Source organism: Citrobacter sp. C348 (assembly GCF_047467975.1).
GTDB lineage: Bacteria > Pseudomonadota > Gammaproteobacteria > Enterobacterales > Enterobacteriaceae > Citrobacter > Citrobacter gillenii.
The window spans coordinates 115344-209495 of record NZ_JASJUJ010000011.1; the positions used below are offsets into that span (position 1 = coordinate 115344).

A 94152-nucleotide genomic window follows, 5' to 3' on the forward strand; every position below is an offset into this window, starting at 1 on the left:
GGTTGTACATTAATTTCATCATTACCTATTGCGGGAAGAATGTGATATATGCCAATCGAGCTTAAGAAGATCCCAGAGAAAACCGAGTTACCAGTCCCTCCAGATAAATTTCGTTGGTTAATTACTATACTTCTCTGTGTTTTTTTTGGAGCAATATTAGTATTCTCATTTTGGCGTGAAAATGAATCTACACATACAATCTGGTTTTGGTTTTGCTCTCTTTTTGTTCCTTTTTTGATTGGTTTTATGGGTTATATTTTTCAATTGCGACGTTATGAGAATGAACGCGATCGTGTCATTTGGTGGAATCACTTACATCAGCAACAATACGATGAGCAGGTTGCTTTAGGAAAATTAGCTATGGGGGTGTTGGCAACAGCATATATTACGCCAGTCGCCAGAAATAAACTGGCAGCAGCGCTTTTACAAGGGGGGAGTGAGCTTCAACCATTTTTTTACCCTCAATACCAGAGGATGTTAAGTACTGCACTAATCTCCCCACAACTTAGAGATGTGAGTGAGGACGGTTATCTGCTACGCATGGAAAAATTACTAACGGATATTATCCGACAGTTACAACCTGAATTAGAGAAGTTTTCTGGGAATCTCCATATCCGTATTCAACATGATGGTACGCTGAAGAATGAAACGATTAATACTGTTTGGCGTCGAGTTTGTTTATCATCTTTCGATGACCAAAATCTGACTATCTGTGCAGAAAGTGACGGAATAATGTGGATTGATAAGTGTCTGGATTGTCAGGAGTCGATATTAATTCTTTCTATTGAGATTAATTTGTTCCTTGAACCACGAGACCAGCAGGTCGAATCGGTATCTGCTATATTGTTGGCCTCAACAGCTTGGTTAACTCAACATCATATAACGCCGCAGTCATGGATACATCGTCCGGTAGTTATGGGCGAGTCTGTGGAATCAGTAACAACCTTGAGTTTATGGGGAAATATAACGACAGATCTGCCGTGGTTTTTTTGGCGTAGCCAGATACAAAGCGAAACATTGGCGCTGGCACTCCAGTTAATGGAACAATCTGGATATATGTTATCGAAAAAAGGAGATTTCGTGTTGGATGATACATTCGGCAGGCTGAACTCGGTAGTTGGGAATGTCATTTTAATATGTGCTAGTGAGCATGCTGTTAAATCAAATATGGCACAATGGCTATTAATTAATGATAAAACCCCGCATATGCTTATTGTTCATCCGGTATAACCTGGGTGAAGGAGGATGATGTGAGAAATAATAAGCGTATGAATACGTGGTTTATTGTTATGCTGATAATAATTTTAGGGGGATTTTTCATCTGGGTAGAAAACCCATTGATTCACATTCCGACCATGGAGAAAAAACAAAATGCGTCGCTGGTAGTGGCTGGAATATGTATCACAATATTGCTTTTTGATGATGCAATTGTTCGGTTATGGCAAATGATTATTTCAAGAAGTTATTTTCAGCGTTTTAACCTATTGTCTGGTTTAAGTAATTCTGGGAGTAAATCAAAGAAGGCAATTAAAAATAGCCGCGCTGAAATTTTAAATCATGTACATACATATCTTCGTCAGCATTACGGTCGCCGCTGGCGCGCCAAAACGCGTATCCTGCTGGTGATGGGGGATGCCTCTCAGGTTGATCTACTGGTACCTAAACTCACCACTCTGCGCTGGGTTGAAGGGGATGGCGTGGTGTTAATCTGGGGAGGTACGATCACTGAAACGCCAGATGCCTCGTTGTTCGATGCGATACGCAAGCTGCATCGGCGCCCGCTGGATGGGATTGTATGGGTAACCCCCACTTTTCAGCACCAGCAGACATTGGTTCAATCGACACCCGTTGTCTCTTTAACCGCAGAACAAATAGATAATGCCGGCCGCCATCTTCAGGCTGTTTATACCACGCTTCGCTGGCGAGTGCCGTTATACCTTTGGTCGCTGCATGGCGCTCAATTCGTCCGGGATGACGTAACCCTGCACTCTGCGACGTGTTTGTTCCCTGCAGGATGCACCACGGCGTTATGTCGTTCGCAGTTGACCTCGCTGGCAATGCAGATGGCGGAGCAGGGTACGCAGCAGGTTACGCAGAATATCCGCGATAACTTCTTACTGAAAATGGCTAATTTGCTGGCGCCTGGCGCAGAAGCCATCAGCGAATCGTTGTCCACTTTTTTCAGCCCGCATCGGCCTCTGCCGCTGGCGGCGGTCATCTTGAGCCAGTATGCGGAAAGTACCTCATCGCGCGTTGCGCATGCCTGGATGCGAGATGCGCGCTGGGGAGCGTTACTTGATTCACTCCCTGCGTTACCTGCTGAACTTAAGGCACAGCGTACAGGCCGTTCAGGGATGCGTGTGTTGGCAGTCTGTACAGCCGGCCTGATGTTGCTGTGGGGGGCGGGAATGGTGGTATCTTTTCTGGCTAATCGCAATCTGATTGGCGAAAGTCTGGACCAGGCGAGCCTGGCAGGCGGTGTGGATAAACCGCTCGCCGAGCGTCTTACGGCGCTGTCTGCTCTGCAGCAAACGCCAGGCATGCTTCGCTGGCGTCAGCAGAATGGGACGCCGTGGTACTACCGTTTCGGCTTAAGCCAAAATGATGCTCTGCTGGATGCACTATGGCCGCGCTATACGCGTATCGCTATTCCGCTTTTGCGTGATGAAGCCGCAAAGCATCTTACTCAGCAGCTGACGGCATTAACCCGGCTCGCGCCTGACAGCCCTCAGTTCGCCGGGCGGGCGAAGAATGCCTACAACCAGTTGAAAATGTACTTGATGCTTTCCCGACCAGAGCAGATGGAGGCGTCATTTTTTAGTCAGGCGCTGATGCAAGACTGGCCGGAGCGAGCGGGTATTTCGCGCGCATCATGGCAGGGCGTTGGGCCAGGGCTGTGGCGATTCTGGGGGCAAAATCTGCCTGCGCATCCTGAATGGACGCTGGCGGCGGATAAAAATCTTATTAGCCAGGTGCGTACGCTGTTAATTCGTCAGATGGGGATCCGCAACGGTGAGGCTGCGCTGTATCAAAAAATTATTGAGCAGGTGACCCCGCATTACACCGATCTTCGTCTGGAGGATATGACCGGTGACACCCGTGCGGAGAGCGTATTTTATACCCGAAGTACGATTGCTGGCGTATATACCCGTAAAGCCTGGGAAGAGGAAGTGTTACCGGCGATAGAAAAAGTAGTGAATAACCGCCGGGAAGAGGTGGATCAGGTGCTGGGTGATGATACGCATTCCGCAAGCGATCCGCTCTCCCCGGAGGCGCTAAAAGCGCGCCTTAGCGAGCGTTATTTCACTGACTTTGCCGGGAACTGGCAGGATTTTCTCAACAGTTTGCGCTGGAAGCGCAGCCAGACTTTGAGTGACGCTATCGATCAACTGACGTTGATTGCCGATGTTCGTCAATCACCTCTGGTTGCGCTAATGAACACACTTTCAGTACAAGGGCGTACCGGATTCACCGGAGAAGCGTTGTCGGACTCACTGGTGAAGTCAGCAAAAGATCTGTTTAAAACCAAAGAGAACCAGACGATTGATCAGCATGCGCGCGAAGACGGCCCCATGGCGGACACGTTCTCGCCGGTTCTCGCCTTGATGGACGATAAATCAGGTGGGCAGGATCTCAGCCATCTGAGTCTGCAAACCTACCTGACGCGAGTTACCCAGGTACGGCTGAAACTCCAGCAGGTGACCAATGCCGCCGATCCGCAGGGCATGAGCCAGGCGCTGGCACAAACGGTATTTCAGGGGAAAACCGTCGATCTCACCACCACGCGTGACTATGGCAATCTGGTGGCTGCGAGTTTAGGGCAGGCATGGAGTGGGTTTGGTCAAACCTTGTTTGTCCAGCCGCTGGAGCAGTCATGGCAGCAGGTTTTGCAGCCGACGGCAGCCGGGCTGAACGCGCAGTGGAAGGCGCTGATTGTTAATGACTGGAACAATGCGTTTGGCGGACGTTACCCGTTTAGTGACGTAGGAAGTGAGGTCTCGTTGCCGCTACTGGCCCAATATTTGCGCAATGATAACGGTCGGATCCCGCAGTTTCTCGAAAGTCACTTAAGCGGTGTACTGCATAAACAGGGCAGCCACTGGGTTCCTGATACGGTGAATGCGCAGGGGCTGGTATTTGATCCGGTATTTCTTGAGGCGATGGATACGCTAAGCCAGCTTGCGGATGTGGCATTCACCCGTGGTGAAGCCGGTTTACGTTTTGAGCTACGCCCCGGAACCGCGCGTGATGTCATGCAAACCGATCTGGTGATTGACGGTCAGAAACTCACCTACGTCAATCAGATGCCGGTATGGAAAAACATTGTCTGGCCGGCGGATACAGAAGCATCGGGCGCAACCTTAAGCTGGGTGAGCACGAAAACGGGGACCCGAATCTACTCCGATAATCCAGGAACCTGGGGCTGGATAAGGCTGCTTGAGAAAGCGGAGATTACCGATAACGCTGGGGTTAACAGCGGCTTTAACCTGCGCTGGACGGCTCAGGATGGCCTGGTGCTGAACTATACGCTGAGAACGGAAGTCGGTGATGGCCCACTTGCATTACTCCAGCTACGCGATTTTGAATTACCCGAGAATATTTTTGTTATAAGCAGTCAGACTTCATCAGAGGAACAAGAATGAGCGCCCTGAATCGTCTCCTGGCAGCCAGTATGACTTCGTCAGATGAACAACAGCGGTTGATGGAACAGGCGCAAGCGCAGACTGTGCTTTGGCAGAACTGGCTACTGCCGATTTCCGAGGTGAGTCCTGGCGGCGAAGATCCTGGTTATGATGATGATTTTCAGCGTATGAGAGAAGAGGTCAATAAACTCTCCGGCGCACAAACCGATCTCATCATTGCGCTGGCAGAAAAGCTCCTGACCAGCACCAGTAAGGATGTTCGGGTCGTAACCTATTACACATGGGCACGTTTGCATCGCGATGGTGAGTCCGGGCTCGCCGATGGTCTGACCTTACTGGCAGGCCTGATGCAACGTTATGGTGATACCCTGCATCCTTTAAGAGCTAACAGTCATAAGGCGGCTCTAGAATGGCTGGCTGGCGCACGGATGCTGGATAGTCTGGCGCGTTACCCTGAAGTCTCACGACCTGATGCGCAACGAATTACCGGTGCGCTGATATTACTGCAGCAGATGTTTAGCCTGCGGGAGGAGAACCTTCGCCCTGGACTCGGAGCGCTGTATAGCGCCCTGGAGAATCGTCTGGTGCAATCAGGCGGTGCTCATGCACTGGTACCGCAAAATATCGGGGGCCAGCCAGGTCGACAAAGCGCAGAAGCGCCAGCGCTCAAAAGTATTGCTTCCGGACGAGAACTGCTTGAGCAGACGCGAGTGCTGGCGAAATATCTCCGCGATCAACCCGACGGTTGGCTGGCGGCGCATCATTTGATGAAAAGCGTGCGGCTGGATACGGTCTGTCAACTTCCACCGCCCGATGGCGCAGGGCGTACGCGTCTGATCCCCCCCAAGAGTGATTACCGAGCCCAGCTCAAGCGTCTGTACTTGCAACAAAGTTGGACAGAGCTGATTGAGTTAACGGACAGTTTATTTGCAGAGGGGGTCAACCACTTCTGGCTGGATGTGCAGTGGTATCTTCATCAGGCGGTCAGTCGGGCAGGTACGCCGTGGGATAAATATCCTGAAATTATTATCAGCGATCTGAAGATGCTGCTGCATCGAATGCCGGGTCTGGATACGCTGGCATTTAACGACGGTACTCCCTTTGCCGATGATGTCACCCGCGAATGGATAACCCGTGATGTTATGCAGGAGAGTGACTGGCAGACAGAGAACATCACGGCGGTTTCTGCCGGGGCTGACGACGATATTTTGCTACTGGAAAGCGAGGCTCTGGCGCTAGCAGATAGCGAAGGGATTGAGGCGGCGCTTGCCTGGCTTCAGGCTCGGCCCGGTATTATTTCGGTTCGCCAGCGCTGGCTGCGCCAACTGTTGATGGCTCGCCTGACTGAACAATGCGGCCGCAACGATCTCGCGCTGCATTTGCTTGGGGAGCTAAATACGGCAGCGCAGTCTCTTATCCTCGAACAGTGGGAACCTGAACTGTTATTTGAAGTAAAAGCGAGACGCCTGAAATTACTGCGTTTAAAAGCCAACCGTAGTGAAAGTGATAAAACCCGTCTGGCGCAAGAAATGGACGCACTGTTGTCCGGATTGATCGCCATCGATCCCGCCAGGGCAGCCGTCTTATGCGGCTGAAGCAAAAACAGAAACAGAATAAGCGAACGGTGAAATGGAAGATTTAACTCTGCGTTATTATGATGCGGAAATGCGTTATTTAAGGGAAGCAGCAAAAGAGTTTGCTCAGGCGCATCCGGATCGGGCCGCTATGTTGGATCTGGACAAAGCGGGAATACCCGATCCCTATGTTGAACGATTATTTGAAGGTTTTGCATTTTCCATGGGGCGGCTCCGCGCCAAAATTGACGATCATCTTCCTGAGTTTACCGAAGGTTTGATGAGTCTGCTGTGGCCACATTATTTACGTACTGTTCCTTCTTTAAGCATTGTTGAGCTTTTGCCCGACATTAATGTACTGAAAATGAATGAACGGGTGAGTGCGGGATTTGGCGTACTCTCTCAACCCGTTGGCCCTAAGAAAACGATTTGCCAGTACCGTACCACACAGCCAGTGGCGCTTAATCCGTTGCGTATCACGGCGGTGAATCTGGATGCTGAACCTGACGGCCGTTCTGTTATTCGTATCCGATTTACCTGTAATCCCCAGATGGATTGGTCACAAACTGATGTTAAAAATCTGAGTCTCTACTTGTGCGGTGACGCACCGGTAACACATGCCCTGCATCTGGCATTAACAAAACGCCAGGCCTCTCTCCATCTAAGATTACCTGGCAACTCTGAACGTATTCGCTTGGATGGCTATTTTTCACCAGGAGGATTTACCGAGGAAGATTGTCTTTGGCCGAAGGGGGATACTGTTTTTGGCGGCTGGCAGCTATTGCTTGAATATTTTACTTTTCGTGAAAAATTTATGTTTGTCCATCTTAATGGTCTGGATGAGATAACTTTTCCAGCAGGGATAAATGAATTTGAAATAGAAGTAGTGCTTAATCAACAATGGGATTCTGAACTTCCAGTAAGCAGCGAAAATATACGTTTGCATTGTGTGCCGGTTATTAATTTATTCACCATGGAGGCTGACCCGTTGGTCGTTAATGGGTTAGAAAGTGAATATTTATTGCGTCCGCGAAGATTGCAGGATGGGCATACCGAAATCTACTCTGTGGATGCAGTTTCGGGGTCGCAACGAACGCGTAGCGCTGTCTATGTTCCGTTCACTAGCTTCCGCCATAAAGGGGGACTAATGCACCGTAACGCACCGGAGCGTTATTACCATACCCGCGTCAGACGTGGCGTGGCGGGCCTCTATGACACATGGTTGATTTTGGGAGGCGATGCCTGGGAGCAAGAGCGTATCGCGGAACACGAAACGTTGTCATTGAAAGTGACCGGAACCAACGGTCAATTACCTCGGCGGGCTTTGCAGAGCGCTTTGCTTAATCGGTGTGAACAAATTCTCCAGACGCCGCTTGCGGTACGCAATCTGTGTAAGCCGACCTTGCCTGCTTATCCGCCTGCCGAGGACCGCTTTCACTGGCGAGTATTGAGCCATTTAGGATCCAGTTTTCTGAATATGATGGCCAGCGCAGAAGTGCTCAAGGGAACGTTGTCTCTCTATAACTGGCAGGATGATGAACTTAATTACCGTCGTCTGGATGCCATTATGGATGTCCAACAGCATGAAATGCAGCGCTTTGAAAAAGGGTTCTTGCTTCGTGGTGTAGATATTGAAGTCACGCTTGATGAAAACGGATTTACAGGCGAGGGTGATATTCATCTGTTTGGCGAAATGCTTAACCGTTTTTTTGCATTGTACGCGGATATTCATTTGTTTAATCAGCTTACTTTAATCATTCAGCCGGCAGGGAAAAGCTTGCGATGGAAAGAGAATCACAATCAGCGACTACCCGGTTGCTAAATACGCTTGGCGAAAACCTACCGCGAACAAACTTTTATCGCTTCTGCCAGTTACTGGAGCAGTGGAATCCGCACATGCCCTGCCCGGGAAGCCAGCAGAGTCCACGGTATGATGTCATTCGCTTTCGCCCTCATCCTGGGATGGGATTTCCGGCGGGAGAGCTAAAAAGTGCCGAATATCATCCTGAGCAAACAACGTTTCCGCCCACGGTTCGCATCACCTTTATGGGGCTTTATGGTGTGGAATCACCTCTGCCGACAACCTATCTGGATGATATTGCCCAAAGGCAGGAGGGGGCGGATGTTGCCGCTGAGTTCCTGGATATTTTCAATCATCGTTTAATTGCGCAGTTTTACCGTATCTGGCGTAAATACAGCTATCCAGCGACTTTTCGTCCCGGAGGTACGGATGAGACGTCACAGTATTTGCTTGGGTTGACGGGGCTGGGGATCCGAGGTTGTGCAACGCAAACAGGTACGCCGGTCTCTCGTTTTCTGGCTTTGTTGGGAATAATGAGAATGCCGACGCGCACGCAGGAAGGCATCGCCGCGCTGGTGTATTTACTCTCGCCAACAACGAAGGTGACCGTGACGCCCCATGATAAGCGAGTCATCTTGCTGGATAAGGCGTTAACAATGCGCTCACGACAACCTGTTAGCCTCTATTCCCGCCCAGTGATGGGACAAAGCGCCGTGGATGTTAACAGTCAGGTGCTGATTACGCTGACCACGGATAACCGCGAGGAGATACGTGACTGGCTACCTGGTGGTCAGCTAAACGGTGATTTTTTAGCGCTAATGCATGTTTATTTAGGTGCCAGAGTAAACGCGAGGCTGCAATTACGCATTCCTCGCTCGGCACTTGCGGATGCGCAACTGACCAGTAGCAAAAGTGAACGAGCCGTACAGCTCGGTCGTACAGCGGTGATGCGTTTGGATAATACGAATAACACAGAAGTAATGAATCAACTTATAACCATTAAACTTGGGCTCTGGCAGAGTCTTAAACAAAATATTCAGCGGAGGGAAGCCGATGAGATGGGCGATTATCGCTATTAACGTTGCCGTAATAACCGGAATAGCCAGTTTACTAACCGGATGTGGTTTGACGCAAACGGTATCTGAAAGCACGGTATCATTAACTAAGTCAATTTTTTATAAGGAAATAAAAACGCTGCATTTAGATTTTCTGGCAAGAGAAGCAGTAAATAAAAATGCGCAGGGTATCGCACTTTCAACGGTTGTACGTATTTATCAACTAAAGGATCGTAAGGCATTTGATTCTGCAAATTATCAGTCATTATTTGCAGAGGATAGCACTGTGGTGAAAGCAGATTTGGTGGCACAAAAAGATATCAGAGTCCGTCCGGGGGAAAGCGTTACGCTCGATATTCCATTAGAAACAGAAGCACAATATATCGCTGTAGCAGGCATGTTTATTTCTCCCGAACAATCTGAAGATTCATGGCGAGTAGTATTAAGCCGTGAGGACCTTGATCCTGATAAGGCGCGGATTATTGAATTGAAAACTCAGGGACTGGCGCTCATGCCACTGGAGGACGAATAATGGTCAGACAACCTTCTCTGTATGACATTTTACTCGGGAATTTCGAGGGGGGGCTGCCTTTGCAGGCGGTCAGCGAAAACACACAGGTCATTCTGTCTGTTCTGGACAATATGCAACGCATTCTGAACACTCGCGCTGGCAGCCTCAAGCATCTCCCCGACTACGGCCTGCCAGATATGACGAAGATCCTCCAGGGTATGCCGGGGACAGCCCACCAACTTATCGGCACGCTTTCTCAGGTATTGCTGAAGTATGAGCCACGACTCAAAGGTATTCAGGTCACGATGCAGGAACAGGAATCGCCGGGGCATTTACGTTATTCCATCGATGCTGAACTTCATGATCTTGGCGTTGTTCGCTATGGCACAGATTTTACCCCTGAGGGGCGGGTACTGATTCGTCACTTAAAAAGGCAGGGTTGGCTTGATTCTGGAGTTTATTAACATGGATAAAAACCGAATCAGTACGGGCAGCGATCCGCGAACTTTCGCAGAATTTGGGTTGCTGCGGGATGAAATCAACAAGCTGACGCACCCTGCGCGCCCGGATGTTGACTGGCAAAAGGTTGAGCAGTTAAGCCTGGCGTTGTTCCGTAACAATGGGATCGAACTACAAACCCTTGCCTGGTATACCGTCGCCAGAATACGTAATGCGGGTCTTATAGGGCTTGCTGAAGGTTGCGAACTCCTTGAAGCTTTACTCACGTATCACTGGACTACAATATGGCCGCAACAAACCCATACGCGCATTGACATACTGGCCTGGCTGTCGACCCGACTACAGCAAGAATTGCGTACATTGACGCTGTCATATGCTGATCTCGCGATGGTATATCGGGTTGAACAAAGTTTGAAACAAGCCTGTGAAGTATTGCAACGCCTTGAATTGAAGGCGCTAAGCAAACTGGAAACCGTTGTTGCCTGGATGCACAATGCGGCTTTGCGACTGGAGACGTCTGAAGCAGAGTCGGGAGCCGCGGTCGTGATGGCATCTGCATCTACTTCTGGCGAGCATAAAGAAATGCGCGCTGTTACGGTAAATAATATCTCGACCTCCTTACCTCAACTGGTATTTGTGGTCAATGAGACTGCACTATCCGAGCAAGTGAATACCGCAGGTTTTACCACTCACGTTTCTTCCGGGCGTCGACAGCTGTGGCAGGGTTTTGCGACTGGCGTGCTGTTCGCCGCTGTGGTGAGTGTCGGTATTGTTTGGGGTATCAACGTTATGCAGGCTTCGCAATATGATGTGGTGCAACCGTTACCGATGGCACTGACGCCTGCACAGTTGTCGGTCATGAAGACATCTTCAGACCTGGATGAGAAAAAAAAGGACGTGTTGGCTTCTACGCAAAAGCAGCTCAACGTGTTGCATCACCAGCAACCTTTGTGGTCAAGGGAATATGCCTCAGCGATCGCGCAGCAGGCAGCTACTCTGTGGCCAGAAGAAGCACAGGCTGCTGAGCTCGTCAGCGGATTATATAAACAGTGGGCTACCGAAGCGTTGCCGGATGGCGCATTACAGAACTGGCATCATGCACAGCTGGGGCTGGAGACGTTAACTGCCCAGCTAAATGCGCTTGATGAGCGTAAGGGGAAATATTTAACCGGTTCGGAATTGAAGTCCGCGATTTTTGCTATTCGCCGTCAACTGGATGAAACGCCACCGCCAGAAGAATTACTGCGTAAAATGGACGTAGAATTGAAAACACAAGGGAGTATATCGCCAGCTTTAAATCAGCAGCTTGATATGCGCCTGAATCAGCTTCTCAATCGTTATGCGTTGTTGAAACAAAGCGTTAAACGGAGCGAATAATCGCACGACGTTTAATGAATAGCCTGTAGTCCCAGAAAGCAAAAAACCAGCCCGTAGGCTGGTTTTTCTAAATAGTGGTGCCCGGACTCGGAATCGAACCAAGGACACGGGGATTTTCAATCCCCTGCTCTACCGACTGAGCTATCCGGGCAACGAGGCGCATTAAAACCGATTCGCTTCTTTTCGTCAACGAAATTTCTTCAAATCAATGCAGACTGCACAATCTATCACCACATTGCTGGTATTGCACGCATTCTCAGGCAAAAAATGCCGTCCACGCGGCGGAAAGCGGCATGGCCAATAGCAGGGCAGGTAGCATGTTCACGACGGCAAACATTTTAATTCCGCAGATACGCAAGCCGGTTGCCAGCAACAGCAAGCCACCTACGGCGCTAAAGTCAGCCATCATGGCAGGCGTCGTCAAAGGCAAGATCAGCGCGGCGCAGGCGGCGAGCGTCAGCTGGATTGCCAGCATCGGCACACAAATGGCGGATACCGCAATCCCCAGCGAACAGGCGAAGATGATAGCGGTGAAGAAATCGAGAAACGACTTCGCGATTAAAATATTCGGATCGCCGGTCATTCCTTCATGTATCGCCCCAAAGATCCCGGTGCCGCTGGCACAAAACAATACAATGATGGCGACAAAGCTTTGAATAAACGATTCGTGCGTTGCATTGGCATCTGACTTTGAGAAAAGCTGCTGCGCTTTGGCGACCGCCGCATTAATCCCTTTTTCCAGATGGCACAACTCGCCAATCAGTGCGCCGACCAGCGTTGCCAGCACCATAACCGGCAGGTTGGCGCATTTGATTACCAGCAAGATCCCAATACCCAGAGAAGCCAGTCCGAAAATAGAGGTCATTGAGACCCGAATGCGTTCGGGTAAATGCTGGCTGAGCAGCGTACCGAGAACGCCACCAAGTAAAATAGCGCTGGCATTAATAAAAGGTCCGATTACCACATGAGCTCCTGCATACTCGTTATCGTCTTGATGATGAAGGCAATTTGCGAGGTATAATTATGTTTTCAGGTTGCATTATTATGCCGCCATTGTTCGGAGAAATGCTTGTTTATCTGTGAGGTTTATGCATCGGATTTTGTCTTGCGCCTGGTAGTGAAAGGTGCCATGATTGCGCGAATTTTCTCCTGTCTGAACGGGGTTGCCTGGGATGAATCAATTCCCCCTACATCACCTTCAACATCGCCTTTTTGCGCGACGTTCCCCCCTTTCTGCGACACATCCTCATTCTCCCGCCATGCGGTGACGGCGGCGTACGCTCACTGCAGGATAACAGTAAAATCAGAGGCTATCTGCTTTTACTGATGTCTGGCGGTCGGGGCTGGTAACCAGTTTGACCAAACATTTCGTGGGACAACGCCGTGTGGCATTGTCCGGGACTTTGACTTTCCCGAAACGGGTTTTTGCGCTTATGAAATCAATGAAAATTGCCGCCAGTGGTGAACTGGTCTCTTGTCTGTCTACCCATCGTCAGGTGGTGTCACTGGACGGTACCGATTTTACTGATGTTGCGGCAGTCGTCATTACCGTTGCGGACAGCCGCAGCGGGATCCTCGCGTTGCTTAAACGCACAGGTTTTCATTTACCGGTGTTTATTTTCTCAGAGGTTACTGTCGAATTGCCTGCGGGTGCAGAGGCGGTTATTGGCGGTAACGCACAGGACTGGTTGGAGCTGGAGTCTGCCGCATGTCGTTATGAGGACGATCTGTTGCCACCATTTTATGACACGCTGACGCAGTATGTCGAAATGGGCAACAGTACTTTTGCCTGCCCAGGCCATCAGCACGGTGAATTTTTTAAGAAACATCCTGCCGGACGGCATTTTTATGAGTTCTTTGGCGAGAATTTGTTTCGCGCGGATATGTGCAATGCTGACGTCAAGTTGGGCGATTTGCTCATTCATGAGGGGTCGGCAAAGCATGCGCAGAAGTTTGCGGCAAAAGTGTTTAATGCAGATAAAACATACTTTGTGCTGAACGGCACCTCTGCTGCCAATAAAGTCGTGACCAACGCGTTACTGACGCGTGGCGATCTGGTGCTGTTTGACCGTAACAATCATAAATCAAACCACCATGGTGCGCTGATCCAGGCCGGCGCTACACCAGTCTATCTGGAGGCGGCGCGTAACCCGTTTGGCTTTATTGGCGGCATTGATGAGCACTGCTTTAATGAAGCGTATCTGCGCGGGCAGATACGCGACGTCGCACCACATAAAGCCGACCAGCCGCGCCCGTTCCGTCTGGCGATTATCCAGTTGGGAACCTATGATGGGACCATTTATAACGCGCGACAGGTGATCGACAAGATCGGCAGTTTGTGCGATTACATTTTGTTTGACTCTGCCTGGGTTGGTTACGAACAATTTATCCCGATGATGGCGGATGGCTCGCCATTGCTACTGGATCTCAAACCCAACGATCCGGGTATTTTTGTCACCCAGTCGGTGCACAAACAGCAGGCCGGGTTCTCACAAACCTCGCAGATCCACAAAAAAGATAACCATATTCGCGGCCAGGCGCGTTTTTGCCCGCATAAACGGTTGAACAATGCTTTTATGCTGCACGCCTCCACCAGCCCGTTTTACCCGCTATTTGCCGCGCTGGACGTTAACGCAAAAATCCATGAAGGTGAGAGCGGACGCCGGTTATGGGCGGAATGCGTGGCGTTAGGAATTGAGGTACGTAAAGCCATTATCGATCGCTGTAAGCTGATTCAGCCCTTTATTCCCCCGATGGTGGGGGGGAAGCCCTGGCAGACATACCCGACGCAGGTTATTGCCAGCGAGCGTCGCTTCTTTAGCTTTGAGCCGGGAGCAAAATGGCATGGTTTTGACGGCTATGCGAGCGATCAGTATTTTGTCGATCCGTGCAAACTGCTGCTGACCACGCCGGGCATTGATGCGCAAACTGGGCAGTATACTGACTTTGGTATACCAGCGACGATCCTCGCACACTACCTGCGAGAGAATGGTATTGTGCCGGAAAAATGCGACCTCAATTCAATCCTGTTCCTGCTGACGCCAGCAGAAAGCGCAGAGAAAATGGCGCAGCTGGTGGCGATGCTGGCTCAGTTTGAACAGCACATTGAGAACGATACGCCGCTGGCAGATGTGCTGCCCACAATCTTCAACAAATACCCGATGCGCTATCGGGATTACACGCTGCGTGAACTGTGTCAGGAAATGCATGACCTGTACGTGAGCTTTGATGTGAAGGATCTGCAAAAAGCGATGTTCCGTCAGGAGAGCTTACCCGCTGTTGCCATGAACCCGCAGGATGCCAACAGTGCTTATATCCGGGGAGATGTTGAGCTGGTGCGCATTAGTGATGCTGCCGGTCGTATCGCGGCAGAAGGTGCGTTGCCTTATCCTCCCGGCGTGTTGTGCGTAGTACCCGGTGAAGTGTGGGGCGGAGCGGTACAGCGTTACTTCCTGGCGCTGGAAGAGGGCGTTAATCTGCTGCCGGGCTTCTCACCTGAACTGCAAGGGGTTTACAGTGAAACGGATGCCGACGGCATTAAGCGTCTGTACGGATATGTTCTGAAATAAAAAACGGATCGCGCGGGCGATACATTTCCGGCAAAAAAAGGGTCACCGTCAGGTGACCCTTTTTAAACAATGAAGATTAGTGTGCGATAGTCTGCGTGCCAGCCGGAGTGCGAACGTGTTTGTACTTAAACAGTGCGACGAAGGCAAAGGCCAGGAACAGTGAGTAGCCCGCGAAGATCAGCCATACGCTCTGCCAGTCAGTAATGCCGTTCAGTGTGAAGTGTTCCACCACTTTACCGCTCACCAGACCACCCAGAATACAGCCAAAGCCGTTGGTCATCATCAGGAACATACCCTGTGCACTGGCGCGAATTTCCGGACGAACTTCTTTTTCCACGAACACCGAACCGGAGATGTTGAAGAAATCGAAGGCGCAGCCGTAAACAATCATCGACAGAACCAGCAGCACGGTACCGAACGGAGTCGGGTCGCCGTAGGCAAACAGACCAAAACGCAGCATCCACGCCACAATACTGATCAGCATAACGTTCTTAATACCGTAACGGCTTAAGAAGAACGGGATGGTCAGGATAAACAGGGTTTCTGAAATCTGCGAGATGGACATCATTACTGACGCATGCTCGACGATGAAGCTACCAGAGAACAGCGGGTTATTATCGAAGCTGTGCAGGAAGGTATTACCGAACATGTTGGTAATTTGCAGTTCTGCGCCCAGCATCATCGAGAAGATGAAGAAAATTGCCATACGCTTGTTTTTAAACAGGGCGAAGGCATCCAAACCCATCATTGACGTCCAGCTCTGATTTTTCTGCTGATTAGCAACCGGAATATGCGGCAGCGTCAGGGTGAACAGTGCCAGTACCACGGACAGAATTGCGCCGATATACAGCTGCATATGGCTCAGTTCAAAGCCTGAGAAGCTTACCGCCCACATGGCCAGAATAAAACCGATGGTGCCCCAGATACGGATTGGCGGGAAGTCGGTGACAATATCCATCCCGGCAGACTGCAGGCGATAGTAAGAAATGGTGTTGATTAACCCCAGCGTTGGCATATAGGCCAGGGAGTTAAGCAGGATCACAAAGAACATGGCTCCTGGCGTGGTGACCTCGGCGGCAGCGAACAGCGTACCCGCACCCACCAGGTGGCAAAGCGCATAAACCCACTTCGCACTGATCCATTTGTCGGCGACGATACCTAACAGCGTAGGCATAAATACGGCGGCAATCCCCAGCGAGCTATAGACTGCGCCAATAGAGGCACCGTCGAATTTAAGGGTGACAAACATATAAGAGCCGAGGGTCGTGAGCCAACTACCCCATAGGCAGAACTGCAGAAAGGAAAGGACTTTCAGCTGCAGCTTAAGATTCATGTTAATTTCCTCACATCGTAATGCGGATGGATGTTTTAAAAAGCACATTTGCCGTTTCAATATGATGTGATTCTATCAATGAGAAGGGGTGTTTTTTTGTTAGCTGTGACAAATATTTGCAAACAATTTCCAATTGCAAAGCAAAATAGTGACGGAGTTAACACTTTTACCCTCTTCTGCCGCCAGCTTCACGCGGCCGAAGAGGGTAAACATTACCGACGTCGATAGGATTTTTGTGCAGAATTGACCTTATAAAGGTAGCGGCGTGATTCCGCCGACGGATGTCGGGTGGTTAATGTTTGATAAACGTCCCCCGGCGACATGCTGTTGATGATATTTGCTGCCTGAATTTTATCGCTGGAGAACACACGCAGCACGCTGCCTGCCCCACCGTTATACGCGGTAATGACGGCGTAACGACGTGAGGTTGGGTTATCGATTCCGCCCAGGTAGACATTGTTGAGCATCGCCAGATAGGCGGTACCGGTATCAATGTTGTTGGCCGGGTCAAACAGGAAGCTACGGCTTGGCGTACCGGAGCGGCCCTGTGAGCGGAACACATCTTTCCCGGCGCTGTGCTGCACGACCTGCATCAGTCCCAGTGCATCAGCATGGCTGACCGCATACGGGTTAAAGGAGGATTCGGTTTGCATGATGGCAAGGATCAGTGCTTCGTCAACGCCATACTTACGCGATGCCTGACGAACCATGCCGACATACTTATGCGCACGCTTATCAAGGTGGTTTGGCACCAGATTAATGGTCACGCTGTAGATAATGCGCAGGCCGTTACTCCGGCTCTTTAATCGTGTTTGCAGCAGGTAGTTGGCGAAGTTTGTCGCACGTCCCTCCCAGCGAATAGGCTGACCGGTATTATCAACGACCTGTCCGTAGAGGAACGGCTCTTTGGAAATCTTGATATCATCAACATCGGAATAGAGATCGATGGAACCCGGATCGTCTCCCATCAGCAAGGTCTTGATTATTGCCCGTCGTAAATGCCCGGCAGGATCTGTCCCGGCGATAGTCTCCACGGTTATTGTACCGTCATCAAAGTTGATGTGGCTGCGGGTTTGATACTGATCGGTATACTTTACATAGTCCTTCGGACCCGCGATCAGCACTTCTTTAAATCCCCACAAATTCTCAATGTTATGGGCAAACTGCCCCATCAGAATATCAAAACCGTTGGTATCCTTGACCCAGGCTTCGTTATAGGAATCGCCTTTTTTGGTCGAACTGGAACAGGAGATGAGCAACGGCGCAATAACGGCAAGCGCGAGATATTTTTTCATCATTCCGGGAGTGCGTGTTGTGTTGTGAGGGTGTTTTGCCGGATGGCGGTGCAAGCACCTTATCCGGCCTACGAGATTGCCCGCAATTTGTGCTTATTTTTTATCTTCTGGCGTATAGCCTTCAATGTGCACGTCCTTGCCTTCAAACAGGAAGTTGATCATCTCCTGTTCCAGCAGTTTGCGGTGCTCGACGTTCATCATGTTGAGTTTCTTCTCGTTAATCAGCATGGTTTGCTTGTGCTGCCACTGTGCCCATGCTTCTTTCGAAATCTCGTTATAAATGCGTTTTCCCAGATCGCCTGGGTACAGCTGAAAATCCTGACCTTCTGCTTCACGTTGCAGGAAAGTACAAAAAATCGTTCTGCTCATAAAAAATCCTCTTTATCGACCGGCACGTTAAACCTGCGCACCGACGCGTAATTGCTGTAACAAACGCTCCACGGGAGCCGCCAGTCCGACTGACGGCGGTTGCGCTAAGTTATACCAGAGCGCGTTGCCTTCATCCATGCAGGCGGTGAATGAGGACACGGGAAGCCACATAGGCACAATATCTAAGTGGAAATGACTAAAGGTATGGCGAAACGCAGTAAGCTGGGTCAGATTATCTGCGTTAATTTGCCGTTGCGCCAGCCACTGATGCAGTCCATCTTCATCTTCAAACTGCGGAAAACAGTATAATCCGCCCCATAAGCCGCTGGGTGGACGCTGCGCGAGTAACACCTCATCGTTATGCTGCATCAGTAAAAAATAGCCTGTGCGCTCCGGTAACGTCTGCTTGGGCTTTTTACCCGGGTATTGTGCCCAACTTGCATTGGCGGTAGCCACACAGCCATTTTGTAATGGGCACAGGGCGCACTTAGGTTTTGAACGCGTACAGACTAGCGCGCCTAAATCCATCATCGCCTGATTAAATCGTTCAACGCCGTGGGCGGGTGTAACCTGTTCACTCAACGCCCACAGTTTTTTCTCGACCTCTTTTTTCCCCGGCCAGCCGCTGACAGCATAACAGCGTGCCAGCACGCGTTTGACGTTGCCGTCGAGAATCGGAAAATGCTGACCCAAAGAGAGCGAAAGGATCGCGCCTGCGGTAGAGCGTCCAACGCCGGGCAGGGCGGCAACTTCATCAAAGGTTTGCGGGAAGGTGCCGCCATGCAGCGTCGCCACCTGCTGAGCGGCTTTATGTAGATTGCGCGCACGCGCGTAATACCCCAGCCCGGTCCACAAATGCAGGACTTCATCAAGCGGGGCATGGGCTAAATCGGTTATCGTTGGAAAGCGCGCCATAAAGCGTTCAAAATAAGGAATAACGGTCGCAACCTGAGTTTGTTGCAGCATGACTTCAGAAAGCCATACTTTGTAAGGCGTCTTGTCAATTTGCCAGGGCAGCGTTTTCCGCCCGTATTTGTCGTACCAGCTCAACACCTGAGCTGAAAATTGAGACGCTTGCATGATTACCGTTTCATTATTGCTGGGGGCAAGATTGCAGCACAGAGGTCGAAGGGTGTAAACCGGAACTTTCCGCAGCTGACTTTCTTCCTTTACTTGCATCCGGCAACTAACTTTGGATAATGCCCGTTTTCAGAACTCAAACACAGCAGACTAAACTTTTATGAAGAACGACGTCATTTCACCGGAATTTGATGAAAACGGTCGCCCGCTGCGCCGGATTCGTAGTTTTGTTCGTCGCCAGGGGCGACTGACTAAAGGGCAGGAACACGCACTGGAAAACTACTGGCCGGTGATGGGCGTTGAGTTCAGCGAAGCGCCGGTCGATTTTGTTGCGCTGTTTGGCCGTGACGCACCGGTGACGCTTGAAATAGGTTTCGGTATGGGCGCTTCGCTGGTGGCGATGGCCAAAGCGCGTCCGGAACAAAACTTCCTCGGTATCGAGGTTCACTCTCCGGGCGTTGGCGCGTGCCTGGCTTCGGCGCATGAAGAGGGCGTCGAAAACCTGCGCGTGATGTGTCATGACGCCGTTGAAGTGCTGCACAAAATGATTCCTGACAATTCTTTATCGATGGTTCAGCTCTTTTTCCCTGACCCGTGGCATAAAGCACGTCATAATAAACGCCGTATCGTTCAGGTACCGTTTGCTGAGCTGGTGAAGAGTAAGCTGAAGTTGGGCGGTGTTTTCCACATGGCGACCGACTGGGAAGCCTATGCGGAGCACATGCTTGAAGTGATGTCCTCCATTGACGGGTATAAAAACCAGTCTGAGAGTAACGATTATGTACCGCGCCCACCATCGCGCCCGGTAACCAAATTTGAACAACGTGGCCATCGTCTTGGCCACGGCGTATGGGACTTAATGTTCGAGAGGGTGAAATAATGGCAAAGAACCGTAGCCGTCGTCTGCGTAAAAAAATGCATATCGACGAATTCCAGGAAGTCGGATTTTCGGTTGCATGGCGTTTTCCGGAAGGCACATCTGAAGAGCAGGTCGATAAAATCGTTGATGACTTTATCAATGAGGTTATTGAGCCGAACAAGCTGGCCTATGACGGCAGTGGCTATCTGGCTTGGGAAGGTCTGATCTGCCTGCAGGAAATCGGCAAATGCACTGAAGAACATCAGGCAATCGTGCGTAAGTGGCTGGAAGAGCACAAACTTGAAGACGTGCGCACCAGCGAACTTTTCGATATTTGGTGGGACTAAGTAGCACAGGGTCGGCAAATGCCGGCCCGATTTGTATTGAGGGATAGATATGATGCGTAAAACGCTGCTGGCGGCAGTCCTGACGTTCACGGCGATGGCCGCACATGCTGATTATAAGTGCAGCGTCACCCCGCGTGACGATGTGATTGTGACGCCGCAAACGGTGCAGGTGAAGGGTGAAAACGGCGATCTGGTGATCACGCCAGCCGGGAATGTTACCTTCAACGGTAAGCAGTACACCTTAAGCGCCGCACAGCGTGAGCAGGCGAAAGATTATCAGGCGGCGTTGCGTAGCAGCCTGCCGTGGATTGACGACGGCGCCAGAGCGCGCGTCGAGAAAGGTCGCATCGCGCTGGACAAAATTATCGCCAAAGAAGTCGGTGAAAGCAGTAACATGCGCGGTCGTTTAACCAAGCTTGACGCCCAATTGAAAGAGCAGATGAACCGGATCATCGAGCATCGTACTGACGGTCTGACCTTCCATTATAAGGCGATTGATCAGGTCCGTGCTGACGGGCAGCAGCTGGTGAATCAGGCGATGGGCGGCATTCTGCAGGACAGCATCAACGAAATGGGTGCCAAAGCGGTGCTCAAAGGTGGCGGTAACCCACTGCAGGGTGTGCTCGGTAGCCTCGGCGGTTTGCAAACCTCCATCCAGAATGAATGGAAGAACCAGGAGAAAGACTTCCAGCAGTTTGGCAAAGATGTTTGCGCGCGCGTCGTGACGCTGGAAGATGACCGTAAGGCATTGGTTAACGGTCTAAAATAGCATTTACCTCTCTTTAACGGCACAGAAACATTCTGTGCCGTTTTGCTTTGCATTTTCCTTGTTTTTTGATATCCATCTCTAAAAATAACAAATTTATAAATATATAAGTCTGGTTAATTGGAAGAGGTCACATTATTCATCTGTCAGGTTGACATAATGCGGCAAATTCAAATAACCGGAGTAATAACATGGATTTTTTCAGAAAAACGGCACTGGCAGCACTGGTTATGGGGTTCAGCGGCGCAGCGCTCGCATTACCCAATATCACCATTCTGGCTACCGGCGGGACGATTGCTGGTGGCGGTGATTCAGCAACAAAATCCAACTACACGGCGGGTAAGGTCGGCGTAGAAAATCTGGTTGAAGCGGTGCCGCAACTGAAAGATATTGCCGTCGTTAAAGGCGAGCAGGTGGTGAATATCGGCTCTCAGGACATGAACGACGACGTCTGGTTAACGCTGGCGAAGAAGATCAACACCGAGTGTGATAAAACCGACGGCTTCGTGGTAACACATGGTACGGATACCATGGAAGAAACGGCCTATTTCCTCGACCTGACCGTCAAGTGTAACAAGCCGGTTGTGCTGGTCGGCGCAATGCGTCCGTCTACGGGTATGAGCGCCGATGGCCCGTTCAACCTGTATAACGCCGTGGTTACCGCAGCAGACAAAGCGTCTGCTAATCGCGGCGTGCTGGTGGTGATGAACGACACCGTTATGGATGGTCGTGATGTGACCAAGACCAACACCACGGATGTTGCCACCTTTAAGGCTGTTAACTATGGCCCGCTGGGCTACATCCATAACGGTAAGATTGACTACCAGCGTACGCCTGCGCGTAAGCACACTACATCCACTCCGTTCGATGTTTCTAAGCTGACTGAACTGCCGAAAGTGGGCATTATCTATAACTACGCTAACGCCTCCGATCTGCCAGCAAAAGCGCTGGTTGATGCCGGATACGCCGGGATCGTGAGTGCGGGTGTAGGTAACGGTAACCTGTATAAAACCATTTTCGATACGCTGGCAACCGCTGCGCACAAAGGCACCGTGGTCGTGCGTTCTTCCCGCGTACCTACTGGCTCCACCACGCAGGATGCTGAAATCGATGATGCGAAGTACGGATTTGTGGCGTCTGGCTCGCTGAACCCACAAAAAGCTCGCGTGCTGCTGCAATTGGCGCTGACACAGACCAAAGATCCTAAACAGATCCAGGAAATGTTTAATCAGTACTAATCGATGAAGGTGGCTGCGCTTATCGACCTAACCCTGTAGGCCTGATAAGCGCAGCGCCATCAGGCAATTTGCCGGATGGTGGCTCAAAGCCTTATCAGGCCAACATTCATTACGGTTTTCCGCGTTACTCCGCCAGAAACAGCTCCAGCAGTGAGTTTAAAAACAGCTTACCGTGCTGGGTAATCTGCCAGTACTCATCGCTCTGCGTCAGATATCCCTGGGCGATAGCCTCATCAATCTGTGCCCGAATCACCTCTTCGGCAAGCCCGGTATAGTGGGTGAATTCCACACGCGGTGCGGCCTCCAGCAAGCGGAAGCGGTTCATAAAGAACTCAAATGGCTTATCAGCCTCGGCGACATCACGCTCGCTTTCGAGATAACGTCCCTGCATGTAACCGCGCGGATGTCGGGTTTTGGTGGTGCGCAGGATACGTCCGTCCGGGAAGGTGATCTTGCCGTGAGCCCCGCAGCCAATGCCAAGATAGTCGCCAAAACGCCAGTAGTTCAGGTTGTGCTGGCACTGATATCCCTGTTTTGCATAGGCCGAGGTTTCATATTGCTGATAGCCGGCGGCGGTCAGCAACCGGTGGCCTTGCTCAAAAATATCCCACAGGGCGTCATCATCCGGTAGCACTGGCGGGCGCGAACCAAACAACGTGTTGGGCTCAATAGTGAGCTGATACCAGGAGAGGTGCGGGGGGTTAAGCTCAATGGCCTGTTGTAAATCGCCCAGCGCTTCTTCCAGCGTTTGATCCGGCAGGCCGTGCATCAGATCGAGGTTAAAGCTGCGCAATCCCAGACCGTCAGCCAGATTCGCCGCGCGTCTGGCTTCTTCTGGCCCGTGAATACGCCCCAGTCGCTCAAGCTTGGCGGCGCTAAAACTTTGTACGCCAATCGAGATGCGGTTAACTCCAGCGCGTTGATAATCGACAAACCGATCGGCTTCCACCGTACCGGGATTGGCTTCCATCGTGATTTCGGCATCCGCCGCCAGATTCAGACGCGCACGCACGCCATCCAGCAGCGTTTGCATTGCCGGGCCAGAGAGCAGGCTCGGCGTACCGCCACCAATAAAAATGGTCTTTACTTCGCGTCCCTGCGCGTAGGTGACGTTGGTATCCAGATCGCTCAGCAGATGCCCAACGTAATCGTCATGAGGAACTTCGCCCTTTAACGCATGCGAGTTGAAGTCGCAGTAGGGGCATTTCTGCACGCACCACGGGATGTGAATATAAAGACTCAGCGGTGGCAACTTAACCATTACGCAGCGCATCCAGCAGCAGTTTTAGCGCCAGTCCACGGTGGGAAATAGCACTCTTTTCTTCGCGGGTCAGTTCGGCTGCGGTTTTACCCTCAGACGGTACAAAAAAGATAGGGTCGTAGCCAAAACCACCGTTTCCGGCAGGCTCACGAGCGATCACGCCCGGCCAGCGTCCGTGACATACAACAGGGGTTGGGTCATCTGCGTGGCGCATATATACCAGTACACAGTGGAACTGCGCCTGACGCTTATCATCCGGGACATCCTGCAGAGTGCGCAGCAGTTTTTCCAGGTTTTGTTGGTCGGTGGCATCTTCACCAGAATAGCGAGCAGAATAAATCCCCGGTGCCCCGCCGAGGGCGTCAACGGCCAGGCCGGAATCATCGGCAATGGCCGGCAGACCGGTGATTTGCGCGGCATGACGCGCCTTCAGAATGGCGTTTTCAATAAACGTCAGGCCGGTTTCTTCTGCGGAATCAACGCCCAGATCCGTTTGGGCAACGACATCAAGCCCGAAGTCGCTCAGGAGAGAGGCGAGTTCACGCACTTTACCGGCATTGCCGGTCGCGAGGACAACTTTTTGCATGGGATACCTAATCAGTTAGCGCCGCAATTTCTGGCGGGATCTGTTGCGGATGAATGATTTTAACCTGTTTGTGGCGGCCAAGCTCGCCCTTCTCAATAACGACCTGGCTTTTCGCCACGCGGAACTGTTTACCGAGAAACTTCACCAGATGGCTGTTGGCTTGCCCATCGACCGGTGGGGCGGTAATGGCGACTTTTACTTCGTCGCCATGTAAGCCCACAATACTGTCACGGCTGGCTTTAGGCTGAATGTAGAGCCGTAAAACCAGACCGTCATCGCAGGGTGTTACGGCACTCATAGCGCCATCCACAGCCCCGGCAGCAGCATGTTGCCTGTCGCTTGTAACACTTCTGCGATCCCCATGTTGATGACATAGAGCAGCAGCACCAGGATCATCGGGGAGAAGTCGATCCCGCCCATTCCTGGAAGGATACGACGAATAGGACGCAGTAGCGGATCCGCCAGTTGAATCAGTACGTATTCTACAGGGCTGCGGCCCTGGCTGACCCAGCTCATGATGGCCATTACCAGCAGTACCCAGAAAATCAGCAGCCCGATAGTCTTCAGGACGATCAGTACGGCGGCGATCCAGATAATGGGTTGGAACGTGACCACTTTGAACAGCACAATAGCTTTGATAAAGCTGAGCACTAACGCGACCAATAACGAGGCGCTGTCAATCGGCCCCATCGGGGGAATAATTCGGCGTAACGGCCCAATAATAGGCTGAGTGATTTTTACAATGAACTGCGAAAACGGATTGTAAAAATCGCAGCGAGACCACTGCATCCACACGCGCAATAGCAGCGCCATGGTATACAGCTCAATTACCGTTGAGAGCAGGAAGGTCAACGTATTCATGGTGTTCCTCAGTTTTCCTTAATTTTTTGTGTAATCACGAGCACCAAAAATGGCAGTGCCAATGCGCACCATCGTGCTACCCGCCGCGATGGCGGCATCCATATCATCAGACATTCCCAACGAGAGCGTATCGACTGTCGGGTAGCGTGTTTTCAATCCGGCAAATGCTACAGCCATTTGCTGTGCAACTTCAAACTGCCTTACATAATCTGACTCAGGCGCCGGGATTGCCATCAGTCCCCGCAGGGTAATGCGTGGCAGAGCGGCGACGTCTGCGGCCAGGGCATCAAGCTCTGCCAGCGGAATACCTGACTTGCTGTTCTCATCGCTGATGTTGATTTGAATCAGCACATTCAGCGGCGCCAGGTCTGCCGGGCGCTGTTCGCTGAGTCGGGTGGCGATGCGCAAACGGTCTATCGTATGGCACCAGTCAAAATTTTCAGCCACCAGACGGCTTTTGTTGGACTGCAACGGGCCAATAAAGTGCCACTGCAGCCCAGACACGCCGTTTTCACTGAAGTAGCGGATCTTATCCACGCCTTCCTGAACATAGTTTTCCCCAAAGGCATGCTGTCCGGCTGCAATGGCTTCTTCGATGGCGCTCGCAGGTTTGGTTTTGCTCACTGCAAGCAACGTAACGTCTTCTGAAGGCCGCCCGCAACGCGTCGCGGCGGCTGAGATTTTCTCCCGGACATGTGCCAGGTTATGCGCGATATCGTTCATTTTCCGAGGATGTTCATATGAATATGGAAGAAATAGTGGCCCTTAGTGTAAAGCATAACGTGTCGGATCTACACCTGTGCAATGCATGGCCTGCGCGCTGGCGCATATGTGGCAGGGTAGAAATTGCCCCGTTTACCGCGCCGGACGTGGAGAAGCTGCTGATGTTATGGCTCAGTGAGCAACAACAGGTACAGTGGCGGGAAAAGGGCCAGGTTGATTTTGCCATCGCACTGGCGGATTCCCGACGTTTACGGGCCAGCGCATTTACGCATCAGCAGGGAACGTCACTGGCGCTGAGACTGCTGCCGCTTGATTGCCCGTGCCTGGATGATCTCCAGACGCCCGCTGCGTTGCCAGAACTGCTGCACAGCGAAAACGGGTTAATTCTGGTGACCGGTGCGACGGGCAGCGGTAAGTCGACGACGCTGGCGGCGATGGTGGGCTCTCTCAATCAGCACGTTGACGGGCATATTCTGACCCTGGAAGACCCGATTGAATACCGCTATACCAGCCAGCGTTGTCTGATCCAACAGCGTGAGATTGGTGTGCACTGCCTTTCTTTTGCTGCCGGCCTGCGGGCGGCATTGCGTGAAGATCCTGACGTGATTTTACTGGGAGAACTGCGCGACAGCGAGACGATTCGTCTGGCACTGACGGCGGCGGAAACGGGACATCTGGTGCTGGCAACGCTGCATACGCGCGGTGCGGCGCAGGCGGTGGAGCGGCTGGTGGATTCGTTCCCTGCGCAGGAAAAAGACCCGGTGCGTAATCAACTGGCGGGTAGCTTGCGGGCGGTGCTCGCACAAAAACTGGAGGTCGACAGGCAGGGGTGGCGGGTGGCGTTATACGAACTGCTGGTCAATACGTCGGCTGTGAGTAATCTGATCCGTGAAGGGAAAACCCACCAGCTACCTGGCGTGATACAAACCGGGCAACAGGCGGGTATGCAGACATTTGCCCAGAGCCTGCAGCAGCGTCAGGCGCAGGGTAGGCTGTAAATATGAGTCTTAGTAACCTTGTTCGAAATAGCTTTCGAGAATAACGACGGCAGACGCGGAGTCGACTTTGCCTTTATTCAGCGCGCGGTACCCGCCTTGTTCAAACAGGCCGGAACGTGCTTCGACGGTGCTCAGACGTTCGTCGTGCAGCGTGACTGTGACGCCAAAGCGGCCATGAATACGGTTGGCAAACTTGCGCGCGCGCGCAGTAAGCGGTTGCTCGGTGCCGTCCATATTCAGCGGCAGACCGACAATGATTTCATCCGGTTGCCACTCTTTTAGCAGGCGTTCAATCAGGTTCCAGTCCGGCGTGCCGTCCTGCGCTTTGATGGCGGGCAGCGGTCTGGCGGTGCCGGTAATGCGCTGACCAATAGCCACGCCAATACTTTTGGTCCCAAAATCAAAGGAGAGTAATGTTTCGCTCATTATGCGTGTCCCGCCACGCCAGGCATAGTCAGGATATCGATCCCGATAAGTTTGGCCGCGTCGCGCCAGCGGTCGGCAATCGGCGTTTTAAACAGAATGTTGAGATCGGCGGGGGCAGTGAGCCAGGCGTTATCCAACAGCTCTTGTTCCAGCTGACCCTTTTCCCAGGATGAAAAACCTAGTGCAACCAGCACTTCGGAAGGTTGTTCCTGAGTGCCTAAGGTTTCCAGCACATCGCGGGAAGTGGTGATAATGGTGTTGTCCGAAATACGAATGCTGGAGGCAAAGCGTGAAGGTGGGGTATGCAAAATAAACCCACGCTCTTCTGCTAACGGGCCGCCGAGCATCACTGGTTTATCCAGACGAATAGCCGGATCGCGTGCCTCAGGGGTGATCTTCAGCTTTTCCAGAATCCCTTCAATTTGTAAGTTTTCCAGGGGTTTATTGACGATAATCCCCATTGCGCCATTTTCATTATGTTCGCAAATGTAGACCACGGAACGGCGGAAAATCGGATCCTGGAGAGCAGGCATGGCAATAAGAAAGTGATGCTGTAAATTCATTGTCAGAGGTTCTGTTTCCTGGTTCAAAAAAGCAACAACGGTCAGTATGCGAGGAAAGCGTTAAGTTGTCACCCTCTGAAAATAACATTGCCGGATATCGGCTTCGCCTTATCCGGCCAACGGGGTGCAATTGTAGGCCGGATAAGACACCGTGGCGTCGTCATCCGGCGCAGGTTTACTTGGCTAAGCGAGCTTCAATGGCATCCATCAGCATACCGGTAATCGAAACCGGGAACTCCGCCTCAATTTCGCGAATACAGGTTGGGCTGGTGACGTTAATTTCCGTCAGGCGATCGCCGATAATATCCAGACCGACAAAAATCAGTCCTTTGGCTTTCAGCGTTGGCCCGATACGACGTGCAATTTCCCAGTCGCTGTCGGTCAGCGGACGAGGTTCGCCACGGCCACCGGCCGCCAGATTACCACGGGTTTCACCGCCCTGTGGAATGCGTGCCAGGCAGTAGGGAACGGGTTCGCCATCGACCACCAGTACGCGTTTGTCGCCGTCTTTAATTGCCGGCAGGTAGTTCTGCGCCATGCAGTAGCGGGTACCGTGTTCGGTCAGCGTTTCGGCAATTACACCGAGGTTCGGATCGCCTTCCTTCACGCGGAAGATCGATGCACCGCCCATGCCGTCCAGCGGCTTGAGAATGATATCGCTGTGTTTTTGCCAGAAGGCTTTCAGCTGCGCTTTGTTACGCGTGACCAGCGTTTCTGGCGTCAGGTCCGCGAACCAGGCGGTGAACAGCTTTTCGTTACAATCGCGCAGGCTCTGCGGTTTGTTCACGATCAGCGTCCCTTGCTCTTCTGCACGCTCCAGAATATAGGTGGCGTAGATGAACTCGGTATCAAACGGCGGATCCTTACGCATCAGAATGACGTCCAGGTCAGCCAGTGGTAGATCTTGTTCGCTGTTGAACTCATACCATTTGTCGTAGTTCTGCTCTACGCTCAGGGTACGCGTGCGGGCGCGGGCTTCACCGTTAATCAGATAAAGATCGGCCATCTCCATATAGTGAAGTTCGTAACCACGACGTTGTGCTTCCAGCAGCATAGCAAAGCTGGAATCTTTCTTGATGTTGATGCTTGCGATGGGATCCATCACGATGCCGAGCTTGATCATTGTTCTTCTCCGTTAGCCCAGATCGCCAAATCGCACCTGTAGCGCGGTAATGGCGGTGAGCGCAGTTGTCTCAGTACGCAGAACGCGAGGTCCTAACAGAATATCAGTAAACTGATAGCGTGCAGTCATGGCAATTTCATCTGCCGACAGCCCGCCTTCCGGTCCAATCAGCAGTCGGATGCGCTCTACCGGCAGCGGAAGCGTGTTAATACTGGCGCTGGCGCGCGGGTGCAGGTTCAGTTTTAGCCCCTCGTCCTGCTCGGCACACCAGGCTTCCAGATCCATTGCCGGGCGAATTTCAGGCACCCGGTTACGACCGCATTGCTCGCAGGCGGCAATCGCAATTTTCTGCCACTGCTGGAGCTTCTTGTTCAAGCGTTCACTGTCCAGTTTAACGCCGCAGCGCTCAGAAAAAAGTGGCGTAATGAGGCTTACACCCAGTTCAATCGATTTCTGGATAGTAAATTCCATTTTTTCACCGCGCGACATCACCTGACCAAGATGAATATGCAAGGGAGATTCGCGATCGTCGAGTTCGGCGCTCAGTATCTTCACATCCACGCTTTTCTTGCTGGCGTGGGTGATCTCGGCGTCAAACACCTGGTTGCTGCCGTCAAATAATTGAAGAGCCTGGCCCGGTCCCATGCGCAGCACGCGACCGATATGGTTGGCGGCATCTTCACACAGTGAAATTTGACTGCCTGCCGTGAGTGGTTCAGGGTGATAAATGCGAGGAATGCGCATAGTTAACCATCCGCGTCATGGCCCTGGCCGACAAAACGGCAGGGCATGGGTTAAAATATTGACGCTAGTGTAGGTTAGCTCTTTTGCGCCTGGCAAGCGCGTTGCACGTATGGATTATGGTTGCCCTGTACCTTCGCAATACGTTCGTCGCGTTCGCACTCCCAGTCGGTCACTGGATACTGTTTATTCCAGGCGTTAAAAAGCTGGGTTTGCTGACGGGAAAGCGTCAGGTTGTACTGGTCGCGCATGTAAAAATAGGTGCGCGCGATGGCGCCGCGAGCGCGGGCAGGCGGCTCAGCCACTTTTTCTTTGAAATCGACCTTCATGTCACACTGGCCATACTGGCCTTCGCCGCCGTTCCACTGGCTGTACATAAAGTTCGCGCGATCGCCATTTACTTCACCCACTGCCGGTTGCAGGTTGTGCATATCGCTTTCCATCTTGCGATAGACCGGATCTTTGGCGCAATTTTTACGTCCACCGTCCTGCCAGCATTGGCGCTGATGACCAAATTGCCAGGCAGGGACAACATGCTCCCATTCAATACGGCTGGCGCGGTTTTCGTTTTTCCGCACTTTATAGCCGCAGGATTCGAGGTCAACGACCCCTTTTTTGCCCTGCCAGTTAATTTTACAGCCGCAGTAGAAATCGCCGGGCGCATCGGCGTTCACTTTGACGCCAGCGGCTTTTGCCTGGGAGAAACTGTTGATACCTTCGGCGAATGCCGGGCCAGAGAGCGCAGTGGCCAATAACGCCACTGCCATAGAAAGATTACGGTACATCACACACTCCGTGTCAAAACGAGCCCGCAACGTAACGAAAGTTGTTCTTGTATGCAATCAGTCAGGTCATAAAAGTTCCTGATAATCAGACGTATTATTCAGCAACCAGCGGTTCGCCGCAGTGGACGCAGCGGTAGGTGGCTTCCCCGCGCACAATGCGGTTATGGCGGCGGACAGTCAGCTGGTGTTCCTGACACTTACAGCGGTAGGTAAAGGTATTGCGCTGCACGGATTGCAGTTCGAACTGATGCGTACGTCGGGCTGGAACGCCCAGCACGCTTTCCATCATCCATTTCCACTCTTTCCCGTGCGGCGGCACGCGGCCAAAGTGCTTCCAGACCAGCAAGTGTGCCAGTTCATGCGGTACGACCTCGTTAACGAACGCCTCGATGTTTTCCATCAGCAGCACCGGGTTGAGGCGAATTTCATTGCTTTGCAGCCACGCTGTACCCGCAGCAGTGCCGCGCTGTTGGTACACAAGCTTAGGTTCCGGATAATTGCGTTCGAGCTTGAGATTGGCGAGGGCAAGTTTTTCCCGCAAGCTGCGCATAACGGCTTGCTGGATGGCGATGGGGAGACGAGAGGTTTTCATAACGCCAGAGGATAGTGCGACAGGAAAAGGACTGCAAGAGGCTGGCTTCCCCCCGCCAGGGGAGGAAGCCTTGAGCGATTAGTCGTGGGCGCCAATTTCGCGCAGTTTACGACCTTTCATCAGGTTACGTTCAATGTGTTCCAGGGAGACGTTTTTGGTTTCTGGAATCAGCCACAAGGTCAGGAAGATGAACAGGACGTTCAGGCCGCCGTAGACCCAGAAGGTGTTGGCGCTGCCCAGCGAGTTCAGCATCGTCAGGAAGGTTGCGCCGACGATCATGTTGGCAATCCAGTTGGTTGCGGTAGAGCAGGTGATACCGAAATCGCGGCCTTTCAGCGGCTGGATTTCAGAGCACAGTACCCAAATCAGCGGACCGGCACTCATCGCGAAGCCAACGATAAACATCAGCAGCATCAGGACGGCAAAGTACTGGGCGGCAGCGGAGTGGATACCAATGTGCATCATTGTGCCCAGCACGCCCATACCGATAGCCATCACGATAAAGCCGAGGATCAGTGTCGGTTTACGGCCCCAGCGGTCAACCAGGCCAATGGCGATAAAGGTCGCCAGCACGTTGGTCAACCCCACGATAACGGTGCCCCACATCTGCTCGGTGGTGTTGGTATAGCCGGCCAGTTCAAAGATTTTTGGTGCGTAGTACATGATGACGTTCATCCCGGTGAACTGCTGCATCACCTGTAACAGTACGCCAAGGAATACCGCGCGGCGGAAGTTGCTGTTTTCTTTAAACAGCGCCCATCCGCTTTGTTTTACCTGCAGGCTTTCACGAATTTCATCCAGCTCGCGTTTCGCTTCTGCACTGGTATCACGCAGACGTAACAGCACGCGTTCAGCATCGACGAAGCGACGTTTAGCGGCGAACCAGCGCGGGCTGTCCGGCAGGAAGAACACGCCAACCAGCAGCAGCAGGGCAGGAATAATGATCACGCCCAGCATCCAGCGCCATGCACCGCTGTAGCTAAAGGCGGTATCGGACAGATAGGCCCCGAGGATCCCGATGGTAATCATCAGCTGATACATGGAAATCATACTGCCACGAATTTTTTCCGGTGCAATTTCAGACAGATACAGTGGTGCAGTGTAAGACGCAACGCCCACGGCCAGACCCAGCAGGATACGGGAGAGAAGCAGTACTTCCACGTTAGGCGCCGCGGCGGAGAACAGCGAGCCGGCGACAAACAGGATCGCGCCGATCATCAGGCTTTTTTTACGCCCCAGCTTGAAGGAGAGCCAGCCGCTGCCGACAGCACCTACAGCTGCGCCAAACATCATCGAGCTGACCACCCATTCCTGAGTGTGCGGGGTAATTTGAAACTCGTCGGTGATGAACGGTAACGCACCGGCAATCACGCCGATATCCAGGCCAAAAAGTAATCCTGCCAGGGCTGCCAAAAAGCAGACAAAAAATGTCATGGCTTTGTTGGAACGCCCCTGTTTTTTATTCCCAGGCATGATGCCCTCCAGGTTGGGTAACTTATTTTTGTTGATGTTAAGGGTAGGTGAGTACGGAGTAAAAAAATGAGATTAATATCACATTAGTGTAATCGCTTACACTGACATTCATGTGCCCTATGGATTAATTATTTGAAAAATATGATATTTTATAAAAATGAGTAATGAGCGATTGCCTGGAATTAAGACAATACTGAAAAATAATGTAACAATCATGAAAATGCAGAAATAAAGGGATTCATAATCAATTCATTATGATAATGACTGGATGTAATCGCTTTCATTTGCATTGAAAATCAGGGGGGGGGACGTTAAGGTACAGGTAAAAAAAAGACCAGCCTTAAGGCTGGTCCTGGTAAGCGGGGGCTTCAGTAAATTACTTCAGTCCAGCAGCTTCACGCAGCTGTTGCGCTTTGTCGGTTTTTTCCCATGGGAAATGTTCGCGACCAAAGTGACCGTAGGCTGCGGTTTCTTTGTAGATTGGGTGCAACAGATCCAGCATCTGAATCAGGCCGTATGGACGCAGATCGAAGAACTCGCGTACCAGCAGGGTCAGCTGCTCAGAAGGCACTTTTTCAGTACCGAATGTTTCAACCATGATAGAGGTTGGTTCAGCCACGCCAATGGCGTAGGAAACCTGAATCTCACAACGGTCGGCCAGACCGGCAGCAACGATGTTTTTCGCGACATAGCGGGCTGCATAGGCTGCAGAACGGTCAACTTTAGACGGATCTTTACCTGAGAATGCGCCGCCGCCGTGACGCGCCATGCCGCCGTAGGTATCAACGATGATCTTACGACCGGTCAGACCGCAGTCACCCATTGGGCCACCGATAACGAAACGGCCGGTTGGGTTGATGAAGAATTTGGTCGATGCGCTCAACCACTCGGTCGGCAGCACCGGCTTGATGATCTCTTCCATTACCGCTTCTTGCAGCGTTTTCTGATCAACATCCTGAGAGTGCTGAGTAGACAGAACCACCGCATCAATACCGACAATTTTACCATCGTCATACTGGAAGGTGACCTGGCTTTTCGCATCCGGGCGCAGCCACGGCAGGGTGCCGTTTTTACGCACTTCAGCTTGACGCTGAACCAGACGGTGAGCGTAAGTAATCGGCGCTGGCATCAGTACGTCGGTTTCGTTGGTCGCATAACCAAACATCAGACCCTGGTCGCCCGCGCCCTGTTCCAGCGGATCGGCACGGTCAACGCCCTGGTTGATATCCGGGGACTGTTTACCGATAGCGCTCAGTACTGCGCAAGAGTTAGCGTCAAAGCCCATGTCGGAATGCACATAGCCAATTTCGCGAACCGTATTACGCGTGATCTCTTCGATGTCGACCCATGCGCTGGTGGTAATTTCACCGCCCACTAAGACCATACCGGTTTTGACATAGGTTTCGCAGGCGACGCGCGCTTTCGGATCCTGCTCGAGGATTGCATCCAGCACGGCATCAGAGATTTGGTCAGCGATTTTGTCAGGATGCCCTTCTGATACGGACTCGGACGTAAAAAGGTGTTTTGCCATATTTAATTTCACCTAAGGAGAATTTGGTTAGCTCAAACTGTCGAGTGGAATAGCCATGTGTAGAAGATTCTACCATGAGTCTGCAGATTTCGGACACTGGCAGTCTGAGTGTTAATCGGTATAGATGGATTAACATCTGGACGGCTATTCTAGGACAGTTCTTCGCCCGATTTCCAGCTTTTTTTACTACGGCCGCATTGTACCGAAAATGTAACTGGAAATTTTTCCTGACGGTGCTGGCAATGTGTGCATTTATCTTTTGCTTTTTGACTATGTTATCGGTATAAAACGCGGCGCGCGGCTCATACAAAAAGCACACGACGTTTTCATCGTGTCGCCACTTCCAGCCGGGTTAACACTTTAGCTTTGGCTTGTGGGTTCGTTCCGTCTGGAGCGGCCGTGGAGGTGATACGAGATAATGAACCGTTGTATTCTGCTGAGTCTGCCACACCATTCTGGTGTACATATGTCCCCCGCAATCTGCATCTCTGCTTTGCATACCTGTCGATGTTATATACATAAAATCATTCATGCTGCGTCGAGGCTGCATGAAGGATGAAGTGTATACCCATCCCGGCGTATCTCAGGACTCAAGAGCCGGTAACGGTCACTAAGGACTGAACAAGGGCGCTCTTGGTAAACAAGAGTTTTCTCGTGGTTTCGCCGAACTGTCAGTATTACGTTCGGTAACGTGTTTACAATGAAATGATAAAGAAACCGGTCGCACAGTCGGAGCGTCAGCACTATCTGCTGGAAAATCTGCCTGTTTATGGGTTGTTATCGCTTCTTCGGATTGCGATAGTAGTCAACTGTTTTACACTTGTTAATAAAATTTGAGGTTCGCTATGTCTGACGACATTTCTATGGGTTCGCCTTCGTCAGCAGGCGGACAGGGTGTACTACGCTCCATGCAGGAGGTTGCAATGAGTTCCCAGGAAGCCAGCAAGATGCTGCGTACCTACAATATTGCCTGGTGGGGTAATAACTACTATGACGTCAACGAACTCGGTCACATTAGCGTGTGCCCGGACCCTGACGTCCCGGAAGCACGTGTTGATCTTGCCGAGCTGGTAAAAGCTCGCGAAGCGCAGGGGCAACGTCTGCCGGCGCTGTTCTGCTTCCCGCAGATCCTGCAACACCGTCTGCGTTCGATTAACGCCGCGTTCAAGCGCGCCCGTGAATCCTACGGCTACAAGGGTGATTATTTCCTCGTTTACCCGATCAAGGTTAACCAGCACCGTCGCGTGATTGAATCGCTGATTCACTCCGGTGAGCCGCTGGGACTGGAAGCCGGTTCTAAGGCCGAACTGATGGCGGTTCTGGCGCATGCTGGCATGACCCGCAGCGTGATTGTTTGTAATGGTTACAAAGATCGTGAATACATTCGTCTGGCGCTGATTGGCGAGAAGATGGGCCACAAGGTCTACCTGGTCATCGAGAAGATGTCTGAAATCGCGATCGTGCTGGATGAAGCCGAACGGCTGAATGTGGTCCCGCGTCTGGGCGTGCGTGCGCGTCTGGCCTCGCAAGGTTCCGGTAAATGGCAGTCCTCCGGCGGTGAAAAATCCAAGTTCGGCCTGGCGGCGAACCAGGTACTGCAACTGGTGGAAATTCTGCGCGAACGCGGTCGTCTGGACAGCATTCAATTGCTGCACTTCCATCTCGGTTCACAGATGGCGAATATTCGCGATATCGCCACCGGCGTACGTGAATCTGCGCGTTTCTACGTTGAGCTGCACAAACTGGGCGTAAACATCCAGTGCTTCGATGTGGGTGGTGGCCTCGGCGTGGACTATGAAGGGACACGCTCGCAGTCTGACTGTTCGGTCAACTACGGTCTGAACGAATACGCCAACAATATTATCTGGGCGATTGGCGATGCCTGTGAAGAACACGGCCTGCCGCATCCGACGGTAATTACCGAGTCCGGTCGTGCGGTAACCGCGCATCATACCGTGCTGGTGTCTAACATCATCGGCGTTGAGCGTAGCGAACACACCGAAGCTACGCCTCCGGCTGACGATGCGCCGCGTGCCCTGCAAAGCATGTGGGAAACCTGGCAGGAGATGCACGAACCGGGCACCCGCCGTTCGCTGCGTGAATGGCTGCACGACAGCCAGATGGATCTGCACGATATTCACGTTGGGTACTCTTCAGGCACCTTTAGCCTGCAGGAGCGCGCGTGGGCAGAGCAGCTCTATCTGAACATGTGTCACGATGTGCAGAAACAGCTCGACCCGAGCAACCGTGCGCACCGGCCGATTATCGACGAGCTGCAGGAGCGTATGGCGGATAAGATCTACGTCAACTTCTCACTGTTCCAGTCGATGCCGGACGCGTGGGGGATCGATCAGCTGTTCCCGGTCATGCCGCTGGAAGGACTGAATCAGGTGCCGGAGCGCCGCGCGGTGCTCTTGGATATTACCTGTGACTCTGATGGCGCAATCGACCACTACGTTGATGGTGACGGCATTGCCACCACCATGCCGATGCCGGAATATGATCCGGAGAACCCGCCGATGCTGGGCTTCTTTATGGTTGGCGCGTACCAGGAAATCCTTGGCAACATGCACAACCTGTTCGGCGATACCGAAGCGGTCGACGTGTTCGTCTTCCCTGACGGCAGCGTGGAAGTTGAGCTGTCCGACGAAGGGGATACCGTGGCGGATATGTTGCAGTACGTGCAGTTGGATCCGAAAACGTTGCTGACGCAGTTCCGTGACCAGGTGAAAAACACCGATCTGGATACTGAGTTGCAGCAACAGTTCCTCGAAGAGTTCGAGGCTGGATTGTACGGCTATACCTATCTCGAAGACGAGTAAGGTTATTCGGGGTCGCTTGAACCTGGACAAATTAACGGCGATAATTCGCCCATACACGTAGTCACGTAAATCAATCCCTTCCTCGTCGGGCTTAACGACGCGGAGGGGATTTTTTTTCACCAATTTTATAAGAGGTCAGTACATGAGCACCTTAGGTCATCAATACGACAACTCCCTGGTATCTAACGCCTTTGGTTTTTTGCGTCTGCCGATGAATTTCCAGCCCTACGACAGCGACGCCGACTGGGTTATTACCGGCGTACCGTTTGATATGGCAACATCTGGTCGTGCGGGCGGGCGTCATGGTCCGGCAGCGATCCGTCAGGTTTCCACTAACCTGGCCTGGGAACACAACCGTTTCCCGTGGAATTTTGACATGCGTGAACGCCTGAACGTCGTGGACTGCGGCGATCTGGTGTATGCGTTTGGCGATGCGCGTGAAATGAGTGAAAAATTGCAGGCGCATGCTGAAAAGCTGCTTTCTGCCGGCAAGCGCATGCTCTCCTTCGGCGGTGACCACTTCGTTACGCTGCCGCTGCTGCGCGCGCACGCTAAGCACTTTGGTAAAATGGCGCTGGTGCACTTTGATGCCCACACCGACACCTATGCTAACGGCTGTGAATTTGACCACGGCACCATGTTCTATACCGCGCCGAACGAAGGCCTGATCGATCCGAACCATTCCGTGCAGATCGGTATTCGCACCGAGTTTGACAAAGACAACGGCTTTACCGTACTGGATGCCTGCCAGGTGAACGATCGCAGCGTGGATGACATCATCGCGCAGGTGAAGCAGATTGTCGGTGACATGCCGGTTTACCTGACCTTTGATATCGACTGCCTGGATCCGGCGTTTGCTCCGGGTACGGGTACGCCAGTGATCGGCGGTCTGACGTCGGATCGTGCGATCAAACTGGTGCGTGGCCTGAAGGATCTGAATATTGTTGGGATGGATGTAGTCGAAGTGGCCCCGGCCTACGATCAGTCTGAGATCACCGCGCTGGCAGCGGCGACGCTGGCACTGGAGATGCTGTATATCCAGGCAGCCAAAAAAGGCGAATAAGTTGTTTTTGCCGGATGGCGCTGCGCTTATCCGGCCTACAGTTGGTTGATTCTTGTAGGCCGGATAAGGCGTTCACGCCGCCATCCGGCACTGTTCGAAGATTATTTGATCCCATCCGCGCTCATGCGATCGCGAATATGTTGCGCACGTTCGGCGGAGGCTGGATGGTCGTCAAACATTGAGCTTTGACGTCCTGCTTCCAGTTTCGCCAGTTTCTCAAAGCTGGTGGCTAAGCCTGCCGGATTAATACCGCGTTTGCGCAACAAATCATATGAGTAGTCATCCGCTTCGGATTCCTGACGCTGGGAGAACTGCGAGTTCACCAGTTTTTCTCCCAGATCGCCAAGCTGAGACTGCGACAAGCTGCCAACGATACCGCCCGCAGAGGCCGCTGCGGCACGCACGGCGTTGGTTCCCAGCGCAACTTGCATTCCTTTCTTCACGTGACCCAGCGCAACGTGGCCCATTTCGTGACCAATAACCGCCTCAACTTCGTTATCGGTCATCATATCCATCAGGCCGCTGTACACGCGGATGCAGCCATTTGCCATCGCAAACGCGTTGACGTCTTTCGCCACATAGACTTTGTAATTTACCGGCTGTCCGTTGATGTTATCGCCTAGCGCAGCGGCGATTTTGCTCAGTCGTTTGGTATATTCACTGCTGGCAGGAGCAATGGTCGCTTTGCTGTCCATATCCTGACAGGCCTGGTTGCTCAGTGCGATGACTTGCGCATCGCTCAGGCTGTAGGCCTGGAAAGCGCCCGCGCCAGATGAAAGTAGTCCATTGGAGTCCATATTCTGGCAGCCGGTCAGTGCCGTAGCCATGCTCATAGCAAGCAGTAAAGCGCGAATTTTCATTTTTTCTCTTCCGCACGAAGTCAGGATTATTCTAAAAAATGCGTCGTTTGCAGGTAACGAGACGCTCAATATAAGTATAAAGAAAAGAACCACAAGCGGGCGAGAAGATTGCGCAACTTGCGCGCATGATCCAGAGATTTCTGAAGCGGCAAAAGGATGCTCCATGTACATGACACGCGGCTTGGGTTACATTGTTGGCACTTTTTTCCGGCGTAGCCCAAAACGCTCTGTCGTCAAGTCGTTCCGGGCACAGCCTTCATTATCCGATCTGGAGTCAAAATGTCCTCACGTAAAGAGCTTGCCAATGCTATTCGTGCGCTGAGCATGGACGCAGTACAGAAAGCCAAATCCGGTCACCCGGGTGCCCCGATGGGTATGGCTGACATTGCCGAAGTCCTGTGGCGTGATTTCCTGAACCACAACCCGAATAACCCGTCCTGGGCTGACCGCGACCGCTTCGTGCTGTCCAACGGTCACGGCTCGATGCTGATTTATAGCTTGCTGCACCTCTCCGGCTACGACCTGCCGATGTCCGAGCTGCAGAACTTCCGTCAGCTGCACTCCAAAACGCCGGGTCACCCGGAAGTGGGTTACACCGCGGGTGTTGAGACCACAACCGGTCCGCTGGGGCAGGGTATTGCGAACGCAGTCGGTATGGCTATCGCTGAAAAAACACTGGCGGCGCAGTTTAACCGTCCAGGTCACGACATTGTTGACCACTTCACCTACGCCTTCATGGGCGACGGCTGCATGATGGAAGGTATCTCTCACGAGGTATGTTCTCTGGCCGGTACGCTGAAGCTGGGCAAACTGGTTGCGTTCTACGATGACAACGGTATTTCTATCGATGGTCACGTTGAAGGCTGGTTCACTGATGACACCGCGAAGCGTTTCGAAGCTTACGGCTGGCACGTTGTGCGTGGCGTTGATGGCCACGATGCTGACGCGATTAAGCGTGCAGTAGAAGAAGCCCGCGCAGTGACCGACAAACCGTCCCTGCTGATGTGCAAAACCATCATCGGCTTCGGTTCTCCGAACAAAGCAGGCACCCACGATTCTCATGGTGCACCGTTGGGCGATGCAGAAATCGCACTGACCCGCGAGCAGCTGGGCTGGAAATACGCGCCGTTCGAAATCCCGTCTGAAATCTACGCACAGTGGGATGCGAAAGAAGCAGGCCAGGCGAAAGAAGCAGCATGGAACGAGAAGTTCGCCGCTTATGCCAAAGCCTTCCCGCAGGAAGCCGCTGAATTTACCCGTCGTATGAAAGGTGACATGCCGTCTGACTTCGACGCCAAAGCGAATGAATTCATTGCTAAACTGCAGGCGAATCCGTCCAAAATTGCCAGCCGTAAAGCGTCTCAGAACGCCATTGAAGCGTTTGGTCCATGGCTGCCGGAATTCCTCGGTGGTTCCGCTGACCTGGCACCATCAAACCTGACTATCTGGTCTGGTTCTAAAGCCATTAACGAAGACGCTGCTGGTAACTACATCCATTACGGTGTTCGTGAATTTGGTATGACCGCTATCGCTAACGGTATCGCGCTGCACGGTGGTTTCCTGCCGTACACCTCTACCTTCCTGATGTTCGTTGAATATGCCCGTAACGCGGTGCGTATGGCGGCCCTCATGAAACAGCGCCAGGTTATGGTCTACACCCATGACTCCATCGGTCTGGGTGAAGATGGTCCGACTCACCAGCCGGTAGAGCAGGTGGCTTCTCTGCGCGTGACCCCGAACATGAGCACATGGCGTCCGTGTGACCAGGTTGAATCCGCGGTCGCGTGGAAATATGGCGTAGAGCGTCAGGACGGCCCGACCGCGCTGATCCTCTCCCGTCAGAACCTGGCTCAGCAGGAACGTACTGAAGAGCAGCTGGCGAACATCGCACGCGGTGGTTACGTGCTGAAGGATTGCGCCGGTCAGCCGGAGCTTATCTTCATCGCTACTGGTTCAGAAGTTGAGCTGGCGGTGGCTGCATGGGACAAACTGACTGCGGAAGGCGTTAAAGCACGCGTGGTCTCCATGCCGTCTACCGATGCATTCGACAAGCAGGATGCCGCTTACCGTGAATCCGTGCTGCCGAAAGCTGTCTCTGCTCGCGTGGCCATCGAAGCGGGTATCGCGGACTACTGGTTCAAATACGTGGGCCTGAACGGCGCTATCATCGGTATGACCACCTTTGGTGAGTCTGCTCCGGCTGAGCTGCTGTTTGAAGAGTTTGGCTTCACCGTAGACAACGTTGTCGCGAAAGCGAAAGAACTGCTGTAATTAGATTTACAACGGTATAACGGGTCGCTCACGCGGCCCGTTTTTTTTTGCGCATCAGATTTTTTCCGGACGTATCTGGCCCGTTTCAAGGCGAACTACGCAGGAGAAATGACGCTGCGTAAATGCAACGTCATGGCTGATAGCGACCATACTGGTGCCTCGTGCGCGACACACTGCGAGCCAGTTCTCAAATACCGCCAGCCAGTGTGCGTCAAAATCCCGGCTCGGTTCATCAAGCAGAAGAAGGGCAGGCGCCATGGCTTCAAGGCTGGCGACGGCGACCATACGTCGTTGCGCGGTGTGCAGATCCAGCGGATGGGCGTCGGCGACGTCCGCTAACTGACATAACTGCAGAGCTGCCGCGGTGCGTTGCGCAATCTCCGCTGCGGGTAGCCTTTGCAGGCGCAATCCAAAGGCGACTTCCTCTGCGACCTTGCTGTGAAAAATTTGGTTTTCGGCTTCCTGAAACAATACGCCGAGCAGCTTAGCTCTCTCGCGGTTTTTCAGTTGCGCAATCGGCCGGTTACTCAAGGTTATCGTGCCGGATGAGGGGGACAGAAGGCCAGCCATCACTCGCAGCAGTGTGGATTTACCCGCGCCATTATCTCCCGTCAGCGCCAGCCATTGGCCTGAATGGAGTTCCAGCGAGATATTGTGTAAGCAGTCATCGGGCGCATTCGGCCAGCGATACGTCACCTGATTAAGCGTTAGCATAGTGGGGATAGTGCTCCATCGCGCAGTTGCCATGCTTGCTGACAATGGCTGATAAACGGGGCGTGAATACGCTCAAAAAGCACAATCAACGCCTGTTGTTCCAGTGCCCATTGATACAACCGCTCCAGCAACATCGTGGTGGCCTGCGCGGTCAGACGGCTGAACGCTTCATCCAGAATCAATATCCTCGGTTGCATGGCCAGCGCGCTGGCAATCACCACCCGCTGGGTTTCACCACCGGAAAGCGTTCCCGGATGACGATGACGCAGCGGCTGGCATTCAGTCAGTGTGAGTGCCGCGTCAATTCGACGCATAATTTCAGCCTCCTCCAGGCAGAGGTTCTCCGGGCCGAATGCCACTTCCTCCTCCACGCTGAAGGTGCAGCCAGAAAGCTGTAGATAAGGCGATTGCTGCACCAGTTGGATGGTGCATGACTGCTCGACGAGTGACAGTTGTCCTACAGGATTTCCCAGCAGCTTCCCTTTCCCTTCAATCTCTCCGGGAAGAAAATCGGGGTACCAGCCTGCCATCAGCTGTGCCAGCGTGCTTTTTCCGCTGCCGTTATCACCGAAAATCGCCACCATTCCGGGCTCTTCATAGTGGAAGTCAAGGCAGGCTGATGGGCGCGTGGCGTGCGTCGGGAGGTAGCGAAACTGCTCTAGCGTAACCATATCCACACTCCTGTTTCGACCAGCATGGCGAGTATCATCGTGTAGCGGGCAATACGCTGTAAGTTGCTGTCCTCCGGTGCCCATAACGTTGTGCGTCTGCGTTGCAAACGAAAGGCCCGCATGTCCAGCGCCGCCCCGCGAACCACCAGATCGTTAAGCGCATTATGCGTGAGTGGCACGATCAGCGCAGGCATCGCGCGTAGCCGTTGATACCAGCCTTCGTCCAGCGGCACGCCGCGCGCGCGCTGGGCTTCATGAATAATCGCCAACTGACGCTTGAGTTGCTCGACAACCAGCAGCGGGCCTGCAAACAGGTAGGCAACACCGGGCGGCAGGCGGGAGGCAAACAGGGCGCGAATAAACCGCGATACCGGCACGTACTGCATCCACAGCTGTGACGTAGACACAATTGCCAGGATCCGCAGCCACAGCGTGACGGCATCGGTCCACCGTTGTGGTGTGCGCGGTTGCCCGCTTATCCATTCGGTCAGCCAGCCGCCATGGACCAGCCACAGCCCAACGCCCAGGGGCAACATCAACCAGACGACATATTTCGCCCGGGAACGCGTGGCCGGCATACACAGTAAGAGCAGGAACACGACCATGCTGTAAACGGTAAGCGGTATTCCTGCTGGTAGCAGCAATGTGGAACATGCTGCCAGCGCCCACAGGGTTAACGAGGTAAATGGGTGCATTTAGCGCACGGCGGACATCGTTGGGAAATGACGAGTGGTCCGCAGCGGAAGCTGGCGCAGTAGCACCCAGACGATGATTGCCGTGAGGATTTTATCGACCAGATTCGCGCCAATGACGGTGATGGCGACGGACTCAACCAGACCCTCGCCGACGGAATGCATCCAGGCAACAAATAAATCCGCGCCGCTGCCGGTCACACCGCCAAACAAGGTGGTGCGGATAGGCACGGCAACGACAGTGACGGCCAGGGTAATGATCATGCCGCTGACCACCACTTTCGGTAAGGTTCGAAACCATCCCGCCCGCGCCAGCCATCCGGCAACCAGTCCGATAACCATGGCTACTGGCGCGAAAGCAGCAGCGATAGGATCGGTGAGCAACCCCCACAGCAGGTTGGTGAGTAATCCCGTTAGCATCCCCACAATCGGGCCTAACAGCACCGCGCTGATAATAGTGCCGATGGAGTCGAGAAAAATAGGCAACTTCAACATGCTGATGAGCTGTCCACCGACCATATTGATGGCGATGGCAATAACTATCAGTACCAGTGACTGGCTGGAAAATTGGCGACGCGCCATAGAATACCTCTGTAAAGTGAAGCGTTAACGGGATGTGATAACCAGTTCGTCATAGCTGGAAACGACACAAGGTTGGCGGCTAAACGCCAGCTCTGTGAGTTCGCCAATTACCAGTTCCAGCGTGGTACGCACGGTACAACCCGGCATCATGTGGCCTCCCAACATCGCGCCCTGTGGGTCAGAAACCGCAAGATGCAGGTGCTCGCCGGTCAGTTCCAGCGTGCCGTTCAGGGAAATAATTTCCCAGGTGCCGGTGAGCAATGTGGTGTCTTCCTGACCTGCGAAGCGTAAGGCGACGTCGGTTAAACTCCCGGTACAACCGGCAATCCAGGCGGCATGTAATTGATGCTGTTGGACAAAATCGTGCAGTCGGGAAAAAACTTCCTGGCCAGGCAGTAAACGCAGCGCATGAAAGCGAGCGGTAGAGGTGTGGGGAGAGTATGTGACCATATGTTGGGGGACTCCGAGACTCGGACGTAGCGCTGATAATATAGACGCTGTTGAGTGAGCTTTCTGATATAAATCAGGATTTGTGACACGGCAACGAAATAATCTTGCTACGCTTATTCGCAATTCTGGAATATGGAATAAATTTAGCGGGACAGAGCGTTAAAATGTGACGTAAGTCAGATAACAGTGTTCTGTTGCTGGACAATCATTCCTTTTATTCCTCGTTTCGCTTATTCTAGCTGAAGCGTTTCAGTCGATTAAATGTTCGACAAGTAATCAATTAGTCGCAGTTTGCGACAGGTAAGGTTTCCCTGAGCGGTTTGCTGCATTACTCTGTCAGCCACATCGTTTCTGAGAAATCCTTGCAGGAGACCTATGACCGTACGCGTAGCGATTAATGGTTTCGGTCGCATCGGGCGCAACGTGGTTCGTGCTTTGTATGAATCCGGGCGTCGGGCGGAAATCACCGTGGTGGCTATCAACGAACTGGCGAGTGCTGAAGGCATGGCGCATTTGTTGAAATATGACACCAGCCATGGACGTTTTGCCTGGGATGTTCGCCAGGAACGCGACCAGCTCATTGTTGGCGACGACGCGATTCGCATTCTGCATGAGCGAACACTCGATGCGCTTCCATGGCGAGAACTGGGTGTTGACGTCGTGCTGGACTGTACGGGGGTCTTCGGTAGCCGCGAACACGGCGAAGCGCATATTGCCGCAGGTGCCAAAAAAGTGCTCTTTTCACATCCTGGTAGTCACGACATCGACGCAACCGTTGTGTTTGGCGTTAATCAGGATCAGCTGCGCGCTGAACACCGGATCGTTTCCAACGCCTCCTGCACCACGAATTGTATTATTCCCGTTATTAAATTGTTGGATGATGCTTACGGCATCGAGTCTGGTACCGTCACGACGATCCACTCCGCTATGCACGATCAACAGGTTATTGATGCCTATCATCCCGACCTGCGTCGTACGCGAGCGGCCAGTCAGTCGATTATTCCCGTTGATACCAAACTGGCGGCGGGGATCACACGAATCTTCCCACAATTTAACGATCGTTTTGAAGCGATTGCGGTACGTGTACCGACCATAAATGTGACGGCGATCGACTTAAGCGTGACGGTGAAAAAACCAGTAAAAGCGAGTGAAGTCAACCAGTTGCTGCAAAAAGCAGCACAAGGTTCATTTCATGGTATAGTTGACTATACGGAATTACCGTTGGTCTCTGTAGATTTTAACCACGACCCGCACAGTGCCATCGTCGATGGTACACAAACGCGCGTAAGTGGTGCACACCTGATCAAAACATTGGTCTGGTGCGATAATGAATGGGGCTTTGCTAACCGCATGCTCGACACAACGTTAGCGATGGCTGCTATTGGTTTCAGGTAAGGCGCGTGAGCGCTTGCAAAACTTTAAGAATCAACGAGAGGATTCACCATGTCTGTAATTAAGATGACCGATCTGGATCTTGCTGGTAAACGTGTTTTTATCCGTGCGGATCTGAACGTACCAGTTAAAGAAGGGAAAGTAACCAGCGATGCGCGTATCCGCGCTTCTCTGCCGACCATCGAACTGGCCCTGAAGCAGGGTGCAAAAGTGATGGTAACTTCCCACCTGGGTCGTCCTACCGAAGGCGAGTACAACGAAGAATTCTCTCTGCTGCCGGTTGTTAACTACCTGAAAGACAAACTGTCTAACCCGGTTCGTCTGGTAAAAGATTACCTCGACGGCGTTGACGTTGCAGCCGGTGAGCTGGTGGTTCTGGAAAACGTTCGCTTTAACAAAGGCGAGAAGAAAGACGACGAAGCGCTGTCTAAAAAATACGCTGCACTGTGCGACGTATTCGTAATGGATGCTTTCGGTACGGCTCACCGTGCGCAGGCTTCTACCCACGGTATCGCGAAATTTGCTGACGTTGCTTGTGCAGGTCCGCTGCTGGCCGCTGAGCTGGACGCACTGGGTAAAGCTCTGAAAGAACCGGCTCGTCCGATGGTTGCTATCGTCGGTGGTTCTAAAGTTTCTACCAAACTGACCGTGCTGGACTCTCTGTCTAAAATCGCTGACCAGCTGATCGTCGGTGGTGGCATCGCCAACACCTTCGTTGCTGCTCAAGGCCATAACGTGGGTAAATCCCTGTACGAAGCAGACCTGGTTGATGAAGCCAAGCGCCTGCTGACTCTCTGCGACATCCCGGTACCGGCTGACGTTCGTGTGGCAACGGAGTTCTCTGAAACTGCGCCTGCAACGCTGAAATCTGTTAACGACGTGAAAGAAGACGAGCAGATCCTGGATATCGGTGATGCATCTGCACAGCAGCTGGCTGAGATCCTGAAGAATGCAAAAACCATTCTGTGGAACGGCCCGGTTGGCGTGTTTGAATTCCCGAACTTCCGTAAAGGGACTGAAATCGTGGCTAACGCCATTGCCGACAGCGAAGCATTCTCTATCGCTGGCGGCGGCGACACCCTGGCGGCTATCGACCTGTTCGGCATCGCTGACAAAATCTCCTACATCTCCACTGGTGGCGGCGCATTCCTCGAATTTGTGGAAGGCAAAGTTCTGCCAGCAGTAGCCATGCTCGAAGAGCGTGCTAAAAAGTAAGATATTGATGGGCAGGGAAACCTGCCCTTATTTTAGCGCGCTTTGGGCGCGCGCCCTTTCCAAGGCCGAAGATACAGGACTCGTAATATGTCTAAAATTTTTGATTTCGTAAAACCAGGCGTAATCACTGGTGATGACGTACAGAAAGTTTTCCAGGTAGCTAAAGAAAACAACTTTGCTCTGCCAGCTGTTAACTGCGTTGGGACCGACTCCATTAACGCCGTTCTGGAAACCGCTGCAAAAGTTAAAGCGCCAGTCATCGTCCAGTTCTCCAACGGTGGTGCTTCTTTCATCGCGGGTAAAGGCGTGAAGTCCGACGTTCCTCAGGGTGCTGCAATCCTGGGTGCTATCTCCGGTGCGCATCACGTTCACCAGATGGCTGAGCACTACGGTGTTCCTGTTATCCTGCACACTGACCACTGCGCGAAGAAACTGCTGCCGTGGATCGACGGACTGCTGGACGCGGGTGAAAAACACTTCGCTGCAACCGGCAAACCGCTGTTCTCTTCTCACATGATCGACCTGTCTGAAGAGTCTCTGGAAGAGAACATCGAAATCTGCTCCAAATACCTGGCGCGCATGTCCAAAATGGGCATGACTCTGGAAATCGAACTGGGTTGCACCGGCGGTGAAGAAGACGGCGTTGACAACAGCCACATGGACGCGTCCGCACTGTACACCCAGCCGGAAGACGTTGATTACGCGTTCACCGAGCTGAGCAAAATCAGCCCGCGTTTCACCATTGCAGCGTCCTTCGGTAACGTACACGGCGTGTACAAACCAGGTAACGTGGTTCTGACCCCGACTATCCTGCGCGATTCTCAGGACTATGTTTCTAAGAAACATAACCTGCCGCACAACAGCCTGAACTTCGTTTTCCACGGTGGTTCTGGTTCTACTGCTCAGGAAATCAAAGACTCTGTAAGCTACGGTGTAGTGAAAATGAACATCGACACCGATACCCAATGGGCTACCTGGGAAGGCGTTCTGAACTACTACAAAGCGAACGAAGCTTATCTGCAGGGCCAGCTGGGCAACCCGAAAGGCGAAGATCAGCCGAACAAGAAATACTACGATCCGCGCGTATGGCTGCGTGCTGGTCAGGCAACTATGATCACCCGTCTGGAACAGGCTTTCAAAGAACTGAACGCGGTTGACGTTCTGTAATTTAGTCTGTTGATTGTAAAAATGGCTTCCTAAGGGAAGCCATTTTTTTAACCAGTAATACACGTTCCTTTCTCACCCGCTAATATCTGCGGAGCATCTTTCAACGCGCCGATAAACGCGCTATTCCCGGTCTGTTTGACAAACTGTATTACCGCTGCTGCTTTGGGGCCCATTGCGCCGTCTGGTGCAGCAAATGGAGTAAGCTCTGCGGTCGTCGCGTGTCGTAGCGCACGTGCCTGTGGTGTTCCCCAGTTTTCATATACGGCGTCTGCATCCGTGAGGATCAACAAATGATCGGCGTTAATGGCATGTGCTAATACGGCCGCAGTTAAATCCTTATCAATTACTGCCTCGGTTCCCCTATAACCTTCACCGTGTTTGATGACCGGAATACCGCCACCACCGCAGCAAATTACCATATGCCCGGCGTCTATTAACGTCTTGATGGCATCGCTATCGAGTATTTTTAGCGGGGTCGGTGAGGGAACAACCCGACGAATATACTGACCATCAGCCTTCATCTGCCAGCCATAGCATTTTTCAAGTTCTTCCTGCTTCTCTGGCGGATACACCGGGCCGATATATTTACCGGGATCGGTGAAGGCTTCATCCTGTGGATCAACTTCAACGCGAGTCATTAATGTCGTGACGGGGGAGCTGTCTGCAAATGTCATCAGTTCTTGCGTAATAGCGAAACCAACCATCCCCTGGCTTTCGGCAACCAGAATATCAAGGGGCCAGGCGGGAGACTCCGTGTATGCTGCATTTTGTAATGCGAGTAAGCCAACTTGCGGTCCATTGCCGTGAACAATCACCAGTTGATAATCACGTGCTAATTCTGCCGCCATTTGGGCAAAGAGCTGGATGCTACGCTGTTGATTTTCAGCGCTCAAAATTTCGCCGCGCTGTAATAACGCATTGCCTCCAAGGGCAATGACAATTCTCTTTTTCATGAATACCTCAATGTGAAAATATCTCGAGGTTAAAATATCTATTTATTATTTTTATAGTGTGATGGATCAGACGGTTTAACTAGCTTAAAAAATATCTCAATAATACCTGCGGGTTTTAGCTGGTTTATTCAAGCTAATTTAACAATGATTGTTAGAGTTTTTTTAATAATGCCGCAGTCAGTTCTCAGGAATTTATAACAATGGCTTTAGTGTGACTTTGTTCAAATGAAATGAACTTTTCCCTCGATAAGGTAAACGCAGTCAAAACATCAATCCTCACGTATCTTGTCAGATAACATGGGGTGTTCAGCGGTAAATATTACCGGGAGATTGCTTATGTCTGGATCATATGAGGTGACTGAGGTCACGAAGAGAAAGGGGATACCGGCCTGGTGGGTTACGGTATTTTTGTTCTGGCTAGGATGGATTTTTATGTACGCCGACCGTACGGTTCTGAATCCAGTGATGGGGGAACTGGAAAAAGAATTTGGTTTGAGTGGTACGCAATTAGGTATCCTTAATTCAGTATTCTATTTTTCTTACGCTTTGCTTCAGGTTCCGGCAGGAATTTTGGGGGATAAAATTGGTAAGAAAAAAGTACTGGTACCGGGGTTTATCCTTTTTGGTGTTTTTACTGCAGTAACCGGTTGGGCAAAAAGCTGGTACACACTGTTGTTTGCCCGAGCCGTCACCGGTGCAGGAGAAGGTACCTACTACGGCCCGCAGTATGGCTTATCGTCTGAACAGATCCCGAAGAAATACCGTTCTCTGGGAAGTGCAATCATCAATAGCGGAATGGCATTTGGTATCGCACTCGGTTTAATGACCTCCAGCTGGTTGGTGTATGACCAGGGGTATTCGTGGCGTATGCCATTTTATGCCATGGCCGTCCCTTCTATTTTAGTCGGGGTAGCAATCTGGTTATTCGTTAAAGAAAAAAAACGCACGGTTGAGACTGATGGCACCGTGGTGAAAAAAGGGAAATTTAGCGATCTGCTGAAAAACCGTAATTTAATTATTACCTATATTATGGTGTTCTGCAGCTTGTTTGGCTTCTTCGTTATTTTGACCTGGCTTCCCTATTATCTGCAAAATGAACGCGGTATTGCCGGTAGCGAAACTGGATTTATCTCTTCGCTGGTGGCGTGGATTTCAATTCCTGGTGCACTGCTATTCTCCAGCCTGTCTGACAAATTAGGAAAGCGTAAGCCATTAATTTTGTTCCTGGTGCCGGTAGCGATTATCAGCATGCTGTCCATTATTTGGATGCCGAATATGACAGGCGTAATTGTCGCGCTGTGTGTCTATGGACTGGTTGGCAAACTGGCGCTCGATCCTGTATTGGTGGCTCTGGTTGCTGATAGTGTCGATGAAAATAATTATAGCACCGCATTTGGTCTATTTAACTTTATCGGTATGAGCTCATCTATTCTTGCACCCATTATTGCGGGTGCGGCACGTGATATGACCGGAAGTCTGGCATCCAGTTTCTATGTTTCAGCTACGCTGCTGGCTGTCGGATTTGTCGCCATGCTGTTTTTAAAAGAAAAACGCACATAAAGAGGTAGCGGTAATGATTTACGCTTTTATTAAAAAGGGAAGTTTTCAGGACTCTGTCAGCCTGATGATTATCTCCAGAAAACTCAGTGAACGGCCGGAAGTTGATCAGGTTTCGGTCATGATGGGGACTCCTGCCAATAAATCGATGCTGGATTCAACGGGGTTCTGGCATGACGATTTTGCTGATGCGACGCCAAACGATATTTGTGTGGCGGTAAGAACTGAAAACCAGCAACCCGGTATTGTGGATTTAATTCGCGAACAACTTGAGAAAGAGCTGAGTGCGATTGCTAACGTGTCGGGGAGTTCGCATCAGTTGATTAAGGCGCGCCGTTTCGAAAGCGCGTGCCAGAAATTACCCGAGGCCAACCTGTTACTGGTCTCTGTTGCCGGGGAGTACGCCGCATCGGTCGCTAAAGAGGGGCTACTGGCAAACAAAAACGTAATGATGTTTTCCGATAATGTGCCGCTGGAACAGGAAGTTGAACTGAAAACGATGGCGCGTGATCGGGGGTTAATCGTCATGGGGCCCGATTGTGGTACGGCGATGATTGCCGGAAGCCCGCTGGCCTTTGCCAATGTCCTGCCTGAAGGTGGGATTGGCGTGATTGGTGCCTCGGGAACCGGGATTCAGGAAATCACCTCGCAGATTGCCCTGCACCAACAGGGGATCAGCCATGCTATTGGTCTGGGGGGGCGAGACCTGAGCGCCGATGTGGGCGGTATCAGCGCATTGAGTGCTCTTGAAATACTGGCTGCCGATGATTCCACGCAGGTGATTGCATTTGTCTCTAAGCCGCCGTCGCCGCAGGTCAGAACACGTATTATTGCTGCAATGCAGAAAGTGGGGAAACCCGTTGTGGCGCTTTTCCTTGGGAGCAAACCGGAACAGCGTCGCGAAGGTAACGTTTGGTTAGCCAACTCACTCTCCGATGCGGCCCAACTGTCGGTGCTACTCATGCGCGTGGCGCAGCAACGGCTGATCCAACCGGAAGTGGCGGGTAAGGGGATTTATGGCCTGTACGCTGGAGGTACGCTGGCTGCCGAAGCCGCCATGTTGCTCTCCGCCGGGCTCGGGGTGCCTGTCAGCCAAAGCCACGACCAGGGTGTCATGCTGGAGGCAGGTGATCACCGCATTGTTGATCTCGGTGATGATAGCTACACCCTGGGCAGACCACATCCGATGATCGATCCGACAACCCGCAGTATTGAAATTGAGAAACTGGCGACGATGCCCGCGGTGGGGGTTTTACTGCTGGATGTGGTGCTGGGTTATGGCGCATGTGCTGATCCTGCCACTGCCGTTGTTGAGGCGATTGAGTACGTACGAGCCAGACGCACTGAGCCGTTGGCCGTGATTGCCACCCTGACCGGTACCGATGCCGATCCGCAAGGGCGAGGTGGACAGATAGACATTTTGCGCAGCGCCGGAGTGGCGGTTGTTGAAACGCTGGAAGAGGCCGTGTTGCTTGCAGTCAGTCTGACGCATTATCAAGAACCCCGTAGATCAGAGACACACAGTGCACTTCTGGAAGGGGTCCAGGTTATCAATGCCGGGTTGCGCAGTTTCGCGCTGGATCTACAGAGCAGCGGTACGCCAGTTGTGCATTACCAATGGGCACCTGTTGCCGGTGGTAACGCTCGTCTCGCCAGTTTACTCAAACAGTTACGTTAAGTTCAGAGGTACGGATATGTATTCATCTATTGCACAGGCCAACGAAGCCATTATTGAACGAATTAAAGCCGCGCGCCCACACTGGGTTGCCGTACGTCCGGCAAAAGAAGCGGTGACCCAATTATCTTCCGGGCGTAAGTTGCTGCATGCTGGTCCACCGATCGGCTGGGAAGAGATGACCGGCCCAATGCGCGGTGCCTGTATTGGCGCATCACTTTTTGAAGGATGGGTAGCCACTGAGGAAGAGGCGGTGCAGATGCTCGGGCAGGGAGAAGTTGAGTTTATCCCTTGTCATCATGTTGGTGCCGTGGGGCCGATGGGTGGTATCACCTCGGCTAACATGCCGGTACTGGTAGTGCGTGACGTCGTGCATGGTAATCAATCCTGCTGCAACCTTAATGAAGGTATCGGTAAGGTGATGCGCTTTGGCGCGTACGGCGACGATGTGCAGAAACGTCTGCGCTGGATGCGTGACACTCTCGCGCCTGTGTTGCAGGAAGCGCTCTCGCGTATGGAAAACGGCATCGATCTGACGGCAATGATGGCGCAAGCTATCACTATGGGCGATGAGTTTCATCAACGCAATATTGCCGCATCTTCGCTGCTTTTGCGCACGTTATCACCAGTGATTGCCGGACTGGATCGTCCGAAAGCGGAAATCATTGACGTTCTGCAATTTCTGAGCGTTACCGACCAGTTCTTCCTCAACCTGGCGATGGCTTACAGTAAAGCGGTGATGGACGCGGCAGCAGAAATCAAGGCCGGTTCCATCGTGACTGCCATGACGCGCAACGGGCGTGATTTTGGTATTCGCGTTAGCGGCACCGGCGACCGCTGGTTTACCGCGCCAGTAAATACGCCGCAAGGGCTATTCTTTACGGGTTACAGTCAGGCTGATGCTAACCCAGATATCGGGGACAGCGCGATCACCGAAACGTTGGGCATTGGCGGTGCTGCAATGATCGCCGCACCTGGCGTAACTCGTTTTGTCGGTGCGGGCGGTATGGGCGCAGCGCTGGAAACATCAGAAGAGATGGCAGAAATCTATCTTGCCAGTAATCCACTATTCCAAATTCCGTCATGGGATTTCAAGGGCGCTTGCCTGGGGCTCGATATCCGCCGCGTGGTGGAAACGGGGATCACCCCATTGATTAACACCGGTATTGCGCATCGGGAAGCCGGTATTGGCCAGGTTGGCGCGGGAACTGTACGCGCACCGCTGCTCTGTTTTGAAAAGGCACTTGAGGCGCTGGCGGAACTGCATCACATCACGGCGTAGCAACATCGCCGGATGGTGCTAATGCCGCCATCCGGCCTACTGGAGTGTACCGATGATTATCATCAACACCCTGGCCAGTGCCGGACTGGATCAACTTCCTGATGGTGAGTGGAAATTGCATAGCCGCTTCTCGCAGGCAATTAACTTTTGCTATCCAGGCGGTGAGCTGCTTACGCTGTTTCGTTATGGTAAAGGTATGGGGCCTGCGGGGGTGCTGCTGAATACTGAGCAATTTCAACGCGTTGATAACGTTACGCGGATAATCAAGCAGGGGAACACTTTACGGGCGCAGAACATAATTATTCGCTCTCGCCGCGTACTCAGACTTCAGTTGCCAGCAGGCGCCTTCACTCCCGTCGATCTCTCTTTCTATACGCATCAAAGTGGGTTGGTCGGAGCGTTGAACCAACCACTCGATATAATGCCGCTCTACCCTGAAATCATTGCGCAACTCGAATGCTGGCATCATGGTGCAGTGCCTGACTGGCACTGGCTAATTGGTCGTGGCCCGGGGTTAACACCCAGCGGCGATGATATGCTGACGGGGATGATTGCGGTGCTGCATGCCTGTGGGATTTTTACGCAACAGCCCTCTTTTTTACCCCCGAAGGATCGGCTAGCGCAACTCACCACGTCGGTAAGCTGCAGCTATCTGAATAGTGCCAGAATTGGCGAGTTTTCGACGCCGGTATTGAGGGTCATACGTAGTTTGCAGTCTGGGCGAGACCCCCATTCTGCCATTTGTCGACTGCTCGCTGTGGGGCACACTTCCGGGGCTGATATAGTGTTGGGAATAGCAATAGCGCAACGATGGCTACAGGTGAGCGATTCAAGGAGAAGGCATGCTCGATCAGGAAACAATACGCACGTTTATTCGGGTTGCTGAGACGGAAAGCTTTTCCCGCGCAGCCAGCTCATTACACAAAACGCCAGCGGCAATCAGCTATCGTATTAAAACGCTGGAAGAGCAGGTGGGGACACAGCTATTTTTACGCACCACGCGGACGGTTAGCCTGACGCTTGCCGGGCAACATCTGCTGGAACACTGCCGACAGTGGCTAAACTGGCTGGATGTTATGTCGGATGAGCTTCGACAAATCAATGCAGGCGTTGAAAGGCAGGTGAACATTGTTATCAATAATTTGCTCTATCAGCCGCAGACGGCAGCGGACTTATTGACCTGGCTGCATCAACAGTTTCCCTTTACCCGTTTTCAGATTTCCCGCCAGGTTTACATGGGGGTATGGGACTCGTTGTTGTATGACGATTTTCAGCTGGCGGTTGGCGTAACCGGATCGGAATCACTCTCCAATAACATTTCCTTACTGCCGCTGGGGGATATCAACTGGCAATTTGTGGTGGCGCAAAGTCATCCTTTAGCCAGCCATTCTGCGCCAGTATTATCTGACGATATGCTGCGTCGCTACCCGGCTATTAACATTGAAGATACTTCACGGACGCTTACTCGTCGTGTTGCCTGGCTGCTCAGTGGACAAAAAGAAATCAAGGTTCCGGACCTAAGCACTAAGCTGGCCTGTCATTTAAGCGGTCTTGGTGTAGGTTTTTTACCTGAACGACTGTGTCGTCCTTATGTAGAGTCCGGGGCATTGGTTGCTCGTGACGTTATGAATCCACGTCAGCCTTCGCCGCTTTCTATAGCATGGAAGAATGCGGGTAGTGGAAAAGTTGTCAGTGAAATTGCAGACGTATTTAAGCAGAAGAGTTCTTTGGTGAGCGGCTTTCTCCGCATGGTGGATCGACCTGCGGAGCATTGATACTATCCAGGCTTAATTTAGGATCATGTTGAAAAATGGCATATTCGACCGTTTTTGTTTACCTTTAAAAGGTCGTTTTCGTGAGAATGATCTCATTTGCTATATATTTGATATGACCAAGGATTATTGAATGGAAGATTTAAATGTTGTCGACAGCATAAACGGTGCGGGTACCTGGCTGGTGCGTAACCAGGAGCTGCTGTTGAGCTATGCCGTCAACATCGTTGCGGCTATCGCAATTGTCATCGTCGGGATGATTGTCGCGCGCGTTGTGTCCAACACCATTAACCGTGTGATGGTGGCGCGTCAAATTGATGCGACCGTGGCTGATTTTCTCTCTGCGTTGGTGCGTTACGGTATTATTGCCTTTACGCTGATTGCCGCGCTGGGTCGCGTGGGCGTGCAGACCGCCTCTGTTATCGCCGTGCTCGGTGCCGCCGGTTTAGCCGTCGGTCTGGCGTTGCAAGGCTCGCTGTCTAACCTCGCCGCAGGCGTTCTGCTGGTGATGTTCCGTCCGTTCCGCGCAGGTGAGTATGTTGATCTTGGCGGCGTGGCCGGCACCGTGCTCAATGTGCAGATTTTCTCTACCACTATGCGTACTGTAGACGGCAAGATCGTGGTGATTCCCAACGGTAAAATTATTGCCGGGAATATCATTAACTTCTCTCGTGAACCGATTCGTCGCAACGAATTTATTATCGGGGTGGCGTATGACTCTGATATCGACCAGGTTAAACAAATCCTCACCGATATCATTCAGTCTGACGAGCGTATCCTGAAAGACCGTGAAATGACGGTGCGCCTGAATGAGCTCGGGGCGTCCTCGATTAATTTCGTGGTGCGCGTCTGGAGCAACAGTAGCGATCTGCAAAGCGTCTACTGGGACGTGCTGGAACGCATTAAGCGTGAGTTTGATGCTCACGGCATCAGCTTCCCGTATCCGCAAATGGATGTGAATTTCAAGCGCGTGAAAGCAAACGCGGCAGAGTAATCGCGAGCCCGGCGGCGCTACCGCTTACCGGGCCTACAAAACCTGTAGGCCGGATAAGGCGTCAGCCGCCATCTGGCGTTTTCCCTCAGGATATTAATTCCTCTTATACCTGATTAATATTATCCATTTCCGCTAATGATTATCCCGCGCTATAGTCTGCGCTTAACAGAAACAGTTCGGGATGTTCAACGTGTTATCATATTACTTTCAAGGGCTTGCACTTGGTGCAGCGATGATTTTACCGCTCGGTCCGCAAAATGCTTTCGTGATGAATCAGGGTATTCGTCGCCAGTATCACATCATGATCGCCTTACTTTGCGCCGTCAGCGATTTACTGCTGATCTGCGCGGGGATCTTTGGCGGTAGCGCCTTGTTGATGCAATCGCCGTGGCTGATGGCGCTGGTCACCTGGGGCGGCGTGGCGTTCTTACTCTGGTACGGTTTCGGTGCGTTAAAAACGGCGATGAGCAGTAATCTGGAGCTGGCAAGTGCCGAGGTGATGAAGCAGGGGCGCTGGAAAATTATCGCTACGATGCTGGCGGTGACGTGGCTTAACCCGCATGTCTATCTCGATACCTTCGTGGTGCTGGGCAGCCTTGGTGGTCAACTGGACGCCGAGCCGAAGCGCTGGTTTGCACTGGGCACCGTTAGTGCATCGTTCCTGTGGTTCTTTGGTCTGGCGCTACTGGCGGCCTGGCTGGCCCCGCGTCTGCGCACCGCTAAAGCACAACGTATCATCAATACGCTGGTGGGACTCGTGATGTGGTTTATTGCTTTTCAACTGGCAAAAGAAGGCGTTGCGCACGTAGATGCGCTGTTCAACTAAGTGTTGTCTGATGGACAACAGGCTGAGATCCGCTAAGCTTGCCTGCATGCGCCCTGAGTTTCGGGGTAAATAATGAAACATGGAGGAACGACAGTGAAGTTCAAAATAATGGCCCTGGCGGCATTAGTCGGATTCAGTGCACTCTCAGTACAGGCAAATGAATTGCCGAATGGACCGCACATCGTGACTTCCGGAACGGCAAGCGTGGACGCGACACCTGATATTGCGACGCTGGCAATTGAAGTCAACGTGGCGGCAAAGGATGCGGCCTCAGCAAAGAAACAGGCTGACGAACGTGTCGCGCAATACCTTTCCTTCCTGGAACAAAACCAGATAGCGAAAAAAGACATCAGCTCTGCAAACCTGCGTACCCAGCCGGATTACGATTACCAGAATGGTAAAAGCGTACTCAAAGGCTATCGTGCGGTGCGCACCGTTGAGGTGACTCTGCGTCAACTGGACAAACTCAATGCGCTGCTGGATGGCGCGCTGAAAGCGGGTCTGAACGAGATTCGTTCAGTGTCATTGGGCGTGGCCCAGCCGGATGCCTACAAAGATAAAGCGCGTAAAGCGGCCATTGATGATGCGATTCATCAGGCGGAACAACTGGCAGCGGGCTTTAACAGCAAGCTCGGCCCGGTTTACAGCGTGCGCTACCACGTGTCGAACTATCAGCCGAGCCCGATGGTTCGGATGATGAAAGCCGACGCAGCGCCTGCGGCATCGGCACAGGAAACCTATGAGCAGCCGGTCATCCAGTTTGACGATCAGGTTGATGTGGTTTTCCAGATAGAGCCAGCGGCGGGGCAGCCAACAGCAACACCTGCCAAAACGCAGTAATCTTTTCAGACCCGGCTTATCCAGCCGGGTTTTTTCTGTGAGCAACTGTAAAAATGCGACCGCGTCGTGCGTCTTTTTTCGGGCTGCATGAGGATATGCCATAGTGATTTTATGAGGTGACTATGGATATTTTTATCTCGAAAAAGATGCGTAATTTTATTCTGCTGGCGCAAACCAATAACATCGCCAGAGCGGCAGAAAAAATCCACATGACCGCATCGCCCTTTGGCAAAAGCATTTCTGCACTGGAAGATCAAATCGGCTATACGCTGTTTACCCGTAAAGATAACAACATCAGTCTCAACAAAGCCGGGCAGGAGCTGTATCAAAAACTGTTTCCCGTCTATCAGCGTTTGTCCGCCATTGATAACGAAATCCATACTTCCTCGCGTCGTTCGCGTGAAATCGTTATTGGCATCGACAACACCTATCCGACCATCATTTTTGACCAGTTAATTAGCCTGGGTGATAAATATGAAGGCGTGACGGCTCAGGCCGTTGAATTCAGTGAGAATGGGGTGATTGATAATCTGTTCGACCGACAGCTGGATTTTATTATTTCGCCGCAGCATGTTTCTTCGCGCGTCCAGGAGCTGGAAAATCTGGCGGTGAGCGAGCTGTCTCCCCTGCGTCTGGGATTCCTGGTTTCCCGCCGTTACGAAGAAAAACAGCCTCAGGATCTGCTGCGGGAATTACCCTGGCTGCAAATGCGCTTCCAGAATCGAGCCAACTTTGAAGCCATGCTGGATGCTTACATGCGCCCCTGTGGCATCAATCCAACGATTATCTATCGTCCGTACAGCTTTATGGCTAAGGTGAGTGCGGTGGAGCGCGGACATTTTCTGACGGTGATCCCCCATTTTGCCTGGCGGCTGGTGAATCCGGCAACGCTGAAATATTTTGATGCGCCCGGCAGCCCGATGTACATGCAGGAATTTCTCTATTCGCTGAAAAATCATCGTTATACCGCCACGATGCTCCAGCACATTGCTGAAGATCGTGACGGTACGGCAGATTAACCCAGCATTGATCCGGTTTCCAGCAGGTTGCGGTGCAGATCAAATGCGTGGCTGAGATCGTGATGAATATGCCCGCCGGGGGCCTGTTCCAGATAGCGATGCAGGTAGTCGCGGTACAGCGGGTGTGCGCAGTTGTCGATAATAGTGTGCGCACGTTGCAGCGGTGATAACCCGCGCAGATCGGCAATCCCTTGTTCGGTAACGATCACTTTGACGCTATGTTCGCTGTGATCGACGTGGCTGCACATCGGGACGATCGTCGAGATTTTCCCGTCTTTAGCAATCGAAGGAGCCATGAAGATCGACAGGTAGGCGTTGCGTTCGAAGTCCCCGCTGCCGCCGATGCCATTCATCAGGTTTACCCCTGCGACGTGCGTGGAGTTGGCATGGCCATAGATATCAAACTCCAGACCAACATTCAGCGCAATCACCCCCAGACGGCGGATGATCTCCGGGTTATTGGAGATCTCCTGCGGGCGCAGCACAATACGGCTGGCGAAAAAATCCATATTGGCATAAATCTTCTGTAGCGAGGCGGCGGAAATCGTCAGGCTGGAGGCGCTGGCGCCGGTTATTTTACCCGTTTCCAGCAGATGCACCACCGACTCCTGCAACACCTCGGAGTACATCATAAAGGGCGGAATATCCGGGCTCTCGCCCAGTCGCGCCATCACCGCGTTATTAATATTGCCGACGCCGCTTTGCAAGGGAAGAAACTCAGGTGGAATACGTTTGTGCGCCATTTCCGCCAGCAGAAAGCTCACCACGTTATCGGCAATTTTTTGACAGAGCGGATTGGTTTTATCCGCCGCACTGCCGGCATCGGGTAGGTTTGTTTCCACCAGTGCGACAATTTTTTTCGGATCAATCTGTACGCACTGGCTGCCGATGCGATCCATGGTATGAAAAATGGGGACGCTGTTACGACGCGGCGGCGCGCCTGGTATCACAATGTCGGCCAGTTCCGCTACGCGTGGATTGTGATAATGATTCAGCTCAATAATGACTTTTTTCGCCCGTAGCAGCCAGGTTGGCGCATTGCCGATCCCGCTGGTCAGCCAGATCCTGCCGTCCGGCGCAATAGCTGAGGCCTCTATAACAGCAACATCAATCTCGCCAAAAAAGCCGTAATTAACCATCTGTGCGACTTCACTGAGATGGAGATCGACAAACCGCACCTGGCCTTGATTAATTTTCTGCCGCAGGCCAGATGAGGTTTGATAAGGCGCGCGCCAGGAAACGGCATCCGCCTCAGAGAGCGCGTCATCTGCGGCAGCGCTAATTGACGCGCCGGTCAGCAGGCGGATCTGAAAAGGCTGCCCGACCTGATGCAGTTCGCTGGCTTGCCGGGCAATCGCTGCGGGCAACGCCTTTGGTGAACCCGCAGGTGTAAAGCCGCTGAACGCCACCATATCATCATGCTGAATAATTTCTGCCGCCTGTTCGGCGCTCATCCGTTTCATGGCTTTTCCTTTAGCTGACCGCGATTAATGGCCGACGAAGTTCGGTTTCCGTTTTTCTAAAAACGCATTCATCCCTTCCTGATAGTCATTGCTGTCGTAAACCGCACGGCGCATGCCCTGGATGCGTTCAAATTCATCGGAATTCATGGTGTGCGCTTCGCCCAGCACGCGCAGTTCTTCTTTGATCACGGCAATTGCCAGCGGTGCTTTTTCCGAGATGTGATGCGCCATTTGCAGGGTAAAATCTTCCAGCTCGTCGACGGCGACCACATGGTTGAGAATACCTACCGCCAGCGCGCGCTGGGCGGTAATCGGTAGGGCGGTGAAAATCAGCTCTTTGACGATATGAAAACCCGCATCACGGGTCAGGTTGTGAATACCCACCAGGTTATATGGCACGCCGAGATTGACCGGCGTCATCGAGAACGTCGAGGTCTCGGCAGAGATGATGAGATCGGAACTCATGATCATCTCGAATGCACCGCCCCAGACGCTGCCTTCAACCATCGAGATAATAGGTTTCGGGTACTTTTGGATCATGCGGGTGATCTGGCGCAGCGGATCGTCATAGGACAGCGGATCGCGACGTCCGGTAGGGAGTTCATGAATATCATGTCCAGCAGAGAACACTTTGGCCCCGCTCGGTGCGCGCAGAATAATGCAGCGAATTTCTGGACGATTGAGATCGTTCAGCGCCAGCATAAGATCGTCAATAAACACTTTGCTCAGGGCGTTAAGCTTGCGGGCATAATTGAACTCAATGACCGCGACTTTCTGGATGATGACGACGTTGACGTATTGATAGGACATAATGTTCTCTTTAATCAAAGTAATGATGTTGGATAAATTCGCGGATGTGTCGCAGGCCGGTACGTGGTGAAAGGTCATGGTTCCTGACCGAGCGCAGCGTTTGCTGGAAATAGCGATCGAAATCAGAGCAGGCGAACAGCAGGTGCAGCGCCTCTTCTTCGGCCTGCTTCTGTAACCAGTCCACCGCCTGCTGCTGGCGGACTTTTTTCAGCCGACCGCTGGCCGTAAGGCATGTTTTAAAGTCGGTGATGGCCTGCCAGATTTCTTCAATGCCGCGTTTTTCCAGCGCGCTGCAGGCCAGTGCCTGCGGCTGCCACTCGTCATACTTACGGCGCAGAATGTGCAGGGCGGAATCATACATATGGCGAGCGACGGCGACGTTGGCACGGTTGTCGCCGTCATCTTTGTTGATGATGATCAGATCCGCCATCTCCATGATCCCTTTTTTGATGCCCTGCAGATCGTCACCGCCGCCGGCGATTTGCAGCGAGAGAAAGCAATCAACCATGCTGGCGACTTCTGTTTCGGACTGCCCAACGCCGACGGTTTCGACGATCACTACGTCGAAGCCTGCCGCTTCGCACAGCAGCATTAATTCCCGGGCGCGCTGGCTGGCACCACCCAAATGGCCGCTGGAAGGAACCGGTCGAATAAACGCGGCATCCGCTCGCGCCAGTTCCGTCATGCGGGTTTTATCGCCCAGAATGCTGCCGCCACTGATCGGACTGCTGGGATCGACGGCGATCACCGCCACCCGCAGTCCCTTGCGGATCAGCAGCATGCCAAAGGCTTCCAGAAAGGTGCTTTTCCCCGCGCCCGGCGTACCGGTAATGCCCAGACGCAGGGCGTTACCGGTGAACGGTATAATGGCGTCCAGCAGCTGTGTGCTGAGTAGCTGATGACGCGGATGCTGGCTCTCGACCAGCGTCATGGCCTGGGCGAGCGTGGCGCGCTCCCCCAGACGTAAACGCTGGATGCTATCAGCCAGCGTGGCGCTGCTAATCATGGTGCTGACCAATGCGGGTTAATACATCGCGTACACTGTCGAGCATCGGCGTACCGGGACCATAAATAGCGGCGACACCGCGCGCTTGCAGGAAGGCGTAATCCTGCGGTGGGATGACGCCGCCGGCTACCACGCAAATGTCCTCGCGCCCCCAGCTTTTGAGCGCCGCCACCAGCTCGGGGATCAACGTTTTATGACCCGCCGCCAGTGAAGAGGCGCCAACCACGTGCACATCGTTTTCTACCGCCAGGCGAGCGATCTCTTCCGGCGTGGAGAACATCGGGCTGAGGTCAACATCGAAACCGAGATCGGAATAGGCGCTGGCGATCACTTTGGCGCCGCGATCGTGACCGTCCTGACCCATCTTAGCGACCAGAATGCGCGGGCGGCGGCCGTTATCGGCGAGAAATTTTTCAGTTTGCGCAACAATGGCGTCAAACTCGTCGGCGGATTTTTCAGACTGGTGGTAGCTTTGCGCAATCACTCCGGTGACACACTGGCTGGGTACCAGGTAACGGTCAAAAGCGGACTCCAGTGCGTCAGAGATTTCACCGAGCGTGGCGCGAACGCGCGCGGCATCTATTGCGGCGGCGAGCAGGTTTTCATTGTGCCGTGCCGCGTGGGTCAACGCTCTCAACGCGGCTTTCACCGCAATATCGTCACGGGTCGCGCGGATGTGTTGCAACGCGGCAATCTGCTCGTTGCGCACCTTGACGTTGTCGATTTCCAGCACCGACGTGGCGTCTTCTTTATCCAGCTTATATTTGTTCACGCCAACGATAACGCGCTGGCCCTGGTCGATGAGTGATTGTTCGCGGGCGGAGGCCTCCTCGATCATCCGTTTTGGTAACCCCGCTTCTATCGCTTTTGCCATTCCGCCCGCGTCGTCGATCTGTTTGATGATCGCCCGTGCTTGCTTAACGATCTGATCGGTCAGCGACTCCACATAATACGATCCGGCCAGCGGATCGACGGTGCGGCAGATCTCCGACTCCTCCTGAATGATGATCTGCGTATTACGCGCGATGCGGGCGGAAAAGTCAGTGGGCAGGCCGAGCGCTTCATCAAAGGCGTTGGTGTGCAAAGACTGGGTACCGCCCAGAGTTGCACCCAGCGCTTCGATGGTGGTGCGCACCACGTTGTTGTACGGATCCTGCTCGGTCAGGCTCCAGCCGGAGGTCTGACAGTGGGTGCGCAGCGCCAGGGATTTTGGGTTGGTGGCGCCAAAACCGCTGACCGCCTCGCTCCACAGATAGCGCGCGGCGCGCAGCATGGCGACGTTCATAAACAGATCCATGCCGATGCCGAAAAAGAATGACAGCCGTGGGGCGAAATCATCAATTTTCAGTCCGGCGGACAGCGCGGCCTTGATGTACTCAATCCCGTCAGCCAGGGTAAACGCCACCTGCTGCACGCAGTTGGCGCCCGCTTCACCCATGTGATACCCGCTGATGCTGATGGTATTAAAGCGCGGCATATTGTCAGAACACCAGGCAATGATGTCAGCGATAATGCGCATAGAGGGCTTGGGCGGGTAAATATAGGTGTTGCGGCATAGATACTCTTTCAGAATATCGTTTTGTATCGTACCAGTGAGCAGCTCTGGCGCGACGCCTTGCTCCTGCGCTGCCACGATATAAAACGCCATCACCGGGAGTACCGCGCCGTTCATGGTCATGGATACCGACATCTTATCCAGTGGGATCTGGTCGAACAGTACCTTCATATCTTCGACGGTATCTATAGCCACGCCCGCTTTGCCGACGTCGCCTGCCACGCGCGGGTTATCTGAGTCGTAGCCGCGATGGGTGGCGAGGTCAAAGGCGACGGAAAGCCCTTTTTGTCCGGCGGCGAGATTGCGGCGATAAAACGCGTTAGATTCTTTGGCGGTAGAGAACCCGGCGTACTGGCGAATAGTCCACGGCTGCGCGGTATACATGGTGGCGCGTGGGCCACGAACGTAAGGCGCCAGGCCGGGGAGGGTGCCCGTCACTTCCAGGTTGTCGAGATCAGCCTCGGTGTACAGCGGCTTAATGGCAATCCCTTCTGCCGTCTGTTTTATCAGCGAATCGACGGTTTTTTCCCGTCGGCTGAGTTCTTTGTTGGCGAGCGTTTGCCACGCCTGCATATTGGCCATTTTTTGCTCCGTATTACGCAATAAGTTGAATCTTTGCGAATACGGTGAGCTTTTTAAGCCTGCTTGTCGCCAGCAAAAAATAGCCAATAAGACGTCGTTTTTTGCCGCGTGGCGTGTTTTATTTTGTGATGGATTTCAAAGACGTGGCGGGAATAGCATGAAAAGAGGGTATAAGGTTTGTAGGCCGGATAAGGCATTACGCCGCCATCCGGCACTCAGGGGCAATAAATGCTTTAATCCTGACGCAGCACATTGTGTCCGTAGGCCAGCAGCGCATCGGTGACGTTGCGCATCATGCGGCTTTCCGGTGCAAAGCGATGCCAATAGAGCATCCGACGCTGGAACAGGCCTGGCGTTAAGTCGATAAGCTCGCCGCTTTCCAGCTCTTTCTCGATCTGCAGGTGTGGGATCATGCAGCAGGTTGTCCCCTGGCGCGCCAGCTGCACAAAGGCTTCCGACGAGTTAACGATGTGGCACGGCACGCTGCCCGGTGGCAGATCGAAGTTTTGTTGCAGAAAAGCCTGATGCATGTCGTCGAGATGGTCAAACGCAACCGCCGGCGCTTTTAGCAGGGCAGAACGGGTGACGCCATTCGGAAAGTAGCGCTCGGCAAAAGGTTTTGAGCCGACAAACAGGTAGTCCAGCGCGCCGAGTTTATCCACCAGACAGCTTGGTAGCGCCTGATGTTGAATACTCACCGCACCCACCACTTCACCGCGACGCAGGCGTTCCTGAGTGCGTGTTTCATCTTCAACCTGCAGGTTCAGACGAATCGGTGAGTTTGCCAGCACAGGGGCCAGCGCCGGGAGTAGCCAGGTGGCCAGACTGTCGGCGTTGACGGCCAGGGAGAGCAGCAGCGGCGTCGAGCCGGTTTGTTCATCTCCCAGCCACTCGTCTTCCAGCAGTTCAACCTGACGCAACAGTGCCAGCAACTTTTGCCCTTGCTCGGTTGGGCGAGGCGGTACGGTACGCACCAGCAGCGGTTGTCCGAACATATTCTCAAGCTGTTTTATGCGTTGTGAAACCGCGGATTGTGTGATGCATAGCTTTTGCGCAGCGCGCTCAAATCCCCGTTCACGAATAACCGCATCCAGTGCTTGTAGTGTTCTGTAGTCCGGACGTTTCATTGCTCTGACGTACTCCTGATATTTTTGCGTGTTCTGCACTATGACACAATTTTAGGTTGGGTACAGACGAAATCCGCCGTCTGCGAGCGGGTGTGGGGACATTTTTCTACGCAATGTTCTATAATGCGCGTGAATTTCCACACCACATTCACACCACAGGCGAAACGATCATGACGCAGGATGAACTGAAAAAAGCAGTAGGATGGGCGGCACTTCAGTATGTACAGCCCGGCACCATTGTGGGCGTAGGTACCGGTTCAACAGCCGCACACTTTATTGATGCGCTGGGCACCATGAAAGGTCAGATTGAAGGCGCAGTGTCCAGTTCGGACGCTTCCACTGAAAAACTCAAAAGCCTCGGTATCCACGTGTTCGATCTTAACGAAGTGGACAGCCTTGGCGTGTACGTTGATGGCGCGGACGAAATCAACGGTCACATGCAAATGATCAAAGGCGGCGGCGCAGCGCTGACCCGCGAAAAGATCATTGCCTCCGTCGCTAAGAAATTTATCTGCATCGCCGACGCGTCCAAAGAAGTCGATATTCTGGGTAACTTCCCGCTGCCGGTAGAAGTGATCCCAATGGCGCGTAGTGCAGTTGCTCGTCAGTTGGTGAAACTGGGCGGTCGTCCTGAATACCGTCAGGGTGTGGTGACTGATAACGGCAACGTCATCCTTGACGTGCACGGTCTGGAGATCCTCGACGCCGTGGCGATGGAAAACGCCATCAACGCAATCCCGGGCGTTGTGACCGTGGGGCTGTTTGCCAACCGTGGGGCGGACGTTGCGCTGATCGGCACAGCAGATGGCGTGAAAACTATCGTAAAATGATCTGACGACCGGGATCTTCTGTCGTTAAAAAAAATTTGGCAGGGCAAATTTGGTGACTTGTGTCACGTTTACAATATTGTCCTGCCGATCCCTCCAAAGAAAAAGTTATCACCAGAATTTTACTCTGACATTTCCCGCTGAATGACACTTCTTCAGCACGACGACGCAAACGTTCATATTGCCGCAATATTTTTTTTTGATATGTTGAAGAGGCGGATGAAAATCCCACACACAACACATCAGATTGAACTAAAAAAAGACAGGGTCGGGGAAATGGCAAAGGTATCACTGGAGAAAGAAAAGATTAAGTTTCTGCTGGTTGAAGGCGTGCATCAAAAAGCACTGGAAAGCCTTCGCGCGGCAGGTTACACCAACATCGAGTTTCACAAAGGCGCTCTGGACACTGAACAGCTGAAAGAGTCCATCCGTGATGCCCACTTCATTGGCCTGCGATCCCGTACTCATCTGACTGAAGAGGTGATTGACGCCGCAGAGAAACTGGTCGCGATTGGCTGCTTCTGTATCGGCACCAACCAGGTTGATTTGGCGGCGGCGGCAAAACGCGGGATCCCCGTGTTTAACGCCCCATTCTCTAACACGCGTTCGGTTGCCGAGCTGGTGATTGGCGAGCTGCTGCTGCTGCTGCGCGGCGTGCCGGAAGCGAACGCTAAGGCGCACCGTGGCGTGTGGAACAAACTGGCTACCGGTTCTTTTGAAGCGCGTGGCAAAAAACTGGGGATTATTGGTTACGGCCACATTGGTACCCAGTTGGGCATTCTGGCGGAATCGCTGGGGATGCACGTCTATTTCTATGATATTGAAAACAAACTCCCTCTGGGTAACGCCACCCAGGTACAGCATCTTTCCGACCTGCTCAATATGAGCGATGTGGTCAGCCTTCACGTGCCGGAAAATGCCTCCACCAAGAATATGATGGGCGCACAAGAGATTGCCCTGATGAAGCCGGGTGCGCTGCTGATCAACGCCGCGCGCGGCACGGTTGTTGATATTCCGGCGCTGTGCGATGCATTAGCCACTAAGCATCTGGCTGGCGCAGCAATCGACGTCTTCCCGACGGAGCCGGCGAGCAACAGCGATCCGTTTACGTCTCCGCTGTGTGATTTTGACAACGTGATCCTGACGCCGCACATCGGTGGTTCAACGCTGGAAGCGCAGGAAAACATTGGTCTGGAAGTGGCGGGTAAGCTGACGAAGTATTCCGATAACGGCTCTACGCTGTCGGCAGTTAACTTCCCGGAAGTATCGCTGCCGCTGCACGGTGGTCGTCGTCTGATGCACATTCACGAAAACCGCCCCGGCGTGCTGACCGCCCTGAACCAAATTTTCGCCGAGCAGGGCGTTAACATTGCCGCGCAGTATCTGCAAACTTCCGCGCAGGTCGGTTACGTCGTTATCGATATTGAAGCAGATGAAGATGTGGCGGAGAAAGCGCTGCTGGCGATGAAAGCTATTCCGGGGACGATTCGCGCACGCATGCTGTACTAATTTCCTCTATATGGGCAGGCGGTGACCTGCCCATCATTTCTCTGATTTCCCTGCCTCAAACTCTCTTTCTGTAACGGATACATCCTGTTTTCGAGCCTTGCCGCAATTGGCAACTAAAGGCAGCATTGCGTGTTGTACGGCACTAAAAGGAATTTACGATAGGGGCTCAGTATAGTGCTGAAACGGAAAAGCCCCTACCGAAGCAGGGGCTCTAAAAAGGAAAGGGACGATGATGAGATACGTCATCATGCTGCTGATCCTGTTAATCATCGCTACGCCAGCATATTAACAGAGAGTACGCAGGAGGGAGGTTCGCCTCCCTCACCCTTCACCGAGGAATTTAGGTCAAAAAAACGACGCTGTCAATCGGCAAAAAACGGCTACCACTCCCACACTTTTGACGGCGTCACCACCGCGGGCAGCGGAATATCCCACTCTTCGACAGGTAACTTTTCTACTAACTGGCAATCGTGCGCGTAGCCTACGGGCTGGATCTGATGCTGCTGCCAGTTCTGTAGCGTCCGGTCATAAAAACCGCCGCCCATACCTAAACGCTGTCCGTCTTCATCAAACGCCACAAGCGGTGTAATCAATACATCCAGCTTTGACAACGGCAAAACGTCGCGCACATCGAGTCGCGGCTCCTGGATTCTGAGTCGGTTAGTTACCAGATCACTGTGCGGATGATAGTGCAGAAACAGTAAATTACCGCGGCTAAACGGATGCAGAACCGGGAGATAGACACGCTTGCCGGCACGCCACAGCTGTTCGATCAGTGGTTGAGTATCAAGTTCGCCATCAAAAGAGAGAAATACCGCCACGGTGTGGGAGAGTACAACAGGGGGGAAGCTCAGCATTCTGCTCGCGGCCTGCTGACCGTAATGGCGTTGTTGCTCAGGAGTTAGCGCACGGCGACGTTGCCGAATCAGTTGACGAATTTCTTGCCGGGATAAAGGAAGTTCAGAAAGTAGTGTCATGGCTGTTGCCAGGTAGAAGGGAATCTCCGAGATGCCGCCGCAGGCTGTAACCCTTGAACCCTTGGTTCAAGGTGAATGTGTCGTCACAGTTTTAAGGCTTCTCGGACGAACCGAGCATGCTCACCAACCGTGGAGCGCCACATTCTTGTGGTATGAAATATCGGCTCAGGGGACTGGCCCGCTTGCAAACATCTCAGAGAAATTTTGTCTTCACGGTCACTCTACCACAGTAAACCGAAAAGTGTTATTCAAAGTTTTGGCCCGTTTTTTCGGTTATGCGACCCTGATCAAGCAACGCCTGTTCAATGGTTTGTTGTAGCATCCGAATACGTTGTTCCATGCTCGCCGCGTAGTCACGCGTCTTCGCTTTTTCCTGAGTTAATTCATAGCTGATGTTCAACGCGGCGATGAAAACCAGCTGCTCAGTATTTGTGACTCTAGTGCGAACTTTCAGATCTTGCAATCGCTGATTCAGATCGTCCGCAGCCTGATTCAACGCATCTTGTTGTTCAGGCGGGCAATTCACTCGCAGTGAACGGCCAAAAATTTGGATATCGACGGGTTGTGCAGACATGCCACCTTCCTGCTGATTGACTGCGCTGCCTTCGTCTCCAGACCTTGGGTCCGCGAAGGGGCGACACTATAGCTACCCTGGTATGAACATACAAGCCCTTTTCTGGTCCACCAGGGCCCAAAGTGGTAGCATAACATGAATATCTTCCCTTTGATGACGAATGCTTATGTCCATACAGAACGAAATGCCTGGTTACACCGATGTTAGCCAGTTTTTGAACCAACAAGGGGCTGGATTAACCCCGGCCGAAATGCACGGTTTGATCAGCGGGATGATTTGCGGCGGCAACAACGACAGCTCATGGCAGCCGCTGTTGCACGACCTGACCAACGAAGGTTTGGCCTTTGGCCATGAGCTGGCTCAGGCACTGATCAAAATGCACGCGGCGACCAGCGACGCCCTGGAAGACGACGGCTTCCTTTTTCAGCTTTATCTGCCTGAAGGCGACGGCGTCAGCGTGTTCGATCGCGCCGACGCGCTGGCGGGCTGGGTCAATCACTTTTTGCTGGGCCTCGGGGTTACGCAGCCCAAGCTCGACAAAGTGACTGGCGAAACCGGTGAAGCGATCGACGACCTGCGCAATATCGCCCAGCTGGGATATGACGAAGACGAAGATCAGGAAGAGCTGGAAATGTCGCTCGAAGAGATCATCGAGTACGTGCGAGTTGCTGCGTTGCTGTGCCATGACACGTTTACGCGTCAGCAACCGACCGCGCCGGAAGTGCGTAAACCAACACTGCACTAAGTAACGAGAACGCCAGGGAGAGTGTTATGACTCAGCAAGAATACTTACGCCGTCGCCAGGCATTACTGGCGCACATGCAGCCAGGCAGCGCTGCGCTGATTTTCGCGGCTCCGGAAGCGACGCGCAGTGCGGACAGTGAATATCCGTACCGCCAGAGCAGCGACTTTTGGTACTTCACTGGCTTTAACGAACCAGAAGCCGTACTGGTGCTGATTAAAAGTGATGACACTCATAACCATAGCGTTCTGTTCAACCGGGTACGTGACCTGACGGCGGAAATCTGGTTTGGTCGCCGTCTGGGGCAAGATGCCGCCCCCGAGAAACTGGGCGTTGATCGGGCGTTAGCGTTCAGCGAAATCAACCAGCAGCTGTATCAACTGCTTAACGGTCTGGACACGGTATACCACGCCCAGGGCGAGTATGTCTGGGCTGATGAGATTGTGTTTACGGCGATGGATAAACTGCGCAAAGGCTCCCGGCAGAACCTGAAAGCGCCGGCCACGATTGTTGACTGGCGTCCGATGGTGCACGAGATGCGCCTGTTCAAGTCGCCGGAAGAGATAGCGGTTATGCGTCGCGCCGGTGAAATCAGCGCGCTGGCACATACCCGCGCGATGGAAAAATGTCGTCCGGGAATGTTCGAGTACCAGCTGGAAGGGGAGATCCACCATGAATTTACCCGTCATGGTGCGCGTTATCCTTCCTATAACACCATTGTCGGCAGTGGTGTAAACGGCTGCATCCTGCATTACACCGAAAACGAAAGTGAAATGCGCGATGGCGATTTGGTGTTGATTGACGCCGGATGCGAATACAGAGGTTATGCTGGCGACATTACCCGCACTTTCCCGGTCAATGGAAAGTTCACTCCTGCCCAGCGCGAGATCTATGACATCGTGCTGGAGTCACTGGAAACCAGCCTGCGTCTGTATCGTCCGGGGACCTCCATCCAGGATGTGACGGGAGAGGTGGTGCGTATCATGATTACCGGTCTGGTAAAACTGGGTATTTTGCACGGTGATGTCGATCAACTGATTGCCGACAACGCACACCGTCCTTTCTTTATGCATGGTCTTAGCCACTGGCTGGGGCTGGATGTCCACGACGTCGGCGTTTATGGTCAGGATCGCTCGCGTATCCTCGAACCGGGAATGGTACTCACCGTCGAGCCTGGACTGTATATCGCGCCGGACGCCGATGTACCAGCTGCTTATCGCGGTATCGGTATTCGTATTGAAGATGACATCCTGATTACCGAAGACGGTAATGAAAACCTCACCGCCAGCGTAGTGAAAAAGGCGGATGACATTGAAGCCCTGATGGCAGCGGCGCGACTGAAATGAGCGTGATTATTGTCGGTGGTGGTATGGTTGGAGCGACTCTGGCGCTGGCTATTTCAGAGCTGAGTCATGGGACGCTGCCGGTCCATCTTATTGAAGCGAGCGAGCCGGATACTGACCGCCATCCGGGATTTGACGCTCGGGCGATTGCGTTGGCCGCAGGCACCTGCCAGCAATTGGCGCGAATTGGCGTCTGGCAGGCCATTGCCGATTGCGCAACCCCGATCAAAACGGTGCACGTCAGCGACCGTGGACATGCCGGGTGTGTGACGCTTGATGCACTGGAATACCGTATTCCTGCGCTGGGTCAGGTGGTGGAACTGCATGACGTCGGGCTGCGTCTGTTTGCGCTGTTGCGCAAAGCGCGCGGCGTCACGCTACATTGCCCTGACCGGGTGGCCAGCGTGTCGCGCACCCAGCAGCACGTTGAGGTCACGCTGGAGAATGGCGAGGTGATTACCGGTCGTGTACTGGTAGCCGCTGACGGCACTCGCTCTGCGCTGGCGACCGCCTGCGGCGTTGACTGGCAGCAGCAGCCTTACGAACAACTGGCGGTGATTGCCAACGTTACCACCTCCGTCCCGCATAACGGACGAGCGTTTGAACGTTTCACGCAGCATGGCCCGCTGGCCATGTTACCGATGTCAGAAGGGCGCTGCTCGCTGGTGTGGTGTCATCCGCTGGAAAAGCGAGATGAGATCATGGCCTGGTCCGACGAACAGTTTTGTCGTGAACTGCAAACGACGTTTGGCTGGCGGCTTGGGCGCATTACGCAAGCCGGTCAACGTAGCGCCTATCCGCTGTCTTTAACCACCGCGGTGAAGGCGATTAGCCATCGCACCGTGCTGGTGGGCAATGCGGCACAGACGCTGCATCCGATTGCCGGTCAAGGGTTTAATCTCGGCCTGCGCGATGTTATGAGTCTTGCCGAAACGCTGACGAAGGCGCAGGATTCCGCCGAAGACGTGGGTGATTATGCTGTGCTGTCGTGCTACCAGCAGCGTCGTGAGACCGATCGCGAAACAACGATTGGCGTAACCAACAGCCTGGTGTATTTGTTTGCCAATCGCTGGGCGCCGCTGGTCGTTGGGCGTAACGTGGGTCTTATGGCGATGGAATTATTAACCCCAGCCCGTGATGCGCTGGCGGAGCGGACCCTGGGTTGGGTCGCGCGATAAATATAGCCAGTAGGCCTGATAAGCGTAGCGCCATCAGGAAAATGCAATGGCAATCATGCCGGATGGCGGCTTCGCCTGATCCGGCCTACGGTATTTGATAGTCCCGTTTTCAGGAGCAAACAGTGCAAAGTGTTGATGTAGCAATTGTTGGTGGCGGCATGGTGGGACTGGCGGTTGCCTGCGGCTTGCAGGGCAGCGGGTTACGCGTTGCCGTATTAGAACAACATGTTCCGCAGCCTCTGGCGGCGGATGCACCTCCTCAGCTTCGTGTGTCGGCCATTAACGCCGCCAGCGAAAAACTACTGACCCGTCTTGGCGTATGGTCAGACATTGTCGCCCGTCGGGCTTGCTGTTACCACGGGATGGAAGTCTGGGACAAAGACAGCTTTGGGCGCATCGAATTTGATGACCAAAGCATGGGCTATAGCCATTTAGGACATATCGTTGAAAATTCGGTGGTCCACTACGCGCTGTGGCAAAAGGCGCAGCAGTCGGCGGATATTACGCTAATGGCTCCGGCAGAACTTCAGCAAGTGGCCTGGGGGGAGAACGAAGCTTTTCTGACCCTGAAGGATGGCTCGATGCTGACTGCGCGCCTGGTCATTGGCGCGGACGGCGCAAACTCCTGGTTGCGTAACAAAGCGGATATCCCGCTGACCTTCTGGGATTATCGCCATCATGCGCTGGTGGCAACCATTCGTACCGAGGACGCGCACGGTGCAGTTGCCCGCCAGGCGTTCCATGGCGAAGGCATTCTGGCGTTCTTACCGCTCAGCGATCCGCATTTGTGCTCTATCGTCTGGTCACTCTCGCCGCAGGAAGCCGAGCGCATGCAACTGGCAAGTGTTGACGCGTTTAATCAGGCGCTGAATATCGCCTTTGATAATCGGCTGGGACTATGTCGCGTTGAAAGTGAACGTCAGGTGTTTCCGCTAACGGGGCGCTATGCCCGCCAGTTTGCCGCGCACCGCCTGGCGCTGGTCGGTGATGCGGCACATACCATCCATCCGCTGGCAGGACAGGGGGTTAACCTCGGTTTTATGGATGCTGCGGAGCTGATTGATGAGCTAAAACGTCTGCAACGCCAGGGGAAAGACATCGGTCAGTACCTCTATCTGCGTCGCTACGAGCGTAGCCGTAAGCACAGTGCAGCGGTGATGCTGGCCGGTATGCAGGGGTTCCGTGAACTGTTTGCTGGCGCGAATCCAGCGAAGAAACTGCTGCGTGATATTGGTCTGAAACTGGCCGATACCCTGCCAGGCGTAAAACCACAACTCATCCGTCAGGCGATGGGATTAAACGATCTTCCTGAGTGGTTGCGCTAACGTCCGTCAGGACAATTTTAAGAGTTTGAGACCCGTCACACTTTCCTCTCCCGGCCTGCGCGCCGGGATGCTTCTCTCATTTGAAATAATCTAATTTCACGCTTCTTTTCGCATTAGTTTTTTTAATATTACTATTTTCTCATAACGCCATTTTTGACATTTTTTCCACATTTAATATGGATTGATGACGATTTTTTTCGTTTTATCTGTCTGTTGCTCTGATTTTATGGCGGTTAATTGGTTTTTTATTCTGTCGTCGATCTGGGCATTTTTAGCCATAAGCTAATGTGATGGTTAATTTTGCCTTATGGTTTAGCGTCTGTTTCAGTGGTAAGTTCAAGACAAAGAGAACGTTTGCGTCGCAGCCCCCGGAGCGGCTGCGGTGCTGGGTTTCGTGGTGAACATTTCACCGCGAAAGAGTTGATAGCCCCGCTTATTCAACGAGGAAAAGATGGCTCAACAGACTCCTTTGTACGAACAACACACGCTATGCGGCGCGCGCATGGTTGATTTCCATGGCTGGATGATGCCTCTGCATTACGGTTCTCAGCTCGACGAGCACCACGCTGTTCGCACCGATGCCGGTATGTTTGATGTGTCGCACATGACCATCGTCGACCTGCGCGGCAGTCGCACCCGGGAGTTCTTGCGTTATCTGCTGGCAAACGACGTCGCGAAGCTAACGAAAACCGGTAAAGCCCTTTACTCCGGTATGCTCAATGCGTCGGGCGGTGTGATTGATGACCTGATCGTCTACTACTTCACTGAAGATTTCTTCCGCCTCGTTGTTAACTCCGCCACCCGCGAAAAAGACCTCTCCTGGATAACCCAACACGCTGAACCTTACGCTATCGACATCACCGTTCGTGATGACTTGTCGATGATTGCGGTGCAGGGACCGAATGCTCAGGCTAAAGCAGCCACGCTGTTTACTGAAGAACAGCGCCATGCGGTAGAAGGCATGAAGCCGTTCTTTGGCGTGCAGGCGGGTGATTTGTTTATCGCCACCACCGGCTATACCGGTGAAGCAGGCTATGAAATCGCTCTGCCAAATGAAAAAGCCGCGGATTTCTGGCGGGCGCTGGTCGACGCAGGCGTACAGCCGTGTGGTCTGGGCGCGCGCGATACGCTGCGTCTGGAAGCCGGTATGAACCTGTACAGCCAGGAAATGGACGAGGGTATTTCTCCGCTGGCCGCCAACATGGGCTGGACCATCGCGTGGGAACCGGCTGACCGCGACTTCATTGGTCGCGAAGCGCTGGAAATGCAGCGTGAAAAAGGTCACCAGCAGCTGGTTGGCCTGGTAATGACCGAGAAAGGCGTACTGCGTAATGAACTGCCGGTGCGTTTCACCGATGCTTCCGGTAACCAACATGAAGGCATTATCACCAGCGGTACGTTCTCTCCTACGCTGGGCTACAGCATTGCACTGGCGCGCGTACCTGCGGGTATCGGCGAGACGGCAATCGTGCAGATCCGTAACCGTGAAATGCCGGTAAAAGTGACTAAACCTGTTTTTGTGCGTAACGGCAAAGCCGTCGCGTGATTCATCCTTTTTGGAGATTGATTGATGAGCAACGTACCAGCAGAACTGAAATACAGTAAAGAACACGAATGGCTGCGCAAAGAAGCAGACGGCTCTTACACCGTTGGCATCACCGAACATGCTCAGGAACTGCTGGGTGACATGGTGTTCGTTGACCTGCCAGAAGTGGGTGCCACCGTCAGCGCGGGCGATGACTGCGCGGTTGCGGAATCCGTAAAAGCGGCTTCCGATATCTATGCACCAGTGGGCGGTGAGATTGTGGCTGTGAATGACGCGCTCAGCGACTCCCCGGAGCTGGTGAACAGCGAGCCGTACACCGGCGGCTGGATCTTCAAGATCAAAGCCAGCGACGAAAGCGAAATCGAATCGCTGCTGGATGCCACTGCGTACGAGGCATTGTTAGAAGACGAATAAATACGCTTCATCCTTCACGCTGCAGGTGTGTTGGCTTCCTCGCTCACCCCAGTCACTTACTTATGTAAGCTCCTGGGGACTCTCTGCGTCGCCGCCGTCCTGCAACGCGAATGATTTTGCGTATTCGTTTTCGCACGCGTAGGCCCGGTAAGCGTTAGCGTCACCGGGCAATTGAGTTAGAGACAATCACGATTCACTGCACGTTTCAGGAACCATCGCCCATGACACAGACGTTAAGCCAGCTTGAAAACAGCGGCGCTTTCATTGAACGCCACATCGGACCGGACGCCGCGCAGCAGCAAGAGATGCTGAATGCGGTTGGCGCCGAGTCGTTAAACGCGCTGATCGGCCAGATTGTGCCGAAAGACATTCAGCTCGCAACCCCGCCGCAGGTAGGCGAGGCGGCGACAGAATACGCTGCGCTGGCTGAATTAAAAGCCATCGCCGGGCGTAACAAGCGCTTCACGTCCTATATTGGCATGGGTTACACCGCCGTGCAGTTACCGCCGGTTATCCTGCGCAACATGCTGGAAAACCCTGGCTGGTACACCGCGTATACGCCGTATCAGCCAGAAGTCTCCCAGGGCCGTCTGGAAGCGCTGCTCAACTTCCAGCAGGTGACACTGGATCTGACCGGTCTGGATATGGCTTCCGCTTCTCTGCTGGATGAAGCCACCGCGGCTGCCGAAGCTATGGCGATGGCAAAACGCGTCAGTAAACTGAAAAACGCCAACCGCTTCTTTGTGGCGTCTGATGTTCATCCGCAAACGCTGGATGTTGTCCGCACCCGTGCACAAACCTTTGGCTTTGATGTCATCGTTGACGACGCAGCAAAAGCGCTGGATCACCAGGATGTTTTCGGGGTGCTGCTGCAACAAGTGGGTACGACCGGTGAAGTTCACGACTACAGCACACTGATTGCTGAACTGAAAGCGCGTAAAGTGGTGGTTAGCGTCGCGGCTGATTTTATGGCGCTGGTGCTGCTGACTGCACCGGGCAAACAGGGCGCGGATATCGTGTTCGGCTCCGCTCAACGCTTCGGCGTACCGATGGGCTACGGTGGCCCGCACGCGGCATTCTTTGCAGCCAAAGATGAATTCAAACGCTCCATGCCAGGCCGTATTATCGGCGTCTCCAAAGATGCCGCAGGTAATACCGCACTGCGCATGGCGATGCAGACTCGCGAGCAGCATATCCGCCGTGAGAAAGCGAACTCCAATATTTGTACCTCGCAGGTACTGCTGGCAAACATCGCCAGCCTGTATGCCGTTTACCACGGTCCAGTCGGACTGAAGCGCATTGCGAACCGCATCCACCGCCTGACCGATATTCTGGCCGCGGGTCTGCAACAGAAAGGGTTGAAGCTGCGTCATGCGCACTACTTTGACACCCTGTGTGTCGAAGTCGCTGATAAAGCGGCCGTGCTGGCGCGTGCCGAAGCGGCAGAAATCAACCTGCGCAGCGATATTCATAACGCCGTAGGCATTACGCTCGACGAAACCACCACCCGTGAAAATGTGGTGCAGTTGTTTAATGTTCTGCTGGGCGACAGCCACGGCCTGAACATCGATACGCTGGATAAAGACGTGGCGCTCGACAGCCGTTCTATTCAGGACAGCATGCTGCGTGATGATGCGATCCTGAGTCATCCGGTGTTCAATCGCTACCACAGCGAAACCGAGATGATGCGCTACATGCACTCGCTGGAACGTAAAGATCTGGCGCTGAATCAGGCAATGATCCCACTGGGTTCCTGCACCATGAAGCTGAACGCGGCCGCCGAGATGATCCCTATCACCTGGCCTGAATTTGCTGAACTGCACCCGTTCTGCCCACCTGAGCAGGCGGAAGGGTATCAGCAGATGATTGGTCAGCTTTCTGAGTGGCTGGTAAAACTGACCGGTTATGACGCCGTCTGCATGCAGCCGAACTCCGGCGCACAGGGTGAATATGCGGGCCTGCTGGCGATTCGTCACTATCACGAAAGCCGTAACGAAGGTCATCGCGATATCTGCCTGATCCCGGCCTCTGCTCACGGTACTAACCCGGCTTCCGCCCAGATGGCGGGAATGCAGGTGGTAGTGGTGGCCTGTGATAAAAACGGCAACATCGATCTTGGCGATCTGCGCGAAAAAGCGGCGCAGGCGGGTGAAAACCTGTCCTGCATTATGGTGACCTATCCATCCACCCACGGCGTGTACGAAGAAACGATCCGTGAAGTATGCGAAGTCGTGCATCAGTTTGGCGGCCAGGTTTACCTCGATGGCGCGAACATGAACGCTCAGGTCGGTATCACCACGCCGGGCTTTATTGGCGCGGATGTATCACACCTCAACCTGCATAAAACCTTCTGCATTCCGCACGGCGGCGGCGGCCCGGGTATGGGGCCGATCGGCGTTAAATCGCATCTCGCACCGTTTGTGCCGGGTCACAGTGTGGTACAGATTGAAGGCATGCTCACCCGTCAGGGCGCGGTATCTGCCGCACCGTTCGGTAGCGCCTCCATTCTGCCAATCAGCTGGATGTACATCCGCATGATGGGCGCTGAAGGTCTGAAGCAGGCAAGCCAGGTGGCAATTCTGAATGCCAACTACATTGCCAGCCGTCTGAAAGATGCCTACCCGGTTCTGTATACCGGTCGCGATGGCCGTGTGGCGCACGAGTGTATTCTCGACATTCGTCCACTGAAAGAAGAGACCGGCATCAGCGAGCTGGATATTGCCAAGCGCCTGATCGACTACGGTTTCCATGCGCCAACCATGTCGTTCCCGGTAGCGGGTACGCTGATGGTGGAGCCGACGGAATCTGAAGGTAAAGTGGAATTAGATCGCTTTATTGATGCGATGCTGGCAATCCGCACAGAGATCGATCGTGTGAAAGCAGGCGAGTGGCCACTGGAAGATAACCCGCTGGTTAACGCGCCGCACACCCAGAACGAGCTGGTGGCGGAGTGGAATCACGGTTACAGCCGTGAAATTGCGGTGTTCCCGGCTGGTGTGGCAAATAAATACTGGCCAACGGTGAAACGTCTTGATGACGTTTACGGCGACCGTAACCTGTTCTGCTCCTGCGTGCCGATGAGCGAATATCAGTAACTTTTCCGCGTAGTAAAGCAGTGTATAGGCCGGGTAAGGCGAAGCCGCCTCCCGGCTTTTTCATATCTGGAGGTATTCATGGGAATCGCACTTGTTACTGGCGGAAGTCGCGGTATTGGGCGCGCAACCGCGCTACAGCTGGCAGAAGAGGGCTACACCGTTGCGGTTAACTTCCATCACAATATTCGTGCGGCAACCGAGGTGGTGAATCACATTGCGACAGCAGGCGGCAAAGCATTTGCCCTGCGGGCGGATATCAGCGATGAAAGCCAGGTTGTTGCCATGTTTGAGGGCATCGACCGCGAAGGTGAACCACTGACTGCGCTGGTAAACAATGCCGGGATTTTGTTCGAGCAGAGCACGGTAGAAAATTTTACTGCCGAACGCATCAACCGCGTACTGGCAACCAACGTTACCGGCTATTTCCTGTGTTGTCGGGAAGCGGTTAAGCGGATGTCGTTAAAGCATGGCGGTAAGGGCGGGGCGATTGTTAACGTCTCGTCAGCAGCATCAAGGCTGGGCGCTCCATTCGAATATATCGACTATGCAGCGTCGAAAGGGGCGGTAGATACGTTGACGACGGGGTTAGCGCTGGAGGTGGCGGCGCAGGGGATCCGTGTGAATTGCGTGCGCCCGGGTTTAATCTACACAGAGATGCATGCGTCTGGTGGTGAACCCGGGCGGGTTGATCGCGTAAAGTCGATGTTACCGATGCAGCGTGGCGGGCAGCCGGAAGAGGTGGCGCAGGCGATTACCTGGTTACTGAGCGAGAAGGCGTCTTACGTAACGGGCAGTTTTCTGGAACTGGCGGGCGGGAAGTAGCGCGTTGATTGCCGGATGGCGCATCGCCTATCGGCCTACGGGAAATTAACGTGTAGGCCGGATAAGGCGTTTACGCCGCCATCCGGCAAAAAATCACAGATTCTCGCCGTTGCTGGCGATGACCTCTTTGTACCAGTTGAAGCTTTTTTTGCGTGAACGCGACATGTCACCGGTGCCGTCGTCGTGTTTGTTCACATAGATAAAACCGTAGCGTTTGCTGTACTGGCCGGTGGTGAACGACACGCAGTCGATGCAGCCCCACGGTGTGTAGCCCATTAAATCTACGCCATCGTACGTTACCGCTTTCACCATCTCTTTGACGTGGGCGCGTAGATAGTCGATGCGATAGTCATCGTTGATGCTACCATCTTCTTCTACTTTGTCGTACGCACCAAAGCCGTTTTCAACGATAAACAGCGGCTTCTGATAGCGTTCGTACAGCTCACATAAAGCATAGCGCAGGCCGACGGGATCTATCTGCCAGCCCCAGTCGGAGGCTTTAACGTGTGGGTTGGGGACGCTGCCTTCGAAGCCAGAAATCGCGTCACCGCTGCCACCTTCCGATTTTACGGCGTTGGTCATGTAGTAGCTGAAGCCCAGGTAGTCGCAGGTGCCTTCACGCAGGATCTGTTCGTCGCCAGCTTCCATTTTGATATTGAATTCACGACGTTCCCATTCGTTCAGTACATAAGAGGGGTAATAACCGCGTAGCTGAACGTCGGTGAAGACGTAGCGTTCACGCATCGATTCCTGCGCAAACATCATATCCTCTGGCTTACAGGAGAAGGGGTACAGCGGCACCATCGCCAGCATGCAACCGACTTTCATTTCAGGATTAATGCGCCGTGCCGCCTTCACCGCCAGCGCGCTGGCAACAAACTGGTGATGCAGCACCTGATACAGGGTTTCTTCTGGATTCTCATGCTCGGTGTACACCACGCCGGAACAGCAATAGCCAAATAGCGGTGCACGCCAGTTACGCTGGTTGTTGATCTCATTAAAGGTCATCCAATATTTGACCTTGTGCTTGTAGCGCTCAAAGACCACTTCGGCAAAACGAACGAAGAAATCGACCACTTTTCGGTTGGTCCAGCTACCGTACTGCTGTACCAGATGTAGCGGCATTTCAAAGTGGGAGAGGGTAATGACCGGCTCAATGTTGTACTTGAGCAGCTCGTCAAACATGTCGTCGTAAAATTTCAACCCTTCTTCATTTGGCTGAGTTTCGTCACCTCGCGGGAAGATTCGGGTCCAGGCAATAGACGTACGGAAGCATTTGAAGCCCATTTCAGCAAACAGCTTTATGTCGTCTTTGTAATGGCTGTAAAAATCGACAGCTTCGTGGTTCGGATAGTACTTGCCTGGAATGACGCTCTGGGTTATTTCACGTGGAACACCGTGCGCGCCGCCGGTCAGCACGTCACAAATGCTTGGCCCTTTGCCGCCTTTGTTCCAGCCGCCTTCAACCTGATGCGCCGCAACTGCGCCGCCCCATAAAAAATCTTTCGGTAAAGTCAGTTTTTTCATTTGCGCTCAGTCTCAAATTAATACCATTTGATTTTGAGTCTAACAAAGGAAAGGTAAATGTCACGATATAACAAAATAGGCCTAATGTGATTTGTTACATCAAAAAAACAGATTGTTTTTTTATGCCAATTTTTTCGCCAGTTTGCGACCCAGTGACTCCAGAATATAAATTACGGGGATTTGCGTGGTTATATCATAGACCCCGGCAATGCGGGTTTGTGGCACATGCCAGGAGAGGTTAAAGTCGGCCAGTTTCGCCAGGCGTGAATGCTCGTGGCTGGTAACAGACAACACTTTACAGTTGTGGAGGCTAAACTGGCTGGCGAAACGCAGGATCTCCTCGGTTTCGCCGGAGACGGATAGGACAATTGCCAGCGCGTTTCGGGCCATATCATTGGTCACCGGGAAATAGGGATCGTCAATATGGTTGCTGAATTTCCCGACATTTGAGAAAAATCGCGCACCATATTTAGCTAAGGCGCCGGATGTTCCCGCGCCAACGAATATAATACGCTCGGAGGACAATATAATATCAACAGCCTGATCGAGTAATGTGTCGAATTCGTCGTTATTCACGCTCTTAAAGAAGCTGATTATTTCGCTGGCACCGAAATTAGCCTGTTGCGGTTCATTCTGCTCTAAATATAATTTAAAGCGTACGCGAAACTCAGAGTAGCCCTCACAGTTAAGTTTGCGGCAAAAGCGCAGCACGGTGGTGGTTGAAACCCCTACGGCATCAGCCAGTTCGCGAATGGTCATGTACATGACTTTGTCACGGTTCTTGATGACATAGTTGTAGACCAACATCTCAAGATTGTTGAGACTGGCGATGGCGGCGTGGGAGAACATACTCACAATGGCAAAACTCACTCATCAGACTTCATCTACAGGGAATAATAACATGCAGCCAAATGACATCACTTTTTTTCAGCGTTTCCAGGATGACATTCTGGCCGGACGCAAGACCATCACTATTCGCGATGAGTCTGAGTCCCACTTCAAAACCGGAGACATTCTGCGGGTTGGACGCTTCGAAGATGACGGTTACTTCTGCACTATCGAAGTGGTAGGCACCTCGACCGTGACGTTGGATACGCTGAGTGAAAAACATGCTCAGCAGGAAAATATGCCCCTTGATGAGCTTAAACGCGTGATTACAGAGATCTATCCAAATCAGACGCAGTTTTATGTGATTGATTTTAAACGCGTTTAATTTAATTGGTACACTTGTTAGCTGAAAAATAAAATATAATTAATTGATTTTTATATGTTATTCATTAGTCGATATTTATTTTAGCTAACATGTGTTCACTGGAACCATTCTCAGTTACGCTAGAAGCGCAATCACGAAAGTGTTCGTTTTTTGGAGTAAGCTATGGTTCAGAAGCCATTAATCGCGCAGGGATATTCGCTGGCAGAGGAAATCGCCAACAGCATCAGCCACGGTATCGGGCTGGTGTTTGGTATAGTCGGACTGGTGTTGTTACTGGTTCAGGCTGTGGATACCAATGCCAGTGCTATGGCCATTACCAGCTATAGTCTGTATGGCGGCAGCATGATCTTGCTGTTCCTGGCGTCAACCCTGTATCACGCGATCCCTCACCAGCGAGCGAAAATCTGGCTGAAGAAATTCGACCATTGCGCTATTTATCTGCTGATTGCCGGAACCTATACGCCATTTCTGCTGGTGGGGTTGGACTCACCGTTGGCGCGTGGCCTCATGGTGGTGATCTGGAGCCTGGCGCTGCTCGGTATTCTGTTCAAATTGACCATTGCCCACCGCTTTAAAATTTTGTCGCTGGTGACCTACCTGACCATGGGCTGGCTGTCATTGATTGTGGTGTATCAACTGGCGGTTAAACTGGCCGCTGGGGGCGTAACGTTGCTGGCGGTGGGGGGCGTGGTCTACTCACTGGGCGTGATTTTCTATGTCTGCAAGCGTATCCCTTACAACCATGCCATCTGGCATGGATTTGTGCTGGGCGGCAGCGTGTGCCATTTTCTGGCTATCTATCTGTACGTGGGGCAGGCGTAATCATCATTGCCCGGTGGCACTGCGCTTACCGGGCCTACAAAACCCTCGACCCGGTAAGGTGAAGTCGCTACCTGGCGATTTACTCTTCCAGCGAATACGGCAGTGGTACTATATGCAGCGTTTTCGCGTCGTCGCGCACGCGGAATACGCTGTCGGCTTCCATATCGTTATTCATCACTACCTGCACCAGTACCTGACCGTCCGCCAGTTTTACTGCCGCAAGTACGGTGCCGGTTCGGCGCCAGTTCTCACCCATTTTCAGTTCCAGGTCTTCACCCGCTTCCGGCACCCGGCTGGCAGAACCTGCCAGTGTCCACAGCGCACGTTTGTTGGCACCGCGGAATTTCGCCCGTGCGACCATTTCCTGGCCGGTATAGCAGCCTTTTTTGAAGCTGATTCCGCCTAATGCCTGCAGGTTAGTGGCCTGTGGAATGAACTGCCCGCTGTTTGCGGTATCAATCACCGCGATACCGGCTTCGATATCCAGTACCAGCCACTGCTGGCTGTTGTTCAACTCCGCTTCACCACGCAGTTTTTCGACCAGGGTTTCCGCTGTGGCTGCATCGGTAATCAGCAGGAAGCGTTCGGCTGGGTGTTCAAACCACAATATCGTGGAAGAGCCTTCGGTAATCACCTGCTTATCGCGGGTTGGCAATTCGCTAAAGAGATTGTCCAGTGCGGCACGCGCCTGGAATCCGGCAATGCCCAACAGCACGCGTTCGTCGTCAGGCGCAATTACCACTTTAGAGAATACGGCATATTTTTTCAGCTCGGTAAGCTGGGCATCGCGCAGGCTACGGCGCTCAAGCCACGCGAAGCCTTCACCCAGGCGGAAGAGGCGCAGGTTGCTCCACATTTTGCCTTTGGCATCGCAGTGGGCAGCCAGTACATGCTGATGTTCGGCCAGTTGACTGACATCAGCAGTAACCTGGCCCTGAATATACTTCTCACTGTCGGTGCCGGTAATGGTCGCGAGCGCCCAGTCATCAAGCGTCATCAGCGTCAGAGGCAAACGCGTTGACGCACAAGGCTGACGAGGGGGAAACGATGTAAAAGCCATAATAATGTCCTGATTTGCTTAACGCCATAATAGTGACTAATGGTAAAAGAGCTATGGCCTATTGCAAGCGGTTTAAACATCCTGATTGTGCCATATTTAAGCTTTGCGAGGAGACATCCACAATTGATGAACCCTTTGACTTAATGTGGTTTTATTTAGCGATCGTGCTTCCGTTTACTGATATTCCCGCAAAAGAGCATGAAAAACACGTTACAATAGCCGGGTACTTCGTTTTCGCGAGACAGGAAGAAGAACATGGATATTAACAACAAAGCACGTATTCATTGGGCATGCCGTCGCGGTATGCGTGAGCTGGACATTTCGATCATGCCGTTTTTCGAACATGAGTATGACAACTTAAGTGATGACGAAAAACGCATCTTTATCCGTTTGCTGGAATGTGATGACCCCGATTTATTTAACTGGTTGATGAATCACGGGAAGCCGGCTGATGAGCAGCTGGAGCAAATGGTACGGCTTATCCAGACACGGAATCGGGAACGTGGTCCAGTGGCAATCTGATTTACGCGTCTCCTGGCGCGCACAGTGGATTTCGCTGCTCATTCATGGGCTAGTGGCGGTGCTCATTTTATTGATGCCATGGCCACTGAGTTACACCCCATTATGGTTGATTTTGCTCTCTCTGGTGGTGTTCGATTGCGTGCGCAGTCAGCGCCGTATTAACGCTTGTCAGGGAGAGATTAGACTATTAATGGATGGCCGCCTGCGTTGGCAAGGGCAAGAGTGGACGATTGTTAGCGCACCCTGGATGATAAAAACGGGCATGATGTTGCGTTTGCGGTCAAGTACAGGAAAACGTCAGCATCTGTGGCTGGCGGCGGACAGTATGGATGATGCCGAGTGGCGGGATTTGCGTCGGTTGATATTACAGCAGAAATAGCGCTGACGGTAAGGTTACAGACCTTCACCGTCAGTCAGCAGACGATCAGGACCAGTGTTCGGCCATTTCGCCAAGAATTTGCTCACACCATGCCTGGATGCGCTCATCGCTAAGGTCGTACTGGTTGGTTTCATCCAGCGCAAGGCCGACAAACAGTTGCCCATCGGCAATAACAGGTTTATCGCTGGTAAATTCATAGCCTTCTGTTGGCCAGTAACCGACAAACTTCACCCCTTTCGTGACCAGCTTGTCGTGCAGCATTCCCAGTGCATCCAGGAACCATTCGCCGTAACCCAACTGATCGCCCATGCCGTAGAGAGCAACAATTTTGCCTTCCAGGTTGAGGTCATCCAACCGATCCCAGACGGCTTCCCAGTCCTCCTGGATTTCGCCGAAATCCCAGGTCGGGATACCTAAAATGAGCACGTCATACTGCTCCATTAAGGTCGGGGAATCATCCTTGAGGTTGTGTAATGTCACCAGCTCGGGACCAAGAATATCGCGGATTTTCTCTGCTGCCATCTCGGTGTAGCACGTGCTGGAACCGTAAAAAAGACCCATGTTCATTACTAAACGTCTCAATTCTGCTGTAGCGTTGCGCGTAGTGTATCAGAATCGCCGCAATCACGGCACAATGAGGCATAATGCATCAAAAATGAGAATGAAATAAGGGGCGCGAGTGGAACAAGATCTGGCGCGCATCGAGCAATTTCTTGATGCCCTGTGGCTGGAACGCAATCTGGCGGAAAACACATTAAGTGCGTATCGTCGCGATCTAACCATGCTTATTGAATGGCTACACCATCGCGGTGTTTCTCTGGCGACGGTACACTGCGATGACCTGCAAGCACTGTTGGCCGAGCGAATGGAGGGGGGGTATAAAGCCACCAGTTCCGCGCGTTTGTTAAGTGCAATGCGGCGCTTTTTTCAGCATCTCTATCGCGAGAAATTCCGCGATGATGATCCCAGCGCGTCTCTGGCTTCACCGAAGCTGCCACAGCGTCTGCCAAAAGATCTCAGTGAGGCGCAGGTCGAGCGGCTGCTGCAGGCACCGCTGATTGACCAGCCGCTGGAACTCCGAGACAAAGCCATGCTCGAAGTCTTATATGCCACCGGTTTGCGCGTTTCTGAGCTGGTGGGGCTGACGATGAGTGATGTCAGCCTGCGTCAGGGCGTTGTGCGGGTCATTGGTAAAGGTAATAAAGAGCGGCTGGTACCGTTGGGTGAAGAAGCCGTGTACTGGCTGGAAACCTATCTGGAGCACGGACGACCATGGTTGCTGAATGGCGTCTCAATTGATGTGCTGTTTCCCAGCCAGCGTGCGCAGCAGATGACACGCCAGACCTTCTGGCATCGAATTAAACACTATGCTGTGTTAGCGGGAATCGACAGCGAGAAGCTGTCGCCGCACGTACTGCGGCATGCTTTTGCCACGCATTTGCTGAACCATGGCGCTGATTTGCGCGTGGTGCAGATGCTGCTTGGTCATAGCGATCTCTCTACCACACAAATTTATACCCATGTCGCAACGGAGCGCTTGCGTCAATTACATCAACAGCATCACCCACGTGCGTGAGTGCTGACAGGAAAGGATAGGTTATGAAAAAAAGTTTTATGATGCTCACCCTGCTGGCGACGGCGTTTTCAGGCATGGTGCAGGCAGACGACGCGGCAATTCGTCAGTCATTAACGAAGCTGGGTGTACAAAGCACTGAAATTCAACCCGCTCCTATTGCAGGAATGAAAACTGTACTGACCAACAGCGGCGTGTTGTACGTCACCGAAGACGGCAAGCACATTATTCAGGGACCGATGTATGACGTGAGCGGTGCAAGTCCGGTTAACGTCACCAATCAACTGCTGATGAAGCAGCTGAACGCGCTGGAAAAAGAGATGATCATCTATAAAGCGCCGCAGGAAAAACATGTTATTACCATTTTCACCGACATCACCTGCGGTTATTGTCACAAGCTGCATGAAGAGATGAAAGACTACAACGCGCTGGGAATTACCGTGCGTTATCTGGCCTTCCCTCGTCAGGGACTGGAAAGCCAGGCCGAGCAGGACATGAAGTCCATCTGGTGTGCGTCAGACAAAAACAAAGCGTTTGATGATGCCATGGCGGGTAAAAGCGTGAAACCGGCAACTTGTGATGTGGATATTGCGGATCACTACGCGCTGGGCGTGCAGTTTGGCGTTAGCGGCACGCCAGCGATCGTCCTGAGCAATGGCTATGTTGTTCCTGGCTATCAGGGTCCGAAAGAGATGAAAGCGTTCCTCGACGCGCACCAAAAACAGACCAGCGGTAAATAATTCGCGTGAAACAACAGATACAACTTCGTCGTCGTGAAGCCGACGAGACTAGCGACCTGCCTGCCGATCTGCCGCCGCTATTACGTCGTTTGTACGCCAGTCGCGGTGTGCGCAGCGCGCAGGAGCTTGAGCGTAGCGTCAAAGGCATGTTGCCGTGGCAGCAATTGAGCGGTGTCGAAAAGGCGGTGGAGATCCTCTATAACGCTTTTCGTGAAGGTACCCGCATTATCGTGGTGGGGGATTTTGACGCCGATGGCGCAACCAGCACGGCGCTAAGCATCCTGGCGATGCGGGCGTTGGGCTGCAGCAACATTGACTACCTGGTGCCCAACCGTTTTGAAGACGGTTATGGTTTGAGCCCGGAAGTGGTGGATCAGGCACATGCCCGGGGCGCTCAGCTGATCGTCACCGTCGACAACGGCATCTCTTCCCATTCCGGCGTTGAGCATGCCAGAACGCTGGGGATCCCGGTAGTGGTTACCGATCACCACCTGCCAGGAGAGACCCTGCCGGGCGCAGTGGCGATTATCAATCCTAACCTGCACGACTGTACATTCCCGTCTAAATCACTGGCGGGCGTCGGCGTGGCTTTTTATCTGATGCTGGCGCTACGTACTTTTCTGCGTGATAAAGGCTGGTTTGATGAGCGCGGTATCACTCCGCCAAACCTCGCGGATCTGCTTGATCTGGTTGCGCTAGGTACGGTGGCCGATGTTGTCCCTCTGGACGCTAATAACCGTATCCTGACGTGGCAAGGCTTGAGCCGTATTCGCGCGGGAAAATGTCGTCCAGGCATTAAAGCGCTGCTTGAGATTTCGAATCGCGACCCGCAAAAATTGGCCGCCAGCGACTTAGGCTTTGCGCTGGGGCCGCGTCTGAATGCGGCAGGCCGCCTGGATGATATGTCTGTTGGCGTAGCGCTGTTGCTGTGCGACAACATTGGCGACGCGCGGGTGCTTGCCAGTGAACTGGATGCACTCAATCAGACGCGGAAAGAGATAGAGCAGGGCATGCAGACGGAAGCGCTGACCCTGTGCGAGAAGCTTGAGCGTAGCAGCGAAACGCTACCTGGTGGGCTGGCAATGTATCACCCTGAGTGGCATCAGGGCGTGGTAGGGATTCTGGCGTCACGCATTAAAGAGCGCTTTCACCGTCCGGTGATCGCCTTTGCACCGGCTGGAGACGGCACCCTTAAAGGGTCGGGGCGCTCGATTCAGGGCCTGCACATGCGTGACGCGCTGGAGCGACTGGATACCCTTTACCCAGGCATGATCATTAAGTTCGGCGGCCATGCCATGGCGGCTGGTTTATCGCTGGAAGAAGCACAGTTTGAGTGCTTCCAGCAGCGTTTTGGTGAGCTGGTGACCGAGTGGCTCGATCCCGCCTTACTGCAGGGCGAAGTGGTCTCCGATGGCCCGCTAAGCGCGGCGGAGATGACCATGGAGGTCGCGCAAATGCTGCGTGATGCCGGGCCGTGGGGGCAAATGTTCCCGGAGCCGCTGTTTGACGGGCGTTTTCGTCTTCTTCAGCAGCGTCTGGTTGGGGAGCGTCACCTGAAGGTGATGGTCGAGCCCGTCGACGGCGGACCGCTGCTGGACGGCATTGCGTTTAACGTTGATACCGCTATCTGGCCGGATAACGGCGTACGTGAAGTTACGTTGGCCTACAAGCTGGATATTAACGAGTTTCGCGGCAACCGCTCATTGCAAATTATTATCGATAATATCTGGCCACTTTAGCGTCACTATATCTATAAAAAAGAGCGTGAATTGGTTACAATCCCGCTCTTATAACCGCATTTTGACTCGTCCAATAAAAGAAAACAGACCATGTTTGAAATTAATCCGGTAAATAACCGCATTCAGGACCTCACGGAACGCTCTGACGTTCTTAGGGGGTATCTTTGACTATGATGCCAAGAAAGAGCGTCTGGAAGAAGTAAACGCCGAGCTGGAACAGCCGGACGTCTGGAACGAACCCGAACGCGCGCAGGCGCTGGGCAAAGAACGTTCTTCCCTTGAGGCCATTGTCGACACGCTCGACCAAATGAGCCAGGGCCTGGAAGATGTCTCCGGCCTGTTGGAACTGGCTGTAGAAGCCGACGACGAAGAAACCTTTAACGAAGCCGTTGCTGAACTCGATACGCTGGAAGAAAAGCTGGCGCAGCTGGAATTCCGTCGTATGTTCTCCGGCGAATATGATAGCGCAGATTGCTATCTCGATATTCAGGCCGGTTCTGGCGGCACCGAAGCGCAGGACTGGGCCAGCATGCTGACGCGCATGTATCTGCGCTGGGCCGAAGCGCGCGGTTTTAAAACTGAAATTATCGAAGAGTCGGAAGGTGAAGTGGCGGGCATTAAGTCCGTGACCATCAAGATTATCGGCGATTATGCCTATGGCTGGCTGCGTACCGAAACCGGCGTCCATCGCCTGGTGCGTAAGAGCCCGTTCGATTCCGGCGGCCGCCGCCACACCTCTTTCAGCTCTGCGTTCGTTTACCCGGAAGTGGATGACGATATTGATATCGAAATCAACCCGGCAGACCTGCGCATCGATGTTTACCGCGCCTCAGGTGCGGGTGGTCAGCACGTTAACCGTACAGAATCTGCGGTGCGTATTACCCACATCCCGACCGGAATTGTGACACAGTGCCAGAACGACCGTTCCCAGCACAAGAACAAAGACCAGGCCATGAAGCAGATGAAAGCGAAGCTTTATGAACTGGAAATGCAGAAGAAGAATGCCGAGAAGCAGGCGATGGAAGACACCAAGTCTGACATCGGCTGGGGTAGCCAGATTCGTTCTTATGTCCTTGATGACTCCCGCATCAAAGATCTGCGTACCGGGGTTGAAACCCGTAATACGCAGGCGGTGCTGGATGGCAGCCTGGATCAATTTATCGAAGCAAGTTTGAAAGCAGGGTTATGAGGAACCAACATGTCTGAACAACACGCACAGGGCGCTGACGCGGTAGCCGACCTTAACAATGAACTGAAAACGCGCCGTGAGAAGCTGGCTAACCTGCGCGAGCAGGGGATCCCGTTCCCGAACGATTTCCGTCGCGATCACACCTCAGACCAACTGCACGCTGACTTCGACGCGAAAGAAAACGAAGAGCTGGAAGCGCTGAACATTGAGGTATCCGTTGCCGGTCGTATGATGACTCGCCGCATTATGGGTAAAGCCTCATTCGTCACGCTGCAGGACGTTGGTGGCCGTATTCAGCTGTACGTTGCGCGCGACGATCTGCCGGAAGGCGTTTACAACGAGCAGTTCAAAAAATGGGATCTGGGCGATATCCTCGGCGCGAAAGGTAAGTTGTTTAAGACCAAAACCGGCGAGCTGTCCATCCATTGCACCGAGCTGCGTCTGCTGACTAAAGCGCTGCGTCCGCTGCCGGACAAATTCCACGGCCTGCAGGATCAGGAAGCGCGTTATCGTCAGCGCTACCTGGATCTCATCTCTAACGATGAATCTCGCAACACCTTTAAAGTACGCTCACAGATCATGGCGGGTATCCGTCAGTTCATGGTCGGCCGCGGCTTTATGGAAGTGGAAACTCCGATGATGCAGGTGATCCCAGGCGGTGCTGCTGCACGCCCGTTCATCACCCATCATAACGCGCTGGATCTGGACATGTACCTGCGTATCGCGCCGGAACTGTACCTCAAGCGTCTGGTGGTTGGCGGCTTCGAACGCGTGTTCGAAATTAACCGTAACTTCCGTAACGAAGGCATCTCCGTTCGTCATAACCCAGAGTTCACCATGATGGAACTCTATATGGCTTATGCAGACTACAAAGACCTGATCGAACTGACCGAATCGCTGTTCCGTACGCTGGCGCAGGACGTTCTGGGAACCACCGAAGTGCCTTACGGCGAAGAGGTCTTCGACTTTGGTAAACCGTTCGAAAAACTGACCATGCGTGAAGCCATTCAGAAATACCGTCCGGAAACCAACATGGCGGATCTGGATAACTTCGACTCTGCTAAAGCGATTGCTGAATCTATCGGCATCAAGGTTGAGAAGAGCTGGGGTCTGGGTCGTATCGTGACGGAGATCTTTGAAGAAGTAGCGGAAGCGCACCTGATTCAGCCGACCTTCATTACCGAGTACCCGGCAGAGGTTTCTCCGCTGGCACGTCGTAACGATGACAACCCGGAAATTACTGACCGCTTCGAATTCTTCATTGGTGGACGCGAAATCGGTAACGGTTTCAGCGAGCTGAACGATGCCGAAGATCAGGCGCAGCGTTTCCAGGATCAGGTTAACGCCAAAGATGCGGGTGATGACGAAGCTATGTTCTACGACGAAGACTACGTTACCGCTCTGGAACACGGTCTGCCGCCGACAGCCGGTCTGGGGATTGGTATCGACCGTATGGTTATGCTGTTCACCAACAGTCATACCATCCGCGACGTGATCCTGTTCCCGGCGATGCGTCCGGTTAAGTAAGATGTGAAATGCCGGATCGCGCTACGCTTTTCCGGCCTACGAGAAGCATGATTTGTAGGCCGGATAAAACGCTTTCGCGTTGCCATCCGGCAATCAATTACGGTTAGCAAACTCGCGCAATAATTCTCGTGCTTTATCATTCGATGCCTGCATTACCATCCACGGGCTGAAGGCCCACGGCGTGGCATCCAGCGCACGCAAGATATCCTCAAGTTCACTCCACTGCTCATCCATTACTTCATCCGCGTTTGACCGTATCGCACTGATAACTCGGGCGGCATAGACCGGGCAAACTTCGTTTTCCACAATCCCACTGGGATCTGCGGCGCGGTAACGAAAATCAGGATGGACGGGCGTGAGTTCGGCTACCTCCACGCCCAGTTCGAAGCGAGCGCGACGGATAATGGCGTCTGCAGTCGTTTCACCGGACTGTGGATGGCCGCAGACCGAGTTAGTCCAGACGCCCGGCCAGGCTTTTTTGTGTAGCGAGCGCCGAGTCACCAACAACTGGCCCTGGTCGTTAAAGAGCCAGCAGGAGAAGGCAGAGTGTAGGGGCGTTGTAGCGGTATGCGCCGCATACTTTTCCAGTGTTCCGCAGGGCTGGTCCTGCTCATTCAACAAAATGACATGTTCCTGTCGCATCGCATCCACCATTAATCCTGAGCATCACTATTATATGCCTAATTGTGGCCGATTGATTATCCGTTGGTGTGAAATGCCTGAACGGACGATTCGTGCCGCGATATGATTTGGCATCCGGCATCGGACTGCTATGATAAAGCGTCTTAAAATGTTGCGAGGAATTGTTTTGAGTGCGGGACGCCTGATGAGAAAACGCTTTGTTATCACAATAATGTTGCTGAGCAGCCTGATCGTCGCGGGATGTTCAAGCTCATCTGATTCCGGTTCTGGTTCTACCTATACCGTTAAGCGTGGAGATACTCTGTATGGTATTTCACGTGCGACAGGGACCAGCGTCAAAGAGATCGCGCGCCTGAACAACATTTCTCCCCCCTATACCATAGAAGTTGGGCAAAAGCTTAAGGTCAGCGGTGGCGCGAAAACCAGCACGGCATCGGCGAAAACAAAATCTAAATCGAAATCCTCCACCAAAACGGCAGCAGTCAGACCGTCTTCTTCTGTGCCACAGTCAGCCTGGCCTCCGGTAGGGCAACGCTGTTGGCAGTGGCCAGCGAGTGGGAAGGTGATACTGCCATACTCCACGGCTGAAGGTGGCAACAAGGGGATTGATATCTCTGCCGCGCGCGGCACGCCTGTTTATGCGGCTGGAGCCGGGAAGGTGGTCTATGTCGGCAATCAGCTGCGCGGCTACGGCAACCTTGTGATGATTAAACATGGTGAAGATTACATTACCGCCTACGCCCATAACGACACGCTGTTGGTTAACAACGGCCAAACAGTGAAGGCCGGGCAGAAAATTGCCACCATGGGCAGCTCTGATGCGGCTTCGGTGCGCCTGCATTTCCAGATCCGTTATCGCGCTACGGCTATCGATCCGCAGCGCTATTTGCCGCCGCAGGGCAGCAAGCCAAAATGCTGACGGTGAATTAATCGCCAGTCAGTCGAACAGCCCCTTGCCAGGAAGTGTGTAAGGTTTATAATCCCTTACGCACTTCAATGCGGGCGTAGTTCAATGGTAGAACGAGAGCTTCCCAAGCTCTATACGAGGGTTCGATTCCCTTCGCCCGCTCCATGACACTTCTTAAAGTATTCTAACCTACTGAATCCCTTGGGATATGGCTTAAAGCCTCCTTGCAGAGTTACTTACTGTAACCCACTGTGTAACCCTCTCAGGGCATACAGACATATGATTCAGCTATCCAGCAGTCACAAACTTCCAGCCGTCTCCTATCTCTACCAGCGTAACGGCGTCTACTACTTCCGTCTTCGGGTCAGACAATCAAACAATGATAGAATGACCTCAGTATCATTACGGACCAAGGATAGACGTACCGCTATGGCTCACTCAAGGCACATCAAGGCAGCACTCAAGGCAATACACGCAGACAGACCCAACGCTACCTATGAGGAGATGAGGGGCCACCTTAAGGACATCGCTGAGTGGGAACTATCGACGGGCCGCTCTGACCTCTTCGAGCCTGACATGAGGGAAACATATAGCGGGCTTTATTCAGAACTTGGTGGGAACCTTGTTGATGCACTAGCCTGTGAACCCCTTAGCATTGACC

At 52.9% G+C, this 94152-nt stretch carries 88 protein-coding genes, 2 tRNA genes, 1 other RNA gene and 1 pseudogene (1 of these 92 cut by a window edge); 53 read left to right on the plus strand and 39 right to left on the minus strand.

Annotated features, from left to right (window positions below; all coding sequences use genetic code 11):
• From QNN86_RS19290 to QNN86_RS19330, 9 genes are all read left to right on the plus strand, one after another.
• Positions 1–45, plus strand: the end of a protein-coding gene (locus QNN86_RS19290; RefSeq protein WP_137399239.1) for a PAAR domain-containing protein. The gene continues 213 nt to the left of window position 1, outside the view; 45 of the gene's 258 nt are visible here — the last part of the coding sequence; the start codon falls outside the window, past its left edge; it ends in the stop codon at positions 43–45.
• A gap of 3 nt (positions 46–48) precedes the next feature.
• Positions 49–1230, plus strand: a complete 1182-nt coding sequence (locus tag QNN86_RS19295; protein WP_279277680.1) for a hypothetical protein — start codon at positions 49–51, stop codon at positions 1228–1230.
• Between the two features lie 395 nt (positions 1231–1625).
• Positions 1626–4643 (plus strand): ImcF-related family protein, encoded by a 3018-nt coding sequence (locus QNN86_RS19300; protein WP_414212228.1) that lies wholly within the window; start codon positions 1626–1628, stop codon positions 4641–4643.
• On the plus strand, positions 4640–6238 hold the full coding sequence (gene tssA, locus QNN86_RS19305; RefSeq protein ID WP_414212230.1) for a type VI secretion system protein TssA: 1599 nt from the start codon (positions 4640–4642) through the stop codon (positions 6236–6238). The genes QNN86_RS19300 and tssA overlap by 4 nt, the downstream gene beginning before the upstream one ends.
• Before the next feature lie 34 nt (positions 6239–6272).
• Positions 6273–8039: a type VI secretion system baseplate subunit TssF gene (tssF, locus tag QNN86_RS19310; protein ID WP_414212232.1), complete on the plus strand. Its 1767-nt coding sequence runs from the start codon at positions 6273–6275 to the stop codon at positions 8037–8039.
• Entirely contained in the window at positions 8000–9097 is a 1098-nt protein-coding gene (gene tssG, locus QNN86_RS19315) for a type VI secretion system baseplate subunit TssG (RefSeq protein ID WP_279277683.1), read from the plus strand. Before tssF ends, tssG begins: the two co-directional genes overlap by 40 nt.
• Entirely contained in the window at positions 9072–9605 is a 534-nt protein-coding gene (gene tssJ, locus QNN86_RS19320) for a type VI secretion system lipoprotein TssJ (protein WP_414212233.1), read from the plus strand. The genes tssG and tssJ overlap by 26 nt, the downstream gene beginning before the upstream one ends.
• Positions 9605–10048 (plus strand): type VI secretion system baseplate subunit TssE, encoded by a 444-nt coding sequence (tssE, locus tag QNN86_RS19325; protein WP_414212234.1) that lies wholly within the window; start codon positions 9605–9607, stop codon positions 10046–10048. The genes tssJ and tssE overlap by 1 nt, the downstream gene beginning before the upstream one ends.
• 1 nt (position 10049) lies before the next feature.
• The gene (locus QNN86_RS19330) at positions 10050–11420 is read left to right on the plus strand and encodes a VasL domain-containing protein (protein ID WP_414212235.1); all 1371 of its coding nucleotides are present in this window, start codon (positions 10050–10052) and stop codon (positions 11418–11420) included.
• 75 nt (positions 11421–11495) lie between these two features.
• On the opposite strand, the gene QNN86_RS19335 is transcribed toward QNN86_RS19330, so the two are convergent.
• Together QNN86_RS19335 and QNN86_RS19340 are read right to left on the minus strand one after the other, a co-directional pair.
• A tRNA-Phe gene (locus tag QNN86_RS19335) sits at positions 11496–11571 on the minus strand.
• 105 nt (positions 11572–11676) lie between these two features.
• Positions 11677–12384: a DUF554 domain-containing protein gene (locus QNN86_RS19340; protein WP_096755730.1), complete on the minus strand. Its 708-nt coding sequence runs from the start codon at positions 12382–12384 to the stop codon at positions 11677–11679.
• A gap of 469 nt (positions 12385–12853) precedes the next feature.
• On the opposite strand from QNN86_RS19340, the gene QNN86_RS19345 reads away from it, so the two are divergent.
• On the plus strand, positions 12854–14989 hold the full coding sequence (locus tag QNN86_RS19345; protein WP_414212236.1) for an ornithine decarboxylase: 2136 nt from the start codon (positions 12854–12856) through the stop codon (positions 14987–14989).
• A gap of 76 nt (positions 14990–15065) precedes the next feature.
• Here the strand turns inward: QNN86_RS19345 and QNN86_RS19350 are convergent, their stop codons facing one another.
• The 4 genes from QNN86_RS19350 to mutY form a co-directional block, all read right to left on the minus strand.
• Entirely contained in the window at positions 15066–16322 is a 1257-nt protein-coding gene (locus tag QNN86_RS19350; protein WP_096755733.1) for a nucleoside permease, read from the minus strand.
• A gap of 212 nt (positions 16323–16534) precedes the next feature.
• Positions 16535–17620 (minus strand): membrane-bound lytic murein transglycosylase MltC, encoded by a 1086-nt coding sequence (gene mltC / locus QNN86_RS19355; RefSeq protein ID WP_181617838.1) that lies wholly within the window; start codon positions 17618–17620, stop codon positions 16535–16537.
• A 90-nt stretch (positions 17621–17710) separates the two neighbouring features.
• Positions 17711–17986 (minus strand): oxidative damage protection protein, encoded by a 276-nt coding sequence (locus QNN86_RS19360; protein ID WP_181617837.1) that lies wholly within the window; start codon positions 17984–17986, stop codon positions 17711–17713.
• Positions 17987–18013: 27 nt separating this feature from the next.
• Complete coding sequence (mutY, locus tag QNN86_RS19365; RefSeq protein WP_174361143.1) at positions 18014–19066, minus strand: A/G-specific adenine glycosylase; 1053 nt, start codon at positions 19064–19066, stop codon at positions 18014–18016.
• Positions 19067–19226: 160 nt separating this feature from the next.
• On the opposite strand from mutY, the gene trmB reads away from it, so the two are divergent.
• From trmB to ansB, 4 genes are all read left to right on the plus strand, one after another.
• Positions 19227–19946: a tRNA (guanosine(46)-N7)-methyltransferase TrmB gene (gene trmB, locus QNN86_RS19370; RefSeq protein WP_181617836.1), complete on the plus strand. Its 720-nt coding sequence runs from the start codon at positions 19227–19229 to the stop codon at positions 19944–19946.
• Complete coding sequence (locus QNN86_RS19375) at positions 19946–20272, plus strand: YggL family protein (RefSeq protein WP_096755737.1); 327 nt, start codon at positions 19946–19948, stop codon at positions 20270–20272. Before trmB ends, QNN86_RS19375 begins: the two co-directional genes overlap by 1 nt.
• Positions 20273–20321: 49 nt before the next feature.
• Positions 20322–21041: a DUF2884 domain-containing protein gene (locus QNN86_RS19380; protein WP_096755738.1), complete on the plus strand. Its 720-nt coding sequence runs from the start codon at positions 20322–20324 to the stop codon at positions 21039–21041.
• A 188-nt stretch (positions 21042–21229) separates the two neighbouring features.
• A complete protein-coding gene (gene ansB / locus QNN86_RS19385) occupies positions 21230–22276 on the plus strand; it encodes an L-asparaginase 2 (RefSeq protein ID WP_414212237.1) in 1047 nt (348 codons plus the stop codon).
• 124 nt (positions 22277–22400) lie between these two features.
• Here the strand turns inward: ansB and hemW are convergent, their stop codons facing one another.
• The 5 genes from hemW to QNN86_RS19410 are packed head-to-tail and all read right to left on the minus strand — an operon-like array spanning position 22401 to position 25707.
• Positions 22401–23537, minus strand: a complete 1137-nt coding sequence (hemW, locus tag QNN86_RS19390; RefSeq protein ID WP_181617833.1) for a radical SAM family heme chaperone HemW — start codon at positions 23535–23537, stop codon at positions 22401–22403.
• Positions 23530–24123: an XTP/dITP diphosphatase gene (locus tag QNN86_RS19395; protein ID WP_414212238.1), complete on the minus strand. Its 594-nt coding sequence runs from the start codon at positions 24121–24123 to the stop codon at positions 23530–23532. The genes hemW and QNN86_RS19395 overlap by 8 nt, the downstream gene beginning before the upstream one ends.
• Before the next feature lie 7 nt (positions 24124–24130).
• The gene (yggU, locus tag QNN86_RS19400) at positions 24131–24421 is read right to left on the minus strand and encodes a DUF167 family protein YggU (RefSeq protein WP_003027101.1); all 291 of its coding nucleotides are present in this window, start codon (positions 24419–24421) and stop codon (positions 24131–24133) included.
• Positions 24418–24984: a YggT family protein gene (locus tag QNN86_RS19405; RefSeq protein ID WP_096755742.1), complete on the minus strand. Its 567-nt coding sequence runs from the start codon at positions 24982–24984 to the stop codon at positions 24418–24420. The genes yggU and QNN86_RS19405 overlap by 4 nt, the downstream gene beginning before the upstream one ends.
• Positions 24985–25002: 18 nt before the next feature.
• Positions 25003–25707 (minus strand): YggS family pyridoxal phosphate-dependent enzyme, encoded by a 705-nt coding sequence (locus QNN86_RS19410; RefSeq protein ID WP_279277707.1) that lies wholly within the window; start codon positions 25705–25707, stop codon positions 25003–25005.
• Positions 25708–25724: 17 nt separating this feature from the next.
• Between QNN86_RS19410 and QNN86_RS19415 the strand changes: the two genes are divergently transcribed.
• Complete coding sequence (locus tag QNN86_RS19415) at positions 25725–26705, plus strand: type IV pilus twitching motility protein PilT (RefSeq protein ID WP_182269194.1); 981 nt, start codon at positions 25725–25727, stop codon at positions 26703–26705.
• Positions 26706–26714: 9 nt separating this feature from the next.
• Here QNN86_RS19415 and ruvX read toward each other — a convergent pair whose 3' ends face one another.
• From ruvX to metK, 8 genes are all read right to left on the minus strand, one after another.
• Positions 26715–27131 (minus strand): Holliday junction resolvase RuvX, encoded by a 417-nt coding sequence (ruvX, locus tag QNN86_RS19420; protein WP_182269195.1) that lies wholly within the window; start codon positions 27129–27131, stop codon positions 26715–26717.
• Complete coding sequence (locus QNN86_RS19425) at positions 27131–27694, minus strand: YqgE/AlgH family protein (RefSeq protein WP_279277708.1); 564 nt, start codon at positions 27692–27694, stop codon at positions 27131–27133. Before QNN86_RS19425 ends, ruvX begins: the two co-directional genes overlap by 1 nt.
• Positions 27695–27869: 175 nt before the next feature.
• Positions 27870–28817 carry a glutathione synthase gene (gshB, locus tag QNN86_RS19430; protein ID WP_117342642.1) on the minus strand — a complete coding sequence of 316 codons (948 nt, stop codon included), beginning with the start codon at positions 28815–28817 and terminating at the stop codon, positions 27870–27872.
• 12 nt (positions 28818–28829) lie between these two features.
• Positions 28830–29561, minus strand: coding sequence for a 16S rRNA (uracil(1498)-N(3))-methyltransferase (rsmE, locus tag QNN86_RS19435; protein WP_096755748.1), 732 nt, complete (start codon positions 29559–29561; stop codon positions 28830–28832).
• Between the two features lie 74 nt (positions 29562–29635).
• Positions 29636–30343: a deoxyribonuclease I gene (gene endA, locus QNN86_RS19440; protein WP_174361138.1), complete on the minus strand. Its 708-nt coding sequence runs from the start codon at positions 30341–30343 to the stop codon at positions 29636–29638.
• Between the two features lie 94 nt (positions 30344–30437).
• Positions 30438–30935 (minus strand): SprT family zinc-dependent metalloprotease, encoded by a 498-nt coding sequence (locus QNN86_RS19445; protein ID WP_181617831.1) that lies wholly within the window; start codon positions 30933–30935, stop codon positions 30438–30440.
• Between the two features lie 78 nt (positions 30936–31013).
• Positions 31014–32408, minus strand: coding sequence for a galactose/proton symporter (gene galP, locus QNN86_RS19450; RefSeq protein ID WP_096755752.1), 1395 nt, complete (start codon positions 32406–32408; stop codon positions 31014–31016).
• Positions 32409–32784: 376 nt separating this feature from the next.
• Positions 32785–33939 carry a methionine adenosyltransferase gene (gene metK, locus QNN86_RS19455; protein ID WP_096755753.1) on the minus strand — a complete coding sequence of 385 codons (1155 nt, stop codon included), beginning with the start codon at positions 33937–33939 and terminating at the stop codon, positions 32785–32787.
• Positions 33940–34644: 705 nt separating this feature from the next.
• On the opposite strand from metK, the gene yqgB reads away from it, so the two are divergent.
• The 3 genes from yqgB (at position 34645) to speB (ending at position 37824) form a co-directional block, all read left to right on the plus strand.
• Positions 34645–34776 carry an acid stress response protein YqgB gene (gene yqgB / locus QNN86_RS19460; RefSeq protein ID WP_115257520.1) on the plus strand — a complete coding sequence of 44 codons (132 nt, stop codon included), beginning with the start codon at positions 34645–34647 and terminating at the stop codon, positions 34774–34776.
• Between the two features lie 8 nt (positions 34777–34784).
• On the plus strand, positions 34785–36761 hold the full coding sequence (gene speA, locus QNN86_RS19465) for a biosynthetic arginine decarboxylase (protein ID WP_181617829.1): 1977 nt from the start codon (positions 34785–34787) through the stop codon (positions 36759–36761).
• A 142-nt stretch (positions 36762–36903) separates the two neighbouring features.
• Complete coding sequence (gene speB / locus QNN86_RS19470) at positions 36904–37824, plus strand: agmatinase (protein ID WP_096755756.1); 921 nt, start codon at positions 36904–36906, stop codon at positions 37822–37824.
• Between the two features lie 101 nt (positions 37825–37925).
• On the opposite strand, the gene QNN86_RS19475 is transcribed toward speB, so the two are convergent.
• Positions 37926–38684 carry a M48 family metallopeptidase gene (locus QNN86_RS19475; RefSeq protein ID WP_096755757.1) on the minus strand — a complete coding sequence of 253 codons (759 nt, stop codon included), beginning with the start codon at positions 38682–38684 and terminating at the stop codon, positions 37926–37928.
• A 279-nt stretch (positions 38685–38963) separates the two neighbouring features.
• Between QNN86_RS19475 and tkt the strand changes: the two genes are divergently transcribed.
• The gene (gene tkt / locus QNN86_RS19480; RefSeq protein ID WP_181617828.1) at positions 38964–40955 is read left to right on the plus strand and encodes a transketolase; all 1992 of its coding nucleotides are present in this window, start codon (positions 38964–38966) and stop codon (positions 40953–40955) included.
• 54 nt (positions 40956–41009) lie between these two features.
• On the opposite strand, the gene QNN86_RS19485 is transcribed toward tkt, so the two are convergent.
• The 5 genes from QNN86_RS19485 to QNN86_RS19505 are packed head-to-tail and all read right to left on the minus strand — an operon-like array spanning position 41010 to position 44064.
• Positions 41010–41669 carry an ABC transporter ATP-binding protein gene (locus QNN86_RS19485; RefSeq protein ID WP_181617827.1) on the minus strand — a complete coding sequence of 220 codons (660 nt, stop codon included), beginning with the start codon at positions 41667–41669 and terminating at the stop codon, positions 41010–41012.
• Positions 41663–42340, minus strand: a complete 678-nt coding sequence (locus QNN86_RS19490; RefSeq protein WP_414212239.1) for an ABC transporter ATP-binding protein — start codon at positions 42338–42340, stop codon at positions 41663–41665. Before QNN86_RS19490 ends, QNN86_RS19485 begins: the two co-directional genes overlap by 7 nt.
• Complete coding sequence (locus QNN86_RS19495) at positions 42328–43035, minus strand: energy-coupling factor transporter transmembrane component T (RefSeq protein WP_181617825.1); 708 nt, start codon at positions 43033–43035, stop codon at positions 42328–42330. The genes QNN86_RS19490 and QNN86_RS19495 overlap by 13 nt, the downstream gene beginning before the upstream one ends.
• Positions 43036–43614 (minus strand): ECF transporter S component, encoded by a 579-nt coding sequence (locus QNN86_RS19500; protein WP_181617824.1) that lies wholly within the window; start codon positions 43612–43614, stop codon positions 43036–43038.
• A gap of 24 nt (positions 43615–43638) precedes the next feature.
• Complete coding sequence (locus tag QNN86_RS19505; RefSeq protein ID WP_414212240.1) at positions 43639–44064, minus strand: PPC domain-containing DNA-binding protein; 426 nt, start codon at positions 44062–44064, stop codon at positions 43639–43641.
• 375 nt (positions 44065–44439) lie between these two features.
• Between QNN86_RS19505 and epd the strand changes: the two genes are divergently transcribed.
• The 3 genes from epd to fbaA all read left to right on the plus strand — a co-directional run bounded on the left by epd (position 44440) and on the right by fbaA (position 47838).
• Entirely contained in the window at positions 44440–45459 is a 1020-nt protein-coding gene (epd, locus tag QNN86_RS19510) for an erythrose-4-phosphate dehydrogenase (protein WP_182269199.1), read from the plus strand.
• Between the two features lie 48 nt (positions 45460–45507).
• The gene (gene pgk, locus QNN86_RS19515; RefSeq protein ID WP_096755771.1) at positions 45508–46671 is read left to right on the plus strand and encodes a phosphoglycerate kinase; all 1164 of its coding nucleotides are present in this window, start codon (positions 45508–45510) and stop codon (positions 46669–46671) included.
• An 87-nt stretch (positions 46672–46758) separates the two neighbouring features.
• On the plus strand, positions 46759–47838 hold the full coding sequence (fbaA, locus tag QNN86_RS19520; protein ID WP_135324390.1) for a class II fructose-bisphosphate aldolase: 1080 nt from the start codon (positions 46759–46761) through the stop codon (positions 47836–47838).
• 47 nt (positions 47839–47885) lie between these two features.
• Here the strand turns inward: fbaA and QNN86_RS19525 are convergent, their stop codons facing one another.
• Positions 47886–48791, minus strand: coding sequence for a carbamate kinase (locus tag QNN86_RS19525; protein WP_181617820.1), 906 nt, complete (start codon positions 48789–48791; stop codon positions 47886–47888).
• Between the two features lie 336 nt (positions 48792–49127).
• Between QNN86_RS19525 and QNN86_RS19530 the strand changes: the two genes are divergently transcribed.
• From QNN86_RS19530 to srsR, 9 genes are all read left to right on the plus strand, one after another.
• Positions 49128–50351 carry an MFS transporter gene (locus QNN86_RS19530; RefSeq protein ID WP_181617819.1) on the plus strand — a complete coding sequence of 408 codons (1224 nt, stop codon included), beginning with the start codon at positions 49128–49130 and terminating at the stop codon, positions 50349–50351.
• Positions 50352–50364: 13 nt separating this feature from the next.
• Positions 50365–52026 carry an acyl-CoA synthetase FdrA gene (locus QNN86_RS19535; RefSeq protein WP_414212241.1) on the plus strand — a complete coding sequence of 554 codons (1662 nt, stop codon included), beginning with the start codon at positions 50365–50367 and terminating at the stop codon, positions 52024–52026.
• 16 nt (positions 52027–52042) lie between these two features.
• A complete protein-coding gene (locus tag QNN86_RS19540; protein ID WP_181617817.1) occupies positions 52043–53305 on the plus strand; it encodes a DUF1116 domain-containing protein in 1263 nt (420 codons plus the stop codon).
• Positions 53306–53357: 52 nt separating this feature from the next.
• Positions 53358–54191, plus strand: coding sequence for a DUF2877 domain-containing protein (locus QNN86_RS19545; RefSeq protein WP_414212242.1), 834 nt, complete (start codon positions 53358–53360; stop codon positions 54189–54191).
• Positions 54148–55080: an HTH-type transcriptional activator AllS gene (gene allS, locus QNN86_RS19550; RefSeq protein WP_414212243.1), complete on the plus strand. Its 933-nt coding sequence runs from the start codon at positions 54148–54150 to the stop codon at positions 55078–55080. Before QNN86_RS19545 ends, allS begins: the two co-directional genes overlap by 44 nt.
• A gap of 130 nt (positions 55081–55210) precedes the next feature.
• Entirely contained in the window at positions 55211–56071 is an 861-nt protein-coding gene (locus QNN86_RS19555) for a small-conductance mechanosensitive channel MscS (protein ID WP_414212244.1), read from the plus strand.
• Between the two features lie 190 nt (positions 56072–56261).
• Positions 56262–56897, plus strand: coding sequence for an arginine exporter ArgO (argO, locus tag QNN86_RS19560; RefSeq protein ID WP_181619515.1), 636 nt, complete (start codon positions 56262–56264; stop codon positions 56895–56897).
• A 93-nt stretch (positions 56898–56990) separates the two neighbouring features.
• Positions 56991–57737 (plus strand): oxidative stress defense protein, encoded by a 747-nt coding sequence (locus tag QNN86_RS19565; protein ID WP_181617813.1) that lies wholly within the window; start codon positions 56991–56993, stop codon positions 57735–57737.
• 122 nt (positions 57738–57859) lie between these two features.
• The gene (srsR, locus tag QNN86_RS19570; RefSeq protein WP_182269204.1) at positions 57860–58756 is read left to right on the plus strand and encodes a LysR family transcriptional regulator SrsR; all 897 of its coding nucleotides are present in this window, start codon (positions 57860–57862) and stop codon (positions 58754–58756) included.
• Here srsR and QNN86_RS19575 read toward each other — a convergent pair.
• From QNN86_RS19575 to argP, 5 genes are all read right to left on the minus strand, one after another.
• Entirely contained in the window at positions 58753–60219 is a 1467-nt protein-coding gene (locus tag QNN86_RS19575; RefSeq protein WP_181617811.1) for an acetyl-CoA hydrolase/transferase family protein, read from the minus strand. The two genes, srsR and QNN86_RS19575, sit on opposite strands and share 4 nt — an antisense overlap.
• Positions 60220–60243: 24 nt before the next feature.
• Entirely contained in the window at positions 60244–61029 is a 786-nt protein-coding gene (gene scpB / locus QNN86_RS19580; protein WP_096755778.1) for a methylmalonyl-CoA decarboxylase, read from the minus strand.
• A 10-nt stretch (positions 61030–61039) separates the two neighbouring features.
• Complete coding sequence (meaB, locus tag QNN86_RS19585) at positions 61040–62035, minus strand: methylmalonyl Co-A mutase-associated GTPase MeaB (protein ID WP_182269205.1); 996 nt, start codon at positions 62033–62035, stop codon at positions 61040–61042.
• Complete coding sequence (scpA, locus tag QNN86_RS19590; RefSeq protein WP_414212245.1) at positions 62028–64172, minus strand: methylmalonyl-CoA mutase; 2145 nt, start codon at positions 64170–64172, stop codon at positions 62028–62030. The genes meaB and scpA overlap by 8 nt, the downstream gene beginning before the upstream one ends.
• A gap of 233 nt (positions 64173–64405) precedes the next feature.
• On the minus strand, positions 64406–65299 hold the full coding sequence (gene argP, locus QNN86_RS19595; RefSeq protein ID WP_003825477.1) for a DNA-binding transcriptional regulator ArgP: 894 nt from the start codon (positions 65297–65299) through the stop codon (positions 64406–64408).
• A gap of 170 nt (positions 65300–65469) precedes the next feature.
• On the opposite strand from argP, the gene rpiA reads away from it, so the two are divergent.
• Together rpiA and serA are read left to right on the plus strand one after the other, a co-directional pair.
• Positions 65470–66129: a ribose-5-phosphate isomerase RpiA gene (gene rpiA, locus QNN86_RS19600; protein WP_136345248.1), complete on the plus strand. Its 660-nt coding sequence runs from the start codon at positions 65470–65472 to the stop codon at positions 66127–66129.
• A 273-nt stretch (positions 66130–66402) separates the two neighbouring features.
• A complete protein-coding gene (serA, locus tag QNN86_RS19605; protein ID WP_181617808.1) occupies positions 66403–67635 on the plus strand; it encodes a phosphoglycerate dehydrogenase in 1233 nt (410 codons plus the stop codon).
• A 380-nt stretch (positions 67636–68015) separates the two neighbouring features.
• Here serA and QNN86_RS19610 read toward each other — a convergent pair whose 3' ends face one another.
• From QNN86_RS19610 to zapA, 3 genes are all read right to left on the minus strand, one after another.
• Positions 68016–68612: a 5-formyltetrahydrofolate cyclo-ligase gene (locus tag QNN86_RS19610; RefSeq protein WP_181617807.1), complete on the minus strand. Its 597-nt coding sequence runs from the start codon at positions 68610–68612 to the stop codon at positions 68016–68018.
• 19 nt (positions 68613–68631) lie between these two features.
• A non-coding RNA gene (gene ssrS / locus QNN86_RS19615) (6S RNA) lies at positions 68632–68815 on the minus strand.
• A 41-nt stretch (positions 68816–68856) separates the two neighbouring features.
• Complete coding sequence (gene zapA, locus QNN86_RS19620) at positions 68857–69186, minus strand: cell division protein ZapA (protein WP_096755784.1); 330 nt, start codon at positions 69184–69186, stop codon at positions 68857–68859.
• Between the two features lie 166 nt (positions 69187–69352).
• Here zapA and QNN86_RS19625 point away from each other — a divergent pair, with 166 nt between their 5' ends.
• From QNN86_RS19625 to QNN86_RS19660, 8 genes are all read left to right on the plus strand, one after another.
• Complete coding sequence (locus tag QNN86_RS19625) at positions 69353–69931, plus strand: YecA family protein (RefSeq protein ID WP_135911444.1); 579 nt, start codon at positions 69353–69355, stop codon at positions 69929–69931.
• Between the two features lie 26 nt (positions 69932–69957).
• Positions 69958–71274, plus strand: a complete 1317-nt coding sequence (gene pepP, locus QNN86_RS19630) for a Xaa-Pro aminopeptidase (RefSeq protein ID WP_181617806.1) — start codon at positions 69958–69960, stop codon at positions 71272–71274.
• A complete protein-coding gene (ubiH, locus tag QNN86_RS19635) occupies positions 71271–72449 on the plus strand; it encodes a 2-octaprenyl-6-methoxyphenyl hydroxylase (protein ID WP_414212246.1) in 1179 nt (392 codons plus the stop codon). The genes pepP and ubiH overlap by 4 nt, the downstream gene beginning before the upstream one ends.
• 122 nt (positions 72450–72571) lie before the next feature.
• A complete protein-coding gene (ubiI, locus tag QNN86_RS19640) occupies positions 72572–73774 on the plus strand; it encodes an FAD-dependent 2-octaprenylphenol hydroxylase (RefSeq protein ID WP_096755789.1) in 1203 nt (400 codons plus the stop codon).
• Between the two features lie 451 nt (positions 73775–74225).
• A complete protein-coding gene (gene gcvT, locus QNN86_RS19645) occupies positions 74226–75320 on the plus strand; it encodes a glycine cleavage system aminomethyltransferase GcvT (protein WP_182269210.1) in 1095 nt (364 codons plus the stop codon).
• A gap of 24 nt (positions 75321–75344) precedes the next feature.
• Positions 75345–75734, plus strand: coding sequence for a glycine cleavage system protein GcvH (gene gcvH / locus QNN86_RS19650; RefSeq protein ID WP_045447282.1), 390 nt, complete (start codon positions 75345–75347; stop codon positions 75732–75734).
• Positions 75735–75955: 221 nt separating this feature from the next.
• Entirely contained in the window at positions 75956–78829 is a 2874-nt protein-coding gene (gene gcvP / locus QNN86_RS19655; RefSeq protein ID WP_181625701.1) for an aminomethyl-transferring glycine dehydrogenase, read from the plus strand.
• 78 nt (positions 78830–78907) lie between these two features.
• Complete coding sequence (locus tag QNN86_RS19660) at positions 78908–79651, plus strand: SDR family oxidoreductase (RefSeq protein WP_181617801.1); 744 nt, start codon at positions 78908–78910, stop codon at positions 79649–79651.
• A 93-nt stretch (positions 79652–79744) separates the two neighbouring features.
• Here the strand turns inward: QNN86_RS19660 and bglA are convergent, their stop codons facing one another.
• A complete protein-coding gene (gene bglA / locus QNN86_RS19665) occupies positions 79745–81178 on the minus strand; it encodes a 6-phospho-beta-glucosidase BglA (RefSeq protein WP_414212247.1) in 1434 nt (477 codons plus the stop codon).
• A 120-nt stretch (positions 81179–81298) separates the two neighbouring features.
• Positions 81299–82027, minus strand: a complete 729-nt coding sequence (locus QNN86_RS19670; protein WP_414212251.1) for a MurR/RpiR family transcriptional regulator — start codon at positions 82025–82027, stop codon at positions 81299–81301.
• A gap of 52 nt (positions 82028–82079) precedes the next feature.
• Between QNN86_RS19670 and yqfB the strand changes: the two genes are divergently transcribed.
• Together yqfB and trhA are read left to right on the plus strand one after the other, a co-directional pair.
• Positions 82080–82391, plus strand: coding sequence for a N(4)-acetylcytidine aminohydrolase (gene yqfB, locus QNN86_RS19675; RefSeq protein WP_181617799.1), 312 nt, complete (start codon positions 82080–82082; stop codon positions 82389–82391).
• Positions 82392–82553: 162 nt separating this feature from the next.
• Positions 82554–83213, plus strand: a complete 660-nt coding sequence (gene trhA, locus QNN86_RS19680) for a PAQR family membrane homeostasis protein TrhA (protein WP_181617798.1) — start codon at positions 82554–82556, stop codon at positions 83211–83213.
• Between the two features lie 79 nt (positions 83214–83292).
• Here the strand turns inward: trhA and ygfZ are convergent, their stop codons facing one another.
• A complete protein-coding gene (gene ygfZ, locus QNN86_RS19685) occupies positions 83293–84273 on the minus strand; it encodes a tRNA-modifying protein YgfZ (protein WP_414212248.1) in 981 nt (326 codons plus the stop codon).
• Between the two features lie 255 nt (positions 84274–84528).
• On the opposite strand from ygfZ, the gene sdhE reads away from it, so the two are divergent.
• Together sdhE and QNN86_RS19695 are read left to right on the plus strand one after the other, a co-directional pair.
• Positions 84529–84795 carry an FAD assembly factor SdhE gene (gene sdhE, locus QNN86_RS19690; RefSeq protein WP_181617796.1) on the plus strand — a complete coding sequence of 89 codons (267 nt, stop codon included), beginning with the start codon at positions 84529–84531 and terminating at the stop codon, positions 84793–84795.
• Positions 84776–85174, plus strand: a complete 399-nt coding sequence (locus QNN86_RS19695; RefSeq protein ID WP_181617795.1) for a protein YgfX — start codon at positions 84776–84778, stop codon at positions 85172–85174. The genes sdhE and QNN86_RS19695 overlap by 20 nt, the downstream gene beginning before the upstream one ends.
• A 45-nt stretch (positions 85175–85219) precedes the next feature.
• Here QNN86_RS19695 and fldB read toward each other — a convergent pair whose 3' ends face one another.
• Positions 85220–85741: a flavodoxin FldB gene (gene fldB / locus QNN86_RS19700; protein ID WP_181617794.1), complete on the minus strand. Its 522-nt coding sequence runs from the start codon at positions 85739–85741 to the stop codon at positions 85220–85222.
• A gap of 112 nt (positions 85742–85853) precedes the next feature.
• Between fldB and xerD the strand changes: the two genes are divergently transcribed.
• The 5 genes from xerD (at position 85854) to lysS (ending at position 91942) form a co-directional block, all read left to right on the plus strand.
• A complete protein-coding gene (gene xerD, locus QNN86_RS19705) occupies positions 85854–86750 on the plus strand; it encodes a site-specific tyrosine recombinase XerD (RefSeq protein ID WP_181617793.1) in 897 nt (298 codons plus the stop codon).
• A gap of 23 nt (positions 86751–86773) precedes the next feature.
• Positions 86774–87487, plus strand: a complete 714-nt coding sequence (gene dsbC, locus QNN86_RS19710; RefSeq protein WP_181617792.1) for a bifunctional protein-disulfide isomerase/oxidoreductase DsbC — start codon at positions 86774–86776, stop codon at positions 87485–87487.
• 5 nt (positions 87488–87492) lie between these two features.
• Entirely contained in the window at positions 87493–89226 is a 1734-nt protein-coding gene (gene recJ, locus QNN86_RS19715; RefSeq protein ID WP_182269215.1) for a single-stranded-DNA-specific exonuclease RecJ, read from the plus strand.
• A 90-nt stretch (positions 89227–89316) separates the two neighbouring features.
• Positions 89317–90415 (plus strand): peptide chain release factor 2 gene (prfB, locus tag QNN86_RS19720; protein WP_181617790.1). Its coding sequence is split into 2 segments (ribosomal slippage): positions 89317–89391 and positions 89393–90415, totalling 1098 coding nucleotides; the frame shifts between segments, so codons are not numbered across the junction.
• 9 nt (positions 90416–90424) lie between these two features.
• Positions 90425–91942: a lysine--tRNA ligase gene (gene lysS / locus QNN86_RS19725; protein ID WP_182269216.1), complete on the plus strand. Its 1518-nt coding sequence runs from the start codon at positions 90425–90427 to the stop codon at positions 91940–91942.
• Positions 91943–92035: 93 nt separating this feature from the next.
• Here the strand turns inward: lysS and idi are convergent, their stop codons facing one another.
• Complete coding sequence (idi, locus tag QNN86_RS19730) at positions 92036–92584, minus strand: isopentenyl-diphosphate Delta-isomerase (protein ID WP_181617788.1); 549 nt, start codon at positions 92582–92584, stop codon at positions 92036–92038.
• Between the two features lie 160 nt (positions 92585–92744).
• Between idi and actS the strand changes: the two genes are divergently transcribed.
• From actS to QNN86_RS19745, 3 genes and pseudogenes are all read left to right on the plus strand, one after another.
• Complete coding sequence (gene actS / locus QNN86_RS19735; protein ID WP_181619514.1) at positions 92745–93503, plus strand: amidase activator ActS; 759 nt, start codon at positions 92745–92747, stop codon at positions 93501–93503.
• Between the two features lie 79 nt (positions 93504–93582).
• A tRNA-Gly gene (locus QNN86_RS19740) sits at positions 93583–93656 on the plus strand.
• Between the two features lie 114 nt (positions 93657–93770).
• Positions 93771–94152 (plus strand): annotated as a pseudogene (locus QNN86_RS19745) (integrase); the annotation flags it as partial.

Coding starts and splice junctions, on each gene's coding strand:
- ygfZ (WP_414212248.1), bottom strand. CDS start 84,273: ATGGCTTTTACATCGTTTCCCCCTCGTCAGCCTTGTGCGTCAACGCGT.
- yggU (WP_003027101.1), bottom strand. CDS start 24,421: ATGAGTGCCGTAACACCCTGCGATGACGGTCTGGTTTTACGGCTCTAC.
- galP (WP_096755752.1), bottom strand. CDS start 32,408: ATGCCTGGGAATAAAAAACAGGGGCGTTCCAACAAAGCCATGACATTT.
- QNN86_RS19395 (WP_414212238.1), bottom strand. CDS start 24,123: ATGCAAAAAGTTGTCCTCGCGACCGGCAATGCCGGTAAAGTGCGTGAA.
- dsbC (WP_181617792.1), top strand. CDS start 86,774: ATGAAAAAAAGTTTTATGATGCTCACCCTGCTGGCGACGGCGTTTTCA.
- gshB (WP_117342642.1), bottom strand. CDS start 28,817: ATGATCAAGCTCGGCATCGTGATGGATCCCATCGCAAGCATCAACATC.
- bglA (WP_414212247.1), bottom strand. CDS start 81,178: ATGAAAAAACTGACTTTACCGAAAGATTTTTTATGGGGCGGCGCAGTT.
- QNN86_RS19475 (WP_096755757.1), bottom strand. CDS start 38,684: ATGAAAATTCGCGCTTTACTGCTTGCTATGAGCATGGCTACGGCACTG.
- QNN86_RS19660 (WP_181617801.1), top strand. CDS start 78,908: ATGGGAATCGCACTTGTTACTGGCGGAAGTCGCGGTATTGGGCGCGCA.
- gcvP (WP_181625701.1), top strand. CDS start 75,956: ATGACACAGACGTTAAGCCAGCTTGAAAACAGCGGCGCTTTCATTGAA.
- lysS (WP_182269216.1), top strand. CDS start 90,425: ATGTCTGAACAACACGCACAGGGCGCTGACGCGGTAGCCGACCTTAAC.
- QNN86_RS19415 (WP_182269194.1), top strand. CDS start 25,725: ATGAATATGGAAGAAATAGTGGCCCTTAGTGTAAAGCATAACGTGTCG.
- ansB (WP_414212237.1), top strand. CDS start 21,230: ATGGATTTTTTCAGAAAAACGGCACTGGCAGCACTGGTTATGGGGTTC.
- QNN86_RS19530 (WP_181617819.1), top strand. CDS start 49,128: ATGTCTGGATCATATGAGGTGACTGAGGTCACGAAGAGAAAGGGGATA.
- QNN86_RS19500 (WP_181617824.1), bottom strand. CDS start 43,614: ATGGCGCGTCGCCAATTTTCCAGCCAGTCACTGGTACTGATAGTTATT.
- QNN86_RS19535 (WP_414212241.1), top strand. CDS start 50,365: ATGATTTACGCTTTTATTAAAAAGGGAAGTTTTCAGGACTCTGTCAGC.
- rsmE (WP_096755748.1), bottom strand. CDS start 29,561: ATGCGCATTCCTCGCATTTATCACCCTGAACCACTCACGGCAGGCAGT.
- speB (WP_096755756.1), top strand. CDS start 36,904: ATGAGCACCTTAGGTCATCAATACGACAACTCCCTGGTATCTAACGCC.
- mltC (WP_181617838.1), bottom strand. CDS start 17,620: ATGATGAAAAAATATCTCGCGCTTGCCGTTATTGCGCCGTTGCTCATC.
- yqfB (WP_181617799.1), top strand. CDS start 82,080: ATGCAGCCAAATGACATCACTTTTTTTCAGCGTTTCCAGGATGACATT.
- epd (WP_182269199.1), top strand. CDS start 44,440: ATGACCGTACGCGTAGCGATTAATGGTTTCGGTCGCATCGGGCGCAAC.
- endA (WP_174361138.1), bottom strand. CDS start 30,343: ATGTACCGTAATCTTTCTATGGCAGTGGCGTTATTGGCCACTGCGCTC.
- QNN86_RS19525 (WP_181617820.1), bottom strand. CDS start 48,791: ATGAAAAAGAGAATTGTCATTGCCCTTGGAGGCAATGCGTTATTACAG.
- QNN86_RS19555 (WP_414212244.1), top strand. CDS start 55,211: ATGGAAGATTTAAATGTTGTCGACAGCATAAACGGTGCGGGTACCTGG.
- pepP (WP_181617806.1), top strand. CDS start 69,958: ATGACTCAGCAAGAATACTTACGCCGTCGCCAGGCATTACTGGCGCAC.
- rpiA (WP_136345248.1), top strand. CDS start 65,470: ATGACGCAGGATGAACTGAAAAAAGCAGTAGGATGGGCGGCACTTCAG.
- QNN86_RS19425 (WP_279277708.1), bottom strand. CDS start 27,694: ATGAATTTACAGCATCACTTTCTTATTGCCATGCCTGCTCTCCAGGAT.
- QNN86_RS19330 (WP_414212235.1), top strand. CDS start 10,050: ATGGATAAAAACCGAATCAGTACGGGCAGCGATCCGCGAACTTTCGCA.
- QNN86_RS19495 (WP_181617825.1), bottom strand. CDS start 43,035: ATGCACCCATTTACCTCGTTAACCCTGTGGGCGCTGGCAGCATGTTCC.
- tssG (WP_279277683.1), top strand. CDS start 8,000: ATGGAAAGAGAATCACAATCAGCGACTACCCGGTTGCTAAATACGCTT.
- ruvX (WP_182269195.1), bottom strand. CDS start 27,131: ATGAGCGAAACATTACTCTCCTTTGATTTTGGGACCAAAAGTATTGGC.
- QNN86_RS19625 (WP_135911444.1), top strand. CDS start 69,353: ATGTCCATACAGAACGAAATGCCTGGTTACACCGATGTTAGCCAGTTT.
- scpB (WP_096755778.1), bottom strand. CDS start 61,029: ATGTCCTATCAATACGTCAACGTCGTCATCATCCAGAAAGTCGCGGTC.
- tssF (WP_414212232.1), top strand. CDS start 6,273: ATGGAAGATTTAACTCTGCGTTATTATGATGCGGAAATGCGTTATTTA.
- ubiH (WP_414212246.1), top strand. CDS start 71,271: ATGAGCGTGATTATTGTCGGTGGTGGTATGGTTGGAGCGACTCTGGCG.
- fbaA (WP_135324390.1), top strand. CDS start 46,759: ATGTCTAAAATTTTTGATTTCGTAAAACCAGGCGTAATCACTGGTGAT.
- trhA (WP_181617798.1), top strand. CDS start 82,554: ATGGTTCAGAAGCCATTAATCGCGCAGGGATATTCGCTGGCAGAGGAA.
- QNN86_RS19610 (WP_181617807.1), bottom strand. CDS start 68,612: ATGACACTACTTTCTGAACTTCCTTTATCCCGGCAAGAAATTCGTCAA.
- tssA (WP_414212230.1), top strand. CDS start 4,640: ATGAGCGCCCTGAATCGTCTCCTGGCAGCCAGTATGACTTCGTCAGAT.
- fldB (WP_181617794.1), bottom strand. CDS start 85,741: ATGAACATGGGTCTTTTTTACGGTTCCAGCACGTGCTACACCGAGATG.
- pgk (WP_096755771.1), top strand. CDS start 45,508: ATGTCTGTAATTAAGATGACCGATCTGGATCTTGCTGGTAAACGTGTT.
- sdhE (WP_181617796.1), top strand. CDS start 84,529: ATGGATATTAACAACAAAGCACGTATTCATTGGGCATGCCGTCGCGGT.
- tssE (WP_414212234.1), top strand. CDS start 9,605: ATGGTCAGACAACCTTCTCTGTATGACATTTTACTCGGGAATTTCGAG.
- QNN86_RS19295 (WP_279277680.1), top strand. CDS start 49: ATGCCAATCGAGCTTAAGAAGATCCCAGAGAAAACCGAGTTACCAGTC.
- allS (WP_414212243.1), top strand. CDS start 54,148: ATGCTCGATCAGGAAACAATACGCACGTTTATTCGGGTTGCTGAGACG.
- metK (WP_096755753.1), bottom strand. CDS start 33,939: ATGGCAAAACACCTTTTTACGTCCGAGTCCGTATCAGAAGGGCATCCT.
- argP (WP_003825477.1), bottom strand. CDS start 65,299: ATGAAACGTCCGGACTACAGAACACTACAAGCACTGGATGCGGTTATT.
- yqgB (WP_115257520.1), top strand. CDS start 34,645: ATGATAAAGAAACCGGTCGCACAGTCGGAGCGTCAGCACTATCTGCTG.
- tssJ (WP_414212233.1), top strand. CDS start 9,072: ATGAGATGGGCGATTATCGCTATTAACGTTGCCGTAATAACCGGAATA.
- QNN86_RS19350 (WP_096755733.1), bottom strand. CDS start 16,322: ATGAATCTTAAGCTGCAGCTGAAAGTCCTTTCCTTTCTGCAGTTCTGC.
- scpA (WP_414212245.1), bottom strand. CDS start 64,172: ATGGCCAATATGCAGGCGTGGCAAACGCTCGCCAACAAAGAACTCAGC.
- QNN86_RS19545 (WP_414212242.1), top strand. CDS start 53,358: ATGATTATCATCAACACCCTGGCCAGTGCCGGACTGGATCAACTTCCT.
- serA (WP_181617808.1), top strand. CDS start 66,403: ATGGCAAAGGTATCACTGGAGAAAGAAAAGATTAAGTTTCTGCTGGTT.
- gcvT (WP_182269210.1), top strand. CDS start 74,226: ATGGCTCAACAGACTCCTTTGTACGAACAACACACGCTATGCGGCGCG.
- QNN86_RS19410 (WP_279277707.1), bottom strand. CDS start 25,707: ATGAACGATATCGCGCATAACCTGGCACATGTCCGGGAGAAAATCTCA.
- idi (WP_181617788.1), bottom strand. CDS start 92,584: ATGCGACAGGAACATGTCATTTTGTTGAATGAGCAGGACCAGCCCTGC.
- QNN86_RS19345 (WP_414212236.1), top strand. CDS start 12,854: ATGAAATCAATGAAAATTGCCGCCAGTGGTGAACTGGTCTCTTGTCTG.
- QNN86_RS19575 (WP_181617811.1), bottom strand. CDS start 60,219: ATGAAACGGATGAGCGCCGAACAGGCGGCAGAAATTATTCAGCATGAT.
- mutY (WP_174361143.1), bottom strand. CDS start 19,066: ATGCAAGCGTCTCAATTTTCAGCTCAGGTGTTGAGCTGGTACGACAAA.
- QNN86_RS19375 (WP_096755737.1), top strand. CDS start 19,946: ATGGCAAAGAACCGTAGCCGTCGTCTGCGTAAAAAAATGCATATCGAC.
- speA (WP_181617829.1), top strand. CDS start 34,785: ATGTCTGACGACATTTCTATGGGTTCGCCTTCGTCAGCAGGCGGACAG.
- QNN86_RS19485 (WP_181617827.1), bottom strand. CDS start 41,669: ATGCTAACGCTTAATCAGGTGACGTATCGCTGGCCGAATGCGCCCGAT.
- QNN86_RS19670 (WP_414212251.1), bottom strand. CDS start 82,027: ATGTTCTCCCACGCCGCCATCGCCAGTCTCAACAATCTTGAGATGTTG.
- QNN86_RS19445 (WP_181617831.1), bottom strand. CDS start 30,935: ATGAAAACCTCTCGTCTCCCCATCGCCATCCAGCAAGCCGTTATGCGC.
- QNN86_RS19405 (WP_096755742.1), bottom strand. CDS start 24,984: ATGAATACGTTGACCTTCCTGCTCTCAACGGTAATTGAGCTGTATACC.
- QNN86_RS19490 (WP_414212239.1), bottom strand. CDS start 42,340: ATGGTTACGCTAGAGCAGTTTCGCTACCTCCCGACGCACGCCACGCGC.
- QNN86_RS19300 (WP_414212228.1), top strand. CDS start 1,626: ATGGGGGATGCCTCTCAGGTTGATCTACTGGTACCTAAACTCACCACT.
- QNN86_RS19540 (WP_181617817.1), top strand. CDS start 52,043: ATGTATTCATCTATTGCACAGGCCAACGAAGCCATTATTGAACGAATT.
- hemW (WP_181617833.1), bottom strand. CDS start 23,537: ATGGTTAAGTTGCCACCGCTGAGTCTTTATATTCACATCCCGTGGTGC.
- QNN86_RS19505 (WP_414212240.1), bottom strand. CDS start 44,064: ATGGTCACATACTCTCCCCACACCTCTACCGCTCGCTTTCATGCGCTG.
- trmB (WP_181617836.1), top strand. CDS start 19,227: ATGAAGAACGACGTCATTTCACCGGAATTTGATGAAAACGGTCGCCCG.
- QNN86_RS19380 (WP_096755738.1), top strand. CDS start 20,322: ATGATGCGTAAAACGCTGCTGGCGGCAGTCCTGACGTTCACGGCGATG.
- srsR (WP_182269204.1), top strand. CDS start 57,860: ATGGATATTTTTATCTCGAAAAAGATGCGTAATTTTATTCTGCTGGCG.
- zapA (WP_096755784.1), bottom strand. CDS start 69,186: ATGTCTGCACAACCCGTCGATATCCAAATTTTTGGCCGTTCACTGCGA.
- QNN86_RS19360 (WP_181617837.1), bottom strand. CDS start 17,986: ATGAGCAGAACGATTTTTTGTACTTTCCTGCAACGTGAAGCAGAAGGT.
- tkt (WP_181617828.1), top strand. CDS start 38,964: ATGTCCTCACGTAAAGAGCTTGCCAATGCTATTCGTGCGCTGAGCATG.
- meaB (WP_182269205.1), bottom strand. CDS start 62,035: ATGATTAGCAGCGCCACGCTGGCTGATAGCATCCAGCGTTTACGTCTG.
- gcvH (WP_045447282.1), top strand. CDS start 75,345: ATGAGCAACGTACCAGCAGAACTGAAATACAGTAAAGAACACGAATGG.